Origin of the sequence: Bacillus sp. bc15, from assembly GCF_900142585.1 — a bacterium.
In the GTDB taxonomy this organism is placed as follows: Bacteria; Bacillota; Bacilli; order Bacillales; family Bacillaceae_G; genus Bacillus_A; species Bacillus_A cereus.
In genome coordinates, this window is sequence record NZ_FRBJ01000004.1 from 57,672 (window position 1) to 168,945 (window position 111,274).

Sequence of the window (111,274 nt, forward strand, 5' to 3'; positions counted from 1 at the left end):
CCTTGAGTTAGCAGACGGCACATTCGAAGTTATTTCAACTGCTGGTGACAACCGTCTTGGTGGCGATGACTTTGACCAAGTTATCATCGATCACTTAGTAGCTGAGTTCAAAAAAGAAAATAACATTGATTTAAGCCAAGATAAAATGGCGCTTCAACGCTTGAAAGATGCAGCTGAAAAAGCGAAAAAAGATCTTTCTGGTGTAACACAAACTCAAATTTCATTACCATTCATTAGTGCTGGAGCTGCTGGTCCATTACACTTAGAATTAACGTTAACAAGAGCGAAATTCGAAGAGCTTTCAGCAGGTCTTGTTGAAAGAACATTAGAGCCAACTCGTCGTGCATTAAAAGACGCTGGTTTTGCTCCAAGCGAATTAGATAAAGTTATTCTTGTTGGTGGATCTACTCGTATCCCAGCTGTACAAGAAGCTATTAAACGTGAAACTGGTAAAGAGCCATATAAAGGTGTAAACCCTGATGAAGTTGTAGCATTAGGTGCTGCAGTTCAAGGTGGCGTACTTACTGGTGATGTAGAAGGCGTTCTATTATTAGACGTAACTCCACTTTCTTTAGGTATTGAAACTATGGGTGGCGTGTTCACGAAATTAATCGAGCGTAACACTACAATTCCAACAAGTAAGTCACAAGTATTCTCGACAGCTGCTGATAATCAACCAGCAGTAGACATTCACGTATTACAAGGTGAGCGTCCAATGTCAGCTGACAACAAAACGTTAGGTCGTTTCCAATTAACTGACCTTCCACCAGCACCACGTGGTATTCCACAAATCGAAGTAACATTCGATATTGATGCGAACGGTATCGTTAACGTACGTGCGAAAGACTTAGGAACAAGCAAAGAGCAAGCTATTACAATCCAATCTTCTTCAGGTCTTTCTGATGAAGAAGTAGAACGTATGGTACAAGAAGCGGAAGCAAATGCTGACGCTGACCAAAAACGTAAGGAAGAAGTTGAACTTCGTAACGAAGCTGACCAACTTGTATTCCAAACAGACAAAGTTGTAAAAGATTTAGAAGGTAAAGTAGATGCAGCTGAAGTTGCAAAAGCAACAGAAGCGAAAGAAGCATTACAAGCTGCAATTGAGAAAAACGAGCTTGAAGAAATTCGTGCGAAAAAAGATGCTTTACAAGAAATCGTACAACAATTAACTGTTAAATTATACGAGCAAGCTCAAGCAGCTGCTGGCCAAGCAGAAGGTGCGCAAGGTGCACAAGACGCTGGCACGAAGAAAGACAATGTAGTTGACGCTGAGTTTGAAGAAGTAAAAGAAGACAAGTAATTCAACTGTAAACATAATAAGTAAGATGACAAAAAGTCAAAGTCAAGCGTGCCTTGACTTTGGCTTTTTTCACGAATGAGAAGCGATGTGTGAGGATCTTAAGTTTTTCGCTTTGCATACTGTAAGTGAGGAAACTTTGTTGCAAAGCACTTTCTTTCGGTGTTAAAATTACGTTTATGTGAAAGATTCGGGGGTTGTAAATTTATGAGTAAACGAGACTATTATGAGGTCCTTGGACTTAGCAAGGGCGCTTCAACAGATGAAATAAAAAAAGCGTATCGTCGTTTGGCTAAAAAATACCATCCAGACGTAAGCAAAGAAGAAAATGCAATTGAAAAGTTTAAAGAAGTACAAGAAGCATACGAAGTGTTAAGTGATGATCAAAAGCGTGCGCAGTACGATCAATTTGGTCATGCTGGTGCAAATCAAGGATTCGGTGGATTTGGCGGCGGAGGAGACTTCGGCGGTGGCTTCGGTTTTGAAGATATATTTAGTTCTTTCTTTGGCGGCGGCGGCGGCAGACGTCGTGATCCAAATGCTCCGCGCCAAGGTGCTGACTTACAATATCAAGTCACTTTAGATTTTGAAGAAGCTATTTTTGGTAAGGAATTAAATGTGGAAATTCCAGTAGAAGATCCATGTGATACTTGTAAAGGTAGTGGAGCAAAACCAGGAACTTCAAAAGAAACATGTAAACATTGTTCAGGCTCTGGTCAAGTGAGTGTAGAACAAAACACACCGTTTGGTCGTATCGTAAACCGTCAAGCTTGTGGTCATTGTTCAGGAACTGGACAAATTATTAAAGAAAAATGTACGACATGTCACGGTTCAGGTAAAGTTCGTAAGCGTAAAAAAATCAATGTTAAAATTCCAGCGGGTATCGATAATGGTCAACAAATTCGTGTGTCTGGAAAAGGTGAAGCCGGCGTAAATGGCGGACCAGCAGGAGACTTATATGTTGTCGTTCATGTAAGAAATCATGAATTCTTCGAGCGTGAAGGAGATCACATTATTTGCGAAATGCCATTAACATTTGCGCAAATGGCGCTTGGTGATGAAGTGGAAGTTCCTACTGTTCATGGTAAAGTGAAGCTGAAAATTCCAGCAGGAACACAAACTGGAACAGAATTCCGCTTAAAAGGAAAAGGTGCTCCGAACGTACGTGGATACGGCCAAGGAGATCAATATGTAGTCGTTCGTGTTGTTGTACCGACGAAATTGACTTCACAGCAAAAAGATTTATTACGTGAATTTGCAGGACAAGAAGAGCAGGATGATAGTTTATTCGGAAAGCTTAAACGTGCTTTCAAAGGGGAATAATGGAAATAAAAAATGGAGTTGGTAAATTGTGAAATGGTCAGAAATTAGTATTCATACAACAGAAGAAGCAGTAGAAGCTGTCTCTCATATTTTACATGAAGCTGGTGCTAGCGGAGTTGCGATTGAGGATCCAGCGGAGTTAACGAAAGAGCGCGAGCAACAATATGGTGAAATTTATGCATTGAATCCAGATGAATATCCCGCGGAAGGTGTATTAATAAAAGCATATTTCCCGCAAACGGATTCTTTACATGAAACGATTGCAGGTGTAAAATCATCTATTGATGTGCTTCCATCTTACGACATTGAAATTGGTACTGGAAATATTACCGTTAACGAAGTCAATGAAGAAGATTGGGCTACTGCTTGGAAAAAATATTACCATCCAGTACAAATTTCTGATACATTCACAATCGTACCGACGTGGGAAGAATATACACCATCTTCTCCTGATGAAAAAATCATTGAATTAGACCCAGGTATGGCGTTTGGTACAGGAACTCATCCAACAACAACGATGTGTATTCGTGCTTTAGAAAAAACAGTACAGCCAGGTGACACTATCATTGATGTAGGAACAGGTTCTGGTGTGCTTAGTATTGCAGCGGCAAAATTAGGTGCGTCTTCTGTTCAAGCATATGATTTAGATCCGGTTGCAGTTGAAAGTGCAGAAATGAATGTGCGTTTAAATAAAACAGATGATATCGTGTCTGTTGGGCAAAATAGTCTTTTAGAAGGTATTGAAGGTCCTGTTGATTTAATCGTAGCTAACTTATTAGCAGAAATTATTCTTTTATTCCCTGAAGATGCAGCGAGAGTTGTGAAGTCAGGTGGATTATTTATTACATCGGGCATTATTGCTGCGAAGGAAAAAGTAATTTCTGAGGCGTTAGAACAAGCTGGATTTACAATTGAAGAAGTGTTACGAATGGAAGATTGGGTAGCAATTATTGCACGAAATGCGTAATATAGATTTTAGTCTATAATGAAAAGGGGAGTCTCTCACTATAAGGTGAGGGACTTGCCGTTTGTTATATGAAAAATGATAATGTTTCGTTCTTTTCGTAAGTGTTGACTTACGAAAGGAACGAAACTCTACTAAGGTGATTATATGCAACGTTATTTTGTAGAAGAAAAACATGTAAGTGAAGCAAAAATTCGCATTGTAGGTGATGATGTACATCACATTGCGAGAGTAATGCGTATGACAGCTGGCGATCAAATTTATTGCTGTGTAAACGGAAAAACAGCAGTATGTTCAATTGATGAAATTACCAGTGAATTTATTAATACGGCTATTGTAGAATGGGTAGAGGCGTCAAGTGAACTTCCTGTTTTCGTGACGATTGCAAGTGGACTGCCAAAAGGAGACAAGCTAGAGTTGATTTTTCAAAAAGGAACTGAGCTTGGGGCAGCTGCATTCTTACCATTTCAAGCATCTCGCTCTATCGTAAAATGGGATGCGAAAAAAGCTGATAAAAAAGTTGAGCGTTTAAGAAAAATTGTGAAAGAAGCTGCGGAACAATCACATAGAAGTGAAATTCCGGAAGTACATGCTCCGGCATCATTTAAGCAACTGCTTACAATGAGTGGTGAGTATGATGTTTGTCTTGTTGCTTACGAAGAGGAAGCGAAACAAGGCGAGAAATCTAATTTTGCGAAAGCTTTAACGACAATGAAACCAGGTCAAAAGCTATTGATTGTATTTGGCCCAGAAGGCGGTTTAGCTGAGGAAGAGATTACAGCGCTTCGTGAACATAAATTTGTACCATGTAGTTTAGGACCAAGAATTTTAAGAACAGAAACGGCGCCGTTATACGCGTTAAGTGCTGCTTCGTATCATTTTGAATTGATGGGGTGATGATCAATGTCAACTGTTGCGTTCCATACGTTAGGTTGTAAAGTAAACCACTATGAAACAGAAGCCATTTGGCAATTGTTTAAACAAGGTGGTTATGAAAGAACAGAATATGAAAAGAAAGCTGATGTATATGTTATTAACACATGTACAGTAACGAATACTGGGGACAAAAAAAGCCGTCAAGTAATCAGACGTGCTGTGCGTCAAAATCCAGATGCAGTTATTTGCGTAACGGGATGTTATGCACAAACATCTCCAGCTGAAATTATGGCGATTCCAGGTGTAGATATTGTAGTTGGTACACAGGATCGTGAAAAGATGTTAGGTTACATCGAAGAATTCCGTAAAGAGCGTCAACCAATTAATGCTGTCCGCAATATTATGAAAACACGTGTGTACGAAGAACTTGATGTACCTTATTTCACGGATCGTACACGTGCGTCTTTAAAAATACAAGAGGGTTGCAATAACTTCTGTACATTCTGTATCATTCCTTGGGCGCGTGGTTTAATGCGTTCTCGTGATGGAAAAGAGGTTATTAAACAAGCACAACAATTAGTGGATGCAGGCTATAAAGAAATCGTATTAACGGGTATTCATACAGGTGGATACGGCGAAGATATAAAAGATTATAACTTAGCTGGATTACTTCGTGATATGGAAGCGGAAGTAGGCGGATTAAAACGTCTTCGTATTTCTTCTATTGAAGCGAGTCAAATTTCAGATGAAGTAATTGAAGTGTTAGATAAATCTGAAGTAGTTGTACGTCACTTGCATATTCCGTTGCAATCTGGTTCTAATACTGTATTAAAACGTATGCGTCGTAAATATACGATGGAATTCTTCCAAGAGCGTTTAGATCGTTTGAAAGAAGCGTTACCAGGCCTTGCGATTACATCTGACGTAATCGTTGGTTTCCCAGGTGAAACAGAAGAAGAATTCATGGAAACATACAATTTCATTAAAGAGAACCGCTTCTCTGAGTTACACGTGTTCCCTTATTCAAAACGTACAGGAACACCTGCAGCACGCATGGAAGATCAAGTTCCTGAAGATGTGAAGAACGATCGTGTTCATCGTTTAATTGAGCTATCTAATCAATTAGCGAAAGAATATGCATCAGCGTTTGAAGGTGAAGTGCTTGAAATCATTCCAGAGGAGCAATTTAAAGACGGCGACCGTGAAGGGTTATATGTAGGGTATACAGATAACTACTTGAAAATTGTATTTGAAGGATCAGAAGAATTAATTGGTAAGCTAGTGAAAGTGAAAATTACGAAAGCTGGCTATCCATATAACGAAGCGCAATTTGTTCGTGTTCTTGAAGATGATGTGAAAAAAGAATCAGCAAGCGCATAAAAAAGAGCGTGCAACCGGAAACGGTTTGCATGCTTTCTTTATTTGAAGCGGTTAAGTACTAGAAGGTGGGGAGGCGTTTCGTGCATCCCTGTATGAAAAAAGTTGAAATGATAAAAATATAGTTATCTTCATGAAAGAAGGATACTAGCTATTTGTATAACTTTTGAAAAGGAAATGCTTCTATTCTTCTTTTATTCTGCCAAATAGTTGACCTGAAGTGATAAAATGTATTATAATCGTAAAAGACATGCTGAAGAAGTGTTTCTTTTTGCATGCTGAAGTTAGTATGTAAGTGTGATGTTTCGGAGGGAGGGAAAGAGAATGTCAAAAACAGTCGTTCGTAAAAACGAGTCTTTGGAGGATGCACTTCGCCGTTTTAAAAGATCGGTTTCTAAAACTGGTACACTTGCTGAAGCAAGAAAGCGCGAGTTTTATGAAAAACCAAGTGTAAAACGTAAGAAGAAATCTGAAGCGGCAAGAAAGCGTAAATTCTAAGAGAGGGTGTAAGTTATGAGTCTTCTCGGTCGTTTAAACGATGATATGAAACAAGCGATGAAGAATAAACAAAAAGAAAAATTAACCGTTATTCGTATGGTTAAGGCTGCTTTACAAAATGAAGGTATTAAACTGCAACATACTCTTACTGAAGAAGAGGAAATAACAGTTTTAGCTCGTGAAGTAAAACAGTATAAGGACTCCCTCCTTGAATTTAAAAAAGCTGGTCGTGAAGACCTTGTTAATAAACTGCAAAGTGAAATTCAGATTTTAAGCGCATATTTGCCAGAGCAATTAACTGAAGAAGAACTAGTTGATGTAATCAAGCAAGTTATTTCTGAAGTTGGTGCGACTTCTAAAGCAGATATGGGTAAGGTGATGACTGCTGTTATGCCGAAAGTAAAAGGTAAAACAGACGGATCACTTGTGAATAAGCTGGTTATCCAGCTATTAGCATAAAAAAACGTCTCATTTCGTATGAGACGTTTTTTTATTGTTCTTATTAAGGAAAAACGCTATATTGCTTAAAAAGCGTTTCTGTAAGTGATAGAAACGTCTCTGGTATGTAAAAAAAGTAACGGCCTTAGTTATGATTAATCCCACCATAAAAAAAGCTTTTTCGTTTTCTTAATTTCTTCGACTAACTCCTCAATGCTTTCTGTTCCTTGTTCCACTATATCTGGACAAAATTCATACATTTCTTGCGCGAAAGATTGCATTTCTTCGTCTGTAGGTAACGCGCTAAAAATGGCATCAACCCAGTCATGATCTGCACCGATTATGATAAAAGGATAGCGATCATTCCATTTTCTTAGTTTAAAAATAACATCTATATTGCTAACTTCGTAATTAACGCCATTTGTTTGTTGGATTGTATGGATATCAAATTGGTCATTTCCTTGTGTAATTGCAATTCTACACTCACTCTTACTTCCTTGACTAAAACTTCTTTCGCAAATAAAAGCTAAGTATCCAAGTTTCTGAACCTCAGATTGAAGTTTTATAACTTGCTGTTCAGCAGAATCCTCAAAGGTAACGAAAGAGACTCCGGCTATTTTAGATTTTGACTCAGTTGCATAAAAGGGCTGGATGCTGCTGTTAGTAACTTGTTTTATAACATTCAAAATTTCTTGACTAAATCCAATTTCCTTTCGTATTTCCTCGCTTATTAATTCATTTTTTTGTTTTTTAATGAATCCTAATATTTTTTGAAATTCATATAACAACCACCTATAAAATATTCTTACTTACACCGCAAAATTCAGAGTGGAGCAATTTCCTTTTTCGGATTTTATCTCATTTGTCTAATGAATGACAACTACTTATTCTATGGTCAGTATGTCACGTCCAGAACGAATTGTAACAGGTTTTTTCAAGTTTCCAACTTCTTGCTAGGCTCAATTTCTTAATTTAACTTGTACTGATATCCCCTGAGGGCGCATATTCTTGTATTAATACTTCTATTATTATGGGTAACATTCTCTGATCCATCATTGTCCTGATAAATATGATTTCATATAGCGACTGTTTTAATTAACATGAGATGAACTCTTACAGAATATAGTTATGTTAGTGAAGTCGTTATAACACGATAGGCACTTGTGAAGAAATACATATATATGGGATGAGGAGGGGGTCTTTCGAGATGAAGAAATTAGAACAAATGAAAAATTGGTTAACAAAACAAGTAGACCTACCAGTGGATGTATTAATGGATCTGCCTCGGATTACTCTTGTTGGGCAAATACATATTTATATAGAAAATCATCGGGGGCTATTAGTGTTTTCAGATAAAGAAGTGCGATTGCTTTTAAAACATGGTCAATTACTAATTAAAGGACAATCCTTTGTTATTAAAACGATTCTTCCAGAAGAGCTTTTGCTCGAAGGGATAATTGAGCAAGTAACATTTTTAGAAAATGAAAAAAAAGGTGATTGAAGTGAAACTTCCATTTGTGAAGTTTTTCTTCTTTATCCTGTAAAAGTTTCGTTGATAGAGACCGATTACAGTTTTAATTTGTTTCATTTTAGTACGAGCTATTTTAATGCTTCAAATAAAAAGTAGTATATCTACTTTTAGAAAGGCAGTGAAGGTGGTAAATGAAAAATAAATGGTTTATAAAGTGGCTTGGATATGTAAAAGTGCGGATTGAAGGTAGAGGAGCGGAACGGTTTGTTAATGAATGTGTACGGAGGAATTTGTTAGTTTGGGATGTTAAGAAAATAGCTGATGAAACGTTAGTTTTTTGCATGTTGTTACGCGATGTGAAAAAAATAAAACCAATTTATAGAAAAAATGAATGTAAATTATATTTTATTGGACGTTATGGTTTTCCTTTTTGGAATAAGCGTTTAATTAAAAATAGTGGATTTTTAATTGGGTTTTTAATTTTCTTTTTTGGCGTGATTGCAATGTCAAATATGGTTTGGAAAATTGAAATTACAGGAGCAAAACCCGAAACAGAATATATATTGATGAAAGAATTGGATAAAATGGGTATTAAAAAAGGGAAACTACAATTTCAAATGCCGAATGTAGAAGATGTACAACGCCATTTGACAGATAATATTAATGCCATTACTTGGGCGGGACTAGAAGTAAGAGGAACGACGTATCATTTTAAAATTGTTGAAAAAAACGAACCAAAAAAAGAAAAGGAACAAAGGCCGCAAAATTTAGTAGCAAAAAAAGAAGCGATTATTACAAAAACGTTTGTAGAAGTTGGAAAGCCGGTTGTACTGAAGAATGATCATGTAGAAAAAGGGCAGATTCTCGTATCGGGAATATATGGTAATGAGGAAAGTCCGACGATTGTTTCAGCGAAAGGTATTGTGTATGGCGAAACGTGGTATACATCTAAGGTAGATGTTCCGCTAAAGACGCAATTCCAAGTGTATACTGGTAATGTATACAATGAACATTTTCTTAAATTCGGGGATACGAAAATAAAAATATGGGGATTTCAGCATGATAAGTATAAACGCTCTCGTACTGAAAGTGTAAAGCATGATGTGAAATTATTTGGTTTTACACTGCCGATTGCATATGAAAAAGATGTTGTGAGAGAAGAGGAAGAAGCGAATCGAGAATATACAGAAAAGCAAGCGCTGAAAGTAGCGAAGGAGATGGCCGAAAAAGAACTAAAGAAAAAATTGGATGAACATGCTATGATTGTAAGTGATAAGATTTTGAGTAAAGAGGTTGAGGCGGATCAACTAAAAGTCACATTGCATTATACTGTGGTTGAAAATATTGCAGAGCCACAACCAATATCCGAATCCGATATTCAAGGAGACTGAGTAATGGCAGAACAATTAGTAGAAATGAACCAACAATTGGAAAATACTAACGAAGCAATCGCTCTTTTTGGAGTCAATGATGCACATTTAAAAGTAATTGAACGAGAACTGAATGTATCGATCGTAACTAGAGGAGAAACTGTTCATGTATCTGGAGCAGTTGAAACGGTGACACTCGTAGAAAAAATCTTACAGCAATTACTTGTTGTAATTCGTAAAAGTATATCAATTTCAGAGAGAGATGTTGCGTATGCAATTCAGCTCGCGCAACAAGGGAAAATTGCTCAATTTGAAGAGTTATATGAAGAAGAAATTTTCAAGACTGCAAAAGGTAAATCCATTCGTGTAAAAACAATGGGGCAAAGAAGATATATTCATGCGATGAAGAAGAATGATATTGTCTTTGGGATAGGGCCTGCAGGAACTGGAAAAACATACTTAGCTGTAGTAATGGCTGTGAGAGCTTTAAAACAAGGATATGTAAAGAAAATTATTTTAACAAGACCTGCTGTAGAAGCTGGAGAAAATTTAGGTTTTTTACCAGGGGATTTGAAAGAGAAGGTAGATCCATACTTACGTCCATTATATGATGCCTTACATGATATTCTTGGACAAGAATATACGCAGCGTATGATGGAGCGGGGAGTAATTGAAATAGCTCCGCTTGCTTATATGAGGGGGCGTACGCTTGATGATTCATTTGTTATTTTAGATGAGGCTCAAAATACAACGGGTGCTCAAATAAAAATGTTTTTAACAAGATTAGGTTTTAGCTCTAAAATGGTTATTACAGGGGACCCTTCACAAGTAGACTTGCCAAAAGGGGTAAAATCAGGGCTATCTATAGCTGCTAATATTTTATCTGGTGTATCAGGTCTGTCATTTATTACATTAGAACAAACGGACGTTGTGAGACATCCATTGGTGCAACGTATTATTGAGGCATATGATAAAATGGAATGATCCTATTTGTCAGGATCATTTCTTTTTGTATGATAAGGTTGGCGAATGTCATATTTTTTACTATCATGAAAGATAAGGAAAATAAACTATAGGTACTGGTGTGTAAAATGTTGCCTCAAAGTATCGTTGGGTAGAAGAAATGAAAGCTATAAATAGTTTCACTTTATTTCTGGAGAGGAGAAGGTATTGAAATCATGTCAAGATCTCAAGAAATTTCTAAGTGGTTTCGTAATTTACAACATTCGAAAAAACTAAGTTGGATTTCTTACGTTGTGTTAGGAGCAGTGCTGTTTTTTGCGCTTATGAATAATGTAAAACCAGAACAATTAGATGTTAATATGTATTCTATTGCGAAAAAGACAATCCATTCTCCTATAAAAATTGAAGATAAAGTTACAACGGATAAAAAGAAAAAAGAAGCCGCTACAAAAGTTGAAGATCAATATACATATAAAAGTGAGTATAAACAAAACAAAGTTGATATTGTGAATGACGTCTTTGCTAAAGTGGATGAAGTGGTGCAAGAGATTAAAGCTGTTGGACCGGATGATCAAAAAAAGATGACTGATGCTGAGAAAGTGGATAAGTTAAAAAAGAAACTACCCGCTGACTTAACGAAAGAATTATCTGATTCAAACTTACTAAATTTGATTAATGCAGATTCGAGCCAATTAGCATTAGCGAAAGATGCTGCGGTCACAGCGATTAATAGTATCATGACTGAGCATATTAAAATGGACGAATTGAAAGATGCGAAAGAACGATATGTAAGTGAGATGAATAGTGTTAATGTTGATAATGGTTTAAAAGAGTCAATTAAGGCGCTAGGAAGATATGCAATTTCAGCGAACTATTTTTATGACCCGATCTTAACGAAAGAGAAGAGAAAAGCAGAGGAAGATTTAGTTCCACCTGTTTATATTCTTCAAGGACAAGTTCTTGTTAGAGAAGGTGAAACGATTTCAAGTGATGTGTATAATCAGTTGAAATTAGTTGGTTTGTTAGAAAAAGGGAACGGCTTTCAACCTTATGTTGGATTAGCGGTACTCATTGGTGTATTACTATACTTTATGCATAAACAATTTGAATTATTTTTAAAGAGAAAAAGAGAAGATAGACCGTATGTTTTAGCGTATATTACAATTTTGTCTATCACAATCGTCTTAATGAAAATCATTAGTTTGTTTCAAAAACTTGAATACGCAGGGATTGCATATGTTGTCCCAGTTGCGATGGGAACAATACTTGTAAAACTAATGATTGGTGATCGATTTGTCTTTTTAACGAGTATGATTTTTTCTGTATGCGGAAGTATTATGTTTAATGAAGGAGTAACGAGTACATTAAATTATAGTGTAGGGATTTACGTATTGTTAAGTTCATTATCGGTTAGTATTTTCTTGCGAGAAAAAAATCGTCGTACAATGATTTTACAAGCTGGTATACTCGTTTCTGTATTAAATGTAGTCGTATTAGCGGCGCTCTTATTATTACGTAATGGGAATTTTTCGCCTCTTGAAATTGGTACGCAATTATTAATGGCTTCACTTTCAGGGATTATATCATCCGTTTTGGCTATGGGGATTTTACCATATTTAGAAAGTGGACTTGGAATCGTATCAAGTATGAAGCTTATGGAACTATCAAGTCCAAATCATCCGCTTTTACGCAGAATTTTGTTAGAAGCGCCAGGGACATATCATCATAGTGTAATGGTAGCGAATCTTTCTGAGGCTGCTTGTGAAGCAGTTGGGGCAAATGGTGTATTAGCGCGTGTAGGGGCATATTATCATGATGTAGGAAAAACAGTACAACCGCAATTCTTTATTGAAAACCAAATGGGAATTAAAAACCCGCATGATAAATTAGATCCTGTAACGAGTAAAGATATTATAATTGCTCACGTAACGGATGGAGTAAGAATGCTCGAAGAATATCATATTCCACAAGAAATTATTGATATCGCTGGGCAACATCACGGTACAACGTTACTGAAATATTTTTATTATAAAGCTATTAAAGAAGATAAAGAAAAATATACAGAAGAGATGTTCCGTTATCCAGGTTCAAAAGCAACTTCGAAAGAATCGGCAATTGTTGGTATTGCTGATAGTGTAGAAGCTGCGGTACGTTCTATGAATCACCCAACGCCAGAACAAATTAATAATTTGGTGCAAAGTATTATTAAAGATCGACTGCAAGACGGTCAATTTAGTGAATGTGATTTGACGTTTAAGGAACTACAAATCGTTGGAAAAACGTTGTGTGAAACGTTAAATGGTATTTTCCATTCGCGTATTACATATCCGGAACCTCCGGAAGAAAAGGAGAAAGAATGAGTTTGTTAATTGATTTTATTGATGAAACAGAAGAAGTAAAAGAAGAGTATATGAGTTTAATTCGTGAAGTGTTAGAAAAAGCAGCTCAAATGGAAAATATCGAGGATGGTGCGGAGGTATCGGTGACATTTGTAGATAATGAGCGCATTAGAGAAATTAATCGTGATTACCGAGATAAAGATCAACCTACAGATGTAATATCCTTTGCCATGGAAGAGATGGGAGAAGGAGAAATGGAGATTGTTGGTGCAGAGATGCCGCGCATGTTAGGGGATCTTATTATCTCTATTCCAAGGGCGAAAGAGCAAGCTGAAGAGTACGGACATTCTTTCGATCGTGAACTTGGATTTTTGGCGTTACATGGCTTTTTACATTTACTTGGTTATGATCACATGACAGAAGAAGATGAAAAAGAAATGTTCGGAAGACAAAAAGAAATTTTAGAAGCTTTTGGATTAGGACGATGAAAAAAGGAAAACTTATAGATAGTTTTGGATATGCTATAGCTGGTATATTCTTTTGTTTTCGTCATGAACGAAATATGAAAATCCATTATTTAGCCGCAGTCATTGTTATATGCTGCGGCTTTTATTTCCATATTACGAAAATAGAGTGGATGATATTACTTATTGTAATAGGGAGTGTAATGAGTTTAGAGATGGTAAATACGGCTGTGGAAAAAACGGTAGATTTAGCGACTGCCGATATTCATCCGTTTGCAAAAATTGCAAAGGATGTTGCGGCAGGAGCGGTTTTATTGTTTGCAATTATAGCTGTTATAATTGGTGCTATTATCTTTTTACCGTATATGGTATAGTTGCATTCCGAAGCTTTTATTAAGCTTTGGAAGTGCTGTAAGGGCCTTTAATGAGAGAGTGTATCTCTTCATAGCTGTGAACAGGAAGGATGCGGGAATATGAATAGTAAACAATTAATTCTAGAAGCAATCGAAGCGCGTAAACAAGCGTACGTACCATATTCTAAATTTCAAGTAGGTGCAGCATTATTAACGCGCGGTGGAAAAGTATATCGTGGATGTAATGTTGAGAATGCATCATATGGCTTATGTAATTGTGCTGAAAGAACAGCTTTATTTAAGGCGGTTTCTGAAGGAGATAAAGAATTTGTAGCCATTGCGGTTGTAGCAGATACAAAGCGCCCAGTACCTCCTTGTGGAGCATGTCGACAAGTTATGGTAGAATTATGTAAACAGGATACGAAAGTATACTTATCAAACTTACATGGTGACGTTCAAGAGACGACAGTCGGAGAATTGTTACCAGGAGCATTTTTAGCGGAGGATTTACATGAATAGAAAAGGTTATAAATCAGGTTTTGTCTCTATTATTGGCAGACCGAATGTTGGAAAATCTACATTTTTAAACCGTATTATCGGCCAGAAAATTGCTATTATGAGTGATAAGCCACAAACGACTCGTAATAAAATTCAAGGTGTATATACAGAAAATGATGCACAAGTTATTTTCATTGATACACCAGGAATACATAAACCTAAACATAAATTAGGCGACTTCATGGTAAAGATGGCGCAAACGACATTAAAAGAAGTTGATATTGTTCTGTTTATGGTTAATGCAGTTGAAGGATTTGGTCGTGGTGAGGAATTCATCATTGAGAAATTAAAAGAAACGAAACAACCAGTATTTTTAGTCATTAATAAAATTGACCAACTTCATCCAGAGCAATTACTAGAGTTAATTGATCAATATCGTAAACTACATGAGTTTGCAGAGATTGTACCAATTTCTGCGTTAGACGGTAATAATGTGGACGCTTTAATTGGAACAATTAAAAAGTATTTACCAGAAGGACCACAATACTATCCAGAGAATCAAGTAACGGATCATCCGGAGAGATTTATTATTGCAGAGCTTATTCGTGAGAAAGTACTACATTTAACACGTGAAGAAGTGCCGCATTCTGTGGCTGTTGTTATCGATGCGATTCAAAAGCGTGAGGGCGGGGCAGTTTATATAAATGCAACGATTGTTGTTGAACGTGCATCACAAAAAGGAATCATCATCGGAAAACAAGGAAAAATGTTAAAAGAAGTTGGTAAGCGAGCTCGTTTTGATATTGAAGCGCTACTTGGTTCTAAAGTATTTTTAGAAGTATGGGTAAAAGTGCAAAAAGATTGGCGTAATAAAATGTCTCAGCTTCGTGACCTAGGTTTCCGCGAGGATGAGTACTAAAATAGAGTAAAGTTGTAATCAGTGGATGGTTGGTTCATCCACTGATTATTGGTTTTTATGAACTTTGATAAATTAGGAAAAATTTTTCTCACATGAAAATGGACAAAATGGGTCAATTTAATAACAACAAAGGAAATTGGTTTATAGGCTACGCTTATTGAGAAAGGTGGATTCTTATGCTAGATTTTACCTGGAAGTTTTTCTCCAAAACAGGAAGCATTGAAACGTACTTGCTTTTGAAAGAAATGGAAAAAGACGTAAACGATGAGATGGATCAACATGAAGAGGAGCTAGCGCATCTAGACTCTCCAATTTCTTGACCCGTTTTGTTCAAACCTTGGATGGTGACGAACATGTTTCAAAAAGTTGAGGGCATCGTTATCCGTACGACAGATTACGGAGAAACGAACAAGATTGTTACAATATTCTCAAGAGAACTTGGTAAGGTAAGTGCAATGGCAAGAGGGGCAAAAAAACCGAAAAGCCGATTAGCATCTGTGTCGCAATTAATGACACATGGCCATTTTCTTATTCAAATGGGATCTGGGCTTGGAACATTGCAACAAGGCGAGATTATTTCAACTATGAAAGAAATTCGCGAGGATATATTTTTAACTGCTTATGCATCATTTATTGTTGAGTTAACTGATAAAGCAACAGAAGATAAAAAACATAATCCGTATTTATTTGAAATGTTATATCAAACGTTGCATTATATGTGTGAGGGTGTTGATCCAGAAGTATTATCATTAATTTATCAAACGAAAATGCTTCCGGTATTAGGGATGCGCCCGTACTTTGATACATGTGCGATTTGTCATCAAGAAACAGACTTTGTCGCCTTCTCCGTAAGGGAAGGCGGTTTTCTGTGCTCACGTCATGCAGAGCAAGACCCATATCGTATACCGGTAGGAGAAGCTGTTCATAAATTATTACGTCTTTTCTTCCATTTCGATTTACATAGGCTCGGAAATGTATCGGTAAAGGATAGCACAAAAAAACAAATGCGTTTAGTATTGAATACATATTATGATGAATATTGCGGAATTTATTTGAAATCAAGACGTTTTTTAGAACAACTTGATAAGTTTCAAATATAATTTTGGGCCGTATACGGTCCTTTTTACATACTTTCTTTTTCGAATAGCATATTTAGTATATAATATTTAAGAGATAGTATAACTTTTTTCGTTGTGCATTAAAGGTGGTGATTATCATAGAGCTGAATAAACGGCAAGAACATATCATTCAGATTGTAAAAGATCACGGTCCTATTACAGGGGAATCAATTGCAGCGCAATTGGGTCTAACACGTGCGACGCTAAGACCAGACTTAGCAATTTTAACGATGGCTGGTTATTTAGAAGCACGTCCACGCGTAGGTTATTTTTATACGGGTAAAACTGGGGGGCAGCTATTATCTGAAGCTGTTAAGAAAATTAAAGTACAAGATTATCAATCTAGACCGGTTGTAATTGATAAAAATGTTTCCGTATACGATGCAATTTGTACGATGTTTTTAGAGGACGTTGGTACATTGTTCGTTGTAGATCAGATGACTCTATTAGTTGGTGTTGTGTCTCGTAAAGATTTATTAAGAGCGAGCTTAGGAAAGCAGGATTTAACCTCTCTTCCGGTTAATATTATCATGACAAGGATGCCAAACATTGCGATGTGTCGTAGAGAGGATTCTTTATATGATATTGCGATGGAATTAATAGAAAGACAGATTGATGCAATGCCAGTTGTAAAAGATACGAAACAAGGTTTAGAAGTGATTGGGCGAATTACAAAAACAAATATTACACGTGCGTTTGTAAATTTAGTAAATAACGAATAAGTGTAATTTGTTTAAAGTGAGGTAATGTAATGGATAATAAAATCGTATATGTCGTATCTGACTCTGTAGGGGAAACGGCTGATTTGGTTGTTCGAGCAGCAATGGGGCAATTCCCGTTTGCTCCTGATATTAGACGTGTACCGTATGTAGAAGATACAGGGACATTAAAAGAAGTAATTTCGATTGCTAAGAGTAATCAAGCACTTATATGTTTTACGTTAGTTAAGCCTGATATGCGCCAGTATTTAGTAACAGAGGCTGCAAAAGAAGGGGTAGAGGCATACGATATTATCGGCCCTCTTATTGATCAAATTGAAGAAATTACGGGGCAAGTGCCGAGATATGAGCCAGGTGTTGTCCGTAGGTTAGATGAAGAATACTTTAAAAAGATTGAAGCGATTGAATTTGCTGTGAAGTATGATGACGGCAGAGATGCACGAGGTATCTTAAAAGCAGATATCGTGTTGATTGGTGTTTCGCGTACATCAAAAACACCACTTTCCCAATATTTAGCTCATAACAAACGCTTGAAAGTTGCGAATGTACCACTCGTGCCAGAAGTTGACCCACCTGAAGAACTATATCAAGTGGCAAAAGAAAAATGTTTCGGTTTGAAAATTACGCCAGATAAGTTAAATCATATTCGAAAAGAACGATTAAAATCACTTGGATTAAGTGATGGAGCAACATATGCAAATATTAATCGTATTCAAGAAGAAATTGATCACTTTGAGGAAGTAATTAGTAAAATAAATTGCCAAGTAATCGATGTATCGAATAAAGCGATTGAAGAAACAGCAAATATTATTGTGAATGCAGTGCAAAACCAAAAAATGTTTTAGCACATTTACCAAAGGTGAATGTGCTTTTTTCGCTCGTGTGAAATATGATACCTATGGATTTTGTAATAGATTGTAGTGTAATGGTTATACTTATACTCCTTTGTCTTTTAGTATATTCAAGGTGTGAGTTTGTCATCCTGAAATGTAAGCTGAAAAAATAAAGGGATATGTAGCGTAGTTGAAGAAAATATATTATAATAAAAAATTGTGATAAAAACCTATATTTTACGTTTAGACTTTAATTTTTCAGAATAAACTAGGGATAGGATTTACGAAAAAGACATGTAATTACGTTAAATCGACAAAATCTATACAAGAAAACGCACATTATGGAAGGATTCACAGAAGGGATGTAGAATACAGAAATATGCAAAACATCAACAACATATTAGTTGGTGTAGATGTATATCCCGTGAAGGCTGAAATTGTGCAAGTTGGAGCGGAATTTCATGTCGGAATTTTGTTTGTCGCATCATATGCTCATCCTTTAAGGAAATAGCAAGGCAATTGGATCATTGTAGATACTGAACAAAATGGAGTTGATTGTTATATGGATCAACATGAAAAAGTTACAGATCTCAAGATCAAACAGTATATGTGGCTTGCTACTCTTCTTGTAAAAAGGTGTATATGTATTGTTTCTAAGAGATACATTTGTAACAGATGAGCAAATGTATACAATTTTATATAGCAAGTATGTATATGCGATTTATGCAGATAAAGGACCTATAGGAAAGGTTCAAAATCGTTTATACAATGTAATCGGCAACACTTTCTAACAAGTTTAGAAAAATATTGTCGAATTATAAAGGAATTTTTTAATTTATATCGAATACAAAATACGACACGGAGATGGAGTTATGGGGAACAGAATTCCCGAAGAAGTTGTTGAACAGATTCGGACATCATCCGATATTGTAGAAGTCATTGGTGAATACGTTCAACTTAGAAAACAGGGGCGTAACTATTTCGGCCTTTGTCCATTTCATGGTGAGAATTCTCCTTCATTCTCTGTTTCATCTGATAAGCAAATTTTTCATTGCTTCGGATGTGGAGAAGGTGGAAATGTATTTTCCTTTCTAATGAAAATGGAAGGACTGGCTTTTACCGAGGCTGTTCAAAAGCTAGGCGAAAGAAATGGAATTGCGGTTGCAGAGTACACATCAGGACAAGGACAACAAGAAGACATATCTGATGACACTGTCATCATGCAACAAGCTCATGAATTATTGAAAAAGTATTATCATCATTTATTAGTAAATACGGAAGAGGGAAATGAAGCACTTTCATATTTATTAAACCGTGGTATTACGAAAGAGATGATTGAGAAGTTTGAAATTGGTTATGCATCACCTGCTTGGGATGCAGCGACGAAAATTTTACAAAAAAGAGGTTTATCGCTGTCTAGTATGGAACAAGCTGGCCTTCTAATAAGAAGTGAGAAGGATGGTAGTCATTACGATCGCTTCCGTGGAAGAGTTATGTTCCCGATCTATACGTTACAAGGTAAGGTGATAGCGTTTAGTGGAAGGGCGTTAGGGGATGACACTCCGAAATATTTAAATAGCCCTGAAACACCGATTTTTCACAAAAGTAAATTGTTGTATAACTTCCACCAAGCAAGACCGTTTATTAGAAAGCGTGGGCAAGTGGTTCTTTTTGAAGGATATGCCGATGTACTAGCTGCGGTAAAAAGTGGTGTGGAAGAAGCTGTTGCGACAATGGGAACAGCTTTAACTGAAGAACAAGCAAAACTTCTGCGACGTAACGTTGAAACTGTTGTTCTTTGCTATGATGGTGATAAAGCAGGGCGAGAAGCGACGATGAAAGCAGGGCAATTATTGCTAAAAGTTGGTTGCCAAGTGAAAGTCACATCCTTGCCAGATAAGCTTGATCCTGATGAATATGTGCAACAATATGGGACTACCGCTTTTGAAAATCTTGTGAAATCAAGTGTGAGTTTTGTTGGTTTTAAAATAAATTATTTGCGTTTAGGGAAAAATTTGCAAGATGAGTCTGGCAAAGAAGAATATGTGAAAAGTGTTTTAAAAGAGTTATCGTTGTTACAAGATGCGATGCAGGCAGAGTCATATTTGAAGTCATTATCGCAAGAATTTTCGTATTCAATGGAAACACTTTTGAATCAATTGCACCAATATCGCAAAGAACAAAAGGTACAGCAAAAACAAATAAAGCAGGTTGCTAAACCGTCTCAAGTCGTTCAAACAAAACCGAAGTTAACAGGTTTTGAAAGAGCGGAAAGAGAAATTATTTACCATATGTTGCAAAGTGCAGAAGTAGCTGTTCGTATGGAATCCCATATAGAAGATTTTCATACAGAAGAACATAAAGGGATTTTATATGAACTATACGCATATTATGAAAAGGGAAATGAACCTTCAGTCGGAACATTTTTAAGTTGGCTCTCTGATGAAAAGTTGAAAAATATTATCACTGATATTTCGACGGATGAATTTATTAATCCAGAATACACAGAAGAAGTGTTGCAAGGCCATTTGGAGACGCTTAGACGGCATCAGGAAAAACTTGAAAAGATGGAGATCATCTTTAAAGTGAAACAAATGGAAAAAACAGATCCTGTAGAGGCTGCTAAATATTATGTAGCATATTTACAAAATCAAAAAGCGAGAAAATAGCTTTTTTGATAAAGTTTTAGTATAATGAATGTTTGTATCTCGCGTAAGGAGGGGAACAGATGGCTGACAAACCAGCTCGTTCTAAACAAATTGAAACTGAAATGACCCTTGAGCAAGTGAAAGAACAACTCACTGAGCTCGGAAAAAAACGTGGCGTTCTTACATATGAAGAGATTGCAGAACGCATGAATGGATTTGAAATTGAATCCGATCAAATGGATGAATACTATGAATATTTAGGTGAACAAGGCATTGACTTAGTTGGTGATAATGACAACGAAGAAGGCCCTAATAATCGCCAAATTACAAAAACAGAAGAAGAGTTTGACCTCAATGATTTAAGTGTACCACCTGGGGTTAAAATCAACGATCCTGTTCGTATGTATTTAAAAGAAATTGGTCGTGTAGACTTACTATCTGCAGAAGAAGAAATTCGACTTGCAACGCGTATTGAAGAAGGCGATGAAGAAGCGAAACGTCGTCTTGCAGAAGCAAACTTACGTCTTGTAGTAAGTATTGCAAAGCGCTACGTAGGCCGTGGTATGCTTTTCTTAGACTTAATTCAAGAAGGTAATATGGGTCTAATTAAAGCTGTTGAAAAGTTCGATTATCGTAAAGGTTTCAAATTTAGTACGTATGCAACTTGGTGGATTCGCCAAGCTATTACACGTGCGATTGCGGACCAAGCGCGAACAATTCGTATTCCAGTTCATATGGTTGAAACGATTAATAAGTTAATTCGTGTACAACGTCAATTATTACAAGATTTAGGTCGCGAACCGTCTCCTGAAGAGATTGGTGAAGAAATGGATCTTGCTCCAGAAAAAGTACGTGAAATCTTAAAAATTGCACAGGAGCCAGTTTCTCTTGAAACACCAATTGGTGAAGAAGATGACTCCCATTTAGGTGACTTTATTGAAGACCAAGAAGCAACATCGCCTGCGGACCATGCAGCCTATGAATTGCTAAAAGAACAATTAGAAGATGTGTTAGATACACTAACAGATCGTGAAGAAAATGTTCTGCGTCTTCGTTTCGGTTTAGATGATGGACGAACTCGTACGCTTGAAGAAGTTGGGAAAGTATTCGGCGTAACGAGAGAGCGTATCCGTCAAATTGAAGCAAAAGCACTTCGCAAATTAAGACATCCAAGTCGTAGTAAGCGTCTTAAGGATTTCTTAGAATAGGTTATTTTTTAAGTTTACTTCACCTTTGTGAAGTAAACTTTTTTATTTTGTTAATTTTTGTTAAAATTTAGCTATCGGCAACGATTACAATTTCTTGTAATTTATTTTACAGAATTGTCTTTTGATTTGCAAATGCTCATTTTTCGATTTTTCGATTAATTTTGTTTATTCTATACAAAAATATATGTAGAAAAGCGAAAAATATGATGAGAAACGTTAATAATTATCGAAATAATAAGCTATATGACAATAAAAAACAATAAACTGAATTTATGGAATATTTTTAACAAGTAGTAGTTTTCTCTTTTCTGATAGAGCGTTTTCAAGTACAATGGAAATGACTGAATCATCTAACTATTTAGGGGTATAGAGGGGGGAGAAGAGATATGAAACGTAATCCGCTGATTCCGTTCGCTCTTATTGCAGCATTGGGTATTATCGTTATGTTTGTATTTTCATTTCAGGGGCTAAATAAATCTAAAGAGTTAGCTGATGCAAAAAATGGCGGGAAGCCAGCACAAACAGCATCAAAACCAGAGGATATTGTGAAGCAAAGCTGTACGAGCTGCCACGGTGATCAGTTACAAGGGGCAGTAGGACCTAACTTACAAAAAATTGGTGGGAAACTTTCAAAGGATGAAATTAAAGAAATTCTTTCGAAAGGAAAGGGCAATATGCCTGCTAATATAGTTCCAGCTGATCAAGCCACTAAAGTAGCTGATTGGTTATCGAAGAAAAAATAAAGTTCCGTATGACAAGTCTTTTGCTTATGCAAAGGGCTTGTTTTTCTATATTTTCTAAAATACGATGAATGATAGAGAAGTGAATTGTTGTTATAGGCTTGCAACAACTACTATAAATTCATTATCATGGAGACAGACTGACAAGAGAAGGAGTAATGGAAATACATGAATGAAGTAAGGCTTTCAAAACGATTAGAAGAAGTTGTGCGTGAAATACCGGTAGGATCTACAGTTGCTGATATTGGATCGGATCATGCGTATTTACCGTGTTATACAATTATAAATAATATTGCTACAAAAGCAGTTGCTGGAGAGGTTGTAGATGGACCGTTTCGCTCTGCACAAGCAACTGTAGCTGAAAGTGGCTTGCAAGATAAAGTAGATGTGCGTAAAGGGAATGGATTAGCTGTTATAGCGCCAGGAGAAGTAGATGTAATTACGGTTGCTGGAATGGGCGGAGCGTTAATTCGTGACATTTTAGAAAGTGGTAAAGAAAAATTAGAAGGTGTAACACGTTTAATTTTACAGCCGAATATTGCAGCACATCATATTCGTGAATGGTTTGTTGAAAATGGTTGGGAGCTTATCCATGAAAAAATCGTAAAAGAAGATGGGAAAATTTATGAGATTTTAGTAGGAGAGCGAGGAAATGTCGAAGCACCTTACTTGGAAAATAAACAAGCGGGATTGTTTATGGGGCCATTTTTAATAAAAGAAAAAAGTGAAGCTTTCGTTGAAAAATGGGAAGGGGAATTGAAAAACTTCCAAAATATTTTAAAACAGTTAGAACGTGCGGCTAATTCTGAAGAAACAAAAGCGAAACGTGCAGAAGTAGAAGCGAAAATGAAAATGATAGGGGAGATTTTATCATGAGTAAAATTCCAAACGGCCATGAAATTATTTCTTTATTTGAAAGTATGTATCCGAAGCATCTGGCGATGGAAGGAGATAAAATTGGTCTGCAGATTGGAGCGCTTAATAAATCTGTACAACACGTATTAATTGCATTAGATGTAACGGAGGAAGTTGTGGAGGAAGCGATTCAATTAGGGGCGAATGTCATTATCGCGCATCATCCTTTAATTTTTAATCCGTTAAAAGCGATTCATACAGATAAAGCGTACGGAAGAATTATTGAAACGTGTATTAAAAATGATATTGCCATTTATGCAGCGCATACAAATGTGGATGTTGCCAAGGGCGGGGTAAATGATTTACTTGCTGAGGCGTTAGGGTTGCAAAATACAGAAGTTTTGGCACCGACATATGCAGAAGAAATGAAAAAAGTTGTTGTGTTTGTGCCAGTAACTCATGCAGAGGAAGTACGAAAAGCATTAGGAGACGCAGGTGCTGGTCATATCGGCAATTATAGCCACTGTACGTTTAGTAGCGAGGGTACAGGTACGTTTGTACCTCAAGAGGGGACAAATCCTTATGTAGGGGAAACTGGACAGTTAGAGCGCGTAGAAGAAGTGCGGATCGAAACGATTATTCCAGTTTCACTACAACGAAAAGTGATTAAAGCAATGGTAACGGCACATCCATATGAAGAAGTAGCGTATGATGTGTATCCACTTGATAACAAAGGCGAAACATTAGGGCTTGGGAAAATAGGATACTTAAAAGAAGAAATGACACTTGGACAGTTTGCAGAACATGTAAAGCAATCATTAGATGTAAAGGGTGCACGAGTTGTTGGGAAATTAGATGATAAAGTGCGCAAAGTAGCTGTACTTGGTGGTGATGGTAACAAATACATCAATCAAGCTAAATTTAAAGGAGCAGATGTATATGTAACAGGTGACATGTATTATCATGTTGCTCATGATGCGATGATGCTCGGTTTAAATATAGTTGACCCAGGACATAACGTTGAAAAAGTAATGAAGCAAGGTGTGCAAAAGCAATTACAAGAAAAAGTGGATGCAAAGAAACTCAATGTACACATTCATGCTTCGCAATTACATACAGATCCATTTACATTTGTATAAGAAAAATAAAAACCGTTGCTCATATAGGCAACGGTTTTTATTATTGTTCTTTTTTCACTTTTACACGAGGTAATATTTTTTGTAACGGTACTTTTCGAACTCTCTCCCATGTAGCGGGATTCATTGGGTCATATTGATCTAAGAAAGCGATAACTTCTTTTGTAATTGGAGTTGGAGTAGAAGCACCTGCTGTAACAGCTACGTTTTCTACACCTTGTAGCCACTCTAATTTAATCTCACTTACGTCTGCAACGCGGTATGCTTTCGTACCAGCAATTTCTTGTGACACTTGTGCTAAACGGTTTGAGTTGTTACTTTTCGGATCACCGACAACAATTGTTAAGTCTGCAACATCAGCTTGTTTAGCGACAGCTTCTTGGCGAACTTGAGTTGCTAAACAAATTTCTTTATGGAATTCTGCTGTTGGGAATTTTTTTTGAATGTCCTCCATTAAATGTTGAACATCCCATTGACTCATCGTTGTTTGATTCGTTACTAAAATTTTATCTGTTGGGATTTCTAACGTTTTTAAATCATCGGCTTTTTCGATAAGGTGAACGATGTCAGGTGCAATACCAACTGCGCCTTCTGGCTCTGGATGATTTTTTTTACCGATATAAATGACATGATACCCTTCCGCTTTCTTAGCTTCGATAAGGTCATGTGTCTTGGTAACATCTGGACAAGTGGCATCAATTGTTGTTAAACCTTTTTCTTTTGCGCGTTGTTTAACTTCTGGAGAAACACCGTGTGCAGTGAAAATAACAGTACCAGAATCAATTTTATCTAAAATTTCTAAGCGACTTGGACCGTCTAATGTGATGATTCCATCTTCTTCAAAAGCGTCTGTAACATGTTTATTGTGAACAATCATACCTAAAATATAAATGGGTCTCGGCAATGATTTATCTAATGCGGCGTTACGTGCAATTACCATTGCATCGACAACACCGTAGCAATAACCACGAGGGGAAATTTTAACAATTTTCATATGAGTAATCCTCTCCTTCTAAACAAGGGATACTTTTGTGCATAGTCTTTTACATTATAAAGGAGGAGTGGATAGAAAACAAAGGATTGTTACACATATAGTTTTGGTTTTGTTGCTGTTTTTTGAACAGGCTCCTCTCGTAATTCTTTTTCTATGACTGGCTCAATCACTATTTTTTTTCTTTTTCTTTTTTTTTGTGGAGGAGGTGGAGTTGCTACCTCAACCTTTTCTGTTATGTCTTCAGCCTGATTTTTAGTTGAATCTTCTTCCGTACTTTTTCCAGAGGTGAGGATTTTAACAATGCTTGGTAGGTTACGCATAATAGGGCCGTACTGTTCGACGACAGGGCTTACAGATTGAACGACTTGGGATACTTTTTCTATATTGTTTATCATATTAGTTGGATTCGAAATTAAATTCACAAAAAAACTGCCGATGCCGCTACTGGATGCTGCTGTAGTTGTTGCACCGCCGCGCGTTTCGTTTGATTCGTACATTTGAGGGGGAATCATTTGCTCTGGATGCTGCTGCATGTATGGTTGATATTGCTGTGAGTACTGCTGTGAGTACTGCTGTGGGTATTGCTGTTGATATTGGGGTTGATATTGTTGCCGATATTGAGGTGGCGGTTGCTGGTGCTGGTGCATCAATGGTGGCGGTCCTTCCATTTGTCGATAAGGCGGAACCATTTGCATGTAAGGTTCGGTTGGATCGTGTTTTTTAAAGAGTTTAGCAAGGAACCCTTTCTTTTTTTGTGCCATCGGTGGTAGTTGTGGAATTGGATATGGTGTATAAGGTTGCTGCCCTTGATTTGGATACATTTGTCTTGTGGGGGATTTTGGAAACATGTGAGAAATCCTCCTTTCTTCAGTTAGGTATATACACATACAATATGCAATAAGGGGGAAGAAGGTTAGTTTTTGAAGGGAAAACCTAAACTAAAGATGGATTTTACTTGTAGATTTCGATATAATGTAGACTTGACTGATTTGTGCGCGCAGTAGAAATTTAGAAAGAAGGTGTAACTTATGACACAACAAACTTTTACACAGTATGATTTTAAACCATTTTTAATAGATGCAGTTCGTGAACTACGCTTTACAGAGCCGACAGGAATTCAGCAGAAAATTTTCCCGGTCGTGAAAAAAGGTGTAAGTGTAATTGGACAATCCCAAACAGGTTCTGGGAAAACACATGCATACTTACTTCCTACATTGAACAGAATTAATGCAAGCCGTGAAGAAGTACAACTTGTTATTACAGCACCTACTCGTGAGTTAGCACAACAAATTTACGAAGAGATTGTGAAATTAACAAAATTCTGTGCGGAAGATCAAATGATTACAGCGCGTTGTTTAATTGGTGGAACTGATAAACAACGTTCAATTGAAAAGTTGAAAAAACAACCTCATATCGTAGTCGGGACACCAGGACGTATTAAAGACTTAGTAGAAGAACAAGCATTATTTGTTCATAAAGCAAATACGATTATTGTCGATGAAGCTGACTTAATGCTTGATATGGGATTCATTCACGATGTAGATAAAATTGCAGCACGCATGCCTAAAAACTTGCAAATGCTAGTTTTCTCTGCAACAATTCCTCAAAAACTAAAACCGTTTCTGAAGAAATATATGGAGAATCCAGAGCATATTCATATCAATCCAAAACAAGTTGCAGCTGGAAACATTGAACACTATTTAGTGCCTTCTAAACATCGTAATAAAATTGATTTAGTGAATAAAATGCTACTTCAATTTAAACCGTATTTAGCAGTTGTTTTCACGAATACGAAAAAAATGGCAGATCAAGTTGCTGATGGATTAATGGAACGCGGCTTAAAAGTTGGACGAATTCACGGGGATTTATCACCACGTGATCGTAAAAAAATGATGAAACAAATTCGTGACCTTGAATTCCAATATATTGTTGCGACTGATTTAGCAGCACGTGGTATTGATATTGAAGGAATTAGCCATGTTATTAACTATGAGCTACCATCAGATTTAGATTTCTTCGTTCACCGCGTTGGAAGAACAGCACGTGCGGGGCATTCTGGTATTGCAGTGACGATTTATGATCCAGCAAACGAAGAAGCATTAGATAGCTTAGAAAAACAACGTCATATCGAGTTTAAACATGTAGATTTACGCGGAGATGAGTGGGCGGATTTAGGTGAGCGTCGTCGTCGTAAGAGCCGTAAAAAACCAAATGACGAACTTGATGTTATGGCAACGAAAGTTATTAAAAAACCGAAAAAAGTAAAACCAAACTATAAACGTAAACTTGCAACAGAACGTGACAAAGTGAAGAGAAAATATAGCAATAAAAAAAGATAAGGGGTTTCCCTTATCTTTTTTTAATCCCGCTAATTTAAATGAAGAGTATAGTCTGTTTAAATACTCATATAAATTTGTGTAGTGCGTCTTTTGTGAACAAACAATTCACTACATATTTCTACAAATTATGCTATCATTATATCTATTGTATATTGAAGAGGTGATTGTATGTTAAAGATTGGATCTCATGTTTCCATGAGTGGTAAGAACATGTTATTAGCAGCAAGTGAAGAGGCTGTTTCATACGGTGCAACAACGTTTATGATTTATACAGGTGCACCGCAAAATACACGAAGAAAACCAATTGAAGAATTGAACATAGAAGCAGGAAGAAAACATATGGAGCTGAATGGTATTGAGGAAATTATCGTCCATGCGCCGTATATTATTAATGTTGGGAATACGACGAAGCCAGAAACATTCCAATTAGGTGTAGACTTCCTTCGTATGGAAATTGAAAGAACATCGGCATTAGGTGTAGCGAAACAAATTGTTCTTCACCCAGGAGCGCACGTTGGGGCTGGAGCAGATGCTGGTATTCAACAAATTATTAAAGGGCTTAATGAAGTACTAACGCCAGAACAGACGGTTAACATTGCGTTAGAGACGATGGCAGGAAAAGGAACAGAATGTGGTCGTAGCTTTGAAGAAATTGCAAAAATCATTGATGGCGTAAAATATAATGAAAAGCTATCTGTATGCTTTGATACGTGTCATACGCACGATGCAGGATATGATATTGTAAATGACTTTGACGGTGTATTAAACGAATTTGATAAGATCGTTGGTATAGATCGTTTACAAGTACTTCATATTAATGATAGTAAAAATGTACGCGGAGCAGGAAAAGACCGTCATGAAAACATCGGATTTGGTCACATTGGGTATAAAGCGTTGCATCACATTGTACATCATCCACAGTTAATGCATGTACCAAAAATTCTTGAAACACCGTATGTAGGGGAAGATAAAAAAGATAAGAAGCCACCATACAAATTGGAAATCGAAATGCTGAAAAACGGTACTTTTGATGAAGGGCTTCTTGAAAAAATTAAAGCGCAATAAGGAGGGGATTTCCCCTCCTTATTTTAGTAATTGCTGAAATAAGGTATTTACTTGTTGGGCAGTGGCAGGGGAAGTTACTTTTGCGATCTGTTTTAAGAGCTCTAGTCGCTCGTTGTTATCGTAAATATTAATATTTTTACCTTTCATAAGTAAAACGATTTGGTCAGCTTGTGCAGTCGTAATAGAAACTTCATATTCTTTGCTATATTTTAATAACTCTTTTGTAGAAATATGATTTAATTTTTTATTAACAATTTGTTTAATGAGGTTCATCTTGTTATCCTCCTTCACGCGTTCTTCTATCGAAATATATGAGCATATAGCTTGTACATATTCGTATAGAGTTTCTTTTTTCATGAGGAAAAGAAGCGTATGTTATAATATAAGGACAAAACTACAGAAAAAGAGTAAAGGGAGGACCTATGGAGCAAAAGCAACATCGAAAAGAAAGTGTTATTCATCTCATTTATCGTTTAGTTATGATTATTTTTGGGGCAGCATGCGCAGCGGTAGCGATTGAACTATTTTTAATGCCAAATAAAATTATTGATGGTGGAATTATTGGTATTTCTCTTATATTAGATTATCTTACTCCTAATATTTGGTGGTTAAGTTTTTCTACTTTAGTCGTTGTTCTCAATATCCCATTTATGTATTCGGGTTATAAGCAAATTGGAAAAACATTTATGTTATCTTCGGCATTTGGTATTGTAGCGTTAGCATTCATTGAGTCAACGTTACATGCGGTGCCACCGTTTACAACAGAGCCTATTTTAGCGACTGTGTTTGGTGGTCTTATTTTAGGTCTTGGTGTAGGACTTGTAATTCGTCATGGTGGATCGTTAGATGGAACTGAAATTATGGGGATTTTATTAACGAAGAAATTACCGTTCTCTGTTGGTGAATTCGTAATGTTTGTGAACTTATTTATTTTTGCATGGGCAGCATTTGTGTTTGGTGTGGAACAAGCGATGTATTCTGTTATGACGTACTATATTGCATTTAAAACGATCGATACAGTAATTCAAGGGCTAGATGAAACGAAAGCAGTTTTAATTGTATCTGATCAATATGAGGAAGTATCAAATGCGATTTTACATCGACTCGGCCGTGGAACTACAAAGCTTGTAGCAAAAGGTGGTTACACAGATAAAGAAAAAGAAGTTATTTATGCAGTTGTAACGCGTCTAGAAGTGACGAAGTTAAAGTCAATTGTGCATGAAATTGATGAAAATGCGTTTGTTACGATTATGAGCACGCAAGAGACAAATGGTGGTAAGTTTAAATCGGCTATTCACTAAACATATATAGGAATATTTTTCGAAAGCAGAGAATTTTTCTCTGCTTTTTGTTATAATAGTAAGGTTTCTTGAAAAAATAGATATATTTTAGGCAGATTGGTTTACAACTATAATAAGCTGTACTATAATTCAAATAGATATAAATCGGAATCATTCTGAATTAAAATAGGTGAGATGCTATGAATAATATATTAGAGATTGAAGGTTTAACATTCCGGTATGAAGATCGGAATGTGTTAGAAAATATTAATTTGCAAGTTCCGAAGGGAGCTTTTTTAGGTTTAGTGGGACCGAATGGTTCAGGTAAATCAACTTTACTTAAGTGTTTATTAGGCGTTTTAAAGCCAAAAGAAGGAAGCATTCGTGTGTTTGGCGTTGATAGTAAGAAGTTTAAGGAATGGAATAAAGTTGGTTATGTATCCCAAAAAGCAAATAGTTTCAATTCTGGTTTTCCAGCAACTGTTTCTGAAGTTGTGTCAATGGGACTTGTTTCGAAAAAAGGGCTTTTTCGCTTTTTCACAAAAGAGGATAAGAAAAAGGTAGAAAAAGCAATTGCTGATGTAGGGATGAGTGAGTTTCAAGGTCGTAATATTGGAGAGCTTTCTGGTGGACAGCAACAGCGTGTATTTATTGCTCGTGCGCTCGTTAGTGATCCTGAATTGCTTATTTTAGACGAGCCTACTGTTGGAATCGATGTAAAAAATGTGGAAAGTTTTTACGAAATATTAGAGGATTTAAACAAAAGGTTGGGAATCACATTAATTCTTGTTACTCATGATATGGGAGCTGTTACCGAAAAAGTAACACATGTTGCATGCCTAAACCAACATCTACATTTCCATGGAAATGTAGAGAAGTTCCGAGAGTTAGAAGATGCAGAAATGTCCATCTTATATGGGCATCATGTTCATCGTTTAGAACACGAACATGAGCATCACGGGAGGATATAATGATACAAGATTTTTTACAATATGACTTTTTACGTAATTCTTTATACGCAGGTATTTTAATTGGACTTGTTGCACCGCTAATAGGTGTGTTTGTTGTTATTCGTCGTTTATCTCTTATTGCGGATGCATTAAGTCATGTGACGTTATCAGGTATTGCAGCAAGTTTATTACTTGAAAAAACCATTTTTACAGGTGGATTTTTAAACCCCTTATATATGGGGATGGTTTTTTCGATTGGTGGAGCGCTATTAATCGAAAAGTTAAGAACTGTATATAAGCACTATCAAGAATTAGCAATTCCGATTATCCTTTCGGCAGGGATGGGAGTTGGAGTTATTTTCATTTCACTTGCAAATGGATTTAACACAGACTTATTTAGTTATTTATTTGGTAGTGTCAGTGCTGTAACAAGTACGGATTTAATTATTATTGGGATTGTAGCAATTGTTGTTGTTGCGACAATTATTTTATTATATAAAGAGCTGTTTCTACTATCATTTGATGAGGAATACGCAGTATCAACTGGTTTAAGAGCGAAATGGATTCACTTTATTTTCATTATATTAGTTGCTCTTGTCATTGCAGTATCAATGCGTGTAGTAGGGGTTCTTCTCGTATCATCATTAATGACGTTACCAGTTGCAGCAAGTATTCGTATTGCTAAAGGATTTAAACAAACAATTTTCTTTTCCATTTTATTTGGTGAAATTGCAGTAATTGGTGGAATGTTTGCTTCGTATCAACTTGATCTAGCACCAGGTGGTACAATTGTTATGATAGCAGTTCTTATTTTAATCGGTGCGATTTTATGGAAGAAGAAAAAAACTGCATAAAGTAGGGATAGGTATGAATCTAACAGAAGCTTTACGCCTAATGAAGGAAAAAGGATACAAACATACTGGAAAAAGAGAAGAGATGCTCAGATTATTTGCAGCACATAATCGTTATTTAACTGCGAAAGACGTTTTAGAGCATATGAAAGACGATTATCCAGGGCTTAGTTTTGATACGATTTATCGTAACTTAACAGTTTTTGCTGAGATTGGTGTTTTAGAACAAACGGAATTAAATGGTGAAAAACATTTTCGTTTCACTTGTTCTATTATGGAACATCATCATCATTTTATTTGTTTGGATTGTGGGGGGACGAAAGAGATTACTTCCTGCCCAATGGATTTTATGAATAAAGATTTTACTGGTTATGAAGTAACGGGTCATAAGTTTGAAATATATGGTCGTTGTCCAAAATGTGCAAAGTAAAAGCTCGTCGGTTATATAACTGACGAGCTTTTTTACGTAGAAAAGAAGGTTGCTCACAAATATTGTGGCAACCTTCTTTTTATTGTTCTTGTGTCTCTTTTTCTTTTTCTTTTTCTCGTTCAGCAGCCATTTCAGCAGCAATTACGTCGATTTCTTTTTTCAGTTCTTCTACCATTGTTTCTTCTGGTACTTTACGAACGACTTGCCCTTTACGGAATAATAATCCCTCTCCACGTGCACCAGCAATACCGATATCAGCTTCACGAGCTTCACCAGGACCATTTACAGCGCAACCAAGTACTGCAACTTTAATTGGTACTTGAAGTGTAGAGATGTATTCTTCCACTTCGTTAGCGATGCTAATTAAATCGATTTCAATACGACCACAAGTTGGACAAGAGATAAGTGTCGCTGCGTTAGAAGCAAGACCGAATGATTTTAATAATTCACGAGCAACTTTTACTTCTTCAACTGGATCAGCACTTAATGAAATACGTAGTGTATTTCCGATGCCTTTACTTAAGATTGCTCCAAGACCAGCGGCACTTTTTACAGTTCCAGCAAACAATGTTCCAGATTCTGTAATACCTAAATGTAATGGGTAATCAAAAGCGCGAGCAGCTTTCTCGTATGCTTCGATTGCTAAGTTAACATCAGAGGCTTTCATAGATACGATAATATCGTGGAAATCTAAGTCCTCTAAAATTTTAATATGATGTAGCGCGCTCTCAACCATACCATCAGCAGTTGGGTATCCGTACTTTTCTAAAATGTGGCGCTCTAATGAACCAGCGTTTACACCAATACGGATTGGAATACCGCGCTCTTTTGCTGCATTTACAACAGCTTCTACTTTATGGCGACGACCAATATTACCTGGATTGATACGTACTTTATCAATGCCACCTTCAATTGCTTTTAAAGCAAGGCGATAATCAAAATGAATATCAGCAACAAGTGGAATGTTGATTTGTTTTTTTATATCAGCAATAGCATTAGCTGCGCGTTCATCTGGAACGGCAACACGGACGACTTGACAGCCAGCTTCTTCTAAACGCTTGATTTCGGCAACTGTTGCTTCAACATCATGTGTTTTTGTTGTTGTCATACTTTGTATAATTAATTCATTATTACCGCCAATTGTTAAATTACCGACTTTAACTGGACGTGTTTTTGTACGATGAGTCATTTCATTCACGAATAGATCGCTCTCCTTATAAAAGAAGTTTCTTATTTAGTCCCTCATATCAATGATAGTATACGTGATATAGGGCTATAGAAACCGAAGTGCTCGGTTTCACTTTTACTATTGTATCAGCGCCTTTATGTAATTGACAAGGATTAAGTGATGGCTTATTGATATAACGGGAATTTATAAGACTTTCCAATTTGTATTTTTGTAGCAGATGTACTTTTGTTTAATTGTTTAAAGTCGTCAATGACTTTTTCTATGGAAGGAATTTTTTTCTTGTTAATTTGTTCTGTAATAGAAAGAACTGTCTCGCCAGTTTTTACTTCAATTGTTTTATAAGATGTATCCGTTTCTTTTTCTGTTTTATTCTCTTTATTTTGTTGGCTGTCTGTGTTTTCTTTTTTAATCGTTTGGGCAGCAGTTGTTTTTTTATATGAACTTAACATCGGTAAAGTACCGATTTTTATATCGTAATAAAATATATAACCGAGAACAAGCACGAATAGGAATATACCTAACCTCTTCATATTCTTCACTCCTTTGCTAGGAATATATGCTTGTCCAAAAAAAAAATGCCTATTTAGGCATTTTTTTATTTTTCTTTCGGTTGGGGTACCTCTTTAATCGTTAAGTATAGAACGATTAAAACAACAGCGATATAAATGAATGTTGCCCCAGGTACGACGATTTTGAATAAATCCATAATCATGAAGAAAATGGTTGGGATTGTGTAGCTGTATGCAGTTAGTGTCCAAACTTGTTTATAGGATAGTTTACGTTGACCGCTCATAGCAGAACCGATGAACGCAAGTAAAGTCACGCCTACAAAAGTGATAAATAATTGGAATAGGTACACTAAGAATCCAATAACAAATAATAAAATTGGATAAATATTATCGAATAAAGAAATAAATTCTTGTAGATCTTTTTTCTCAAGAGATGCACCTAACAAATCGTTATAAGAATACGTTTGTGTTTGACCATTTCCCATAGAGACTACTTTATCTTTTAAAACAAATAAACCTGTTTTATTTTGATATTTTTCTAGGTCTGTTGAATTTGGATCAAATACGAAAAGTGCATTTCCTTCTTCTTTTTCAATAGGCTGATCAATATCGGCTTTTAGTTCGCCATTTTCAATTTTAAAATCAGGTAAATCTTTATCGATGACTTGATTTACCATGCCTACACCATCTTGGATAAAACTACCGTACAAAAAAGTTCTTGGAATAGTAGTAATTAAGCAAAGTAGCATAATATACAAAATGGTTTTACCGATTTTTTGAAAACGGAATAGCGCCATATCTTTAGGCGAGTATATGCTTTTTACGAATTGGGTAAATATGGACATAGATTCACTTCCTTTATGTATGTATAAAATCATTGTAACGTAGGAATCTAGAGAATCTCAAGATATATTATATTTACATATAGTGGAGATAACTAAATTTCTTTTTATTAACTTTCTTCTTTTAAATAAGAAAAATACAATTGACACTTTTCTTTTCTATATGGTAAATTTATCTTACCTTTCTTAAAGGGCATATCCGATAGGAATTCCTTTATTTGATATGTTGTTACATACATAATTGTGGACCCTTAGCTCAGCTGGTTAGAGCAGACGGCTCATAACCGTCCGGTCGTAGGTTCGAGTCCTACAGGGTCCATATCCATTTCGCATGTTTATTATGTTAGCAGGAAGCTTCCTTGTAGAAGGAAGCTTTTTTTACGGAATATATGAGCATTTTAATTGAAAAGAAGTGGGAATTTTGCTACTTTAATGATAGCAAGACAATGTGATTTATTTGTTTGCACCCTATGGCAATTAGGGTAGAATGAAGTTGTATGTCACTTAAGTGGCAATACATAAACTGGGAGGAATATAACAATGGCAAAACACGAATTACCAAATTTACCTTATGCGTATGATGCTTTAGAGCCTCACTTTGACAAAGAAACAATGAACATCCATCATACAAAACATCACAACACGTACATTACAAACTTAAACGCTGCTTTAGAAGGTCATGCAGAATTAGCTGACAAAAGCGTAGAAGAATTAGTTGCAAACTTAAACGAAGTACCAGAAGCAATCCGTACAGCAGTACGTAACAATGGTGGCGGACATGCTAACCATACATTCTTCTGGACAATCCTATCTCCAAACGGCGGAGGACAACCTGTAGGTGAACTTGCAACTGCAATTGAAGCAAAATTCGGTAGCTTCGATGCATTCAAAGAAGAATTCGCAAAAGCTGGCGCAACTCGCTTCGGTTCTGGTTGGGCTTGGTTAGTAGTAAACAATGGTGAGCTAGAAGTAACAAGCACTCCAAACCAAGATTCTCCTTTAACTGAAGGTAAAACGCCAGTTATCGGTTTAGATGTTTGGGAGCATGCTTACTACTTAAACTACCAAAACCGTCGTCCAGACTACATCGGTGCATTCTGGAACGTTGTAGATTGGAACGCTGCTGAAAAACGTTACCAAGAAGCAAAATAATTGTAATAAATATAGAAAAAAGCTAGGGGAGAACCCCTAGCTTTTTTTCTATGCTTTCCTTTTACATAATTGGGCTTGTCTTTGGAAGACTAGAACATGAAGTAAAGGAGAGTTGTGTATGAAGTGGAAACATATAATTGGTGACGTTGAAGTGAATCGGGATTTAGTGTTATTGCTCCTTATAGGAGGTTTATACACGCTCGCAATTTCTTTATCGAATACGTTTGTAAATATTTATTTATGGAAACAAACACAAAATTATGTGAATCTTGGCTTGTATAATTTGGCCAGCGTTATATTACAGCCTCTCACATTTCTTGTAGGGGGAAAATTAGCGAAACGTATCGATCGCTCGATTTTATTACGAATAGGAGTAGGAACGCTCGCAATTTTTTTTATTGTTGTCTTAGTAGCGGGGAAAAGTGCTTCTCAGTATATTTTATTAATGGGGGCTCTTTTAGGAGTAGGATACGGTTTTTACTGGTTGGCTTTTAACTTATTGACATTTGAAATTACAGAACCAGAAACAAGAGATTTCTTTAATGGGTTTCTTGGACTTCTTACATCCTTCTCTGGGATGATCGGACCAATAGCAGCAGGATACACAATTTCACGTATGGAGAAATGGAGTGGTTATACTGTTATATTCTTTCTTTCATTAGTTCTATTTGCAGTTGCTGTCGTCTTAAGCTTCTTTTTATCTAAAAGAGAATGTGAAGGGCGTTATGAAATCGTGCAAGTATTGAAAGAACGACGGATTGATAAAAACTGGGGAAAGATTACACGAGCTCATTTTTTCCAAGGATTGAGAGAAGGAACGTTTATTTTTGTCATTTCAGTATATGTTTATTTAGCAACTAATAGTGAGTTCGCATTAGGGAAATATAGTTTAGTGAACTCTGCTGTATCCTTTGTATGTTATTACTTAGTTGCTCGTATGTTAAAGAAGGAGTGGCGAAAAAAAGCAATTTTACTTGGAGGCATTATTTTATATGCTGTCGTCTTTTTAGTTATTTTCAATGTTACATACACGAAATTACTTATTTATGCGGCATGTATTGCGATTGCATATCCTATTTTACTTGTTCCGTATGGATCAATGACATATGACGTAATTGGTAGAGCGAAAAATGCGAGAGAATGGCGTGTGGAATATGTCGTTGTTCGGGAGCTGTGGTTAAACGCCGGAAGAATCTGTTCCATTTCAAGTTTTTTATGTGCTGTACTATTCTTTCCACCTGAAAAAAGTTTACCTTACTTATTATGTATTTTAGGTGCTGGACATTTTCTTATTTATTTTGCAGTTAAAAATGTCAAATATGATGAGGGAAATGCGAGTAAAACAAGTGTTGTAACGCAAGGAAACGCGCAAAACCAAACTGAACCAGAAGGTTAACTTCTCGTTTGTTTTATGCTAGAATAGAAAAAGATGTAAGACAGCAGTGAGGACACCTGTATGAAGGTGTCCCTTTCACATTACATAGCTGTTGGTAGAGGGGGTTTGTATGAGCAAGAAGCAGAAGCAAAATAAGAAAAAGACCCACGTTCCTTTTCGGTTAAACGTGCTGTTTTTCTGCGTGTTTTTAATGTTCTCCGCGGTTATTGTAAGGCTCGGATATGTACAAATTGTTCGCGGTGAAGAATATAAGAATGAAGTGGAGAAGAAAGAAAACTCAACGATAAGTAATCCTGTACCGCGTGGGAAAATATTTGACCGTTATGGGCGATCTGTAGTAGATAATGCAGCCATTCGTACTATTACATTTACAAAAATGAAAGGATCAACTGCAGAGGATCGCTTAGAAACAGCGAAAAAGCTAGCAGATTTGATTGAAGTACCGACAGATAAATTAACAGATCGCGATAAAAAAGATTATTGGCTTGCTATGCATAAAGAGGAAGCTAAAGAAAAAATTACGAATAAAGATCGTCAAGAGTTTAAAGATAAAAAAATTGATGATAAAGAATTAGACGAGCGTCAGCGCAGTCGTGTAACAGAAGAAGAGATTAATCAATTATCCGCAAAAGATCTAGAAATACTAGCGATTAAGAGTAAGATGGATGGCGGATATGCAATGACACCTCAAGTTCTTAAGAAAAATGCAACAGATGAAGAATATGCGATTATTAGTGAAAATTTAGCGCAATTGCCGGGAGTAGATACAAGTGTTGATTGGGAACGAAAATATGCATATGATGGTGATTTGTTCCGAAGTGTACTTGGTGGTGTAACAACTTCTGACGAAGGTTTACCAAGAGAAAGACTAGATTACTATCTTGTTCGTGATTATAATCGAAATGACCGAGTAGGAAAAAGTTATCTTGAACAACAGTATGAAGATAGTCTGCACGGTACGAAAGCAGAAGTTAGAAATGTTACAGATAAAAACGGTAATATTTTAGAAACGATTAATGTATCAAAAGGACAAAGTGGTAATGACCTGAATTTAACGATTGATATGGAATTACAAAAGCGCGTGGAGGATATTCTTACGAAGAATTTAATGAGATTTAAAGGAAGCGAACCTCTTTTAGATCGCGCATTCGTTGTAATGATGAACCCAAAAAATGGTGAAGTTTTATCTATGGCTGGGAAACAATTAGTTAACGAAGATGGTCAAACGAAAGTAAATGACTTTGCATTAGGTACCATGACAAGTTCTTATCCGATGGGGTCAACTGTAAAAGGTGCAACAGTACTTACTGGATATCAAACTGGTGCGATTCAACCAGGTTCAGTACAATTGGATGAACCAATTAAATTAAAAGGTACACCTACGAAGTCATCTTGGAAAACGATGGGATATATTAATGATCTTACAGCTTTAAAAATGTCTTCTAACGTTTATATGTTTAAAACAGCGATGAATATCGCTGGTGTTCCATATGTGAGAGGTGGTACGTTAGATATACCTCAAAAAGCATTTGATACGATGCGTTATTATTTCGGACAGTTTGGACTTGGTGTAAAAACAGGAATTGATTTACCGAATGAATCTGCTGGTCAGATGGGGAGAGGTAGTCAACCAGGTTTCTTACTAGATTTATCAATTGGACAGTATGATACGTATACACCGCTTCAATTAGCGCAATATATTTCGACGATTGCCAATGGTGGATATCGTATGCAACCACAAGTTGTAAAAGAAATTCGTCAACCGGCAGTGAAACCAGATGAAGTTGGGAAAGTTGTTCAATCTATGGAACCGAAAGTATTAAATCGTGTTGATATGCCAGAATCGCAAATTAAACGTGTTCAAGAAGGATTTAGACAAGTGTATAATGATTCAGGTGGTACAGCTACCAAATACTTTACAGGTGCAAAATATAAAGCGGCAGGGAAGACAGGTACCGCGCAAACTGTGTATGGCGGAGATAAAGAGATTGGTAGAAAGGCAAATGGTGAACGTGTGGAAACATATAACTTAACATTAGTAGGTTATGCGCCACTTGAAGATCCAGAAGTAGCATTCTCTGTTGTTGTTCCATGGGTACATGATGATAAGACTGGTATTAATGGATATATTGGTCGTGAAATTATGGACGCCTACTTTGATTTAAAAAACCAAGAAGTAAATGGTGAAGCTCCAAAAGATGATAAAAACAATAAAAATAAAGATCAAGATGATGAATAAAAAAATTTAAAAAAAGCACACTATCTGAAAAGATAGTGTGCTTTTTTTTATGGTTTATGCATATCGTGTAATAAATGTGGACAAGTATACAATATTGGGAAACACGCGGCCCTATAAATAATACTTGTATATGATGAGATAGGGGATAACTGTTTTATAGGGAAATTATCAGAGAAAATGAATAACTACTACCGATTAAAATTGTATCCCGCTATTAACGGGCAGTAAGACCCCCATCTCAAAATTCAGCGAAAGCAAAGAAGTTAGGTGGGGGTCGGGCTGTCCGTAAAAGCCCGATTGGTGAGGACTGATTAAAGTTTCACTTTATCGTATGTTGATTTTTGTGGAACTTTACAAAACTTTTACAAACAATTAAAACCGAATTAATAGTTTAGCAGTATTCTTATATCTGTAATCCTGTTATTTCCGGTTACTTCTAGGAGGAAGAACACGTGAAATGGATGCGTACACCGATTATAATTTTCGTACTATCGATATGGTTCCTCTGTTTTGAAATGTCTACTGCATTTGCTTTAAATGATATGGGAGAAGTGAGAGTTGATGGATCCTCAACGGTTTTTCCTATTATAGAAGCAGTAGCGGAGGAATATACAAAGGTGCATCCAGACGTGAAAATTTCCATCAGTGTTTCTGGAACTGGGGGAGGATTTAATCGTTTCAGTAAAGGAGAAGTAGATATAAATAATGCTTCGAGAGTAATGAAACAAGTCGAGAAAAATGAGATGAAGAAAAACTCTATTCAGTTCACACCTTTTGAGGTCGCTAACGATGGTCTTACAATTGTTGTGAATCGGCACAATACATGGGTAGACGATATGTCAGTAGACGAGTTACGTTTACTGTGGAGTGAAGATGGAAGAGAGAAGCGATGGTCACAAATTCATTCAACATGGCCACGTGAACAAGTGAAGTTTTATGCACCAGGCGTAGACTCTGGTACTTATGATTATTTTCAAAATGTCATCTTACAAAATCATCGCATTGTAAAAAAAGTCTCTTTGTCTGAAGATGATCAAGTTATTATGCAAGGGGTAATGAATGATAAACATGCCATTGCTTTTGTAGGATATGCTTATTATATGGCTAATCGAGATAAGGTGAAAGCAATAAAAGTGAATGGTGTATTTCCGACGAAAGAGACCATTCAGTCAGGTAAGTATAAGCCGTTATCTAGGCCGCTACTTACTTATGTGAATAATGCATCTATCCGAAATAAAATGAATGTAGCAAACTATGTTGAGTTTATGATTCAGCATGTTGGTAACCTCGCTGAAGAGGTCGGGTATGTAAAATTAAGAAAAGAAAAATACAATGAACAGCTGCGTATGTTAACAGAAATAAAAAGGTAATGTCAGGGTGGAAAGGGGTTTTCATCTTTGGCTCATAATGACAAAAGTCAAATTACATTTTCTGTACAACATTTGATTGAAAGAAATACAAAACAAAGAAAAAAAACGCAGCGAATCAATCGAATAATGCCTTTGTTACTAAAAATAATTGCTAGCGTTTCTATTGTTACGACACTTGGAATTGTTTTTACGCTCTCTAATGAAACAATCATGTTTTTTCAAAAAATATCATTGTACTCCTTTTTGACGGAGAAAGAATGGTTACCGTTTTTTGAAAATCCTAAATTCGGTATATTACCACTTATATGTGGAACGTTCCTTGTAACAGCAATCGCTATGTTTGTAGCAATTCCTATCGGTTTAGCGTGTGCCGTATTTTTAAGCGAATATGCTTCAAATAGTGCACGGAAAATATTAAAGCCGATGTTAGAGCTATTAGCAGGTATCCCGACAATTGTATATGGTTTTTTTGCATTAACAATTGTTACGCCGCTTTTACAAAGGATTATACCAGATTTACAGTTTTTTAATGCGATTAGCCCAGGAATCGTTATCGGATTTATGATGATGCCTACAGTTGCATCTCTATCTGAAGACGCGATGAGAGCTGTGGCGAAAGGGACGAAAGAAGCTTCATTAGCACTCGGAGCGACGCGGTTTGAAATGGTAAAACAAGTGGTGTTTCCGTCCGCTTTTACAGGGATTATGGCAGCAATTATATTAGCGGCTTCGCGTGCAATTGGTGAAACGATGATTGTTGTAATTGCGGCAGGATCCACACCAAATGTATCGCTTGATCCGACACATTCTATTCAAACGTTAACAGCCTATATTGTGCAAGTAAGTTTAGGTGATGCTCCGCATGGAACGATTACGTATTACAGCATGTATGCTGTAGGTGCAACATTATTTTTGTTTACTTTTATTATGAACATCATTTCGCAGTCAATTATGCGCCGTTTTAGGAGGATGACATAATATGCGGATGTTGAATCATAAAAAAATACAAAAAAACATGGCATCACGCTTTTTAAAAGATCGAATTTACAAATTGTTATTTTATATAGCAATTTTATTTTCAATCGTAATTTTGTTTGTGTTACTGTTTCAAATTGTTGAAAAAGGTATAAGCTATCTTTCAATAGATTTCTTTACAAATTTCGCTTCACGTAATCCGAAAGAAGCTGGTATTGCTGCGGCTTTGTCAGGGACAATATTATTTATGAGTATTGTTATACCTGTTTCTTTTATATTTGGAGTTGGAACAGCCCTTTATTTAGAGCAATATGCGAAGGAATCTCTATTTAAAAAAATAGTAGAGATTAATAATCAAACGTTAGCAGGAGTACCATCCGTTGTATTTGGATTGCTTGGTTTAACTATTTTTGTATATGCTCTTCATTTAGGAGAGAGTATAGTTGCAGCAGCACTGACGATGAGTTTACTCGTCTTACCAACAGTTGTTGTGGCGAGTCAAGAAGCAATCCGATCAGTACCAAGTGCATTATTAGAGGGTTCTTACGGATTAGGTGCTACGAAGTGGCAAACGATGTATCAAATTGTATTGCCATATGCTTTCCCGGGGATTATAACGGGCTGTACGTTAGCGATATCAAGAGCAATTGGAGAAGCAGCACCACTATTAGTTATTGGGGCACTTGCGTTTGCAAATTATGTTCCATTTAGTATGTTTGATAGATTTACAGTTTTACCAATTCAAATTTTTAATTGGATGAGTAGGCCACAAGAAGAATTTCAGTATGTAGCAGCAGCTGGGATGATTGTTTTGTTAGGTTTGTTGCTATTTATCAATATATTTGTTTTATGGTTACGAAATCGAAAATAAGTTGGAAGTGGATGAAAGGGGAATTCAAATGGTAGCAACAGTAGTAAATGTACAGGTGAAAAACGAAGAGAAAATCGAGACTGCGCCAAAGAAAGTAGTATTTGATACGAAAAACTTAAATTTATGGTATGGGGAAGACCATGCTTTAAAAGATATTAATTTAAGTATTCATGAGAATGAAGTTACAGCAATTATTGGTCCAAGTGGCTGTGGTAAATCAACGTACTTAAAAACGTTAAATCGCATGGTAGAGTTAGTACCGATCGTTCGAACTACAGGTGTAATTGAATATAGAGAACGCAATATATTTGATAAATCATATCCAGTTGAAGAATTAAGAACGCACGTAGGAATGGTGTTCCAAAAGCCAAATCCATTTCCAAAATCTATTTATGAGAATGTAGCATACGGTCCAAAAATCCATGGTATTCGTGATAAAAAGACATTAGATGAAATTGTTGAGAAAAGTTTACGCGGAGCAGCGATTTGGGATGAGTTAAAAGATCGTTTGCACGATAATGCATACGGTTTATCTGGTGGACAGCAACAGCGTCTATGCATCGCACGTTGCTTAGCTATTGAGCCAGACGTTATTTTAATGGATGAGCCAACATCGGCACTAGATCCAATTTCAACATTAAAAGTAGAAGAATTAATTCAAGAGTTAAAGAAAGACTTTAGTATTGTTATCGTAACGCATAATATGCAACAAGCAGCGCGTATTTCAGACAAAACCGCTTTCTTCTTAAGCGGGGAAGTTGTGGAGTATACAGATACAAACAAATTATTTACGACGCCTTCAGATAAGCGTACAGAAGATTATATTACAGGTCGCTTTGGTTGATATCGTTGCAAAGCTAAGAGAAAATGCCCTCTTAACAGAGGGCATTTCTTATTTTTATCTCACTTTAATAGGGAAGTAATACCTTCTCTTTATCTTAAAGTTTATTACAAGCGTAAGAGGTTATGTAGGAGGTTTATCCCGCTATTTGCGGGCAGTAAGACCCCACCTCAAAATTCAGCAAAAGCAAAGAAGTTAGGTGGGCGGGCGGCCTGTAAAAGCCCGATTGATGAGGGGTGATTAAAGTTTCACTTTGTATATAATGGCACATAATATTGAGGGGGAAGAAAAAATGGTAAGAGAACAGTTTCAAGGTGATTTAAAAGTGTTACAGCAAAAGGTGATTGAGCTTGGCGAATTAGCAAATGCGGCTTTATTGATTGCTATGGAAGGTCTGCATACAAGGGATGTAGAGAAAGCGTTAGAGGTCATTGATGGTGATTACCGTATGGATAATTTAGAAGAGGAAATAAACGATCTTGCGCTTATGCTCATTACGAAGCAGCAACCTGTAGCAAGTGACTTAAGAAGGATCTTTATTTCAATTAAAACAGCGACAGATTTAGAGCGTATTGCAGATCATGCTGTTAATATTGCAAAGGCTACAATTCGTCTTGGGGAAAAAGAAGTGGCTGTTAGTTTGCACAACCTGGATGAAATGTTTGCGGTTGCAAATAAGATGTTGCATTTAGCGTTAGAAGCATATGAACAAGAAAATTTAACTTTCGCGAAACAAATTGCTGAAATGGATGATTCCGTTGATGAAATATATGGAAAAGCAATTCGTGAGTTTATATCTTCAGTTCCGGAACAACCAGAAGCAATTACGCAAATTACACAATTATCATTTGTGGCGAGATATATTGAGCGTGTAGCAGACCATATTACAAATATCGCTGAAAATGTATTTTATTTAGTAAAAGGAAAGCATTATTTATTGAATGAGTAGGAATGAAAGTAGGTGATGAGAAATCACCTGCTTTTTTTAGTCAAAACATGACAAAAAAAGCTCGTTGTTTCCTTTAGTTTATGATGATAAGATGTATCATAATGTAATGGGAAAATTAGTATATATGTTGTTTGTTAATAAGTATTATTTATCAATTAATAGTAAGCGCTTTCTTGTCGTTTTAAACGTACGTTTTTATAGGTGGGAAATTTAATTATAGGGTCTTTTAAATGAGGATTCGTTTAACTTATCAAGTTTATGCTGCTAGTTCATGTGGGATAGAGAATATACATATGGTATATGGAGCTACTGAACATTATATAAGTGGAGGCTGAAGTATATGAAGGGGGTTATTTTAGCTGGAGGAAAAGGAAGACGCCTTAGACCATTAACATGTAATACTCCAAAGCCGATGTTACCATTATTAGAAAAACCAGTTTTAGAATACAATATTGAGTTATTACGCCAGCATGGTATTCGTGAAATTGCAATTACTGTTCAATATATGAGTAAGACGATTAAGCGATATTTTGGTGATGGTAGTAAATGGGGAGTTAACTTGTATTATTTTGAAGACTCTCCTCCGCTTGGTACAGCAGGGAGTATTAAACAAGCAGAACAATTTTTAGATGAAACATTTGTTGTAATAAGCGGGGATGCATTAACTGACTTTCAATTATCAGAAGGAATTAGGTTTCATGAACAAAAGAAAAGAATGGTAACAATGTTTGTGAAAGAAGTAGAAAATCCACTCTCATTTGGATTGGTTGTAATGAATAAAGACCAGGAGGTTACACGATATATAGAAAAGCCGGGCTGGAATGAGGTAGTATCTAATGTTGTGAATACAGGCATATATATTATGGAGCCAGAAATCTTTTCTTACATACCGCCTAGACAATTTTTTGATTTCAGTCATGATGTGTTTCCGTTATTGGCAAACAAAAATGTGTTATTCGCATATTTGTCAGAAGGTTATTGGTTAGATATCGGCACATTTAATCAATATCGACAAGCACAATTTGATTTGTTAACGAAAAAGTTACAAGTACCTATTCCTTATACGGAAGTATTACCGATGGTATGGATGGGAGAAGGGGTGACGATTGGGAAAGGGACAAAAATTCATGGCCCCTCTTTCATTGGAGAAGGAGCAAAGATTGGTACAGGAGCTGTAATTGAGCCATATTCTATTATTGGAAAAAATAGTATCGTTTCAAATTATTCTCATCTTCAAAAAAGTATTGTTTTTGCAAATGCCCATATTGGAAAGTATTGTGAACTATTAGAAACGACAATAGGAGAGCGTACAATAGTTGAAGATGACGTTACACTGTTTCAAAAAAGCATTGTAGCGGATCACTGTCATATCGGGAGAAGTACGATAATTAAGCAAAAAGGAAAACTATGGCCTTATAAGGCGATTGATAGTCATTCGATAGTAGGAGCGGCTGGTATTCAAGAGAGTGAAATGAGTGCAGGGTGGTTACAAAAAAGCCGCATTGTAGGAAGAGGGAATGTTGAAATTACTCCCCAGTTTATAGTGAAGATTGCGATGGCGTATGGCTCTCTTTTTACAAAAGGAGAAAGTATATTAATTGGAAGTCAAGAAAATATAGAAACAACCTCTTATAAAAATTTATTTTTACATGCTATTCATGGTATAGGGATTCATACGATGGAATGCAAAGAAATGAACGAGTCACTTTTTCAATATAGTGTTCATCATTTGCAATGTGCAGGTGGGGTTTTCATTCAAGTGGAGAATGAGAATGAGATTGTTATAAAGTTGTATGGTCAAGCTGGCATGCCGTTAACGTATAAGCAGCAAAAAGAGATAGAACAAGTATATATGTCCGAATTATTTTATTACGTGCATGAGAAAGAGATGGGGCGAAATAAGCTGGTTCATGTTTCTATGAATGAGTATATAGAAGTTATATTGGGGCATATTGATATCGAGAAAATACAGATGCAGAAGTTTCATCTTCTTATTAATAAGAGAAATGATACGTTGCAACATTTACTTATGCTCTTTCTACAAAGACTTGGTTGTACAGTTACATGGATTTATGCAAGCGAACAAAAAGATCATGTGAAAGCTTTGATGAAATCAAGTAAAGCGAATATGGCTCTTATGTTTTCTGAGCAAGGAAATCATTTCGAGTTATACGATAAACATAGTAATATTTACCAGGGTACAGATTTGGAAGAGGTAGCTATTCCAGATTTCTTACTCGAATCTACAGGAAATATTTACCCAATGTCTTTGAAATTAGGAGAATGTTATCTTCTGTTTTATACGCAGGATGAAAGGAAGTCGTTTCAAGTAAGGTGGAAGCGAGATATTTTATATCGAATTGGAAAATTATTTGAGCTAATAGCATTGCAAGGAAAAACGTTTCTCAGCATAGTAGAGCAATCACCTCCGCTCTATTTACTTTATGATGAAGTGGTATGTTCATGGAATGAAAAAGGGAAAATTATGAGGAAATTATTGGATGATATTGAAAGGAAGGGAGAAGGTATATTTGAAGGAGTACAGTTCAAATATACTGAAAAAGAGTGGTCTTATATCGTTTCTGACACAAAACAACCAAAATTTTTAGTGTATTCACATGCTAGAAACCCAGTAATAGCAAGGGAAAACATGAAAAATCTTATAGAAAAAATTAGACAATATCAAAAGGTGTAGAATTTTTATTTTAAAAGTGGTATTATAGTATAGTCTGATTTAAGTTATTAGTACTGGAGGGAAATAAGAATGCGTGTGAATATTACTCTAGCATGTACAGAATGCGGAGATCGTAACTATATCTCAAAGAAAAATAAACGTAACAACGCTGAGCGTATCGAGCTTAAAAAGTATTGCAAGCGTGACAAGAAGTCTACGTTACACCGTGAAACAAAGTAAGCAGTAGGAATATTTTCCTACTGTTTCTTTTTTTATTCGATTCCTATGTTAAAAGTGATACACTATCATCATAGAGTAAAGTGTCACTGTAAGGAGGAGAATGTGTGAAAGAAGAGAAAGTGCGTTTGCGTAAACAAATAATAGAACACATGAATTCTTTATCAGAAGAACAATATACAACTTTATCAGAACAGATTGCATTTTCGTTGTATGCGCAAAAAGAGTGGGTTGAAGCTAAAACAATTGGAATTACTCTCTCAATGGAAAATGAAGTGAATACATATCCTATTATCGAAAAAGCTTGGGAAGAAGGAAAGAAAGTTGTAGTTCCTAAGTGTAATAAAGGAACAAGAACGATGTCCTTCCGGAAAATTAGTGATTTTGATCAATTAGAAACGGTGTATATGAATTTACGTGAACCGATTCCGGGACTTACGGAAGAAGTGAGTGCGGATGACATTGATCTTCAAATTGTGCCAGGCGTAGCTTATACAGAGCGAGGAGAACGGATTGGATACGGCGGGGGCTATTATGATCGTTATCTCGTGCATTATAAAGGGAAAACGCTATCATTAGCATATGATTTTCAAATGGTAAAACACATTCCGGTAGAGCCATTTGATAAAAATATAGAAAAAATTATTACAGAAAAAGGAACAATGCTTATAAATGAGCTTGTATAGACAAATAAAAATTGACGAGACTTTTTCTTCTTGATTATAATAAAATATGTGAACGTTTTCTTATTATAATTTTTATAGTAAGTGAGCATAGAGGGTGATGAAATGGTATCTATTTATGATATTCAGCAATTGCTAAAGAAATTTGGTACGATTATTTATACGGGAGATCGAATTGCAGATTTACAATTAATGCAAGATGAATTGCGTGAATTAAATCAATCACAGCTAATCGATCCACAAGACTATCAAACAGCTTTATTTTTATTGAAGCAAGAAATTCAAAAAGAGCTAAATAAGAATTAGATAAAGGTAGGTAAGCAACATGGAAGAGAAATGGTTAGTTGGTGTTGACCTTGGTGGTACAACGATTAAATTAGCATTTATTAATGTATACGGCGAAATTTTACATAAGTGGGAAATCCCTACAAATACAGGTGAGCAAGGAAAACATATTACACTTGATGTTGCGAAAGCAATTGATAAAAAGCTAGAAGAATTAGGCGAATTGAAGAGCAAGTTAATTGGTATTGGTATGGGAGCTCCTGGCCCTGTACATGTGGCATCTGGAATGATTTATGAAGCGGTTAATTTAGGGTGGAAAAACTATCCGCTAAAAGATTTATTAGAAGTAGAAACAGGATTACCTGTTGTTATTGATAATGATGCAAACTTAGCAGCGCTTGGTGAAATGTGGAAAGGTGCTGGTGAAGGTGCAAAAGATTTAATCTGCATGACACTTGGTACGGGCGTTGGTGGTGGTGTAATCGCCAATGGTGAGATTGTACACGGCGTGAGTGGTGCTGCTGGTGAGATTGGACATATTACAGTAGTTACAGAAAATGCTTTCCCATGTAATTGCGGGAAGTCTGGTTGCTTAGAAACAGTAGCATCTGCGACAGGTATTGTACGTGTTGCTATGCAAAAAATACAAGAGACTAATAAAGAAAGCATGTTGCGTTCTATGTTAGCTGAAGAAGGACGTATTACATCAAAAGATGTCTTTGAAGCACTTGGACAAGGTGATGAATTAGCAGGCGAAGTAGTAGAAAAAGTAGCTTCTTATTTAGGGTTAGCTGTAGCGAACCTATCTAGTACGTTGAACCCAGAGAAAATTGTTATTGGTGGAGGCGTGTCTAAAGCTGGAGATGCGCTATTAGAACCAATTCAACGCTATTTCGAGCAATACGCTTTCTCACGTGCTGTAAAGAGCACGAAGTTAGCTATTGCAACACTTGGTAATGATGCAGGTGTTATCGGAGGAGCTTGGCTTGTAAAAAAGCACAAATACGAAGCGAAGATGATATAAGTTTTGAAATATGAAAAGAGGAAGGGGGAACCCTTCCTCTTTTTGTGTGAAATCTCGATGAAGAATAAAGTGTAAACGAATTAAGCTGCTGGTGGATACCCGTTATAAAGAACAGTCATGATCGTAAACCATCCGAAAACGAGTACAGTTGCAATTGCAAAGCCGCTCGCGAAAAAGTTTTTTTCACGAAGTGTTCTAAGCGTAGCAAATACAGCTAACAGAGTGACAAGTGTAAAAATAATAACAAGGCCCATGCAATATCCTCCTCTGTCTACCCATTTCTTATTATGAGTTTTTGGAATATTTACTCTTTTATATTGTACATGTTTTAAAAATGATTGTCGAGATAGCATCCTTTCTTTTCCTAAGAGAAAGAAATGTTGTATCATTAAAAGTAAGTTTAATAACTGGAGGAGATTTTCATATGAAATGGATACAAATGCCGTTAGGCCCATTACAAACAAATGCTTATATTTTAATGAACGATCAAAAAGAGTGCATTATCTTTGACCCTGGGCACGAAGGTGAAAAGCTCGTTACATATTTACAAGAAGAACAATTAAAACCATTGGCTGTTTTATTAACGCATGCTCACTTTGATCATATCGGTGCTGTTGATGCGGTAAGAGACGCTTTTCATATTCCTGTATACGTACATAAAGAAGAAGCAGATTGGTTAGGAGATGCAACTGTAAACGGCTCTCAAATTTTTATGATGAACCGCAGTATTACAGCAAAACCAGCGGATCATATTATTGATGCAGAAGGTACATTAACAATTGGATCATTTAATTTTGAAATTTTTGAGACGCCAGGACATTCTCCAGGAAGTATTTCTTATTATAGTAAAGAGGCAAATGCTGTATTCTCAGGAGATGTATTGTTCCAAATGAGCATTGGAAGAACAGATTTGCCTGGTGGAAGTTTTGCTGAATTAATTGGAAGTATTGAAGAGAAATTATTTGTATTACCAGATGAGACAGCGGTGTTATGTGGACATGGTCCAGAAACAAGCATTGGTTTTGAAAAAGAAAATAATCCGTTTTTACAATAAGGAGTCATTATGGGAATGGAGCTCATTTTAAGAGAATGGATGGGGAAAGAAAAGGATTATTCAATTTCATATAGTTCGTATATGAACCTTGTATTGTATACAGAAGGTCATGGATATTATATGAAAGAACGTGAAAAGATTGGAAGACAAGGGGATTTTTTTACAAGTAGCAATGTATCCTCTGTTTTTGCAAAAACTTTTGCTAAACTTTTTATTCGTCTTGTTGAAAATGGTGAAGTTGCTTCGAATATTTGTGAGGTTGGTGGGGGAACTGGAAAGTTTGCCTATGATGTTTTACAAGAATGGAAGCAATTATCTCCAAAAACCTTTATTGATTTAAACTATTCAATGATTGAAGTGAGCCCTTTTCATAGGAAATTACAGCAGGAGCAACTTGGCTCATTTTCTAATGTATCGTACTATACCTCCTATAGTGAAATGGGAGATTCTTTCGAGGGAATTCTCTTTTCGAATGAGTTGTTTGATGCATTTCCTGTTGAAATAATTGAGAAAAGAAATGGTATGTTGTATGAAGTACGTATTACATATACAGAGGAAGGAAACCTTTCAGAAGTATGTAGGCCGTTAGATAAAAGAATTGGTCGATATTTATTGAAATATAATATTCATATTGCTGAAGGGCAACGTTTTGAAGTACCAATTGTGATGGAGGAGTATATAAAAGAAATCGCGAAATGGTTTCAAAAAGGTATATGTATTACAGTTGATTACGGATACACAAAAGAAGAATGGATGCATCCAGCACATCGTGAAGGAAGTTTGCGAGGTTATTATCAGCATAAGCTAATACGTAACCCACTAGCGCATCCAGGTGAAATGGATCTTACTACTCATATTCATTGGGACGAGCTAAAGGAGATGTTTAGTATGCAAGGAATGAGTGCAGTATGGCATAAGAAACAATCTGAGTTCTTGTTAGCTGCAGGGATATTAGAACAGCTTACGAGCCATCAAGATATGAATCCTTTTTCTGAAACGCAAAAACAAAATCGAGCAGTTCGTTCTATGATTTTGAATGGAGGAGTAGGGAGTGCGTTTGATGTTGTTATACATACAAAAGATATGCAACATTTACATTTGGAGCGGTATGTAACAATATAAAAAACAAGACACAGTATATACTGTGTCTTGTTTTTTAATACGACTTATGTAGTATTATATATTTCCTCTCATGATATATATTTATATTAAAGATATGAGATAAAAAATATAGAATACGTTCTTTTTCTTCGATTATTAGTCCCTAACCTAATAATACGCGAACGAGTTGAATTATTGTTTCGTTCTCTACTTTGTAATAAATTTCTAATCCTTTTCTTTCACTAGAAACGATTTTAGCGCTTTTTAATTTTGCTAAATGCTGTGAAATTGTAGATTGTGGCATGTTTAAGCCAGTGTACATTGTAGAAACGTTGCTTGGACCGCGCTCAATTAATCCTTTTACGATACATAAACGAACAGGATGAGCCAGCACTTTTAATAATTCTGCATTACTTTCATATAGTTCTAATTCTTTTTGAAAGGTTTCTAACATGTTCTTTTCCACCTCCGTGTGAGCTATTATACCATACTATACATACCAAAAATTTAAAGAAAAGAAAATAGTTGTTGCAGAAAAAAAGTCCTAAAGTAAAGAAATTGTAAGAAAAGAGACCATGATGTAAATAAAATAGGTAAATTAGCACGTTTTTGTAAAATGACATTTTTGGGTGAAAATTTCGATGCGTTTTAAAAATTGAAAGATATAGATATATTTGTAACACAATTTTATCATGATTTTCTTATTCTTTCAAATGAATATACGAAATTTTTAAAATAATATGACAAAGGAATTATAATGATATATATAGAATATAAAACAGGTTAAAAGAAAAGAAGCTGAATGTAATTCGCTTCTTTATGGTGATAATGAAATATTTGATTACGGCTGATAAATCTTAGGATAATCAAGTCATTAGTCATTTATTCTAAAATTCATCTTTTAGCAACGTTAAAAATCTGTGATTCCATATGTTCTCGTAAAAATCAATTGTCTCTTTTGCGGACATAAAAGGATTATTCAACGTAGAGGTTGTTTTCTGTACCATAAAGTTTTCGTATCCCAGTCCGTGGGCAAACTTAATCGTAGCATCCATACAGTACTCTGTTTGGGCACCGCAAAATTCAATGCGATTTACAGATAATTGATCTAAAATTTCTTTTAAGTTTGTTTTATAAAATGAATTTGCATGTGTTTTTCTTACAAAAAAATCTTGTTCTTGAACATCAAGATCGGTATGAATAGCCCAAAGTTCTTTCTCGGGTACTAAATCATCATCACAATGTTGAACAAAAAGGATTGGTTTATTTGATTTTCTGTATGAAGAAATTCTTTTATTTACTTTTGTTAGTAAGTTCTGTAAATCAAATAAATGCTCTCCGCCATAACATACGCCATTTTGTAAATCGATAACGATTAAAATATCTGCACAAGTATCCATTATTTTTACCCCTTTTTATTTCTTAATATATCAATTAATCCCTTATTTAGAAATAGATGATATACTTTTATTTTTTATGGACTATAAGAAAAATTTCAAATGACTATAACTAAATCGCATAAAAAGAAGATATGAAAACCTATTCTCATATCTTCTTTTTTCTCTATGCATTTACAGGTTCTTCTACATAAGAAAGGGCATTTTCAAAATCGGATATTAAATCGTTAACATTTTCAAGACCGACTGATAACCGAAGTAATGAATTAGAGATTCCTCTTTCATCACGAGCTTCTTGCGACAGTGCTGCATGTGACATTTTTGCTGGATAAGAAAGAATTGACTCTACAGCTCCTAAACTAACTGCAAAAACAGGTAATTTTACTTTTGATAAAAATTGGCGGAGTGCATCTTCTGACTGCAAAGTAAATGATAAGACTGCTCCAGCTGATGTTGCTTGAGATTGTTGAATATCAAATCCGAGATGTGTTTGTAATCCCGGATAATAGACATTTTGTACTTTAGCGTGCTCTTGTAAATAATGTGCAATTTTATTGGCATTTTTAGCTGAATGCTCGAGGCGTACGTGCAATGTTTTTAGACCGCGAAGTACGAGAGAACAATCTTGAGGTCCTAAAATAGCGCCGAATGCATTTTGTAAAAATCCAAGCTTTTGAGCGAGTTCTGCATCTTTTACTACTGCTAATCCGGCAGTAACATCACTATGCCCAGCAATAAATTTTGTGGCACTATGAAGAACAACATCAGCTCCAAGTTCAAGTGGTTTTTGGAATAGTGGTGTCAAAAATGTATTATCAACAAAAGTAAGAGCCCCAATAGATTTTGCAAGTTTAGAAACCTCGCGAATATCTGTCACCTTTAAAAGTGGATTAGAAGGTGTTTCTACATAAAAGAGCTTTGTATTTGGTTTAATGCTTTGTTTTATTTCTTCTAAATTGGTCATATCAACAAATGTATGTGAAACACCGTAACGGGAGAGTACCTCAGTTATCACTCGGTAAGTGCCTCCGTATACATCTTCTGAAATGAGTACGTGATCACCTTGTGAAAGAAGGAGGAATGCAGTGGAAATCGCTGCAATGCCTGATGCAAAGGCGAATCCCTTTGTTCCACCTTCTAATAAAGCGATGATATCTTCAAGAGCTTCACGAGTTGGATTTCCTGACCTGCTATAGTCATATTTTCCGAACGTATCTACATCAAACTGGTGAAAAGTTGATGTGTTATAGATAGGAACGTTCACAGCTCCTGTTTGCGAGTCATGTTTATATTGGTTGTGTAGTAAGAGTGTATCTATAGAATAACTCATATTCTTACACCTTCTTTTACAAGTTTAATGGCTTGCTTTAAGTCTTGAATTAAATCGTTACTATTTTCAATGCCAACGGAGAATCGAAGAAGACGATTACATACACCGTTTGCTGTTCTAATTTCTTCAGGAATATCAGCATGTGTTTGCGTTGCTGGATAAGTCATTAAACTTTCTACACCACCAAGACTTTCGGCAAATGTAATTAAGGATAAAGATTGTAAGAATGGATTAATCCAAGCTTCATCTTTAAGGCGAAATGAAATCATGCCGCCTCTTCCAGGATAAAATACATCTGTCACCCCGTCTTCATCATTTAAATATGCAACAACTGCTTTCGCATTTTCTTCATGCTGTCTCATGCGAAGCGCTAACGTTTTCATACCGCGAATTAATAACCATGAGTCAAATGGGCTTAAAACTGCACCTGATGCATTATGATAATGAGCGATTTCTTCACAAAGTTCCTTTCCTTTTGCAATGACAAGTCCGCTTAGTACATCGTTATGTCCCCCTAAATATTTCGTTGCGCTGTGAAGTACAATGTCAGCACCTTCTGTTAATGGTTGCTGTATATAAGGTGTGTAGAATGTGTTGTCTACAATAAGAAGTAGTCCGTGCCTTTTCGCTACAGTTGCGACAGCAGCAATATCAGTAACTTGCATTAATGGATTAGTTGGAGTTTCTATGAAAATAGCCTTCGTTTCAGTTGTGATAGCTTGCTCAATTTGTTTAATAGACTGTGTATTTACGTATCTACATCGAACATTCCACTTTTTTTCATGTTCAGAAAATAATCGATACGTTCCACCGTATAAATCTTCAGATACAATAAGTTCGTCTCCAGAGCGGAATAGAGAAAGGACGAGGAGAACAGCCGCCATCCCTGAACTACAGGCATAACCTTGTTCGCCATATTCTAAGTCTGCGATTGCCTGTTCTAAAAGACCTCGAGTTGGATTGCCAGTTCGTGAATAGTCAAAGCCAGTAGATTTACCAATTCCTTCATGACGATAAGCGGTTGAGAAATAAACTGGTGGATTAACCGTTCCAGTTGTAGTTTCACTGCGATTGCCGATTTGTGCTAGTTTTGTTTCGATTGTTGACATGTGAAAATTCCTCCTTTTTAAATTGAAACATTAAGTGAATATAAAATAAAAAAAGCCTTCTAAGAAGAAGGCTTTCGGTTTGAATAGAGTCTTCTTCTCATCTGTCAAATCTTTCACAATTTGCTGGAATTAGCACCTTATTAACAAAATGTTAATGGTTGCTGAGGCGTCACAGGGCCAGTCCCTCTACCTCTCTAGATAAGAATGTTCGTATGAAATTTTTATTATGTTTTTAACTTTACAACAAAAGATAATTGAATTGCAACTTTATTTTAAATAATTTTTATTTTTCCGCAAGTGTCATTGACTTTTACTTTTGTGCATGCTAAATTTATTTAAAAAATTAACAAACATTGTTAAAAGGGGAACGCATTTCCTTTTAGCTACATAAATAAAATAATAAAGACAACTCTTATTGAGAGCGGTGGAGGGAAAGGCCCTGTGAAACCCGGCAACCTTCAAACGAAATGTTTGAAACGGTGCTAATACCTGCAAAACGAATGTTTTGCATAATAAGAGGAGGAACGATTATGTCCCCCTCTTCAAAGTGAAGAGGGGGTTTTTATATTGATAGAAATGAGGGAGATTCGTGAAATTACTAGATTTATTATCAAAAGGAATTGTAATAGGTGATGGTGCGGTTGGGACGTTATTGCATTCACATGGCTTGCAAAGTAGCTTTGAAGAATTGAATGTATCTGATCCAGACTTAATTATATCGATTCATAAACAATATGTAGCTGCTGGAGCAGATGTAATTCAAACGAATACGTATGGAGCAAATGAGGCGAAATTACGTATGTACGGCTTAGAAAATCAAGTTACAGAAATTAATAGAGCGGCAGTAAAACTGGCGAAAGCATCTGTTACAGATAAAAATGCAATTTTAGGAACAATTGGTGGTATGAAACATATCGGAGCCGTTACAACGACTGATATGGAAAGGGAGTTTATGCTACTTGAACAGGCAGGGGCTTTACTAGAAGAACAGGTTGATGGATTACTATTAGAAACTTTTTACGATGAATTTGAATTACTTCATGCTGTTAAAGTATTGCGTAAGCAAACGAACATTCCAATTGTTGCTCAATTAGCGTTACATGAAGCAGGTACGACTCAAAATGGAAATGATGTTAATGAAATATTAAAGCAACTTATAGATTACGGTGCAAATGTTGTTGGATTAAATTGTCAACTAGGGCCGCTTCATATGACGGAGGCTTTCAAAATGATATCGATTCCGCAAAATGGCTATTTATCAGCATACCCAAATGCAGGTCTCCCGAATTATGTGGAGGGACGTTACGTATATGAGGGAAGCCCAGCTTATTTTGAGGCGATGACGCCGAGATTTATTGAGCAAGGTATTCGGTTATTAGGTGGTTGTTGTGGTACGACTCCAGAACATATTCAAAGTATGAAGCACGCTGTTGCGAATGTTACACCTGTAATAGAAAAAGACACCATTCAAAGGCCGAAAGTTGTTCATACGCATGAGAAACGTTCGAAGGCTCACGTCACTCTAGCAGAGAAAGCGAAAAAACAAACGACAGTTGTAGTGGAATTAGATCCACCGAAAACGTTAGATACACAGCGGTTTTTTGAAGGAGCAAGAGCTTTAAAAAGAGCGGGAGCAGATGCTATTACTCTAGCAGATAATTCATTAGCATCGCCTCGTATTTCTAATATGGCAATGGGTGCGTTATTAACGAAGCATGATATCCCGGTATTGACACATTTAACGTGTAGGGATCATAACGTCATTGGACTACAATCTCATTTGTTAGGTTTATCGGCGTTAGGGATGGAAGAAGTGTTAGCTTTAACTGGTGATCCAGCGCGCGTTGGTGATTTTCCTGGTGCAACTTCTGTATACGATTTGTCCTCTATTGAGCTCATTAAAATGATTAAAGAAATGAACGATGGACGTTCAATTTTAGGGAAATCAATTGGACCGGCGACAAGGTTTTCTGTAGGCGGCGCATTTAATCCTCACGTGAGGCACTTAAAAGCAGCGGTTAAGCGAATGGAACGAAAAATAGATGCTGGAGCGGAATATTTTTTAACTCAGCCAATTTACGATATCGCGTTAATTGAAGAAGTGTATGAAGCGACAAAGCATTTGGAACAACCTATTTTTATTGGAATTATGCCGTTAGTAAGTAAGCGGAATGCAGATTTTCTTCATTTTGAGGTACCGGGTATTACTCTTCCAGAAGAAATAAGAGAGAGAATGGATGGACACGAAACGAAAGAGGCGGCAATTGAGGAAGGGATTCGCATTTCGCAAGAATTGATCGACGCAGCGATGAAATATTTTAATGGTATTTATCTTATTACACCATTTTTAAAATATGAAATTACAGAACATCTTGTTAAATATGTAAGAGAAAAGCAAGAAGTGAAAGAAGGTATTAATTGATGAAGTGTATAGAAGAAAAATTACAAAATAGCATTTTAATATTAGATGGTGCAATGGGAACAATGATTCAGCAAGAGGATTTAACTGCTGAAGATTTCGGAGGAGAAGAGTACGAGGGCTGTAATGAATATTTAGTAGAAACAAGACCAGACGTTATTTTAAAGATTCATAAAGCTTATATTGAAGCTGGAGCGGATATTATTGAAACAAATACATTTGGGGCAACGAATATTGTACTAAGTGATTATGAGCTGTCTCATTTAGATGAAGAACTAAATGAAAAGGCAGCACTTTTGGCGAAGCAAGCTGTTAAAGAAAGCGGTAAGGAAGTATATGTTGCGGGAGCGATGGGGCCAACAACGAAAGCAATTAGTGTTACTGGTGGTGTGACTTTTGAAGAATTGATTGAGGCTTATACAAGGCAGGCACGAGGATTATTAAAAGGAGAAGTTGATGTATTACTCGTTGAGACGAGTCAAGATATGCGTAACGTGAAAGCAGCTTATATTGGAATTCAAGCTGCTTTTGAAGAACTGAAAAAAACGGTTCCTATTATGATTTCAGGAACGATTGAGCCAATGGGAACGACTCTGGCTGGGCAAACAATTGAAGCTTTTTATTTATCAGTAGAACATATGAAACCATTATCTGTTGGGTTAAATTGTGCGACTGGTCCGGAGTTTATGAGGGCCCATATTCGTTCACTATCTGATTTATCGGAGTGTTACATTTCTTGTTATCCAAATGCAGGTCTTCCTGATGAAGATGGACATTACCATGAGTCTCCATCTTCTCTCGCTGAAAAGGTGAAGCGATTTGCTGAAGAAGGATGGGTTAATATTATCGGTGGTTGTTGTGGCACGACACCAGAACATATAAAAGCAATGAAAGAAGCACTAGCATCTCTTAAGCCTCGTGACCATCATGAGAGAGAAGGACATGGAATTAGTGGATTAGAGGCACTGCAATATGATGAGTCTATGAGACCGTTATTTGTAGGTGAAAGAACGAATGTTATTGGATCACGTAAATTTAAACGATTAGTAGCAGAAGGGAAATTTGAAGAGGCTGCTGAAGTGGCAAGAGCGCAAGTGAAGAAAAATGCTCATATTATTGATATTTGTATGGCAGATCCTGATCGTGATGAAATAGAAGATATGGAGAAATTTTTGACAGAAGTTACGAAAGTGTTAAAAGTACCGATTATGATTGATTCAACGGATGAAAATGTTATGGCAAGAGCACTTACTTATATTCAAGGAAAAGCTGTTATCAACTCTATTAATTTAGAAGATGGAGAAGAGCGTTTTGAAAAGGTAACACCGCTTCTTCGTAAGTATGGTGCTGCAATTGTAGTTGGTACAATCGATGAAGATGGTATGGCAGTAAGTGCTGAAAGAAAATTAGAAATTGCAAAAAGAAGTTACGAATTATTAACGACGAAATATGGGATACGCCCGTCAGATATTATTTTTGATGCACTTGTGTTTCCAGTAGGGACAGGTGATGAAGAATATATTGGTTCAGCGGCAGCGACTATAGAGGGCATTCGCCTTATTAAAGAAGCGTTACCAGAGTGTTTAACGATTTTAGGTGTAAGTAACATATCATTTGGTTTACCACCGGCTGGACGTGAAGTATTGAATTCCGTCTTTTTATATCATGCTACGAAGGCTGGATTAGATTACGCGATTGTTAATACGGAAAAATTAGAACGCTATGCGTCGATTCCAGAGGAAGAAAAACACCTTGCAGATGCATTACTGTTTGAAACGACGAAAGAGACGTTAGAAGAATTTACAAACTTTTACCGAGTCGCTAAAAAGAAAGATGTCGTTGTGCAAGAAACGTTAACGCTAGATGAACGACTAGCAAATTATATTGTAGAAGGTACGAAACAAGGATTACACGAGGATTTAAGTCTTGCACTTAAAGAAGGAAGAAAACCTCTTGATATTATTAACGGTCCGCTTATGACAGGGATGGATGAGGTAGGACGACTATTTAATAATAATGAACTTATTGTTGCTGAAGTATTGCAAAGTGCCGAAAGTATGAAAGCTGCTGTAAGTTATTTAGAGCCACATATGGAATCTAGCGATAGTGCAAAAAAAGGGAAAGTATTATTAGCAACTGTAAAAGGTGATGTGCATGATATTGGGAAAAATCTCGTTGAAATTATTTTAGCGAATAACGGATATGAGATTATTAATTTAGGAATTAATGTACGTTCGGATCGAATTGTTCAAGAAGTACAAGAAAAGAAGCCGGACATTATAGGCCTTTCAGGTTTATTAGTAAAATCAGCGCAACAAATGGTAACGACTGCTGAAGATTTAAAAGCAGCAAATATTGATGTGCCCATTGTTGTAGGTGGTGCAGCGTTAACGAGAAAGTTTACAGATAATCGAATTTCACCATCATATAAAGGGCTCGTTTGTTATGCGAGTGATGCGATGACGGGGCTCGATATTATTAATAAGCTTCAAAAAGAAGAAGAGCGTGAGAAGATGAAACAGGATAAAAAAGAACGTCATCTTCATATCGTAAAAAAAGAGGAGAAGAAAGTAGAAATTCCAACAGTAATTGAGCCATTACCGAAGGCTGAGGTTATGGTGCCTGATTCAACAAAACGAATTGTATTACGTGATATTCCGGCTCTTCATCTCGCTCCATTTTTAAATAGACAAATGCTACTTGGGCATCACCTTGGATTAAAAGGAAATGTGAAGAAGCTTTTGAAAGAGGGAGATAAGAGAGCACATGAATTAAATGATTTAATAGATGAATTATTGCAGGAAGGACAATCTTGGTTAAAGCCGAAAGCAGTGTATCAATTTTTCCCAGCGCAAAGCGACGGACAAAACATTGTAATATATGATCCAGAAAATCATACGCGTGTTATAGAGCGTTTCACATTCCCTAGACAAGGAAAGGCTCCCTATCGTACTTTAGGCGATTATTTGCGCCCAATTGGAGATGAGATGGACTATGTTGCTTTCTTATCTGTTACGGTTGGGGAAGGAGTTCGGGACATTGCTGAAGAGTGGAAGGCGAAAGGTGATTACTTACGTAGTCATGCCATTCAATCGTTAGCGCTTGAATTAGCAGAAGGACTTGCTGAAAAAACACATATGCTCATTCGTGACCGCTGGGGCATTCCAGACTCACCTGAACTGACGATGGAAGAACGTTTTCGTACGAAATATAGAGGAATACGCGTGTCATTTGGTTATCCGGCGTGTCCAGAACTTGCAGATCAAGAAAAGCTATTTCGCTTAATTCATCCAGAGGAAATAGGTATTTCATTAACAGAAGGATTCATGATGGAGCCAGAAGCGTCCGTAACGGCTATGGTATTTTCTCACCCTGAGGCAAGATATTTTAGTGTATTATAGTCTAGAAGGGGGAGACGTATGAAGAAAATAGTCTTTACAGGTGGCGGTTCGGCAGGACATGTAACACCTAATTTAGCCATTATCCCATATTTACAAGAAGACAACTGGGATATCTCTTACATTGGTTCTCATCAAGGTATTGAGAAAACGATTATAGAAAAGGAAGGCATTCCCTACTATAGTATTGCGAGTGGAAAGCTACGTCGTTATTTTGATTTGAAAAATATAAAAGATCCTTTTCTTGTAATGAAGGGTGTTATGGATGCGTATGTAAGGATTCGAAAACTAAAACCAGATGTGATTTTTTCAAAAGGCGGTTTCGTATCTGTACCAGTCGTAATTGGAGGATGGCTAAATAGAGTACCAATTTTATTACATGAATCTGATATGACGCCAGGACTAGCAAATAAAATTGCGCTTCGTTTTGCTTCGAAAATATTTGTTACATTTGAAGAAGCAGCGAAACATTTACCGAAAGAAAAAGTAATATATACGGGATCTCCTGTACGTGAAGAAGTGCTGAAGGGAAATCGAGAAACAGGTTTAGCATTTTTAGGTTTTTCACGTAAAAAGCCAGTTATTACGATTATGGGAGGTAGCTTGGGCGCGAAAAAAATTAATGATACTGCTCGAGAAGCATTACCAGAACTTCTTAAAAAGTATCAAATTGTTCACCTTTGCGGAAAAGGTAACCTTGATGAAAGTTTACAAAATAAAGAAGGATATAGACAATTTGAATATGTACATGGAGAACTGCCAGATATATTAGCAGTAACAGATTTTGTTATTTCACGCGCGGGCTCCAACGCAATTTTTGAATTTTTAACATTACAAAAGCCGATGGTTTTAATTCCATTATCGAAATTTGCAAGCCGTGGAGATCAAATATTAAATGCAGAGTCCTTTGAAAGGCAAGGGTATGCCTCCGTATTATATGAAGAAGATGTAACTGTAAAATCTCTTATAAAGTATGTCGAAGAATTGAATCAAAATAATGAGAAGTATAAAACAGCACTAAAAAAATATAATGGAAAAGAAGCAATTAAAACAATCATTCAAAATATTTCAGAGGCATGATGAAACAATCATGCCTCTTTTAGTAGGGTGAAAGATTCCAAGAATTGATATTTTTATGTTACAATAAAGTGAAACTTTAATCAGTTGGGGGCATCCTCCATCTAACTTCTTTGCTTTCACTGGAATTTGAGGAGGGGGTTTTACTGCCCTCAAATAGCGGGATAACAAATGGGTTAATAGGGAAATTCCAATTAATGAAGCGTGAAAATACGAATGGATTAGGAGTGACTGTGTTGGAGCTAAGTCTCTATGAAAATACTGCACTTATTATATGCTTTGTGTTGTACGTTGGTAGTGTTATTGTTTATATTTCAAGGAAATTTTCGCAAGAAAGAGAGCTTGAAAAATCAGAGATAACAGCTGAACTAGAAATGTTAGCTGATGAAAGTTATAAAAAACAAAAAATAAAAGAAGACCATGAAGCATCCCATCATTTAAACGCAAATAAGTTTTAAAGATGGGGATTTTTTTTGAAGTTGTTATTTATTATAGCTATAACAAATAACGCTAAAAAGGAGTTTCCCGATACATAATGAAGGATTGTATATAAATGAATTTTTATATCGCCTCAGGTTTCCAAAATAAACATCTTGTATGTTCCGTAGCAAATGAACTGAAACATGCAGGATGGCACCATACATATGATTGGACCAAAAACGAAAGAGCAGTGAATCAAGAACAATTAAGAGAAATTGGTCAGGCAGAAAAAAATGCTGTAAAAGAAGCGGATGTGTTTTTACTTATATTAGATGGCGGAAACGGGAGCCATACAGAGTTTGGAATGGCGATTGCACTAGAGAAAACGATATATGTATATCATGCAGGAAACCCGCTCCAAACAACGTTCTATCACTTGCCAGAAATAAATATTTTTGAAGGAGATGTAGCTGAGTTTGCATCTTATGTTATGAATCATGTGAAATAATAGTAACTACCTAAAAGGTTATAAAAGTGATCTTTTGGGTACAGTGATGATAAGAAACGTATATAAAGGAGTACATAATATGAAATTAGAAAATGGATGGGAAACGAGTTTTTTAGAAGTCGTACAAAATAGTGAATTTAAGAAAGAGGCACTTCTTAGTCAATTGCTTTGTCAGGATAGTGAAGAAGTAGAAGAGCTTGTGGATGATTACGGCTACGAAGAACTTGTTGAACGTGAACATGATGATGAGTTAGCTGAAATCTTAGGAGAAGAACTTTTTAGTGAGATGGAACGCCAAGTATTCTTATCTTCAAACCCAGAAGAAAAACTTATTGCATTCGTCAATGGATTAGGTTTTCATGTGTTAGATTGGATCGTTCTTCTTGAAACAGAATTTGGCATTGATAGTGCAAACTTTACATCAGATGCTGTAAAGGTGTTAGAAAAGCGTTTCAGACAGTTTCCGTACATAGAGGACAATACAATTTTTGATATGACATTTGGAGAATCGATGGATGTATTAGAATCTGTTACAGGATTACAACTAAAGGAAAAGATGAACATATAATGAAAAAAGAACGTGATTCAATCACGTTCTTTTTTTACATAATAATAATTTTATCATCTAGTTTTGTCTGCCCGGTAAGAAGTGCGTTTAAATATTCCACTTTTCTTATACAAGCTTGTATATGTCTTTCAACCTCTTGTAACTCTGCTTGGTGATGTGTTTCAATTGGATGAATTTGTACGTTGAATTTTTCAAATTGACTACTATATGTTATTTCTGCATAGCCGCTCATAATATCGGTTTCGTTATGAAATAAAAATTGCCTCGTTTTGTCACAGAATGATACATCCTGAAAGCCATATACTTTTAATGCTTCAATTACTTTTTTAATCATTTTTGTATTCATTTTTTTAACCCTCTTTACGAAGTTCTACTTTTATATTATAACATAAAAAATTACATAGAAAGCGCTTCCAAGTGTATTTTATTATAAACTTTACGTTTCGATCACAAAAATGAAACAAAGAAAAAATAATTGTAAAGAAGGAAGGACTCTTTTATTGTTTCGTCATATATATAGAGAAATAGTGCAATGAAAGGAAATTTTCCGAGGTGGAGATCGTATTTCCAATTTGAGCGCAGTAAAAGAGGTGAGAATCTTGAACTTTGATATTGTAGGACAAAAAGCATATATAAAAGATGGACCGCATCGGAACCGAATTGGAATTGTAAAGAAAAACGAGACAAAATTAGCATCGCAGTTTGCTATTGTAATTGGAGAACAAATTATTGATGTAGAGCTAAAGGATATCGTGTTAGTTGGAGTAGACGTAGGACAATTTCATAAATGGTGCGAACAAAATGGTTATTTGTGAAAAGGACGGGCTGTGAGATAATGAAATATATTTGAGGAAAGAGAATATATTATTGTATTCTCTTTTTCTATGTTTAAGGAGGCGAAAATGAAATATAAAGAACAGGAGTTTACGTTGGAGTTAAAAGAGAACATTCAATGTATGGAGAAGGAAATAGAGCGAATGTCACTTAAATTGTATAAAGAGTATTCGCATTTATACATAGAAAAAAACATGGAATTAGATATGGGATTTGCAAGAGAAAAAGAGAATCCCTTTGAGGTGGGTTATTATTCAACAGCTGCTATAGCTATATTAGATGAAGAAAAAGAGATGATTAAATTTCACAATATTCCAATTTAGGAATGTGAAAGAATCTTTTTAGGAATGCCAATTCAATCAAACATTTTGGGTAGTAAGAAAGTAGGAGAACTCGCTGATGAATCTTGTTATGAGATTGAGGAAGAGTTAAAAGAGCAATTAGAAGAATACTTGGAGTGATAATTCTCAAGATAAGATCTATAAAGAGGGAACGGAATAAAAAAGACGCTAACAATTGTATGTTAGCGTCTTTTTTTCATTATGAAGCAATTTCACCAGTTTTTGTATCATCTTGATTGTACGTATCTTGATCTAATTCACCAAGCCATTTACTTGAAATAAGACCTGCTGTCATAGAACCACTTACGTTAAGAGCTGTACGACCCATATCGATTAATGGCTCAACCGAGATAACTAGAGCAACAATACCGATTGGTAAGTTCATTGTAGATAGTACGATTAAAGCTGCGAATGTTGCACCGCCACCAACTCCGGCAACACCGAATGAGCTAATAGCAACAACAGCGATTAAAGTTAAAATAAATTGTGGTTGTAATGGATCAATTCCTACAGTTGGAGCGACCATCATTGCAAGCATTGCTGGATAAATACCTGCGCAACCGTTTTGTCCGATAGATACCCCAAATGAAGCTGCGAAGTTTGCAATTCCTTCGGAGATACCAAGCTTTTCTTTTTGAGCTTCAATATTTAATGGCATCGCACCAGCACTAGAGCGAGATGTGAATGCAAAAGTTAGTACAGGGAACACTTTTTTCAAATATTGAATTGGATTTAAACCAGACAATGCAATTAATAATAAGTGAATGATAAACATTACGATAAGTGCTACATAAGAGGCTAACACGAAGTTACCAAGCTTTAAAATAGCATTTATATCGCTACCAGCAACTGTTTTTGCCATAAGAGCTAATACGCCGTATGGAGTAAGGCGTAAAATTAATGTTACCATACGCATTACGATTGCATATACAGCATCAAGCATTTTCTTAAATAGCTCTGCTTGTTCTGGATATTTTCGTTTTACACCTATAAAGGCAATGCCGATAAAGGCTGCAAATATTACGACAGAGATTGTTGATGTTGGACGAGCGCCTGTTAAATCAAGAAACGGATTTGTAGGCAATAGCTCTAATAATTTATCTGGAATTGTTGTCTTTTCAATAGAAGTAAATCTTTCTTCAACTAGTTTCAGACGAGCAGATTCTGCATCACCTTGTTGCAAGCCTGTTGCAGATACATCAAATCCTGCACTTGCAGCGATACCGACAGCTGCAGCGATTCCTGTAGTAAGAATTAAAATTCCGATAATAAGACCACTAATTTTACCAAGGTTTTTCGTTAACTGTAATTTTGTAAATGCTGAAATAATAGATACTAAAATAAGTGGCATAACGATCATTTGAAGTAATTTCACATAACCGTTACCAATTAAGCCAAACCAAGTATTTGATTCAATAATTACTTTAGAAGTTGGCTCATAAATGAATTGTAATATAAGACCGAATAAAATTCCGACTCCTAAAGCGGTAAATACACGTTTATTAAAAGATACATGCTTACGTTGCATATAATATAATACGCCAACTAAGATGAGCATGACTGCAACGTTAATTCCGACAAGCAGTGTATTCATGTTGATTCCCCCTAATTCCAATCTGTTATATAGAATATAAGGTAATAAAACCTATAAGTCAACTAGGAAATTCCGGGATTAAAAAAAAGATGGCAAAATGCCATCTTTTAATGTCCAGCCCCAGGGACAAGTAAAAATGTCGTGTAGTATGTAAATCCTATGAAGAAAACAGTTAAATATGCCCCGAATACGTATATATACATACGCTCTGTTAATTTTAAATAGCTTAAAAGTACGAAGAAACCTGTTTGTCCTAAAAATAGTAGTGCAGCCTGTTGCATATCTCCTACGTAAAACATAACCGAGAAAATTCCAGTCCAAAAGCCGAGAACGCGAAACATGCGATCCATGCTATTTCCCTCCTTTTCTAGAAAAAGTAAAACCTCTTTTCATTATAGTTTATTTTTCTTACTATTGTAAATATTCGTTCATATAAAAAGAAGCCAATTATTATTGGCTTCTTTTTATATGATAAATTAAATTGTTAGTTTATAATTACAAGATTTACATCCATCTAATAGACTATCATGTCGAGTTAATTCCATGTTAGGGAATAGGATTTCAAAAATGCCTTTCATCATATCTCCGTGCATGTTACAAATTTCAGTTGGATGATGAACAGCAACTTCTTTAAATGGACAATTGTGTACATCATAGAAAATTTTTGTTCCATCTGCACTTAATTCAAATGCAGGTGATAAGCCGGCTGTTGAGAAAGCTTCTTTTGCAATTTGAACTTTTTGCTCTACTGTTAAAGCATCTTCACTCACATTTAAACGTTGCATATGTTGTTGCATTAATTCGGCCCCGAATTGTTTTCCTGTTTCGTATAGCGCTTTTTCACCAGCAGCGCCAAGGCTAAGTAAAGAATTAAATGCTATTCTTGCTAACAATTGATAATCACGGAATGGAAATTGCAATTGAATAACATCTTCAGATAAGACATATAATCTGCTTGGTCTTCCGCCTTTTCCAGTTTTCTTCGTTTCCGATTTAAGCATATGAACATCTTCTAATTTAGATAAATGTAAACGCGCTACGTTTGGATGAATATCGAATTCATCTGCAATTTCTTGTACAGTTACGTAACTATGTTTTTGCGAAATATATTTATAAATGTAATAACGAGTTGGGTCAGCTAAAACACCTGTAATTTTTAAAGCTTGTTCCATGAGGATCTCCACCTTTATCACTTTATCCAAGATAATAACATTATAATACAGATAAACATGAGTATAGGTAATTTCAGACAATAATTCAGAAATTGTTCATAATTTCACAAACATATTTTTCCTTTTTGTTCTAGTGAAAATACAAAATTCCAAATTTTTATTGTGCATGTTTTCATGCTATATACATAGTGAGGAGGGAAAAGTGATGAATGGGATTGAAATTTTTGCGAATACAATTTTAAAAGAAGCGTGTAGGGTACAAGCGTCAGATTTACATATTGTGCCCCGGCAGAAGGATGTAGCGGTGCAACTACGTGTAGGAAAAGATTTAATGACGAGACATTGTATTGAAAAGGAGTTTGGAGAAAAACTTGTCTCACATTTTAAATTTTTAGCATCTATGGACATAGGAGAGAAACGGAAGCCACAGAATGGTTCGTTGTATTTGCAAATTGATGGACAAGAAGTGTATTTACGCCTTTCAACACTTCCAACAGTATATCAAGAAAGTCTCGTTATTCGCCTTCATTTACAAGCATCTGTGCAGCCCTTATCACATCTTTCGTTATTTCCAAGTACGGCAGCAAAACTACTCTCGTTTTTACGCTATTCACAGGGGCTACTCGTGTTTACTGGACCGACTGGTTCTGGGAAGACAACGACAATGTATGCATTATTAGAGGTAATTAGAAAAAAGAAAACACGTCGCATCATTACACTTGAAGATCCGGTTGAAAAAAGAAGTGACGATGTATTACAAATTCAAATAAATGAAAAAGCGGGTCTCACATATGAAACAGGATTAAAGGCTATTTTACGTCATGATCCAGATATTATTTTAGTCGGTGAAATCCGTGATGAAGAAACAGCAAAAATAGCTATAAGAGCAAGTTTGACAGGACATTTAGTCATGACAACGCTGCATACGAATGATGCGAAAGGAGCAATCATTCGTTTCATGGATTATGGTATAACGAGGCAAGAGATTGAACAGTCTTTATTGGCTGTGGCTGCACAGCGACTTGTCGAATTGAAGTGTCCGTTTTGCAGAGGAAAGTGCTCAACTTTATGTAAATCAATGAGGCAAGTAAGGCAAGCAAGCATTTATGAGCTGCTATATGGATATGAGTTAAAACAAGCGCTTAAAGAAGCAGAGGGAGAATGTGTTACTTACAAACATGAGACTTTAGAATCGTCAATAAGAAAAGGATATGCTTTAGGTTTTTTAGAAGATGATGTTTATGTTTAAGAAAACTTGGAGTTTAAGTGATCAAGTAGTATTGTTGAAACGTTTAGGAGAATTATTAGAAAAAGGCTACTCTCTTTTACAAGCATTAGAATTTTTACAGTTTCAATTACCTGTAGAAAAGAAAGTACAATTGCAGCACATGATTGAGGGGTTAAAAGATGGGAAAAGTCTACACGATTCTTTTCATCAGTTAAAGTTTCATCAGGACATGTTAAGTTATTTATTTTATGCCGAGCAACATGGTGATATTTCTTTTGCTTTGCAACAAGGAAGTGCACTTCTTTATAAGAAAGATAAGTATAGGAGAGACATGATGAAAATCATGCAGTATCCTATGTTTTTAATGTTTTTTCTACTAATCATGCTTTTTATTTTCAACCTCATTTTATTACCTCAGGTTGAAATGGTTTATAGTTCGTTCGGTTCTAATACACCACTACTTACAGAACAAATTTTAAGTGCAATAAAACTGCTACCTTACATTATTTTAACCGCTATTTTAACTGTTATTATTGGATGTAGTTTGTATATGTTGTATTTTAGGAAACTTCCACATATTAGCCAGGTAAAAATCATGCTTCGTATGCCCCTCATCAAAACATTTCTTATTTTAAAGCATTCACATTATTTTGCTACTCAGTTGAGTGGTTTATTAAATGGTGGACTATCAGTATGCGAAGCTTTAACAATAATGATGGAGCAAAGATATCATCCGTTCTTTCAATATGAAGCGAGCCGGATTGAAAGACAATTAATTGGAGGAGAACAGTTACAATCTATCATTGCTAAAAGTGGGTATTACGAGAAAGAACTTTCTTATGTTATTACGCATGGACAAGCAAACGGCAATTTAGCGATTGAATTAGGTGACTATAGCGATCTTATTATGGAAAAGATGGAACGGAAAATTAAACATATGTTAGTTATCATTCAGCCTATTTTATTTACATGTATTGGAGGAATCGTTGTCCTTATGTATTTAGCGATGATTATGCCAATGTTTCAAATGATGAATTCTATTTAGGGGGCATTTGTATGCAGAATGAGGAAGGATTTACTCTGTTAGAGATGCTATTAGTAATGGTTGTCATAACGATATTATTACTATTAATTATTCCGAATGTAGTTACACAGCGTTCATCGGTCCAAGGAAAAGGGTGTGCAGCTTACGTGAAATCTATAGAAGCACAAATACAAGTATATCAATTACAACATAATAAAATTCCATCGTTAAAAGAACTGACAGATGAAAAGTATATTACAACTGATAAGTGCCCGAATGGCGAATCTATTCATATTTCAGATGATGGCGCAGTATCAATTAGGGCATTGTGAAACAACAGGGGTTTACTTTTTTAGAAATGTTACTCGTTTTATTTGCTATTTCTGTATTAAGTATAGTTACGTATTTTAGTGTTCATTCCTTATACGAGCGACAAAAAGTTGAACAATTTTTGAGACAGTTTTCAAATGATATTTTGTATATGCAGCAATTAGCGATAAATCGTCAAAAGCACTATACATTACGTTGGCATAAAGATAGAAATATGTATGCTATAAAAGAGTCAGGTACAAAGTATTATATCGTCAAGCGAGAGTATGAAGAAGATATACAAATTGATTTGCATACGTTTCCAAATCCGATGACATATAATCCAAGTGGAAATATTAATAGAGGTGGTACGATTATAATTTCATATCGAAATTATAAATATGAAATTGTATTTCAGCTTGGAAGGGGGAGATTTACGTATCGTGAAATGTCAAAAAGGATCCATAATGGCTGAAATGATTGTATCGTTAAGTGTTTTAATGATGGCTGTATCGTTACTACTACCGCAAACAGTATTAGTTATGCAAGAAAGAAAAAATATACAAATTCGTTATAAGGCATCTGGATTATTAAAAAAGGAAGCAATTATATATATGTATGGAAATGAAGAAAAGCGAATAATAGAAAAGAATATAAATGGAATTGTGTATTACACATATTGGGGAGGCAATGAAGTTTGTACCATGTGGAGAGATGTGAAAGACAGAGTGATGGAACAATGCTTTTATGTAGGAGAAAAAATAAATTAGAATTTGGTTTTTCATTAATAGAAATGATTGTATGTCTGTTTCTATTATCAATATTTTTTTTGCTCTTTCCCCGCCTACATTTCATTGAAATGGAAAATAAACAGTCAAAAGGATTAAATGATTGGGAGTGGGATGTGTATTTAGGGCAAATGCAATTGGAGTTTCGTGAAGTATCATCTGGAGAACAGCTAGCATTTGAAAATGGAGAAAGTATTTTACGATTTCGATCGCGTAATGGGAGTGAAGTATCGTATGAAAAAGAGAATAGTCGTCTTATAAGAAAGGTAAATAGGCGCGGGAGGGAAGTTGTTTTACAAAATATTGGAACGGTTTCTTACAAACTAACACCTCATGTACTCATTATAAATGTGAAAGATACTAGCGGAAAAATATATGAAGGTGTAGTTATGCGATATAGTGAAATGGAAATGAATGTATGAGAGGGCAAAATGGGTTTACAATGCCTGGAACACTCATCTTTCTTATTTTATTAACTTCTTTTTTTATATACGAAACAAATATGTTGTTTACAGATAAAAATTTTTATATAGAAATAGAACAAAAGTTTTTACTGGATGAACTACTTAACCGATCTATTATAGATATAAAAAAAGACTTACAGCAAAAAGAAAAAGAAGGTGCATTTTTCTTTCAGTATGAAAAGGGAGAAGTGAGTGGAAATTATATCTTTGAAAATGATTTAATTCTCGTTGCGTTGCAGTGTACACTCAAACAGGAAGCTTTCTATACGGTGAGCTTTCGGTATAGAAAAAAGGATGGAAAAATAGTCGATTGGATAGAAGGATAATATGTAAAAAATACGAAGAAAAACCAGGGATTTCTATTGTAAATTGAATTGATTTTTTAGAAGAAATGGATAAATATAATGATTAAAAGTTTAAATTTTCTCAAAAAAGAGAAAGGTAAAAAGAATGTGATATATTCATGCTATCCAATCATTATTTTTAGGGAGAATAGGGAAATGACAAACAACAATCAAATAGGTGAAAATAAGGAACAAACTATTTTTGATCATAAAGGAAATACGATTATGACAGAAGATAGAGAAATACACATTATTTCAAAATTCGAAGAACCTCTTATTGTCGTATTAGCAAATGTACTAAGTGATGAAGAGTGTGATAAATTGATTGAAATGTCTAAAAATAAAATGAAGCGTTCTAAAGTTGGTTCATCACGTGATGTAAATGATATTCGAACAAGTAGCGGTGCATTTTTGGAAGACAATGAACTTACTTCAAAGATTGAAAAACGAATTTCATCTATCATGAATGTTCCTGCGTCGCATGGTGAAGGATTGCACATTTTAAATTATGAAGTGGATCAACAATATAAAGCACACTATGATTATTTTGCGGAACATAGTAGATCAGCTGCTAACAATCGTATTAGTACGCTTGTAATGTACTTAAATGATGTAGAAGAAGGCGGAGAAACGTACTTCCCGAAATTAAATCTTTCTGTACATCCTAGAAAGGGAATGGCAGTATACTTTGAGTATTTTTATCAAGATCAATCACTAAATGAGCTTACGTTACATGGAGGGGCACCTGTAACGAAAGGCGAGAAATGGATTGCAACGCAGTGGGTGAGAAGAGGTACTTATAAGTAAAAGCGAGTGTTACGTTTTGTTCTTCATAGTATAAGAACAAAACGTTTTTTTATTAAACAAAGTAGCATCTTTCGTTATAATAACAATTAATAAATGACGATTGAGAGGACAGAAAATGAAATCTATATACATAACCGGCTATATGGGAGCAGGGAAAACAACAATTGGAAAAGCATTAAGTCAAGAACTTCAAATGGATGTTGTAGATACTGATCAAAAAATCGAAGAGAAGCAAAAGAAGGCAATTCGTGATATTTTTGCCGAAGAAGGCGAAATGACTTTTCGGGAATATGAAAGCGAAATGTTACGTTCGCTACCAGTCCATAATGTCATTATTACAACTGGTGGGGGAATTATTGAACGAGCGGAAAATCGCAAGTGGATGAAAGAGAACGGAACTGTCGTGTATTTATATTGTGATCCAAATGTAATTGCAGAAAGGCTTCGTGAAGATACGACACGTCCACTATTTCAAAAGAAAGATATAGATGCATTTGTAACGAAATTTGAATTACGCCGAGCTTATTATGAAGAGGCTCATATTCATATCGATACGACAAATAAGTCTGTAAAGCAAATTATGAATGAATTAAAGAAAAAGATTAATGTATAAAAAAGTGGACATACTAATCAAGTAGAGGTGATGATAATATGTCTACTAATGATTATGTTCGCTTTGTGACGCAGCAGTTTGTGTCGTATATGGATGCTCCAAAAGAAGATCGAAAACAAAAGAAAGAACAACGCCGTGCTGAAAAAGAGCCATTTATGAATAAGTGGTTTGGTGTTATGCCGCTGAGTGCTGCTTTGTTTTATCGAAATGTAAAAAGTAAAAGAAAAAAATCAAGTTAAATTTTAGTCATATGTCTAGCAAAATAAAGATGCCCTAGTGTCGTAATACACTAGGGCATCTTTGTTTACTGCACGGATTCTTGTTCTTCCGTAACGGCATGTATTTTATTGTTCACCCATACGAACCCTATTCCGATACAAATAGAAATGCCCCAGCCGACAGCGGTCATAATCGCTCTCATTTCACCGTAGCCATCTACACCAAAAACAGAGATGAAATAAATTTTTAAAAAGCTTTTTAATATAAATTGTAGCCCGAAAAATAACGTTAAATATTGCAGTGCTGGATATATACGACTATCACGATAAAGCTCACGACTTTTATCACGGTCATGACCTTGAAGTGCGGCAATATCTGCTGCGAAATATAACATAAGTGGTTTTTTTATAAAAATTGTACATATGACGATAATACCGAGTACGATGTGATAGTACGCATCGTTCCATAACATTCGTTCAGCTGACCCAGATAATAGATCTACCGTTGTATTAGAAATGAGTGTAATTAAAATAAAGAACCCTGTCACGTTAAACTGTTTTTCTTTTTTAAAGGTATACAGTGTATAAATAATCCCCGGAACAGAGGAAAGTAACATCGCGTAATAAGGATCGATATAAGGTTTTGCAAATTTCCAAATGAGGAATGGGATTACGAGATAAAAGACAAGATCTAATATAGCTTTTTTATTTTGATTCATACAAAGCCTCCTTAAGTCATACATATATTTTATAATATAATTTCTGAAAATTGTATAAGGTTTAATGGGAAAAGAAAAAATATATCAATTTTTGAGGGATTAGTAGATTGAAAAAAATTGCCCCTAGCGTAGTAAGTTTTTTTAGTATATAATAAAGGAAACGCTTTCATTTTTAGTTTGTTCACAAAATGGACGGAAAATCACATATTTACTATCGATATGTTGCTTTATAATGAAACTAATTAAATATACATGCATACAATATTGTGAAATAAATAACATAAATAATCTATATAAATGTAAACGTTATCAAAAGAGAGAGGTGGAGACAATGAGTAAATTTTTCTTCAATCATAATCCAGCAACAGTAGAGGATGGAAGGCTTGTTAAATATGCTGAAATTATTTATGGAGAAGGTGGCCGTTCTGTATTAGAAAATTTAATGGTGAAGGCATCTATCAGATTGCGTGATCGTTATCCGAATAAATCTGACGAGCAGATCTCGAACCTAGTAAATAAAGGCATCCATGATATGTTTCAAAAATATGTGAGCGAGTAAGAGTAGCCAATGGCTGCTCTTATTTTTTGTATAAGGATTGTAACTCTAGCTGAAAATAAACATGTATTTTGAAAAACGCAAGAAGGAGTGGGAAAGATGAGCAATGGAATTGAACGTTCGAAAGAAAATCTTCCAACTGATGCAAATCATGTGAGCGCAAAGGATCGTGCACAGCAGAAACGTATGGCACAGAAAAAACAGCAAGAGCGTAGTGGCGATAGCGAGTAGGGTAGAAAATAGCTCAAAAGAGGCTCCTTCTAAAGCAGAAGGAGCTTCTTCAAGATAGAAAATGATTCGCGGTAACATAAAAAAGGCCACCGTTAATAATTTGCACGGTAATACGTGGTTCATACTGTTCTTGCAGAGCTTGTTTTTCAATTTCATAGCTCTCAGGAAGTTCGTCACTTTCTTCATAAAAACGGTTTAAAAGGTCTAGATCATGATTCCAACGCACTCTTGCTTCTTTTGCCCACGTATGGTCATCTTCTGCAATTATATTTTTTAAAGCGTCTTCTATGCGTTGTAAACCACTTTGAGGTTTAATGATGGGCGAGAGCGTAAAACAAAAATCAGGTATTTTTGGTGTAAGTTTAATGTTTGTTAATGTTTCATGAAAGTTTGCCATCATTGTTCCAGAAATGAGATGAATGCCAATCGAGTGAAGGATGTCTTTTTTTCGATCACATTGATAGGAAACTTTTATATTAATACCGAGCCAAGGGTGGAGCGGTGTATGTGTTGCCCCATTATGTCTTACATCCTCATATAAACGTATGTAAGAGCCTAATTCTTTTGTCGTTTGGAAAATTTGATGTAGACGTGGTGAACCGTAGTGAATAAGCTCACCATCATTTTCTTCATTTTCTGGATTTGTAATAAGAGTAAGGCGCATCGGATTCGGTACGCCTCCTGTTTTCTCAAGATAGTGCCAATAAAAAGGGCGATTCATTAATAATTTATCCATCTCAATTGTTAACTGTACATCTAATAAATGAGGAGAACGTTCTAAAATTTCACAGTTATTCGCCTCAAAGAAATTGTATAAGTAATTATGAATTTCATGTTGCTGCATAGCCTTGCACCTCAGCTTCATTTCGTTTCGCAAAGTCGATAATAGATGTTAAGTTTTCCATCTTAATTCTAATTTCACCTTCGCTTTTTGATTGCGCGAAAATTTCTTGAATGTGCGCGTCGATGTTTTTCATATTAATTCTCGTTAAAATTTCATCGAGTTCACCGATAACACGCTCGAATAAGTTGATTTTTTCATATAACAGTTTCAGAATATGTTCTTCAACAGTATGCTTTGTAGCTAAGTTATAAATATGAACATCATTCTTTTGACCGAGACGGTGAATACGTCCGATTCTTTGCTCAAGACGCATTGGATTCCATGGCAAATCATAATTGATCATATGGCTACAAAACTGTAAGTTAATGCCTTCTCCGCCAGCTTCCGTTGCAATTAACACTTGGGCACGATTTTGGAAAAGTTCCTTCATCCAATCTTTCTTCCCGCGTTTAAATCCGCCGCGGAATGGGACAGAAGAAATACCGTGTTGTTGTAAAAACCATTGTAAGTACATCTGTGATGCTCGGTATTCCGTGAAAATGACGACTTTATCGTCAATTTCTTTTATAAGCTCTAGAGCTTTAGTTGCTTTCGAGTTGAAAGGAATATGATTAATTTTGTCCATTAGCACATCGATATGTGGATCTTTTATATAATGTTCATTTTCTTTCTGTCTTTTTTCTACATGCTTTTTCAATGAATAGTAAACAGCCTCACGACTACTACACGCTTCCCGTTTTAAAGTTAACGATGAGAAAGCAGATGTGAAGGCGTCTTGTCCTCGCCAATTTTCGATATCATTATATAGAGCTTGTTCTTGTTCATTAAACTCAACAAAAATTGTACGTACATGTCTCTTCGGCCAATCGATACCGGTATTATGTCGTCTATTTCGCACCATTACTTTGTTAATGAGAGCTTTTAAGTCTTCATCTGATTCGGCTGAACGATTTTTGGAAGCGTAATATTCTTCAAAGTTGGATTGATTGCCTAGATGTCCTGGCTTTAATAAAGAAACAAGGTTAAAAATTTCATCAATCTTATTTTGAACAGGAGTAGCGGTTAGTAATAAACAAAACTTCTTTTTTAATCGTTGTGCAAATTCATAGTTTTTTGTTTTATTATTTTTCAGTTTATGTGCTTCATCGATAATAATAAGGTCATATTCTAAGTTCAACACGATATCGCGATGTGGTGAACGTTTCGCAGTATCAATTGATGATACGATTACGTCAGCTTGTTCCCACGAGTAGCTTTTCTTTTGTGCTACAGCGGGAATGAAAAACTTTGTATTCAGCTCGTATGCCCATTGTGATACGAGAGAAGCTGGGACAAGTATAAGTACCTTTTTCACAAGCCCGCGGACCATGTATTCTTTCAAAATAAGTCCAGCTTCGATTGTTTTTCCAAGACCTACTTCATCTGCTAGAATCGCTTTACCATTCATTTGTTCAATTACATTTTGAGCGACTTCTAATTGATGCGGAAGCGGTGTGAAATGGGATAAATGTTTCGGTGCTTGTAGTCCATCAAAAGTAGGAACAAGTAACGATTTTTCTGTTTCATAAGCTAAGTGATATAAATCCCAGTTTGTCCAAGGACCATCTTCATCAATTCTATTTAAAAAATTGTTTTGCCACGTCCGATCTACGGAAATATCGACATTCATTACGACTCTCCCACCTTTTATAAACTAAAGTAATTATTTTTTAATGTATGATGATTTGCCTTAAAAGAAGGCATAATTATCGTTATTAAAGGCTATATGATAGACAATAATAAAGTATTAAATCTCAAAAGCTGTATTTATTGTGTTTTAACATAAAAAATTCTAAATTATTTTTTATGCTAGAATATTGATGAAATATAGCGAATGATGTTAGGATAATGGTGTGAAATGTGTGGAATCTTTCGTATTTTATCCAAGAAAGTGATTTTTTATTTACGCTTTCATAAAAAAATATAATGAGATTCCGTATATCCTATCTTTTCAGAATGAAAATGTTTAGAAAAGGGAAGCAACTTTTATTGATTTGTCAAAGCATAAGGGGGAGAGAGCATGATTACATTACAACGTACACCGTTATTTGATGTATACGCGAAGTATGGTGGGAAAACAATCGACTTCGGTGGTTGGGAATTACCAGTTCAATTTTCAAGCATTAAAGAAGAACACGAAGCTGTACGTACAGCTGCAGGTTTGTTCGATGTGTCTCATATGGGAGAAGTTGAAGTAAAAGGTGTAGATAGTTTAGCATTTTTACAACGTGTTGTTACAAATGACGTATCTACCTTAAAGGTAGGGGGCGCACAATATACAGCTATGTGCTACGAAAATGGTGGTACAGTAGATGATTTATTAATCTACAAACGTGGTGAAGAAGACTATTTATTAGTAATCAATGCATCAAATATCGAGAAAGATTACGAATGGTTAGCAAGTCATGTAATTGGCGATGCGACAGTAGTCAATGTTTCTAGTGAAGTTGCACAGCTTGCAATTCAAGGACCAAAAGCAGAAGGCATTTTACAAAAAGTTGTGTCAGAAGATTTGAAAGAAATTAAGTTCTTTAAATTTAAAAACGATATTCTTGTAGATGAAATTCCAGCACTTGTATCTCGTACAGGTTATACAGGTGAAGATGGATTCGAAATTTACTGTAAGAGTGAAGATGCTGCAAAACTTTGGGAGAAACTTCTTGAAGTTGGAGCAGAAGAGGGCTTAAAAGCATGTGGTTTAGGTGCTCGTGATACACTTCGATTCGAAGCAACATTACCACTTTATGGACAAGAATTATCAAAAGATATTACACCGATTGAGGCTGGAATTGGCTTTGCGGTAAAAACAAATAAAGAAGCAGACTTCTTTGGGAAAGCAACGTTAAAAGAGCAAAAAGAAAACGGTGCGCCTCGTAAATTAGTCGGCATCGAAGTAATCGAACGTGGAATTCCTCGTACGCATTACCCTGTATTTATTGGTGAAGAAAAAATTGGGGAAGTAACGAGTGGTACACAATCTCCAACGTTAAAGAAAAGCATTGGTTTAGCACTAATTGATGTAAAATACGCAGCAGTTGATACAGAAGTAGAAATTGAAATTCGTAATAAACGCGTCAAAGCAGTAGTTGTTCCAACACCATTTTACAAACGTTCAAAGTAACGGGGAGAGGGGTAGATTTCATGTTGCATCGTTATCTTCCAATGACAGAAGAAGACAAAAAAGAAATGTTACAAACGATCGGCGTTCAAACGATCGATGAATTATTTTCTGATATTCCAGAGAGTGTTCGTTTTAAAGGGGATTTAAAAATTAAAGAAGCAAAATCAGAGCCAGAGCTTTTAAAAGAGCTATCTCAAATGGCTAGTAAAAATGCTAACTTAAAAGAATACGCTTCTTTCTTAGGAGCAGGCGTATACGATCATTATGCTCCAGTAATTGTAGATCATGTTATTTCTCGCTCAGAATTTTATACAGCTTACACACCATACCAACCGGAAATTTCACAAGGGGAATTACAAGCAATCTTTGAATTCCAAACAATGATTTGTGAATTAACAGGAATGGATGTAGCAAACTCTTCTATGTATGACGGGGGTACAGCTTTAGCTGAAGCGGCAATGTTAGCAGCTGGCCATACTCGCAAAAAGAAAATTCTTGTATCTAGCGCGGTTCATCCAGAATCAAGAGCAGTACTTGAAACGTATGCAAAAGGTCAAAATCTTGAAGTTGTTGAAATTAATCATAAAGATGGTGTAACAGATTTAGACGTATTACAAAGTGAAGTAGATGATACAGTTGCTTGTGTAATCGTTCAATATCCAAACTTCTTCGGACAAGTTGAAAAATTAGCTGATATTGAAAAAATCGTTCATCAACAAAAATCATTATTTATCGTTTCTTCAAATCCATTATCATTAGGCGCATTAACACCACCAGGGAAATTTGGTGCTGATATTGTAATCGGTGATGCACAACCATTCGGTATTCCAACGCAGTTTGGTGGACCGCACTGTGGTTACTTTGCAACAACGAAAGCATTTATGCGTAAAATTCCAGGACGTCTTGTTGGACAAACTGTAGATTCAGATGGTAAACGTGGATTTGTATTAACGTTACAAGCACGTGAACAGCATATTCGCCGTGATAAAGCGACGTCTAATATTTGTTCAAACCAAGCGTTAAATGCATTAGCAGCTTCTGTTGCAATGACGGCACTTGGCAAACAAGGTGTGAAAGAAATGGCACGTCAAAACATTTCTAAAGCACAGTATGCAAAACGTCAATTTGAGGCGAAAGGCTTCATAGTAACATTTGCTGGACCATTCTTCAATGAGTTTGTTGTAGATTGCAAACGTCCAGTGAAAGAAGTAAACGATGCATTATTACAAAAGAATATTATCGGTGGTTACGATCTAGGCCGTGATTATAAAGAGCATGAAAACCATATGCTTGTAGCAGTAACTGAGCTTCGTACAAAAGAGGAAATTGACACACTTGTAAACGAAATGGGGGCTATCCAATGAAGAACCAAGACCAAGCACTTATCTTTGAAGTGAGTAAAGAAGGACGCATAGGATATAGCTTACCCAAATTAGATGTAGAAGAAGTGAAACTAGAAGATGTGTTTGAGAGCGATTATATTCGAGTAGAAGATGCAGAGCTACCAGAAGTATCTGAACTTGATATTATGCGCCACTATACAGCACTTTCAAACCGTAACCACGGTGTTGATTCTGGATTCTATCCACTTGGATCTTGTACGATGAAATATAATCCGAAAATTAATGAGAGTGTAGCTCGTTTCGCAGGATTTGCAAATATTCATCCACTGCAAGATGAAAAGACAGTACAAGGTGCAATGGAATTAATGTATGACTTACAAGAGCATTTAATTGAAATTACAGGTATGGATACTGTTACTTTACAACCAGCAGCTGGTGCACACGGAGAATGGACAGGTTTAATGTTAATTCGTGCATACCATGAAGCGAATGGTGACTTTAACCGTACGAAAGTAATTGTACCTGACTCTGCTCACGGAACGAACCCGGCATCTGCAACTGTAGCTGGTTTTGAAACAATTACAGTAAAATCAAATGAAAATGGCCTTGTTGACTTAGAAGACTTAAAACGTGTTGTAAACGAAGAAACAGCAGCACTTATGTTAACAAATCCTAATACATTAGGTCTATTCGAAGAAAATATTTTAGAAATGGCAGAAATCGTCCATAATGCAGGCGGTAAGTTATACTATGATGGTGCAAACTTAAATGCGGTATTAAGCCAAGCACGCCCAGGAGATATGGGATTTGACGTTGTGCATTTAAACCTTCATAAAACATTTACAGGTCCTCACGGCGGTGGTGGCCCAGGTTCTGGTCCAGTAGGTGTGAAAGCTGATTTAATTCCGTACTTACCAAAACCGATTTTAGAAAAAACGGAAAATGGTTATCACTTCAATTACGACCGTCCAGAAGCAATTGGTCGTGTGAAGCCATTCTATGGTAACTTCGGAATTAACGTTCGTGCATACACGTATATTCGCTCTATGGGTTCAGATGGCTTGCGTGCAGTAACTGAGTATGCTGTATTAAATGCGAACTATATGATGAGAAGATTAGCGCCATTCTACGATCTTCCATTCGATAGACATTGTAAGCATGAATTTGTATTATCAGGTCGTCGTCAAAAGAAACTTGGCGTACGTACATTAGATATTGCAAAACGGCTGCTTGATTTCGGTTACCATCCACCAACAATTTACTTCCCATTAAATGTGGAAGAATGTATTATGATTGAGCCGACAGAAACAGAATCAAAAGAAACATTAGATGGTTTCATTGATAAGATGATTCAAATCGCTAAAGAAGTAGAAGAAAATCCAGAAGTTGTACAAGAAGCACCGCATACGACAGTCATTAAGCGTTTAGACGAAACGATGGCTGCACGTAAACCAGTTTTACGTTATGCAAAGCCAGCTCCTGTACAAGTTTGATTAGAATAACAAAAGGAGAACTCGCTGCGGCGGGTTCTTTTTTTGTATGGAGAATTTGTGCAGAAATAGTGAAGAAAATGTTAAAAAATTATATTTTTTGTTTCCTAATGGTGTAAAGGTGTAGTTTTATAGGTAGTTTTGTTGAAAAAGTCGGTTTGATAAAAGTATTTATTTTTGTTAGAATTTTATTGAAATTAAGAAGATGTGATGAGGCAAAAATTACTCATTTTTATGTATATGTGAAAAAACGAGCAAGACGGGGGTGAAAGTGTGGGATATCGATGTTATAGAATGGTATACCATTTAGAAAATGGAGAAACAATTAAAGATGTAAAAGAATTTTGCTATCGAGACCAAGGAAAAGTGTTAGAAAGAGTAGCAAATCGTGTAATGGATAATAGAGAAGTGACGGCGATTGATAAACAAGGAACAATCATTTCAATAGCATGTGAGGACATTGTAAAGGTGGAACTTGATTACATAACAGAAAGTTAACCTTGAGTCATATCGAATTATTCGATAAAATAAACTGTTGAATGGTGAAGTGAGAAGAGAGGAGTTTATCATGGGTAGTACAAGACACTTTTATATGTTTATCTTAGCGTTTGTTCTTGTTGTGGCATTAACGATTTACTTAATCGTTGACAGCAGCTGGTACAACACGGTTCATCCGGCATTCCTTCTGTTTATGTATATAGGAATTGCAGTAGTAAGTTTCGGAATGAGAGATGAGATGTTAGATCGCTTTGAAAAGTGATACATATACGAAAGACCAACAGGAAAATGTTGGTCTTTTTTTCTTGCCAAAAATAGGATGCTGTGTATATACTGTATATATAAGATATATACAGTATATACACACACTGGAGGAAAACATGAATATTATTATTTCGAATTCTTCCCAAGACCCTATTTATGTGCAAATAAGAAAACAATTAAGCCAGCTTATTTTAAATGGTGGTTTAAAGGGTGGAGACCAATTACCGTCTATTCGTAGCTTAGCGAAGGAATTGCAAATTAGTGTAATTACAACGAAGCGTGCGTACGAGGAGCTTGAAAAAGAAGGATATATAGAAACTGTTGCTGGGAAGGGGACTTATGTTTCACGTAAAAATAATGAACTATTAAAAGAACAGCGGCTACGTCTATTGGAAAGTAAGGCTGAAGAAATCGTAAAAGAAAGTAAAGTGTTGCAGCTTTCACTTGAAGAATTGCAGCAGATGATTGCGTGTTTATATAAGGGGGAATAAGAGATGTTAGAGCTAAAAAATGTTTGTAAAAGTTATGAAGATTTTGCAGTGAACAATATAAGTTTTGCATTACCACGAGGATATATTATGGGGTTTGTCGGACCAAATGGTGCTGGGAAAAGTACAACGATCAAAATGATTATGAATTTAATTAGAAAAGATAGCGGCGATATAAAAATTTTTGGTAAAGACAATAAGAAAGCCGAAAAGGACATAAAACAAAATATTGGTTTTGTATATGATGAAAATCATTATTACGAAGATTTAACGTGTGAACAAATGAAACGTATTATTGCACCGTTATATAAAAAGTGGGACGAAAATCAATACCAATCGTATATGCAAAGATTGCAAGTTCCAAAGTATAAAAAAATTAAAGAGCTATCTAAAGGGATGAAAATGAAGTTTGCGATTGCCATCGCACTTTCACATCATGCAGAGTTTATCATTATGGATGAGCCGACAGCAGGATTAGATCCAGTTGTCCGAAGTGAATTACTTGATATGTTGCAAGAAATTGTAATGGAAGATGAAGTATCTGTATTATTCTCAACCCACATTACAACGGATTTAGAACGTATTGCAGATTATATTACGTTTATCAACGATGGAGAAATTATATTTACTGGTGAAAAAGATGAATTAATGGAGAACTACGTAATCGTAAAGGGAAGCAATGATTTATTAGATCGAGAAGGAAAAGAACTATTTGTTGGATTACGAAAAAATAAATTTGGTTTTGAAGGTTTAGCGAAGGATAAACAAGCAATTATCGATTGGTTTGGAAATGAGGTTGTAATAGAAAAGCCTACATTAGACGATATCATCGTTTACACTGCGAAAGGGAGAGGTGCTTATGCGTCAGCTAATCTATAAAGATTTGTTCTTTTTTCGGGTTATGTGGTTAGTGTATTTTATTATGCCCCTTGTTTTCTTTGGATTAGATCCAGATGGTGAATTGTTATTTCCGATGAGTTGCTTACTCATAACGATATCATCTTCTATGATACTAATAGCGATGGATGAAAAAAATAAAAGTGATGTTATTATAAATAGTTTACCTGTTGGACGAAAGGATATCATTATTGCTAAATATATTTCGGGTGTAATATTCATTGTAGGTGGCATGATTTCTACTATGCTAGTTGTTTTTCTTATAAGAGGTATCGCCGTCATTGGTGATATTGGAGTGTATCATCCAAATTTGTATATTGAAATTCCTTGGTATGTAGTAGTCAGAGGTGCTGTGTATTCTTTAGTTTATATTACAGCATTATTCCCGAGTTATTATGGGACAAAATCAAAAGTAGTACGTGGAATATTTACAGGTGGGGCCGCTGGGATAGGTGTTATTATTGGAATGTTTATTGGTGACGGAGAAAGCGCTACGACATCATTCATTGATTGGATTGTGAATCCATTACATCTTGGTGTATTTATAGTTGGATTCATTACATTAGTTAGTATTTATATCGCTTCTATGTTTCTTACAATTAAAATTTACGGAGCACGTGATTTATAGAGAGGAGAATTTATATGCAGCAATTGATTTTGAAGGAGTTTTTCTTGCAGAAGAAGATGTTTCTTTTATATTTTTTAATACCTATTTTCTCTGTTTTTAGGAATCCAGTCCAACCCATGGGGATTGCAATAGGATTATTTATAACATGCAGTACGATCATATATATTTCTTTTTATTATGAAGAGAAAAGTAAAACAGAAAAAATATTAGTGAGTTTGCCTATAACGAGAACAGAGATAGTTATAGCTAAATATATTGCAAGTTCATTATTTATTATGGCTGGTTTGAGTACAACTTTTATAGTCATAATATTAGGAAATATTCTATTGAACAGAGATATAGTTATGCCTGGATATGCAGTATTTTCAGCAATAGTAGCAACTTTGATTTATTGTGCAGTAACGATACCGACTAATTACATTGGGGGATATAAAGTTATTACTGTCTTGAATTTGATTATGCTTTTTCCTTTAATGGGTATGATTGGCCTTATGTGCAATATTTTTGGTGATAAAACAATTATGTTAAAAGTACTTCACTCTCAAGAGGCTACACAAGCAATGGGTGTTCTTGGTATCGGAGTATTAGTGAGTATATTCGTATCAATGTTCCTCTCAATGAAAATGTTTCAGGAGGCAGAGTTATAGAAGGGACATTTTCATATTAGGGGGTGTAATACATGATCAAGCAACTAATTTTAAAAGATTTCATCATTCAATGGAAATTTTCAATTTGGTACATACTGTATCCTGTTTTCTTTTATATGGCCTTAACAGATACGGAAAATTTATTCATCATTATGTCAGTAATTATTACAATTGGGGCAACAGTAAAAACATTTGAAGCAGATAGTAAAAATGAGAGTGAAGTTATAGTAAATAGTTTACCAATATTGAGAAAACAAATTGTGTATGCGAAATATATAGTAGCAATTATTATTCTTTCTATAAGTGTAACGGTCGGTTGTTTCACGATGGGAATGAAGAGCGAGGTTAACTTATTTGAATTTATTGAAACGACAATAGTTGCTAGTATTAGCTTTATTTTAGTGTATTTAAGCTTTGTATTACCAATATCCTTTTGGCTAGGGTATAAGAAAACTATTTTTATTACGATAGTAATATTCATGGCACCGATAGTTGTTTTAGAAGTTTTGTTTCAAATCAACTTGGAACAAATTCAATTATATAATACCTTGTTATTCATTGGTTCAATATGCATGTTCATAGCATCTATCTTCGTTTCAGTAAAAATATATGAAAAAAGAGAATTTTAAAAGGTGCCTTAAAAAAGGCACCTTCTTCAATAACGACAATACGAGAGCAGTAGTTTATAAAAAGAAACGCTATTTGGTACATCTTTCGGAGTATGTAATATAAAGCTGAAAACGATGATGAGAATAAGAAATAGGAAAAATAAAAATAGGATTTGCTTATGTATAGAATTTTGCATATTATTCACTCCTTTTTTAGGTAGTATGTCCAAAAGAAAGGAGTGTATGAAAAATTTTAGGAGGGGAGAATGATGAACAAAAGAAAATGGTTATATAGAATAGGGGTACTTTTCGTTTCAATCGGTCTCATATTAGCAAATTTTTATTCAGACATACCATCACCGTTTCCTAATTTGCATAAAGGAATTGGTATAAGTATTGTCATAGTTGGTCTTCTTTGTCTTATTGCATCTAACTTTTATAGAAAATCTGAATGAATGAAAAAAAGGACAGTTACTCTTTTTCAGAAGTACTGTCCTTTTTAAATAACTTATTCCATAGCTTGGCGATACTCCATATAATGACGATTGCAATGGAGGTAATGATGGACCAAACGATTGATATCATTTCAAGTGTCATGTTAGGAAGGAATGTGAGAATGGATAATACTTTATGAAACAATGATTCTATTATATGAAAACTGATTTGTAATAGAATGACAATCCCGAGTGTAATCCATGCTAACAGTTGCTTCCCTTTTTCTTTCCACATGACATTCACCTCACGTTAGCTTAATAGTTTTAAGCCAACAGCGCCGCATAAAATGCAGCTTAAGAAAGCAAGACGACGCCAATCCGCTGATTCTCGGAAAATGAGAATGCCTAGAAGTGCACTTCCAGCAGTTCCGATTCCAGTCCAAATCGCGTAAGCAGTTCCCATCGGTAATGTGTTCATCGCAAGAGATAAGAAGAAGAAGCTTACGCCGAAGTTAGCGATTAAAATAACTTTTGGTGCCCAGCCTTTCTTTTCAGTGGCTACTTTCATAAAGAGTACACCAATAATTTCACAAATACCAGCTAGAATTAAAAATAACCAAGCCATTTTATGCGGCCTCCTTCGCGTCTTTTTCTTCTGTTACTCGTTTTAAACCAATTACTCCGAAGAAGATTAAACCGATTAATAAAACTTTTACGATAGAGAAAGGTTCTCCGAAGATGAAAATCTCTGTAAGAACGATTCCACCAGCTCCAATTCCTGTGAAGACTGCGTATACAGTGCCGACAGGTAAATCTTTATAAGCTCTAAATAATAAGACGAAACTAATTGTAATTAATAGAGCGACACCAGCCCATTCAAGTGGTGCCTCTGCTTTTTTTAGTCCAATCACCCAAAAGATTTCAATAATACCAGCGATGATTACATAAATCCATGCCATATGTCATTTCTCCTTCCTACCAGTCGTTAGGTAAAGGGCTTAAAAACGACGCATTGCAAAGGAGCAATCCGTCAGTTTGAAAGTCCGCGCCAAAATACTTTCCAAGAAGCGTCTAAACGTGTCTCAAAACGATTTAAACCTGCGTATAGTAGTTCAACCATAAGACCGTCGAGTAAGCATAGAAAAGCCTCTAAGGCGTCTTTTACTTCAATGTTATGCAGCTCATCTTGTTCGCTTGCTCTTTTAAATACAGGGAATAAAAGTTTTCCGACGTTTTCAATGTGTACATTTGCTTTATTAATAATTTGTTCGCGAAATGCATCAGGCGGAAAATAAGAAGTTCGTAACCAAAACATTGATTCTTCACTTTCACCAAAGCGTTTTGCATAGCCTTTTAATAATTTTAAAAGCAATTCTTCAGTAGACGAATTGGAAAAGCTTTCAATATCGCCTGTGAAGCTCTGCAAATCTTTTTGGAGAGCAGATTCTAAGCATATGAAATATAGCTCTTCTTTTCCTTTAAAGTGTGCGTAAATCGATGGTTTTTTAATCCCAACTTCTTGAGCAATATTTGCCAATGAAGTTCCTTCATAGCCGTAGCGTGCGAAATGAGAAAGTGCTACAGCTTTAATGCGGTTTGCTGTCATTTTCATCCCCTACCTACCGTTCGTTAGGTTCATTATATGAGATAAAAAATATAATGTCAATAGGTGAAGAGCTGAAAAAGAGCGTTATAGGTAACGCTCTTTTTAGACAGTCTCTCGCTCAATTAAATGGAATGAAAGTTCTTTTGCACTGCCGACAATTTGCTCGCTTTGGATCTGCTTATGGAATAAAGAAAAAGCATGTGAGCCCATTGCGAGACCGGGATGTTCAATTGTGGAAATTTCTAATGCCTTTGAAATTTCATGATTATCAAATCCAAGGATAGCAAGGTCTTCAGGTACTCGAATACCATGTTTTCGAGCCTCTGTTAATAAACCAGCTGCAACTTGATCGTTCGCTGTAAAAATAGCAGTTGGACGATTTTTCATATTTAAAATACGATGGAGTATTTGTGCTCCGTCCTGCATTGTATAGCATTGGTGGAAAATCCATTCAGGATGCAACGTTTTCCCTTCGTTACGAAGGGTATCGGCGAACGCTTTTTCGCGCTCCATGGAATTTACACTTGTTTTTCTTGCTAAACAAATTCCGATTTTTTCATGGCCTTTACTTAGTAAATAGGCAGTACCGAGACGGAAACCTTCATAATGATCTACGTAGATGGATGAAATGAGGGGGTGCTTCATTTTTTCACATGAAATAATAGGGGCAAATTTTGCGAAAGGTTCGATTTGTTCCCAAGAGCTCGTTCGGGAGCAAATAATCATCCCATCAAATTGTTTCATTTTCATCATTTCAAGAACACGAATTTCTTCAAGGCTATCGTAATTTGTTTGGCATAAATTAATGTGATATCCAGCTAATAATGCTTCGTTACCGATTCCTTCAATAATGGTACTGAAGTAGGGGAGGTTAATGAAAGGAAGCATAACGCCAATTGTATATGTTTTCCCTCTTATTAAATGGACAGCATTTATATTTTTTGCGTAGTTTAATTCTTCAACAGCGTCTAGAACACGCTTACGCTTTTCTTCTTTTACGTAAGGGTGATTATTCAGAACACGAGAAACAGTTGATATCGATACACCAGCAGTTTTAGCAATTTGTTTTATATTGGCCATATGTATCACCTCTTTCCCTTATTATAAAGGGAAAATAATAAGAAAGAAAAAATCTTGACCTGAAAAGCTTTTCACAAACTATGGTATTAATAAGACTTCTTTTTATTCGCGTAACCTTTTCACTTGGGCGTAAGAATGATAGGGGTCTTTTTTGTTTGCAAAAAGTGTTGTCAAAATGTGTGAGAATAACGTGGAAAGTTTTCAAAGGTGGAGTTTGATGACAAAGCGAATATGAAGAGCATATCAACGCTTCGTTCGTTAAGAGAGCGGTATGAAAGGGCGGAAACAAATTGAAAAAAGGAATCATTTGTTTCGTGTTTTCTAGTTTTGTACTTAGTTCGTGTTCGTTTCAGCAAACGATGCAAGAAGAAAAACACTTTGTGGGAACAACAGGAGGAGCTATGGATCGTGTTACGGATCCTATTCCGCTAAAGGAACTTCCAAAATATTTTCCGGTGAAGTTTAAAGTTCCAACGTTTTTACCGTACGACATTACAAGTGATGTGAAGGGTGAAGTAAGAACGCTTGGGAAAAAGAACGCAGTCTTAACGATTAAATATAAACAGAAGGAGCCAGGTAGAAATGAGTATATTGAGTTAAATGTCGCGAACTTTCCTTATAGTTTTCCGGATCTTATGGAAGAGAAGCGATTTCAAGAACAAATGAAACTGAATAATGGAACGTCTGCTTATTTTAAAAATAAAGATGATTATGAACGTGGTGACGAATTTGCTACGCTTATATGGAAAGAGAAAGGAATTGAATATCAGCTGCTGTATCGGAATGTAGAAGAGAACGATGAAAAGGTAATCAAGCAGAATTTATTATACATTGCGAATAAGATGAAATGAAAAAACTAGCTGATTTATTCAGCTAGTTTTTTGTATGTTATTATTTCTTTTTAATTTTGCCTGTCCAAGATTTAAATCCACCTTGTAATTGGTAGAAATCTTTGTAGCCTTGTTTTTTTAAGTATTGCGCTGCACGACCTGTACGGAATCCGCTTTGGCAATATAAGTAAACAGGTTGATCTTGACGAAGTTCTTTATGGCGAAGGCGAATTTGTGATAACGGAATGTTACGTGCACCTAAAATATGCCCTGCGTTATATTCGTCTGCTTCACGAATATCGATAAGCTGTGCTTTACGGTAGCCAGCGCGAAATTCTTCTTCTGTAAGAGTTTTAATTAATTTTTTCTGATAGAAGTACATCCATACAGTGTAGCCGATAAATGCTACGATTACGGCTAATAAAATAATCCAAGTTGTTGACACGATTCTATCGCTCCCTTTTTTCTTATCCTACTTTCAATATTATAATGCCCATATGTATTTATGCAACAGATTCATTTGCATATAAGAAGAAATTTCGTATTCTTTCACAAATTTTGTCGAATTTGGTAGACTAGAGAATGTGAAAAATAATTGGTTATATGAGGTGCAGGATGGGAAAAGAAAAATGGTGTTATATTAACTCTGGTCAATGTTCACCGGCATTTAATATGGCGTTAGATGAATGTTTGTTAAATTGGCAAAGTGAAAAGAAAATGCCACCAACAATTCGTTTTTATGAATGGGAAGTACCAACATTAACAGTTGGATATTTTCAACGTGTTGAGAAAGATATTAATATGGATGTAGTTAACGAAAAAAAATATGGATTCGTTCGTCGTCAAACAGGCGGCAGGGGTGTACTACATGACAAAGAGTTAACGTATAGTGTTATTGTGTCTGAAGATCATCCGAATATGCCGAAAACAGTTACAGAAGCATATCGTGTTATTTCGCAAGGCTTATTAGATGGTTTTAAGGCATTAGGGTTAGAAGCATATTATGCAGTTCCAAAAACAGAAGCAGATCGTGAAAATTTGAAAAATCCACGTTCAGGTGTATGTTTTGATGCACCATCTTGGTATGAAATTGTAGTGGAAGGAAGAAAAATTGCTGGTAGTGCTCAAACACGTCAAAAAGGTGTTATTTTACAGCATGGATCGATTCCATTAGAAATTGATTTAGATGAACTATATGATCTATTTTTATTCCCAAATGAACGTGTGAAGGAACGTATGAAGAGTATGTTCTCTTCTAAAGCAGTAGCAATTAATGAATTAACAGACCGTACATTTACGATAGAACAGTTAATTAAAGCGTTTGAAGTTGGCTTTGAAAAAGGATTGGATGTAGAACTTGTTCCATATGAATTAACAGAACAACAGTTACATGAAGTTCAAACGTTAGCGAAAGAAAAGTATGAAAGTAATGAGTGGAATTATAAAAAATAAGAGATGGCAATTGCCACCTCTTATTTTTTTATAGTAAATTAAGTACTTTTTCTACTTTGATTCCTTTATCTTGTAAAGAACGAAGGCGACTTACAACGTCCATAATTTCTTTGTCAAATGTAACGCTAATACCTTGGCTTTGTAGTTCTTCTTTTAAGCTTTCAATAGAATCATCTATGTCGATGCCAAGCTCGTAATCTTGACAAACTTCAATTGTCTTTTTCACGAGTTTAACATAATTTTCTTGTAGTTTTGAATTTGTTTCAGTCAAAGCAGGCTGCTTCGGTTTTGCAGGAGCAACCGGTGCTGTCTCTTGCTTTGTAACTGGAGTAGGGACTGCTTTTTTCACAGGCGCTGGAGTAGCTAGTTCTACAGCTGCTTCTACGCTTACTGGCTTAGGTGTCGGTACCGGAGTAGGCTTAGGTGCCATAGCAGGTGTTTCCGCACGCGTAACAGGCTTAGGAGCAGGTGTAATTGCTTTTGGAGCTTCTACAACTACTTCTTTTTTCGGTGCTGCTTCTACCTGTGTTTCTTCTTGCTCGGCAGCTTCTTTATTTTCTTTACTCCACATAACGCGTTCAATTTCTAGAGAAACATTGTTTTTGTTCATCGCTGTTAATGTAACTTTACCAACTTCAGCGTTTCCAGTGAAATCAACAATTTTATAAATAACACTCTTGTTCCAATCCACGTTTCCGCTCAAAAATAATTCTTCGTTACATTTCGGCGTTAAGCCCTCGATTTTAATTTCTGCGTTTACACCGTTTTCACTATATACCATAATTAGCGAAGCATTTACATCTTCGTCTGCTAACATTAGTTCACGTACCATTTTGCCGGTGCGTACTTGCGTTTTCTTCTTAACTGACATCTAATTTCTCCTCTCAAAAATTCAGTAATAATAAAAAAATCGTATAACGAAAAATAATTGCTCACGAAGATTTATGATACCGATAATAAAAGCATCACGTCAACAATTAACTTTAATTATTTTGCATTTTTCTTATTTTCTTTATGAAATTTTTCAATTTGTAAAATTAGACAGAAGAAAAAACAGCCTTTTGAAGGGCTGTTAAAAATTTGATTTTTTATATAAAAATTTGTACAAAATATAAAAAGAAAGTGTAATAAGAGAACCTTGCAAAATAGACAAATTATAAAATAAGTATGATTGTGTTTTGAAAAATACGTTTGCAAAAACTGATAAGACAAAAGGTATAAATACTGATAATAAGAGGAGTGCTTTTTGTTTCCAGGAAACTAATATCGTAAAAGAGAAACGTCTAAATAAAGAAAAAGTTATAAAAGCACCAATTGTTAAAACGATAGCAGATAATATTGTTCCAGGAATACTAAATGGAATTCCTGAAGTGTTTGTACTTGAAAATAGTTTTTGCATAAGAGTAGTGAATGTATCGTATCCAATTTGAACAGCTAATAATAAACTAACCGCAAACCCAATAACGGCAGCTTGTTGGAAAGAATTTTGATGTTCCGAAGAGTTAATTAATTCATCGCAGTAAGCTTTTAAATCCTCTCCGAAAATGTCATGTGCAGTTTTACCGTCTTCTTGCGCTTCTAAAAGATGATCCAATATTTCTAAAAGTAATTCTTCCATTTGTTTTTGTGGAACGCTAGTAAGGCGTAAATAAATAAGCATATCACCATAAGCAGCTTCGTTTTCAGCTGTTAATAACTCCCTCTTTTCATTGTTTAATTTAACCATTTCTTTTTCAGTCATCATATCGTTACTCCTTTTTAAAGTCTAAATATTCTTTTTTGTAGAAGAGTTTATATAGTGCATAGCAAGAGATGGCTAGTAAAGCGCCAATCCAAGGTGAGATTTGTAATGTAGTATAGGGCTGTTTCATAAAGAAAAAGGAAATACCGATTAATAGTATCCATAGGCTATGGCGTATGAAAAATTCTCCAAGTTGCCTCCAAATAGTTGTTTTATTTTTAAATAAATCAGTGTTAATAAAATCGAAAACAAAACGTATCATAAGATGTACGGACAAGATAAATGCAATCAGATAAATGAAATCAATGTGTACAAATTTAAAACGTGCTTCATTTGAAAATAAGGGAAATATCAATGCAATTACGGAAGAAACAGCAAAATATATTGCTAACAGGTAACTAGTTATAAATAAAGGAATCGATAATTGTTCCCATAAACTTTGTGTCGGTAGGGCAGCAATTAGTTCGTCACAGTATGCCTGTAAGTCGTCGCCAAAAATATCATAAGCACTTTTTTCTTCTTGCTGGGCTTCGATAAGGTGATCGAGAATTTCGATTAGCAGTTCTTCCGTGTGGTATTCTGGTACTTTAGCTAAGCGAATGTATATTAACATGTCACTATAGGCGGTTTCATTTTCTGTAGTTAATAATTTACGCTTTTCGTTATTTAGTTCGATTAAATCTTTCGCCTTCATCCCTATCACTCCCCCTGTAATAAGTTATTTACCGTAGTAGAAACCATTCCCCAGCTTTTTTTAAATTCTTCAAGTTGTTCTACCCCTTTATCGGTTACGTGATAATATTTTCGCTTCGGACCGAGTGAGGAAGCTTTTAATGTTCCTTCAATCAATTTTTCTTTTTGCATACGTAATAATAACGGATATATGCTTCCTTCGCTTACGAATGTAAAGCCGTGTTTATTTAATTTTGTGCTCAGTTCATATCCGTAAACTTCTTCTTGTGAAATGATGTATAGGATGCAACCTTCTAGTACACCTTTTAACATTTGACTGTGCATGATTTCACCACCTTTCATCTAGGTAACTTGCGGTGCAAGGTAGTTGTTATCCAAATTATAACATTCAGTAACTTGCAACGCAAGTTACTGAAGTGGAAAACTTTAATGAGTGTTAATTTTTCAATGTTTCCCATACTAACGAGAGGAGGGAAGCGTATGAAACCATTTATGCCAAAACTCGTTTACTTTGAACCAAAGGCACTTGAATATCCACTTGGAAAAGAGCTTTATGAGAAGTTTACGAAGATGGGATTAGAAATTCATGAAACAACATCACATAATCAAATTAGAAATTTGCCAGGAGAAAATGATTTGCAAAAGTATCGTAATGCAAAGGCTACACTTGTCGTTGGGGTGAGGAAAACGCTAAAGTTTGATACGTCAAAACCGTCAGCTGAATATGCAATTCCGCTCGCAACAGGGTGTATGGGACATTGTCATTATTGCTATTTGCAAACGACACTTGGGAGTAAGCCTTACGTTCGTGTGTATGTCAATCTTGATGAAATATTTGAGAAGGCAAAGCAATATATGGATGAAAGGGCACCTGAAATAACAAGATTTGAAGCAGCGTGTACATCAGATATCGTTGGGATTGATCATTTAACACATGCATTAAAGCGAGCGATTGAATTCATTGGAGAAAGTGAATATGGGCGCTTACGTTTCGTCACGAAATATTCGCACGTTGATCATTTATTAGATGCAAAGCATAATGGGAAAACTCGTTTCAGGTTTAGTATAAATTCACGATATGTAATTAAAAATTTTGAACCAGGGACATCGCCATTTGAGGAGCGAATTGAGGCGGCACGTAAAGTAGCAGGTGCAGGTTATCCACTTGGTTTTATAGTCGCGCCACTTTATATGCATGAAGGATGGGAAGAAGGATATCGTGAACTATTTGAGCGACTGTACAATGCGCTGAAAGATATGACGATACCAAATTTAACGTTTGAATTAATTCAGCATCGTTTTACGAAACCAGCGAAAAAGGTTATTCAAGAGCGTTATCCAAATACGAAGCTTGAAATGGATGAAGAGAAGCGAAAGTATAAATGGGGACGATATGGAATTGGGAAATATGTATATAAAAAAGATGATGCAGAAGTATTGGAGGAAACGATTCGAGGATATATTCATCACTTTTTTCCTGACGCAGAAATTCAATATTTTACATGAAAGGAACTTGTATTTGAATACAGGTTCTTTTCACTTTTGCAGATTTAGGCTCGTTTCCACCTTGTCACGTTATTCTTTCTGGTGTATCATTTTATTGATTGCTTCGTACGGAATAAGCAAAATGAAATTGGATGGAGGAAACCGATGCCTACCCCTAGTATGGAAGATTATATTGAACAAATTTATTTGTTGATTGATGAAAAGGGTTATGCCCGTGTATCTGATATTGCTGAAGCGCTTAGTGTACATCCATCCTCTGTAACAAAAATGGTACAAAAATTAGACAAAGACGAATATCTAATTTATGAAAAATATAGAGGGCTTGTATTAACATCAAAAGGTAAAAAAATCGGGGAACGTCTCGTATATCGACATGAATTGTTAGAACAGTTTATGCGCATTATCGGTGTGGATGAAAGCAAAATTTATAATGATGTAGAAGGAATTGAACATCATTTAAGTTGGGAATCAATTGACCGTATCGGTGATTTAGTACAATACTTTGAACAAGATGAGGTTCGAGTGGAAACACTTCGTGGTGTTCAAAAAGCAAATGAAGAGAAAAGTAATTAAGGGGAACGGATGGCGTTTCCTTTTTTATTTCAATTCGAAAAGGATGGGAGAATTATGAAAGCAATTATTTTTGATTTTGATGGATTAATTGTGGACACAGAAACGATATGGTTTCACTCTTTCAGAGATGTTGTTCGTGAATACGGCGGGGAACTACCTTTAGAGGAATTTGCGAAATGCATTGGAACAACAGATGAGGTACTTTATGCATATTTAAATGATCAATTAAAAGAGAAGTTTAACAAAAGTGTATTAAAAGAAAAAGTGGCAACTTTACATAAAGAGAAAATGAAAATACCAGAAGCTCGTGACGGGGTAAAAGAATATTTAGAAGAAGCGAAAGAAATGGGATTAAAAATCGCACTAGCTTCTAGTTCGTCTAGAGAATGGGTTATTCATTTTTTAGAAGAGCTACAGATTCGAGAATATTTTGAAGTAATTAAAACGAGAGAAGATGTTGAGAAGGTAAAACCAGATCCAGCTCTTTATCGAGTTGCAATAGAAGAATTAGGAATTAAGCCATCTGAAGCTGTTGTATTTGAAGATTCATTAAATGGATTGAGAGCAGCAGTTGCAGCGGGATTAACATGCGTTGTTGTACCTAATGATGTGACACGGAATTTATTATTTGAAAATCATCATCTTCGAATTGAAAGTATGAGAGAGAAAAGTTTAAAAGAAGTGCTTCAAAGTATAAAAAAAGACCGTATTTCCTAAAAGGAAGCACGGTCTTTCTTTTTGCTTTTTTTGCCTTCAATGACAGTTAAATGAGACTGTTTTCTTTTTCGTTTCAAAGTGGAAGAATTCCCTTTTTTACTTTTGTCATTAGAAGTATTTGACTTAAGGAAAGAATTGCCTAGGGGTGCTACATTTTGTTTCCCATGTTTGCGGTTCGATTGTTTTGCCGCACGCTTATATGAGCTTTGCGAATTTGCAGAACCACTGGAATTTGTAAACATCTTGTATAGCAAGTAAAAGATACCGACAACAAGTAACATGTACCCGATATTTCTTAATACACCCATGGGATTTGTAATAACAGATGAAACAAGGCCGAATATTGCCAATCCAATAATAAGCACAAATATAGCGAAAGTAAACGAACGACCGTTCATAAGGGACACCTCCTAAAAACGTATATTAAAATTAGTATATTAACGATGAGGAAAGGAGTTGAACACCATTTTTAAATAATTATTGTTTGTTCTCTAAACGTAATAATTCTTCAAACGATGCAATTGCTACTTCCACTTGGTCATCTGTTGGTTCTTTCGTTGTTAATAGTTGTAGCCATAACCCAGGATATCCAAGTACGCGTAATACGGGAATATCTCTTAATCGATTTGTAAATTGCAATACTTCAAAAGAAATACCAAGTACAACTGGAATTAATAAAATTCGGTTTATAACTCGTGCCCAAAGAGGATCTGTAGGGACTAGGAAATAAACGAACATTCCAATAATGACTGTAAATATAATAAAGCTACTGCCGCATCTATAATGGAGGCGAGTTTGCTTTTGAACGTTTTCTACAGTCAGAGGAAGGTTATTCTCATAAGCATTGATTACCTTATGCTCTGCACCGTGATACTGAAATACCCGCTTAATAAGTGGGGTTAAAGAAATAAAGTATATATAGCTCAATAATAGCATGAGCTTAATGACACTTTCGACAATGATTTGCCCAGTATGAGATGGGAAAATCGGTCTCGTTAATTCAGCTAATAGTGCAGGAACTGCTGTGAAGATGACTTTACCGAATATGAAAGATAAAACGCCAACAGCTGCAACTCCTAATACCATCGTTAATTTTGATTGTTCTTCTTTTTTATTTGCAATTTGTTCATCATCTTCTGGGTGGACGTCAAATCGTTCTGAAGCGAAGTTTAAATGCTTTGCTCCATTCGCACTTGCATCCACAATAGCGGCAATACCTCGTAAAAATGGAATTTTTTTTAGGATAGATAATATTTTATTACGAACGCGTGGTAATCGATAAAATTCAATCGATTTATCTTTACGACGAACCGCTGTAACAGTATATTCTCTACCGCCAAACATAACTCCTTCAATGACCGCTTGCCCGCCATATATTTGTTTTGACTCTTCTGCCATGTTAACACCAACCTGTATTTGTTTCTCTCTTATGTAGAAAAAGAGGCAATTGTCATACTGGGTTCTGTCGTTTTGAAATAAGACAATCACCGAGTTTCCTTTATTTTATCGGCAAATACAAGTAGATGACAAGGGAAAATGTTATGAGAGTCGGACATTTCTTATTCTTTTTATAGACAAATTTCGCAGGATTTAAACATGCTTCAAAATAGTTTCGGGCATACTATTGAGCGGAGGTGTCGATGTGAGTCAAGAACAATTAGGAACAAGGAATTTTGTACAAATCGGTTTGTTTGGTGGAATCTTTTGGGGCGGGATATGGTATTTCCTTCATATATTTTCATTCACGGAGGCGGGACCGAATTATTTCCTTTTACCATTTGCGTTTGGAAGTTGGAAAGAAGGTGTATGGGGGAATGTGTCAGGAATAGTTTGTATGGGACTTCTTTCAATTTTGATTGCCTTTTTGTATAAAGCATTTTTTGCGAAGTTTGAGGGGATTATTGCGGGAATTATTTATGGATTATTTTGGTGGGCATTACTGTTTTTGGGGATGGGTTTAATGGCTCCTGTTATTAAAAGTGCGCTCCATTTACCAAAAGAGACAATTGTAACGACAATATGTATTTTTATATTGTATGGTGTGTTTATAGCATATTCTGTTTCTTACGCAGTAAATAGCAATAAAGTAGAACAAGAAGGGCGAGAGAAGACGAACTATTCAAATAAGTAACTCCTATGTTAAAATATTGTATAGATATTTAATATTAAGGAGTTTTAAGAATATGAAAAAGTTACTCCTCGTAAACGGGCCTAACCTAAATCGCCTCGGTGTTCGTGAGGTAAATGTATATGGAAAGGGCACGCTAGCGACACTTGAAGCAGATATGAAGCAAGAAGCGGAAACAATGGGAGTGGAGTTAGAATGTTTCCAATCGAATCATGAAGGTGCCATTATCGACATTATTCATGAAGCGGAAGATATATATGAAGGGATCATTTTAAATCCGGGAGCATTTACGCATTATAGCTATGCGATTCGTGATGCCATTGCGAGCATTTCGATTCCTGTTATTGAAGTACATATTTCTAACATTCATCAGCGTGAATCGTTTCGTCACGAATCTGTGACGGCAGCTGTTTGTGCAGGACAAATTGTTGGATTTGGTTTTTATGGCTATAAGTTAGCGTTATTTGCATTAATGGAGAAATTGAGGGAGGCATAAAGTAATGGAGAAAATTGAAAGATTACGAAGTGCATTTGGTGAGGCTGGCATTGACGGTATTTTGTTAACAAATGAACATAGTCGTAGATATATGGCTAACTTCACAGGAACAGCAGGTGTAGTTCTTATTTCAAAAGATCGTGCTCAATTTATTACAGATTTCCGTTACGTCGAGCAGGCAAGTAAACAAGCGGTTGGATATGAGATTGTACAGCACGCAGGATTAATCATTGATGAAGTGGCAAAGCAAGTGAAAGAGCTTGGAATTCAAAAGCTTGGTTTTGAGCAAGATACTCTTACATATAGTTCTTATTCAGCGCATAAGGAAGCGATTGATGCTGAATTTATCCCAACTTCTGGACTTGTAGAAAAGTTACGCTTGATAAAGACTGATTCAGAGATTAAGATATTAAAGGAAGCTGCACAGATTGCAGATGCTGCCTTTGAGCATATTCTATCATTCATTCGCCCGGGAGTATCTGAAATTGAAGTGTCAAATGAACTTGAATTTTTCATGAGAAAACAAGGAGCAACATCTTCTTCGTTTGATATTATCGTTGCTTCAGGTCTTCGTTCGGCATTACCGCACGGCGTGGCATCTGAAAAAGTGATAGAAACAGGAGATTTCGTTACATTAGACTTCGGCGCTTATTACAAAGGGTATTGCTCTGATATTACTCGTACGATTGCAGTCGGTGAACCATCTGATAAATTAAAAGAAATTTATAATATCGTTTTAGAAGCACAACTACGTGGTGTGAACGGTATTAAAGCTGGTTTAACAGGTCGCGAGGCTGATGCGCTAACGCGTGATTACATAACGGAAAAAGGATATGGTGAATACTTTGGACACTCTACTGGTCATGGAATAGGTCTTGAAATCCATGAAGCGCCAGGTTTAGCGTTCCGTTCTGATACAGTACTTGAACCCGGTATGGCTGTAACAGTAGAACCAGGTATTTATATTCCAGGTATTGGCGGCGTACGTATTGAAGATGATATCATTGTGACAAGTGAAGGTAATGAAGTAATTACGAAATCACCAAAAGAACTTATTATTTTGTAATACACAGGAGGATTTTTTTACATGATTTCAGTAAACGATTTTCGTACAGGTTTAACAATTTCAGTGGACAATGCCCTTTGGCAAGTACTTGATTTCCAACACGTAAAGCCAGGTAAAGGTGCTGCATTCGTTCGTTCTAAACTACGTAACATTCGCACAGGATCTGTTCAGGAGAAAACATTCCGTGCAGGTGAGAAAGTAGAAAAAGCACACATCGAAAACCGTCGTATGCAATACTTATACGCAAGTGGTGAGGCTCACGTATTTATGGATAACGGAACTTATGAGCAAATCGAGCTTGGTGAAAAACAAATCGAGCGCGAGCTTAAATTCCTAAAAGAAAACATGGAAGTAGCAATCATGACTTACCAAGGTGAAGTACTTGGTGTTGAACTTCCAAACACAGTTGAATTACAAGTTACAGAAACAGAGCCTGGTATTAAAGGTGATACTGCTTCTAACGTAACAAAACCAGCTACATTAGAAACTGGTCTTGTTGTACAGGTACCAATCTTCATTAACGAAGGCGAAATGCTTATCATCAACACTGGTGAAGGTAAATACGTTTCTCGTGCATAGTAGAAAAGCACTCGTGATAATTCACGAGTGCTTTTTTTATAGGAAATAGGGTAGATAGTAAATAGCTGTTACAATAAAACTGAAAGCTGTAAGACTAGCAGCACCTACTGTGTAAGGGCTCCATGTCATACGAAAAGGTTTTACTTCACCTGTTTTATATATAGTGTGATCAATGTTGGCATTTTGGTTTATATTTAAAGCAATGAGCCAAATTGTACCAAATATCCCTAAACTACCAAGGAAAAAGGTCTCTATAAATGACCAACCGACCAATAAGGAAAAAAGATAAATAAGAGCTAATTCTACTACAACGGTTAAACTAATTTTCAATGTCTTCATATTTTTCCCCCTCACTCTGTAATTTCAACCAGTTTAAAAAATTTTCACGTGACACGACATGCAAAGAGCAAGTTGACTTTACTTCTTTCTCTAGTGCAGCGTGTTCGTCTGGAAACTTGTTTTCCACATGCAATGAAATATAAGGTAGTTTTTCTTGTGCTTTTAACGAGCGGGTATTATTCGTTTTAGCACCAGCAAATACGTAGGAAAGTTGTAAGTCTAAAAAGGCGATTTTAAAGATTTCTTTTTTAGCAGCCTCGTTATAGCCTTTTCCCCAGTACGGATAGCCGAGCCAACTACCAATGTGAGATTGCTTCTTCTCATCATTAATATGTTTAAGTGTGGTGAGGCCAATTATTTCATTCTCGATAAGGATTTCTTTTGATGTTCTTCTTCTATTGCGAAAAGAAGAAATGCTTTTGTGTCTTCGATGTTTTCTACCGTTATCCCTAATGCATTTTTTATATGTGGATCACTTGATAGCTCGAAAATCACATTTGTATAGCGTAAATCGAGTGGTAATAAAGTAACGTGCTACATGGTTTATACACCTTTTAAACTAAATGTACCATAATATACCGTAAAATAATATGAATATTCAGATTCTAATTCGGGCTTTAGAGAAAAATTATGTTTTTACTTCTGAAATAGACAACCTCTGCATATGGTTGTACAAATATATTCTTTTTAAGAATACGAAGTTAGTAACTGTTACGGGAGAAGGTGGAAGAATGAAACAGTGGCTAGCGGCAATGGAAACATCCGTGCTTGTTATGGGAGCACTTCGATTATTTTCAGGTAGTGCGGAGATATTTGCTGCTTTGCTTATGCTTTATGTGAATGATGCGAAGAAAGCGTTGTTTATAAATGGTATGTTAGCGTTTGTTGGACCTACCGTATTAATTTTAACAATGACAATTGGGATAGCGAGTGTAGCAAGTGAAATTTCTTTCTTGAAGCTCTTTTTTCTAGCGCTTGGAATTTGCTGTATTTTTATCGCATTACTGAAATAGTAAGTCGAGTATAGTGGGGAGAAGCCGATGAAAGAGGTATTAGAAGTTTTACCAAAAACGATGAAGTACTTAATTGAAGAATGTAAGCAATACGATGCTTTAGAGGAAATTCGTGTTCGAATTGGAAGACCGCTAGAGTGTATTGCACACGGAAAGGTGTTTTTTTATGACTATATCACTACTGCAGAGGATGCTATTTACTTATTGAATAAGTTAAGTCAATTCTCAATTTATACGATGGAAGAGGAATTAAAACGTGGGTATGTGACACTTCGCGGGGGGCATAGAATCGGATTAGCGGGAAAAGTCATTACAGAAAAAAGCGCAGTGAAAATGATTCGTGATGTCTCTTCCTTTAATATTCGTATTGCTCGTCAAAAAATAGGGATTGCTGAACCGCTTTTGCCATATTTGTATGAAAAAAGATGGTTAAACACGATGGTAATTGGCCCTCCGCAAACGGGAAAAACGACACTTTTAAGAGATGTAGCTCGTTGCATGAGTCAAGGAGTAAGTGCTTCGGAAATTCCTTCTTGTAAAGTGGGGATCGTTGATGAACGGTCAGAAATTGCTGGCTGTGTGAAAGGGATCCCGCAATATGATTTTGGTACCCGAGTCGATGTGTTAGACGCGTGTCCAAAGGCAGAAGGAATGATGATGATGATTCGTTCTATGAGTCCTGATATTTTGATCGTAGATGAAATTGGCCGTAAAGAAGATAGTGAAGCAATTATGGAGGCAGTGCATGCAGGTGTTCAGCTTTTTATAAGTGCACACGGATTTTCCTATGAGGATGTTGTGAGACGTCCATCGCTAAAGGCAGTGCTAGAGCTTGGTATATTTGATAGGTTTGTGGAGTTGTCAAAAGCGAGGGGTCCAGGAACGGTTATGCAGGTGAAAGATAAATATGGAAAACCAGTGTTATCAAGTAGAAAGGCTGAGGGCGTATGGTGAAAATATTCGGTGCAGTGTTAATCGTTGCGGTCAGCACCTTTTTCGGGTTTTCATACGCTAAAAGATATAGTGAGAGGCCGAGACAACTTAGATTATTAAAATCAGCACTTCAATCATTAGAAGCAGAAATTATGTATGGACACACACCTTTATCTGAGGCTGCCGAGCGATTAGTTAAACAAATGCCAAAGCCATTAAATTGGATATTTCAAAGTTTCGCCAGAAGACTACAAAGCGGGGAACAAACAGTAAGAGAAGCGTGGATAGATAGTTTGAAAGAGAACTGGAAGTTAACCGCATTTCAACAAACTGAGTATGAAATACTGCAGCAATTTGGTGAAACGCTCGGGCAACATGATCGTGAATCACAACAAAAACATATTCGCTTATGTATTACACATTTGGAGAGAGAAGAAGGAGAAGCGAAAGCATTACAACTGCAATATGAAAAAATGATTAAGAGCTTAGGGGTACTAGCAGGGCTACTTATTGTAATTTTACTGCTATAGGGGGGAGAAAGGCGATGTCCATTGATGTTGGATTAATATTTCAAATCGCCGGAATCGGCATTGTTTTAGCTTTCATTCATACTGTACTAAAAGAATTAAAGCGGGAGGATATTGCAAATTGGGTTATCCTTGTCGGTTTTGTCGTCATTTTATTTCATGTTGCATTTTTAATTAACACGCTATTTGACAAGATTAAAAGTGTCTTTCTCTTCCAGTAAAGGAGGCGGTTCGAATCGAAATTATACAAATTGTCGGATTAGGCCTCGTTGCTACGTTTTTAGCTGCTGTTTTGAATCAGCATAAATCTAGTATTACATCTTTATTTATTGTGTTCGTAGGTAGCGTGATGTTTCTTATTTTAATCGATCAAATTCATTCTATTTTACAAATGATTGAGAGAGTAGCAAGTGAAGCGAAAGTTAGTAACGTCTACGTGGAAACGTTACTAAAGATTATTGGAATTGCTTATATTGCTGAGTTTGGAGCCCAAATTACAAAAGATGCTGGTCAAGGTGCCATCGCTTCGAAGATTGAACTTGCTGGGAAAATCTTAATTCTCGTTATGGCGATTCCTATTTTGACGGTTGTAATTGAAACTATTCTCGGATTTTTACCGACGGGATAAGGGGGAGTGAATGTTGAGGAGGTTTGGAGCTAAGCTGCTATTTGCTTGCTTCCTTTTCTTTTCTTTACCGGTTGTTGTACAAGCTTCTCCTGTAGAAACAAACGTCGTTGATCAACAATTGGATAAGCTCGGAATTGAAGATGTGAAGCAATTTTGGGACGGGCTTGTTACAAAATATGGAGGCTATTTGCCAGAGAGTCAAAAAGGGAGCTTTATGGAGTTTGTAAAGGGAGAAAAAGAATTCTCTCTAAAAGAGTGGATGATAGGGTTATTAAAATATTTATTTCATGAGCTTGCTGCTAATGGAAAACTGCTTGGCACACTTATTATGCTCACAATCTTTAGTGCATTGTTGCAATCACTGCAATCCGCTTTTTCAAAAAGTAGCGTAAGTAAAATTGCTGATGCTGTTGTGTATATGGTACTTATTATTTTTGCTTTAAATAGTTTTTATGTCGTTATGACATATGCAAGAGAAACGATACAAACAATGGTAGATTTCATATTAGCGTTATTGCCAATTTTGCTGGCGCTTATAGCAACTGGGGGCGGGGTTGTATCTGTATCATTTTTTCATCCGGTTATCATTTTCTTAATGAATACGAGTGGGCTTCTTATGAATTATATCGTTCTACCACTTTTATTACTGGCAACGATATTAAGTATTGTAAGTACAATGAGTGATCAATATAAAGTGACGAAATTATCCAAGCTTCTGCAAAACGTTAGCGTAGGGATTATCGGTGTCTTTTTAACAATTTTTTTAGGAGTATTATCTGTACAAGGAACAGCAACAGCTGTTGCTGATGGAATAGCTGTGAAAACTGCTAAATTTGTAACAGGAAACTTCATTCCAGTAGTTGGAAGGATGTTTACAGAAGCGGCAGATACTGTTATTAGCGCATCAGGATTATTGAAAAACACAGTCGGAATTATTGGGCTCGTCATTTTATGCTTAATTGTTGCTTTTCCAGCGATTCAAATTTTCTGTATTGCATTTATTTATAAATTCGCAGCAGCAGTATTGCAACCGGTTGGCGGCGGAGCAATTATTCAATGTTTAGACATTATTGGACGAAGCATCATTTACGTATTTGCTTGCTTAGCTGTCGTATCATTTATGTTCTTTTTAAGTATTACAATTATTATTGCTGCGGGGAATATTACACTTATGATGCGGTAGGAGGTGAAGAGTATGCAATTTGTTACAGAGTGGATCAGAAATATTATCGTTTTTTTGCTCTTAGCAACAATGCTTCATCTTATTCTTCCAAATTCGAATTTGCAAAAATACGTTAAATTCGTTGTAAGTCTTTTGTTAGTCGTATTAATTTTAACGCCCCTTTTTAAACTATTGCAGACAGATGTAAATGAAGTAATTGCAAATTTTAATGAAGAAAAGTACGTAGCAGAAGGATCTGTAAAAAATTCAATAGATTCGAAGAAAAAAGAAATACAAGCTCTAACACGTGCATATAGTTTAGAAGAGATGGCTACCAAAATGAAAAAAGAAGTAGGAAAAGAGTTTGAGAAAAAGTATGGTATGACTGTCTCTGAAATACAAATAGTCGCAGCAGAAAATACAGAAGAAGTAAAGTCAGCGAAAGATATTCAATCTGTTGTTGTGACGTTGAAAGAAAAAGAACGTAGTAAAAATGATGCAATCGAAACAGTAAAGCCAATTGAAATTAACACGAAAGAGCCTCCAAAAAAAGTGGAAGAAACGAATGTAGAAATGAAAGATTTCTTTTCAAGCAGGTGGCAACTAGAGGGTAAACAAATCCAAGTTCAAATGGAAGGGAGGACAGGTAGAGTAAATGGACAATAAAGATAAAAATTCGAAGTTCTCATTTTTTCGAAACTTATTGAATGGGGATCAAAAAGAAAGCAACGAGAAGGGTAAAAAGGTAACACCTAAGTTTTTACTTGTCCTACTCATACTTGGAATTTTGCTTATGTTTTCTAGTAGTCTCTTTTCAAGTAAAAAAGAAGAAGTACCTGTATTTAAAGAACAAAAAACTCAAAATCAAGAAAAAGACGTACCAACTTTCGGACAAAAAAGTAATGATAGTATGTCAAATGTAGAAAAATATGAAAAAGCGTATGAACAAGAATTAAAAACTGCTTTAGAAGAAATAGCAGGAGTAAAAGACGTAACGATTAAAGTGAATTTAGATTCATCTGAAGAAAAAATTTTAGAAAAAAATACAGTGAAACGCTCACAAACAACAGGTGAAACAGATAAAACAGGCGGTAAGAGAGAAGTAGAGGACGAGTCTCTTGATGAAAAGACTGTCATTATACGTGAAGGGGATAAGGAAACTCCTGTTGTTTTACGAACAGAGAAGCCGAAAGTACGTGGTGTTCTTGTCGTAGCAAAGGGAGTGGATAATATACAAGTTAAAGCAATGGTAAAAGAAGCTGTGATAAGGCTGCTAGATGTACCGGCCCATCGCGTTTCAGTTTCACCGAAAAATTGATAGGGAGGAAATAAAGTGTTAAAAAAACAAACAGTTTGGTTATTAACGATGTTAAGTTTAGTTGTTGTACTATCTGTGTATTACGTGACAACTCCTGACAAAATGAATACAGCATCGCCGGCAACAGGTGAAAAGATTGGACAAGAAAAACAAGGTACTGATAAAGCAGTAACAAACGAAGCGCCTAAAGAAACTCCGAAAAAAGAAAATACAAGCAAGGAAACAACAAATAAAGAAACAGACAAAAAAGAAAATGCAAAAAAAGAGACAAGTAAAAAAGAGGGCAATGTATCAGTTCAATCAAGTGATGAGAATTTCACAGCTTTACGTATGCAAATGGAAGATCAGCGTAGTGAACAAAAAGCAAAATTACAAGAAGTGATGAGTTCAACAAAAGCTTCAGCAACAGAAAAGAATAAAGCAAAAGAAAATTTTGATGCCATTACGACAATGGAAACGAAGCAAGAATTACTTGAGACAGTAATTAAATCTCAAGGAGGATATCCAGATGCTCTTGTAAGAGCTGATGGTACTGACATTAGAGTAACGGTTAAAGCGGCAAAACATTCACAGAAAGAAGCAAATAAAATTATTCAACTTGTAAGAAGTGAAGGCGGATCAAAAGATGTAGGTGTGAAATTTGATCCACCAGCGAAATAGGTGAAACTTTAATCCGCAGGGATTTCCCTGCGGATTATTATCTTTTACTAAGCAAAGGGTATGCAAATAGTAAAATAGAGTATGTAAGTAAATGTGTGAATAGAAAAAAGCTATCATTTTCGATAGCTTTTTTCTATTTCGTCTTTGTAGTTATTTTTACTATGTTCAACTCGGAATGGAGAAACACGTTGCGAGTAAAAGATTAATGGTTCATGGTACTGATGATTACTTTTTCCGGATTTGACGTGGATGCAAAGAACACATGCCCAAACGATTACAGCAGGTAAAAAGAGAATGAGCCATATCATATTTCCACACCTCGACACAATATATTTTCTACACTTTGAACATACTATTCTTATATGAAGGAATGATGAACGGCGTGTAAACAAAAAAATAATATTTGGTAAAAATATGTTATTGACTATAGGTGTAGTGAAGAGTGGAGAGGGAATGGCATGTTTGCTGTGTAACGTTTTGCTAAAGTAGTGAATGTTTTTTAAGAAGTGGTCTTGCCAATTTCATGTGAAACTTGGTATTATTACTAGGTATTAAATTTTTATTGGAATAATATTTTTACAGGAGTTTCGATTTATTATAAAGAAATATAAATTGGAATGTTTAAAAAATTTATCGTAAGATGGAAATAGTAAATATTTCTATTAGTTAATGAAATATATTTTCTAATAGAATACATCGTATTTTTACAGTCAATCTAGTTTTCGTGACGAGAATCTGTAAAAACGGGACAAACAAGAGTATGGGAGTGGATTTTACATGTTTAAAATTCAAGAAGTTCGTGAATTAATTAAATTAATTGATAGCTCTAATATTGATGAATTTGAATACAAAAAAGACGGTACAACAATCAAAATGAAAAAGCGTGGTAATGAAGTTGTTGCTGTGCAAGCACCTGCAGCAAAACAAGCTATGCAACCAGTAGCGCCTGTTGAAGTTGAAACGACAGTAGCAGCAGCGCAAGCAGAAGCGCCAAAACAAGAAGAAAATAAAACTGTTCAAGATGAAAACCTACATAAAATCACATCACCGATGGTAGGTACATTCTATTCTTCTTCTTCACCTGATACACCTCCATATGTAAGTGTTGGGGATAGAGTATCGAAAGATTCTATCGTATGTATTGTCGAGGCTATGAAGTTATTTAACGAAATTGATGCTGATGTAGAGGGCGAAATTGTTGAAATTCTTGTTAATAACGGACAGCTTGTTGAGTATGGACAACCGCTATTTCTTGTAAAAGCGTAATAAGGGAGTCTTTGTGATGATAAAAAAAGTATTAATAGCCAATCGTGGGGAAATTGCTGTACGAATTATTCGTGCTTGTAAAGAAATGGATATTGAAACAGTTGCAATTTATTCAGAAGCAGATAAAGAGTCACTTCACGTACAGATTGCAGACGAGGCGTATTGTGTAGGACCAACGATTTCGAAAGAAAGCTATTTAAATTTGACGAACATTATTAGCGTTGCGAAGTTAACAGGCTGCGATGCTATTCATCCGGGATACGGATTTTTAGCAGAGAATGCAGATTTCGCAGAGTTATGCCGTGAATGTAATTTGATTTTTATTGGTCCAAGTCCAGAAGCTATTTCAAAGATGGGCACAAAAGACGTTGCTCGTGATACAATGAAAGAAGCAGGGGTTCCGATTGTACCAGGTTCACAAGGAATTATTAAAAATACCGAAGAAGCGATCGAGCTTGCTAATCAAATTGGATATCCAGTTATTATTAAAGCGACTGCAGGTGGCGGCGGAAAAGGTATTCGTGTTGCACGTCATGAAGAAGAGCTTATAAAAGGAATTCAAATTACACAGCAAGAAGCTAGTACCGCTTTTGGGAACCCTGGTGTATACTTAGAAAAGTACGTTGAAGATTTCCGCCATGTTGAGATTCAAATAATGGCAGATACACACGGAAATGCCATTCATTTAGGAGAGCGTGATTGTACAATTCAGCGCCGTTTGCAAAAACTATTAGAAGAAAGTCCATCACCTGCACTTGATGAAGATATTCGCAAGCAGATGGGTGAAGCGGCAGTTAAAGCGGCGGTAGCGGTTGATTATACAGGTGCTGGTACGGTTGAGTTTATTTATGAATATAAAACGAAAACCTTTTATTTCATGGAGATGAATACGAGAATTCAGGTTGAGCATCCGGTTACTGAAATGGTAACGGGAATGGACTTAATTAAAGAACAAATTCTTGTTGCTTCAGGAGAAAAGTTATCGTTACAGCAAGAAGAAGTACAATTTAATGGTTGGGCAATTGAATGTCGAATTAATGCGGAAAACCCTGCCAAAAAATTTATGCCATCTCCAGGTAAAGTAGAAATGTACTTACCACCAGGAGGATTTGGTATTCGCGTCGATTCAGCTGTATATCCGGGATATTCAATCCCACCTTTCTATGATTCGATGGTTGCTAAATTAATTGTTCACGGAAAAACACGTGAAGAGGCAATTGCAAAAATGAAGCGCGCACTTAGTGAATTTGTCATTGAAGGCGTACATACAACAATCCCGTTCCATTTGCAATTGCTAGATCATCCTGATTTTGTAAAAGGTGAGTTTAATACGAAATTTTTGGAAGAGCATGAACTTGTGACGCAGTGATACATTAAAGGAGGTTTTTTTCATGGCTGAACATATGTTAGATATGGGTCAAGATACAACTCTTGGTAAAGTAGAAATTGCACCAGAAGTAATTGAAGTAATTGCAGGTATTGCAGCTGCTGAAGTAGAAGGTGTAGCGGCAATGCGCGGTAATTTTGCTACAGATGTTGTTGAGAAGTTAGGTAAGAAAAATCATGGTAAAGGTGTAAAGGTTGAATTAGCAAACGAAGATATTATCGTTGACCTTTATGTTGTAATGTATTTTGGTGTAGCAATTCCAGTTGTTGCACAAAAGATTCAAGACAATATTCGCCAAGCACTCTTTACGATGACAGGACTTGAGCCAAAAGAAGTGAATGTTCACATCGTTGGCGTAACATTCGAAACACAAAAAACAGAAATCGAACCAGTGTAAGAATGAAAAGGTGCCTAGTAACATAGGCATCTTTTTTATCGTTTCATTTCTTCACAAATTACAACCCTCTAATTATTATACTATTTCAAAAAATAAGAAATAAACAAGAAAATGTGTCGTTTTTCCAAAAAACGTACATTGTGATAAGATATGGAACTTGAAGTTAATCTTTTTATTATTTTTCAGCCTTGTAACCCGTGTGTGAAACGATAAATTGTGTTATTATCATTGTATTATAAGGTTGGAAAATCAATGAAAACTGTAAGAGTAAGTGAATTGACGGCTTATAAATTATAATAATATAACAAAGTATAAGGAAAGACTTGAAGCATAAAGGAGAGTTACAATGAAACGTAGGACGGCTAGAGAAAGAGCAATGCAAGCATTATACCAAATGGATATTACAGGTGAATTAGAACCGAAAGTAGCAGTGGAAAACACGCTAGATGAAGGCGAAGAAACAAATGAGTTTCTAGAGTCACTTGTAGTAGGTTTTGTAGAAAATAAAGAAGCAATCGATGAAGCGATTCGTCAAAACTTAAAAAAGTGGAAGCTTGAGCGTATTAGCATTGTTGATCGCAGTATTTTACGTGTAGCTGTGTATGAAATGAAATACATGGAAGAAATTCCACACAACGTAACAATTAACGAAGCAATTGAAATTGCTAAAACATTTGGGGATGAGGAATCTCGTCGTT

At 35.8% G+C, this 111,274-nt stretch carries 133 protein-coding genes, 1 tRNA gene, 2 pseudogenes and 2 riboswitches (2 of these 138 only partly in view); of the genes and pseudogenes, 101 read left to right on the forward strand and 35 right to left on the reverse strand.

The genetic code is table 11. The features are described 5' to 3' along the window. From dnaK to BUA87_RS15900, 7 genes are all read left to right on the forward strand, one after another. Window positions 1-1,303, forward strand: the 3' portion of a protein-coding gene (dnaK, locus tag BUA87_RS15865; protein WP_000034701.1) for a chaperone protein DnaK. 533 nt of this gene lie to the left of the window's left edge; 1,303 of the gene's 1,836 nt are visible here — the last part of the coding sequence; its start codon lies beyond the left edge, outside the window; its stop codon occupies window positions 1,301-1,303. Between the two features lie 204 nt (window positions 1,304-1,507). Continuing rightward, window positions 1,508-2,623: a chaperone protein DnaJ gene (dnaJ, locus tag BUA87_RS15870; RefSeq protein ID WP_000043947.1), complete on the forward strand. Its 1,116-nt coding sequence runs from the start codon at window positions 1,508-1,510 to the stop codon at window positions 2,621-2,623. 28 nt (window positions 2,624-2,651) lie between these two features. Then, entirely contained in the window at window positions 2,652-3,590 is a 939-nt protein-coding gene (prmA, locus tag BUA87_RS15875; RefSeq protein ID WP_000872103.1) for a 50S ribosomal protein L11 methyltransferase, read from the forward strand. 144 nt (window positions 3,591-3,734) lie between these two features. Further along, complete coding sequence (locus tag BUA87_RS15880; protein ID WP_001190142.1) at window positions 3,735-4,484, forward strand: 16S rRNA (uracil(1498)-N(3))-methyltransferase; 750 nt, start codon at window positions 3,735-3,737, stop codon at window positions 4,482-4,484. A 6-nt stretch (window positions 4,485-4,490) separates the two neighbouring features. Next, window positions 4,491-5,843 carry a tRNA (N(6)-L-threonylcarbamoyladenosine(37)-C(2))-methylthiotransferase MtaB gene (gene mtaB, locus BUA87_RS15885; RefSeq protein ID WP_000108679.1) on the forward strand — a complete coding sequence of 451 codons (1,353 nt, stop codon included), beginning with the start codon at window positions 4,491-4,493 and terminating at the stop codon, window positions 5,841-5,843. A gap of 321 nt (window positions 5,844-6,164) precedes the next feature. Then, on the forward strand, window positions 6,165-6,338 hold the full coding sequence (gene rpsU / locus BUA87_RS15895) for a 30S ribosomal protein S21 (protein WP_000048061.1): 174 nt from the start codon (window positions 6,165-6,167) through the stop codon (window positions 6,336-6,338). A gap of 15 nt (window positions 6,339-6,353) precedes the next feature. Then, window positions 6,354-6,797 (forward strand): GatB/YqeY domain-containing protein, encoded by a 444-nt coding sequence (locus tag BUA87_RS15900; protein ID WP_000054562.1) that lies wholly within the window; start codon window positions 6,354-6,356, stop codon window positions 6,795-6,797. A gap of 134 nt (window positions 6,798-6,931) precedes the next feature. Here the strand turns inward: BUA87_RS15900 and BUA87_RS15905 are convergent, their stop codons facing one another. After that, window positions 6,932-7,564 (reverse strand): DUF4253 domain-containing protein, encoded by a 633-nt coding sequence (locus BUA87_RS15905; protein WP_016098973.1) that lies wholly within the window; start codon window positions 7,562-7,564, stop codon window positions 6,932-6,934. 419 nt (window positions 7,565-7,983) lie between these two features. Between BUA87_RS15905 and yqfC the strand changes: the two genes are divergently transcribed. From yqfC to BUA87_RS15990, 19 genes are all read left to right on the forward strand, one after another. Continuing rightward, window positions 7,984-8,277 (forward strand): sporulation protein YqfC, encoded by a 294-nt coding sequence (gene yqfC / locus BUA87_RS15910; RefSeq protein WP_000732269.1) that lies wholly within the window; start codon window positions 7,984-7,986, stop codon window positions 8,275-8,277. A gap of 161 nt (window positions 8,278-8,438) precedes the next feature. Beyond that, on the forward strand, window positions 8,439-9,638 hold the full coding sequence (yqfD, locus tag BUA87_RS15915) for a sporulation protein YqfD (protein WP_000792498.1): 1,200 nt from the start codon (window positions 8,439-8,441) through the stop codon (window positions 9,636-9,638). Window positions 9,639-9,641: 3 nt separating this feature from the next. Continuing rightward, window positions 9,642-10,601 (forward strand): PhoH family protein, encoded by a 960-nt coding sequence (locus tag BUA87_RS15920; protein ID WP_000840520.1) that lies wholly within the window; start codon window positions 9,642-9,644, stop codon window positions 10,599-10,601. A 194-nt stretch (window positions 10,602-10,795) separates the two neighbouring features. Then, window positions 10,796-12,940 carry an HD family phosphohydrolase gene (locus BUA87_RS15925; RefSeq protein WP_071713616.1) on the forward strand — a complete coding sequence of 715 codons (2,145 nt, stop codon included), beginning with the start codon at window positions 10,796-10,798 and terminating at the stop codon, window positions 12,938-12,940. Continuing rightward, entirely contained in the window at window positions 12,937-13,407 is a 471-nt protein-coding gene (ybeY, locus tag BUA87_RS15930) for an rRNA maturation RNase YbeY (protein WP_000054684.1), read from the forward strand. The genes BUA87_RS15925 and ybeY overlap by 4 nt, the downstream gene beginning before the upstream one ends. After that, window positions 13,404-13,757 carry a diacylglycerol kinase family protein gene (locus BUA87_RS15935; RefSeq protein ID WP_000715464.1) on the forward strand — a complete coding sequence of 118 codons (354 nt, stop codon included), beginning with the start codon at window positions 13,404-13,406 and terminating at the stop codon, window positions 13,755-13,757. Before ybeY ends, BUA87_RS15935 begins: the two co-directional genes overlap by 4 nt. A gap of 99 nt (window positions 13,758-13,856) precedes the next feature. Next, complete coding sequence (locus BUA87_RS15940; protein ID WP_001086285.1) at window positions 13,857-14,255, forward strand: cytidine deaminase; 399 nt, start codon at window positions 13,857-13,859, stop codon at window positions 14,253-14,255. Next, window positions 14,248-15,153 carry a GTPase Era gene (gene era / locus BUA87_RS15945; RefSeq protein ID WP_001080230.1) on the forward strand — a complete coding sequence of 302 codons (906 nt, stop codon included), beginning with the start codon at window positions 14,248-14,250 and terminating at the stop codon, window positions 15,151-15,153. Before BUA87_RS15940 ends, era begins: the two co-directional genes overlap by 8 nt. A 176-nt stretch (window positions 15,154-15,329) precedes the next feature. Further along, window positions 15,330-15,473, forward strand: a complete 144-nt coding sequence (locus BUA87_RS15950; protein WP_000883924.1) for a YqzL family protein — start codon at window positions 15,330-15,332, stop codon at window positions 15,471-15,473. A gap of 33 nt (window positions 15,474-15,506) precedes the next feature. Beyond that, complete coding sequence (gene recO / locus BUA87_RS15955) at window positions 15,507-16,253, forward strand: DNA repair protein RecO (RefSeq protein WP_000487009.1); 747 nt, start codon at window positions 15,507-15,509, stop codon at window positions 16,251-16,253. Window positions 16,254-16,360: 107 nt separating this feature from the next. Next, window positions 16,361-16,993 (forward strand): transcriptional regulator CcpN, encoded by a 633-nt coding sequence (locus BUA87_RS15960; protein WP_000583756.1) that lies wholly within the window; start codon window positions 16,361-16,363, stop codon window positions 16,991-16,993. A 29-nt stretch (window positions 16,994-17,022) separates the two neighbouring features. Next, on the forward strand, window positions 17,023-17,835 hold the full coding sequence (locus tag BUA87_RS15965) for a pyruvate, water dikinase regulatory protein (protein WP_000368944.1): 813 nt from the start codon (window positions 17,023-17,025) through the stop codon (window positions 17,833-17,835). Between the two features lie 367 nt (window positions 17,836-18,202). Next, window positions 18,203-18,334, forward strand: coding sequence for a hypothetical protein (locus BUA87_RS31850; RefSeq protein ID WP_002024806.1), 132 nt, complete (start codon window positions 18,203-18,205; stop codon window positions 18,332-18,334). Between the two features lie 136 nt (window positions 18,335-18,470). Next, complete coding sequence (locus tag BUA87_RS31370; RefSeq protein WP_000479733.1) at window positions 18,471-18,614, forward strand: hypothetical protein; 144 nt, start codon at window positions 18,471-18,473, stop codon at window positions 18,612-18,614. 81 nt (window positions 18,615-18,695) lie between these two features. Beyond that, window positions 18,696-20,492, forward strand: coding sequence for a DNA primase (gene dnaG / locus BUA87_RS15970; RefSeq protein WP_000528221.1), 1,797 nt, complete (start codon window positions 18,696-18,698; stop codon window positions 20,490-20,492). 59 nt (window positions 20,493-20,551) lie between these two features. Then, window positions 20,552-21,679 (forward strand): RNA polymerase sigma factor RpoD, encoded by a 1,128-nt coding sequence (gene rpoD, locus BUA87_RS15975; protein ID WP_000764066.1) that lies wholly within the window; start codon window positions 20,552-20,554, stop codon window positions 21,677-21,679. A gap of 386 nt (window positions 21,680-22,065) precedes the next feature. Next, window positions 22,066-22,422 carry a cytochrome c550 gene (gene cccA, locus BUA87_RS15980; protein WP_000828142.1) on the forward strand — a complete coding sequence of 119 codons (357 nt, stop codon included), beginning with the start codon at window positions 22,066-22,068 and terminating at the stop codon, window positions 22,420-22,422. Window positions 22,423-22,587: 165 nt separating this feature from the next. Next, a complete protein-coding gene (locus tag BUA87_RS15985; protein WP_065229367.1) occupies window positions 22,588-23,295 on the forward strand; it encodes a tRNA (adenine(22)-N(1))-methyltransferase in 708 nt (235 codons plus the stop codon). Further along, the gene (locus BUA87_RS15990; protein WP_000036248.1) at window positions 23,292-24,413 is read left to right on the forward strand and encodes a Nif3-like dinuclear metal center hexameric protein; all 1,122 of its coding nucleotides are present in this window, start codon (window positions 23,292-23,294) and stop codon (window positions 24,411-24,413) included. The genes BUA87_RS15985 and BUA87_RS15990 overlap by 4 nt, the downstream gene beginning before the upstream one ends. A 40-nt stretch (window positions 24,414-24,453) precedes the next feature. Here the strand turns inward: BUA87_RS15990 and BUA87_RS15995 are convergent, their stop codons facing one another. Together BUA87_RS15995 and vrrA are read right to left on the reverse strand one after the other, a co-directional pair. Further along, on the reverse strand, window positions 24,454-25,404 hold the full coding sequence (locus BUA87_RS15995) for a 4-hydroxy-3-methylbut-2-enyl diphosphate reductase (protein ID WP_000706657.1): 951 nt from the start codon (window positions 25,402-25,404) through the stop codon (window positions 24,454-24,456). An 89-nt stretch (window positions 25,405-25,493) separates the two neighbouring features. Beyond that, window positions 25,494-26,252: a VrrA/YqfQ family protein gene (vrrA, locus tag BUA87_RS16000; RefSeq protein ID WP_071713598.1), complete on the reverse strand. Its 759-nt coding sequence runs from the start codon at window positions 26,250-26,252 to the stop codon at window positions 25,494-25,496. 180 nt (window positions 26,253-26,432) lie between these two features. Between vrrA and BUA87_RS16005 the strand changes: the two genes are divergently transcribed. Further along, on the forward strand, window positions 26,433-27,743 hold the full coding sequence (locus BUA87_RS16005) for a DEAD/DEAH box helicase (RefSeq protein WP_000194023.1): 1,311 nt from the start codon (window positions 26,433-26,435) through the stop codon (window positions 27,741-27,743). Window positions 27,744-27,911: 168 nt separating this feature from the next. Continuing rightward, complete coding sequence (locus BUA87_RS16010) at window positions 27,912-28,808, forward strand: deoxyribonuclease IV (RefSeq protein ID WP_000912471.1); 897 nt, start codon at window positions 27,912-27,914, stop codon at window positions 28,806-28,808. An 18-nt stretch (window positions 28,809-28,826) separates the two neighbouring features. On the opposite strand, the gene BUA87_RS16015 is transcribed toward BUA87_RS16010, so the two are convergent. Beyond that, window positions 28,827-29,081, reverse strand: a complete 255-nt coding sequence (locus BUA87_RS16015) for a DUF2624 domain-containing protein (protein WP_001048958.1) — start codon at window positions 29,079-29,081, stop codon at window positions 28,827-28,829. A gap of 149 nt (window positions 29,082-29,230) precedes the next feature. Here BUA87_RS16015 and BUA87_RS16020 point away from each other — a divergent pair, with 149 nt between their 5' ends. The 4 genes from BUA87_RS16020 (at window position 29,231) to BUA87_RS16035 (ending at window position 32,319) form a co-directional block, all read left to right on the forward strand. Further along, the gene (locus BUA87_RS16020; protein WP_000435960.1) at window positions 29,231-30,109 is read left to right on the forward strand and encodes a YitT family protein; all 879 of its coding nucleotides are present in this window, start codon (window positions 29,231-29,233) and stop codon (window positions 30,107-30,109) included. A 179-nt stretch (window positions 30,110-30,288) separates the two neighbouring features. Continuing rightward, window positions 30,289-31,059: a metal ABC transporter ATP-binding protein gene (locus BUA87_RS16025; protein WP_072940225.1), complete on the forward strand. Its 771-nt coding sequence runs from the start codon at window positions 30,289-30,291 to the stop codon at window positions 31,057-31,059. Next, entirely contained in the window at window positions 31,059-31,892 is an 834-nt protein-coding gene (locus tag BUA87_RS16030; RefSeq protein WP_000613817.1) for a metal ABC transporter permease, read from the forward strand. The genes BUA87_RS16025 and BUA87_RS16030 overlap by 1 nt, the downstream gene beginning before the upstream one ends. Before the next feature lie 13 nt (window positions 31,893-31,905). Beyond that, entirely contained in the window at window positions 31,906-32,319 is a 414-nt protein-coding gene (locus BUA87_RS16035) for a Fur family transcriptional regulator (protein WP_001054516.1), read from the forward strand. A 79-nt stretch (window positions 32,320-32,398) separates the two neighbouring features. On the opposite strand, the gene ispG is transcribed toward BUA87_RS16035, so the two are convergent. The 3 genes from ispG to yqgB form a co-directional block, all read right to left on the reverse strand. Further along, window positions 32,399-33,508, reverse strand: coding sequence for a flavodoxin-dependent (E)-4-hydroxy-3-methylbut-2-enyl-diphosphate synthase (gene ispG, locus BUA87_RS16040; protein ID WP_170956784.1), 1,110 nt, complete (start codon window positions 33,506-33,508; stop codon window positions 32,399-32,401). 164 nt (window positions 33,509-33,672) lie between these two features. Next, a complete protein-coding gene (gene yqfZ / locus BUA87_RS16045) occupies window positions 33,673-34,038 on the reverse strand; it encodes a protein YqfZ (protein WP_000825415.1) in 366 nt (121 codons plus the stop codon). A 65-nt stretch (window positions 34,039-34,103) separates the two neighbouring features. Further along, on the reverse strand, window positions 34,104-34,862 hold the full coding sequence (gene yqgB / locus BUA87_RS16050) for a protein YqgB (RefSeq protein WP_000021895.1): 759 nt from the start codon (window positions 34,860-34,862) through the stop codon (window positions 34,104-34,106). Window positions 34,863-35,104: 242 nt separating this feature from the next. Here yqgB and BUA87_RS16055 point away from each other — a divergent pair. The 14 genes from BUA87_RS16055 (at window position 35,105) to glcK (ending at window position 49,555) form a co-directional block, all read left to right on the forward strand. Then, window positions 35,105-35,178: transfer RNA gene (locus tag BUA87_RS16055), tRNA-Ile, on the forward strand. A gap of 221 nt (window positions 35,179-35,399) precedes the next feature. After that, entirely contained in the window at window positions 35,400-36,011 is a 612-nt protein-coding gene (gene sodA / locus BUA87_RS16060) for a superoxide dismutase [Mn] (RefSeq protein ID WP_001052031.1), read from the forward strand. Between the two features lie 118 nt (window positions 36,012-36,129). After that, a complete protein-coding gene (locus BUA87_RS16065) occupies window positions 36,130-37,407 on the forward strand; it encodes an MFS transporter (protein WP_072940228.1) in 1,278 nt (425 codons plus the stop codon). A gap of 109 nt (window positions 37,408-37,516) precedes the next feature. Then, window positions 37,517-39,646 carry a peptidoglycan D,D-transpeptidase FtsI family protein gene (locus tag BUA87_RS16070; RefSeq protein ID WP_071713588.1) on the forward strand — a complete coding sequence of 710 codons (2,130 nt, stop codon included), beginning with the start codon at window positions 37,517-37,519 and terminating at the stop codon, window positions 39,644-39,646. A 452-nt stretch (window positions 39,647-40,098) separates the two neighbouring features. Continuing rightward, window positions 40,099-41,016, forward strand: coding sequence for a PstS family phosphate ABC transporter substrate-binding protein (locus BUA87_RS16075; RefSeq protein ID WP_000871815.1), 918 nt, complete (start codon window positions 40,099-40,101; stop codon window positions 41,014-41,016). Between the two features lie 27 nt (window positions 41,017-41,043). Beyond that, complete coding sequence (gene pstC / locus BUA87_RS16080) at window positions 41,044-41,994, forward strand: phosphate ABC transporter permease subunit PstC (RefSeq protein WP_000940904.1); 951 nt, start codon at window positions 41,044-41,046, stop codon at window positions 41,992-41,994. A 1-nt stretch (window position 41,995) separates the two neighbouring features. Further along, window positions 41,996-42,862 carry a phosphate ABC transporter permease PstA gene (gene pstA, locus BUA87_RS16085; RefSeq protein WP_029443309.1) on the forward strand — a complete coding sequence of 289 codons (867 nt, stop codon included), beginning with the start codon at window positions 41,996-41,998 and terminating at the stop codon, window positions 42,860-42,862. Window positions 42,863-42,890: 28 nt separating this feature from the next. After that, window positions 42,891-43,706 carry a phosphate ABC transporter ATP-binding protein gene (pstB, locus tag BUA87_RS16090; RefSeq protein WP_000226681.1) on the forward strand — a complete coding sequence of 272 codons (816 nt, stop codon included), beginning with the start codon at window positions 42,891-42,893 and terminating at the stop codon, window positions 43,704-43,706. Between the two features lie 289 nt (window positions 43,707-43,995). Then, window positions 43,996-44,652 (forward strand): phosphate signaling complex protein PhoU, encoded by a 657-nt coding sequence (phoU, locus tag BUA87_RS16095; RefSeq protein ID WP_000251246.1) that lies wholly within the window; start codon window positions 43,996-43,998, stop codon window positions 44,650-44,652. A gap of 340 nt (window positions 44,653-44,992) precedes the next feature. Continuing rightward, window positions 44,993-47,347 carry a sugar phosphate nucleotidyltransferase gene (locus BUA87_RS16100; RefSeq protein ID WP_000679290.1) on the forward strand — a complete coding sequence of 785 codons (2,355 nt, stop codon included), beginning with the start codon at window positions 44,993-44,995 and terminating at the stop codon, window positions 47,345-47,347. A gap of 69 nt (window positions 47,348-47,416) precedes the next feature. Continuing rightward, window positions 47,417-47,566 (forward strand): 50S ribosomal protein L33, encoded by a 150-nt coding sequence (rpmG, locus tag BUA87_RS16105; RefSeq protein WP_001265616.1) that lies wholly within the window; start codon window positions 47,417-47,419, stop codon window positions 47,564-47,566. A gap of 104 nt (window positions 47,567-47,670) precedes the next feature. Continuing rightward, entirely contained in the window at window positions 47,671-48,249 is a 579-nt protein-coding gene (locus BUA87_RS16110; RefSeq protein WP_000656861.1) for a 5-formyltetrahydrofolate cyclo-ligase, read from the forward strand. Between the two features lie 102 nt (window positions 48,250-48,351). Next, the gene (locus BUA87_RS16115; RefSeq protein WP_000253699.1) at window positions 48,352-48,552 is read left to right on the forward strand and encodes a YqgQ family protein; all 201 of its coding nucleotides are present in this window, start codon (window positions 48,352-48,354) and stop codon (window positions 48,550-48,552) included. 19 nt (window positions 48,553-48,571) lie between these two features. Then, entirely contained in the window at window positions 48,572-49,555 is a 984-nt protein-coding gene (glcK, locus tag BUA87_RS16120; protein WP_000391701.1) for a glucokinase, read from the forward strand. Between the two features lie 80 nt (window positions 49,556-49,635). Here glcK and BUA87_RS16125 read toward each other — a convergent pair whose 3' ends face one another. Further along, on the reverse strand, window positions 49,636-49,809 hold the full coding sequence (locus tag BUA87_RS16125; RefSeq protein WP_000524852.1) for a DUF2759 domain-containing protein: 174 nt from the start codon (window positions 49,807-49,809) through the stop codon (window positions 49,636-49,638). Window positions 49,810-49,979: 170 nt separating this feature from the next. On the opposite strand from BUA87_RS16125, the gene BUA87_RS16130 reads away from it, so the two are divergent. After that, complete coding sequence (locus BUA87_RS16130) at window positions 49,980-50,609, forward strand: MBL fold metallo-hydrolase (protein WP_000871225.1); 630 nt, start codon at window positions 49,980-49,982, stop codon at window positions 50,607-50,609. Between the two features lie 9 nt (window positions 50,610-50,618). Then, complete coding sequence (locus BUA87_RS16135) at window positions 50,619-51,731, forward strand: class I SAM-dependent methyltransferase (RefSeq protein WP_072940231.1); 1,113 nt, start codon at window positions 50,619-50,621, stop codon at window positions 51,729-51,731. A 142-nt stretch (window positions 51,732-51,873) separates the two neighbouring features. Here the strand turns inward: BUA87_RS16135 and BUA87_RS16140 are convergent, their stop codons facing one another. The 4 genes from BUA87_RS16140 to metI form a co-directional block, all read right to left on the reverse strand. Beyond that, window positions 51,874-52,164, reverse strand: coding sequence for an ArsR/SmtB family transcription factor (locus BUA87_RS16140; protein ID WP_000894377.1), 291 nt, complete (start codon window positions 52,162-52,164; stop codon window positions 51,874-51,876). Between the two features lie 433 nt (window positions 52,165-52,597). After that, window positions 52,598-53,110, reverse strand: coding sequence for a cysteine hydrolase family protein (locus BUA87_RS16145; protein ID WP_071713580.1), 513 nt, complete (start codon window positions 53,108-53,110; stop codon window positions 52,598-52,600). Between the two features lie 163 nt (window positions 53,111-53,273). After that, entirely contained in the window at window positions 53,274-54,437 is a 1,164-nt protein-coding gene (metC, locus tag BUA87_RS16150) for a cystathionine beta-lyase (protein ID WP_023523020.1), read from the reverse strand. Further along, entirely contained in the window at window positions 54,434-55,546 is a 1,113-nt protein-coding gene (gene metI, locus BUA87_RS16155; RefSeq protein ID WP_000103887.1) for a cystathionine gamma-synthase/O-acetylhomoserine thiolyase, read from the reverse strand. The genes metC and metI overlap by 4 nt, the downstream gene beginning before the upstream one ends. Window positions 55,547-55,640: 94 nt before the next feature. Then, a riboswitch (SAM riboswitch) is annotated at window positions 55,641-55,751 on the reverse strand. 204 nt (window positions 55,752-55,955) lie between these two features. Next, window positions 55,956-56,065, forward strand: a riboswitch (SAM riboswitch). A gap of 70 nt (window positions 56,066-56,135) precedes the next feature. Here metI and BUA87_RS16160 point away from each other — a divergent pair. From BUA87_RS16160 to BUA87_RS16185, 6 genes are all read left to right on the forward strand, one after another. Further along, on the forward strand, window positions 56,136-57,968 hold the full coding sequence (locus BUA87_RS16160; protein ID WP_000770353.1) for a bifunctional homocysteine S-methyltransferase/methylenetetrahydrofolate reductase: 1,833 nt from the start codon (window positions 56,136-56,138) through the stop codon (window positions 57,966-57,968). Then, window positions 57,968-61,366 (forward strand): methionine synthase, encoded by a 3,399-nt coding sequence (gene metH / locus BUA87_RS16165; RefSeq protein WP_072940233.1) that lies wholly within the window; start codon window positions 57,968-57,970, stop codon window positions 61,364-61,366. Before BUA87_RS16160 ends, metH begins: the two co-directional genes overlap by 1 nt. Window positions 61,367-61,384: 18 nt before the next feature. Next, window positions 61,385-62,443 carry an undecaprenyldiphospho-muramoylpentapeptide beta-N-acetylglucosaminyltransferase gene (gene murG, locus BUA87_RS16170; protein WP_072940237.1) on the forward strand — a complete coding sequence of 353 codons (1,059 nt, stop codon included), beginning with the start codon at window positions 61,385-61,387 and terminating at the stop codon, window positions 62,441-62,443. A gap of 194 nt (window positions 62,444-62,637) precedes the next feature. Then, complete coding sequence (locus tag BUA87_RS16175) at window positions 62,638-62,898, forward strand: DUF3966 domain-containing protein (RefSeq protein WP_000817964.1); 261 nt, start codon at window positions 62,638-62,640, stop codon at window positions 62,896-62,898. A gap of 95 nt (window positions 62,899-62,993) precedes the next feature. Further along, window positions 62,994-63,368, forward strand: coding sequence for a nucleoside 2-deoxyribosyltransferase (locus BUA87_RS16180; protein ID WP_001012331.1), 375 nt, complete (start codon window positions 62,994-62,996; stop codon window positions 63,366-63,368). Window positions 63,369-63,447: 79 nt separating this feature from the next. Next, window positions 63,448-63,936: a hypothetical protein gene (locus tag BUA87_RS16185; protein WP_000764263.1), complete on the forward strand. Its 489-nt coding sequence runs from the start codon at window positions 63,448-63,450 to the stop codon at window positions 63,934-63,936. 34 nt (window positions 63,937-63,970) lie between these two features. Here the strand turns inward: BUA87_RS16185 and BUA87_RS16190 are convergent, their stop codons facing one another. Next, entirely contained in the window at window positions 63,971-64,282 is a 312-nt protein-coding gene (locus BUA87_RS16190; protein ID WP_001093240.1) for a hypothetical protein, read from the reverse strand. A 253-nt stretch (window positions 64,283-64,535) separates the two neighbouring features. Between BUA87_RS16190 and BUA87_RS16195 the strand changes: the two genes are divergently transcribed. Both BUA87_RS16195 and BUA87_RS31855 read left to right on the forward strand, forming a co-directional pair. Next, the gene (locus tag BUA87_RS16195) at window positions 64,536-64,751 is read left to right on the forward strand and encodes a DUF3912 family protein (RefSeq protein ID WP_001008326.1); all 216 of its coding nucleotides are present in this window, start codon (window positions 64,536-64,538) and stop codon (window positions 64,749-64,751) included. An 87-nt stretch (window positions 64,752-64,838) separates the two neighbouring features. Beyond that, a pseudogene (locus BUA87_RS31855) lies at window positions 64,839-65,231 on the forward strand (hypothetical protein). A 79-nt stretch (window positions 65,232-65,310) separates the two neighbouring features. Here BUA87_RS31855 and BUA87_RS16205 read toward each other — a convergent pair. The 3 genes from BUA87_RS16205 to BUA87_RS16215 all read right to left on the reverse strand — a co-directional run bounded on the left by BUA87_RS16205 (window position 65,311) and on the right by BUA87_RS16215 (window position 67,877). Beyond that, the gene (locus BUA87_RS16205) at window positions 65,311-66,705 is read right to left on the reverse strand and encodes an L-cystine transporter (protein WP_001094344.1); all 1,395 of its coding nucleotides are present in this window, start codon (window positions 66,703-66,705) and stop codon (window positions 65,311-65,313) included. A gap of 107 nt (window positions 66,706-66,812) precedes the next feature. Beyond that, entirely contained in the window at window positions 66,813-67,055 is a 243-nt protein-coding gene (locus BUA87_RS16210; RefSeq protein ID WP_000375619.1) for a DUF2626 domain-containing protein, read from the reverse strand. Between the two features lie 126 nt (window positions 67,056-67,181). Then, window positions 67,182-67,877, reverse strand: a complete 696-nt coding sequence (locus tag BUA87_RS16215) for a helix-turn-helix transcriptional regulator (RefSeq protein ID WP_000434107.1) — start codon at window positions 67,875-67,877, stop codon at window positions 67,182-67,184. 205 nt (window positions 67,878-68,082) lie between these two features. On the opposite strand from BUA87_RS16215, the gene comGA reads away from it, so the two are divergent. From comGA to BUA87_RS16265, 10 genes are all read left to right on the forward strand, one after another. Next, on the forward strand, window positions 68,083-69,126 hold the full coding sequence (gene comGA / locus BUA87_RS16220) for a competence type IV pilus ATPase ComGA (protein ID WP_072940243.1): 1,044 nt from the start codon (window positions 68,083-68,085) through the stop codon (window positions 69,124-69,126). After that, complete coding sequence (gene comGB / locus BUA87_RS16225) at window positions 69,119-70,150, forward strand: competence type IV pilus assembly protein ComGB (protein WP_083530659.1); 1,032 nt, start codon at window positions 69,119-69,121, stop codon at window positions 70,148-70,150. The genes comGA and comGB overlap by 8 nt, the downstream gene beginning before the upstream one ends. A gap of 11 nt (window positions 70,151-70,161) precedes the next feature. Next, window positions 70,162-70,461 (forward strand): competence type IV pilus major pilin ComGC, encoded by a 300-nt coding sequence (gene comGC / locus BUA87_RS16230; protein WP_001178687.1) that lies wholly within the window; start codon window positions 70,162-70,164, stop codon window positions 70,459-70,461. Then, entirely contained in the window at window positions 70,458-70,913 is a 456-nt protein-coding gene (comGD, locus tag BUA87_RS16235) for a competence type IV pilus minor pilin ComGD (protein WP_000813141.1), read from the forward strand. Before comGC ends, comGD begins: the two co-directional genes overlap by 4 nt. After that, on the forward strand, window positions 70,906-71,208 hold the full coding sequence (locus tag BUA87_RS16240) for a hypothetical protein (RefSeq protein WP_000829467.1): 303 nt from the start codon (window positions 70,906-70,908) through the stop codon (window positions 71,206-71,208). The genes comGD and BUA87_RS16240 overlap by 8 nt, the downstream gene beginning before the upstream one ends. Continuing rightward, window positions 71,178-71,648, forward strand: a complete 471-nt coding sequence (gene comGF / locus BUA87_RS16245) for a competence type IV pilus minor pilin ComGF (protein WP_000923102.1) — start codon at window positions 71,178-71,180, stop codon at window positions 71,646-71,648. Before BUA87_RS16240 ends, comGF begins: the two co-directional genes overlap by 31 nt. After that, window positions 71,645-72,016: a competence type IV pilus minor pilin ComGG gene (gene comGG, locus BUA87_RS16250; RefSeq protein ID WP_001214888.1), complete on the forward strand. Its 372-nt coding sequence runs from the start codon at window positions 71,645-71,647 to the stop codon at window positions 72,014-72,016. Before comGF ends, comGG begins: the two co-directional genes overlap by 4 nt. 174 nt (window positions 72,017-72,190) lie before the next feature. After that, a complete protein-coding gene (locus BUA87_RS16255) occupies window positions 72,191-72,841 on the forward strand; it encodes a 2OG-Fe(II) oxygenase (RefSeq protein ID WP_000183866.1) in 651 nt (216 codons plus the stop codon). A 115-nt stretch (window positions 72,842-72,956) separates the two neighbouring features. Then, complete coding sequence (locus BUA87_RS16260; protein WP_072940246.1) at window positions 72,957-73,454, forward strand: shikimate kinase; 498 nt, start codon at window positions 72,957-72,959, stop codon at window positions 73,452-73,454. 38 nt (window positions 73,455-73,492) lie between these two features. Further along, the gene (locus BUA87_RS16265) at window positions 73,493-73,693 is read left to right on the forward strand and encodes a YqzE family protein (RefSeq protein WP_000106083.1); all 201 of its coding nucleotides are present in this window, start codon (window positions 73,493-73,495) and stop codon (window positions 73,691-73,693) included. 65 nt (window positions 73,694-73,758) lie between these two features. Here the strand turns inward: BUA87_RS16265 and BUA87_RS16270 are convergent, their stop codons facing one another. Continuing rightward, on the reverse strand, window positions 73,759-74,391 hold the full coding sequence (locus BUA87_RS16270; RefSeq protein ID WP_001073111.1) for a VC0807 family protein: 633 nt from the start codon (window positions 74,389-74,391) through the stop codon (window positions 73,759-73,761). Between the two features lie 141 nt (window positions 74,392-74,532). Then, a complete protein-coding gene (locus tag BUA87_RS16275; RefSeq protein WP_003279814.1) occupies window positions 74,533-74,649 on the reverse strand; it encodes a hypothetical protein in 117 nt (38 codons plus the stop codon). Window positions 74,650-74,722: 73 nt separating this feature from the next. On the opposite strand from BUA87_RS16275, the gene BUA87_RS16280 reads away from it, so the two are divergent. After that, on the forward strand, window positions 74,723-74,950 hold the full coding sequence (locus tag BUA87_RS16280; RefSeq protein WP_000032702.1) for a hypothetical protein: 228 nt from the start codon (window positions 74,723-74,725) through the stop codon (window positions 74,948-74,950). Between the two features lie 96 nt (window positions 74,951-75,046). Then, window positions 75,047-75,178, forward strand: a complete 132-nt coding sequence (locus tag BUA87_RS31860; protein ID WP_083530660.1) for a hypothetical protein — start codon at window positions 75,047-75,049, stop codon at window positions 75,176-75,178. Window positions 75,179-75,227: 49 nt separating this feature from the next. On the opposite strand, the gene BUA87_RS16285 is transcribed toward BUA87_RS31860, so the two are convergent. Then, window positions 75,228-76,022 (reverse strand): YqhG family protein, encoded by a 795-nt coding sequence (locus BUA87_RS16285; RefSeq protein WP_001183963.1) that lies wholly within the window; start codon window positions 76,020-76,022, stop codon window positions 75,228-75,230. Further along, window positions 76,009-77,691, reverse strand: coding sequence for a DEAD/DEAH box helicase (locus BUA87_RS16290; protein ID WP_001100040.1), 1,683 nt, complete (start codon window positions 77,689-77,691; stop codon window positions 76,009-76,011). Before BUA87_RS16290 ends, BUA87_RS16285 begins: the two co-directional genes overlap by 14 nt. A 390-nt stretch (window positions 77,692-78,081) precedes the next feature. On the opposite strand from BUA87_RS16290, the gene gcvT reads away from it, so the two are divergent. From gcvT to BUA87_RS16350, 11 genes are all read left to right on the forward strand, one after another. After that, window positions 78,082-79,182: a glycine cleavage system aminomethyltransferase GcvT gene (gene gcvT, locus BUA87_RS16295; protein WP_071713575.1), complete on the forward strand. Its 1,101-nt coding sequence runs from the start codon at window positions 78,082-78,084 to the stop codon at window positions 79,180-79,182. Window positions 79,183-79,202: 20 nt separating this feature from the next. Then, complete coding sequence (gene gcvPA, locus BUA87_RS16300) at window positions 79,203-80,546, forward strand: aminomethyl-transferring glycine dehydrogenase subunit 1 (RefSeq protein ID WP_000903239.1); 1,344 nt, start codon at window positions 79,203-79,205, stop codon at window positions 80,544-80,546. Further along, window positions 80,543-82,018 carry an aminomethyl-transferring glycine dehydrogenase subunit 2 gene (gene gcvPB, locus BUA87_RS16305; RefSeq protein WP_072940249.1) on the forward strand — a complete coding sequence of 492 codons (1,476 nt, stop codon included), beginning with the start codon at window positions 80,543-80,545 and terminating at the stop codon, window positions 82,016-82,018. The genes gcvPA and gcvPB overlap by 4 nt, the downstream gene beginning before the upstream one ends. Window positions 82,019-82,309: 291 nt before the next feature. Beyond that, complete coding sequence (locus BUA87_RS16315; RefSeq protein ID WP_000262496.1) at window positions 82,310-82,513, forward strand: DUF3929 family protein; 204 nt, start codon at window positions 82,310-82,312, stop codon at window positions 82,511-82,513. A gap of 70 nt (window positions 82,514-82,583) precedes the next feature. After that, a complete protein-coding gene (locus BUA87_RS16320) occupies window positions 82,584-82,775 on the forward strand; it encodes a hypothetical protein (protein ID WP_000535933.1) in 192 nt (63 codons plus the stop codon). A 118-nt stretch (window positions 82,776-82,893) separates the two neighbouring features. After that, window positions 82,894-83,268, forward strand: coding sequence for a GntR family transcriptional regulator (locus tag BUA87_RS16325; RefSeq protein WP_001021349.1), 375 nt, complete (start codon window positions 82,894-82,896; stop codon window positions 83,266-83,268). A 3-nt stretch (window positions 83,269-83,271) separates the two neighbouring features. Beyond that, window positions 83,272-84,144 (forward strand): ABC transporter ATP-binding protein, encoded by an 873-nt coding sequence (locus tag BUA87_RS16330; protein WP_072940256.1) that lies wholly within the window; start codon window positions 83,272-83,274, stop codon window positions 84,142-84,144. Continuing rightward, a complete protein-coding gene (locus BUA87_RS16335) occupies window positions 84,125-84,790 on the forward strand; it encodes an ABC-2 transporter permease (RefSeq protein ID WP_001249424.1) in 666 nt (221 codons plus the stop codon). Before BUA87_RS16330 ends, BUA87_RS16335 begins: the two co-directional genes overlap by 20 nt. Before the next feature lie 14 nt (window positions 84,791-84,804). Beyond that, a complete protein-coding gene (locus BUA87_RS16340) occupies window positions 84,805-85,437 on the forward strand; it encodes an ABC-2 transporter permease (RefSeq protein ID WP_072940259.1) in 633 nt (210 codons plus the stop codon). 32 nt (window positions 85,438-85,469) lie between these two features. Continuing rightward, window positions 85,470-86,066, forward strand: coding sequence for an ABC-2 transporter permease (locus BUA87_RS16345; RefSeq protein WP_072940262.1), 597 nt, complete (start codon window positions 85,470-85,472; stop codon window positions 86,064-86,066). 248 nt (window positions 86,067-86,314) lie between these two features. Continuing rightward, complete coding sequence (locus tag BUA87_RS16350; protein ID WP_042969072.1) at window positions 86,315-86,500, forward strand: hypothetical protein; 186 nt, start codon at window positions 86,315-86,317, stop codon at window positions 86,498-86,500. 16 nt (window positions 86,501-86,516) lie between these two features. Here the strand turns inward: BUA87_RS16350 and BUA87_RS16355 are convergent, their stop codons facing one another. The 5 genes from BUA87_RS16355 to BUA87_RS16375 form a co-directional block, all read right to left on the reverse strand. Further along, window positions 86,517-86,774, reverse strand: a complete 258-nt coding sequence (locus tag BUA87_RS16355; RefSeq protein ID WP_071713566.1) for a DUF3975 family protein — start codon at window positions 86,772-86,774, stop codon at window positions 86,517-86,519. A 15-nt stretch (window positions 86,775-86,789) separates the two neighbouring features. Further along, window positions 86,790-87,104 carry a DMT family transporter gene (locus tag BUA87_RS16360; protein ID WP_046956356.1) on the reverse strand — a complete coding sequence of 105 codons (315 nt, stop codon included), beginning with the start codon at window positions 87,102-87,104 and terminating at the stop codon, window positions 86,790-86,792. Window position 87,105: 1 nt separating this feature from the next. After that, window positions 87,106-87,438, reverse strand: a complete 333-nt coding sequence (locus BUA87_RS16365) for a DMT family transporter (RefSeq protein ID WP_071713565.1) — start codon at window positions 87,436-87,438, stop codon at window positions 87,106-87,108. A 71-nt stretch (window positions 87,439-87,509) separates the two neighbouring features. Next, window positions 87,510-88,091 (reverse strand): TetR/AcrR family transcriptional regulator, encoded by a 582-nt coding sequence (locus tag BUA87_RS16370; protein WP_002005730.1) that lies wholly within the window; start codon window positions 88,089-88,091, stop codon window positions 87,510-87,512. A 96-nt stretch (window positions 88,092-88,187) separates the two neighbouring features. Then, window positions 88,188-89,165, reverse strand: coding sequence for a LacI family DNA-binding transcriptional regulator (locus BUA87_RS16375; RefSeq protein WP_001273986.1), 978 nt, complete (start codon window positions 89,163-89,165; stop codon window positions 88,188-88,190). A 314-nt stretch (window positions 89,166-89,479) separates the two neighbouring features. On the opposite strand from BUA87_RS16375, the gene BUA87_RS16380 reads away from it, so the two are divergent. Beyond that, window positions 89,480-90,016: a hypothetical protein gene (locus tag BUA87_RS16380; RefSeq protein ID WP_033695179.1), complete on the forward strand. Its 537-nt coding sequence runs from the start codon at window positions 89,480-89,482 to the stop codon at window positions 90,014-90,016. Window positions 90,017-90,056: 40 nt separating this feature from the next. Here the strand turns inward: BUA87_RS16380 and BUA87_RS16385 are convergent, their stop codons facing one another. Further along, the gene (locus BUA87_RS16385) at window positions 90,057-90,440 is read right to left on the reverse strand and encodes a rhodanese-like domain-containing protein (RefSeq protein ID WP_000108653.1); all 384 of its coding nucleotides are present in this window, start codon (window positions 90,438-90,440) and stop codon (window positions 90,057-90,059) included. A gap of 170 nt (window positions 90,441-90,610) precedes the next feature. On the opposite strand from BUA87_RS16385, the gene BUA87_RS16390 reads away from it, so the two are divergent. Continuing rightward, window positions 90,611-91,447 (forward strand): lipoate--protein ligase family protein, encoded by an 837-nt coding sequence (locus BUA87_RS16390; RefSeq protein ID WP_071713563.1) that lies wholly within the window; start codon window positions 90,611-90,613, stop codon window positions 91,445-91,447. A gap of 28 nt (window positions 91,448-91,475) precedes the next feature. Here the strand turns inward: BUA87_RS16390 and BUA87_RS16395 are convergent, their stop codons facing one another. The 4 genes from BUA87_RS16395 to BUA87_RS16410 all read right to left on the reverse strand — a co-directional run bounded on the left by BUA87_RS16395 (window position 91,476) and on the right by BUA87_RS16410 (window position 94,205). Then, window positions 91,476-92,318, reverse strand: coding sequence for a hypothetical protein (locus BUA87_RS16395; protein ID WP_071713562.1), 843 nt, complete (start codon window positions 92,316-92,318; stop codon window positions 91,476-91,478). Window positions 92,319-92,519: 201 nt separating this feature from the next. Next, the gene (locus tag BUA87_RS16400) at window positions 92,520-93,188 is read right to left on the reverse strand and encodes a DUF1048 domain-containing protein (protein WP_071713561.1); all 669 of its coding nucleotides are present in this window, start codon (window positions 93,186-93,188) and stop codon (window positions 92,520-92,522) included. Window positions 93,189-93,195: 7 nt separating this feature from the next. Next, complete coding sequence (locus BUA87_RS16405) at window positions 93,196-93,882, reverse strand: DUF1129 domain-containing protein (RefSeq protein WP_072940265.1); 687 nt, start codon at window positions 93,880-93,882, stop codon at window positions 93,196-93,198. Window positions 93,883-93,887: 5 nt separating this feature from the next. Beyond that, window positions 93,888-94,205, reverse strand: a complete 318-nt coding sequence (locus BUA87_RS16410; RefSeq protein WP_071713559.1) for a PadR family transcriptional regulator — start codon at window positions 94,203-94,205, stop codon at window positions 93,888-93,890. Window positions 94,206-94,361: 156 nt separating this feature from the next. Between BUA87_RS16410 and splB the strand changes: the two genes are divergently transcribed. The 3 genes from splB to BUA87_RS16425 all read left to right on the forward strand — a co-directional run bounded on the left by splB (window position 94,362) and on the right by BUA87_RS16425 (window position 96,677). Continuing rightward, entirely contained in the window at window positions 94,362-95,387 is a 1,026-nt protein-coding gene (splB, locus tag BUA87_RS16415; protein WP_053563666.1) for a spore photoproduct lyase, read from the forward strand. A 144-nt stretch (window positions 95,388-95,531) separates the two neighbouring features. Further along, a complete protein-coding gene (gene mntR, locus BUA87_RS16420; RefSeq protein ID WP_001143080.1) occupies window positions 95,532-95,960 on the forward strand; it encodes a transcriptional regulator MntR in 429 nt (142 codons plus the stop codon). A 54-nt stretch (window positions 95,961-96,014) separates the two neighbouring features. After that, the gene (locus BUA87_RS16425; protein WP_071713606.1) at window positions 96,015-96,677 is read left to right on the forward strand and encodes an HAD family hydrolase; all 663 of its coding nucleotides are present in this window, start codon (window positions 96,015-96,017) and stop codon (window positions 96,675-96,677) included. Here BUA87_RS16425 and BUA87_RS16430 read toward each other — a convergent pair. Both BUA87_RS16430 and BUA87_RS16435 read right to left on the reverse strand, forming a co-directional pair. Then, the gene (locus BUA87_RS16430) at window positions 96,674-97,075 is read right to left on the reverse strand and encodes an SA1362 family protein (RefSeq protein ID WP_001014464.1); all 402 of its coding nucleotides are present in this window, start codon (window positions 97,073-97,075) and stop codon (window positions 96,674-96,676) included. The genes BUA87_RS16425 and BUA87_RS16430 overlap by 4 nt on opposite strands. Before the next feature lie 79 nt (window positions 97,076-97,154). After that, the gene (locus BUA87_RS16435) at window positions 97,155-98,075 is read right to left on the reverse strand and encodes a DUF1385 domain-containing protein (protein ID WP_071713558.1); all 921 of its coding nucleotides are present in this window, start codon (window positions 98,073-98,075) and stop codon (window positions 97,155-97,157) included. Between the two features lie 244 nt (window positions 98,076-98,319). Here BUA87_RS16435 and BUA87_RS16440 point away from each other — a divergent pair, with 244 nt between their 5' ends. Genes BUA87_RS16440 through efp form a run of 4 tightly spaced genes read left to right on the forward strand, consistent with a single transcriptional unit; the run spans window position 98,320 to window position 100,946 of the window. Continuing rightward, on the forward strand, window positions 98,320-98,808 hold the full coding sequence (locus BUA87_RS16440) for a YqhR family membrane protein (protein WP_000076886.1): 489 nt from the start codon (window positions 98,320-98,322) through the stop codon (window positions 98,806-98,808). A 52-nt stretch (window positions 98,809-98,860) separates the two neighbouring features. Then, window positions 98,861-99,301, forward strand: coding sequence for a type II 3-dehydroquinate dehydratase (gene aroQ / locus BUA87_RS16445; RefSeq protein WP_000735140.1), 441 nt, complete (start codon window positions 98,861-98,863; stop codon window positions 99,299-99,301). 4 nt (window positions 99,302-99,305) lie between these two features. Beyond that, entirely contained in the window at window positions 99,306-100,367 is a 1,062-nt protein-coding gene (pepQ, locus tag BUA87_RS16450; RefSeq protein ID WP_000411057.1) for a Xaa-Pro dipeptidase, read from the forward strand. Window positions 100,368-100,388: 21 nt separating this feature from the next. After that, on the forward strand, window positions 100,389-100,946 hold the full coding sequence (efp, locus tag BUA87_RS16455; RefSeq protein WP_000626513.1) for an elongation factor P: 558 nt from the start codon (window positions 100,389-100,391) through the stop codon (window positions 100,944-100,946). 36 nt (window positions 100,947-100,982) lie between these two features. Here the strand turns inward: efp and BUA87_RS16460 are convergent, their stop codons facing one another. Together BUA87_RS16460 and BUA87_RS16465 are read right to left on the reverse strand one after the other, a co-directional pair. Then, the gene (locus BUA87_RS16460; RefSeq protein WP_000854112.1) at window positions 100,983-101,285 is read right to left on the reverse strand and encodes a hypothetical protein; all 303 of its coding nucleotides are present in this window, start codon (window positions 101,283-101,285) and stop codon (window positions 100,983-100,985) included. Continuing rightward, a pseudogene (locus tag BUA87_RS16465) lies at window positions 101,266-101,780 on the reverse strand (GNAT family N-acetyltransferase). The gene BUA87_RS16460 and the pseudogene BUA87_RS16465 overlap by 20 nt, the downstream one beginning before the upstream one ends. Window positions 101,781-102,016: 236 nt before the next feature. On the opposite strand from BUA87_RS16465, the gene BUA87_RS16470 reads away from it, so the two are divergent. Genes BUA87_RS16470 through BUA87_RS16510 form a run of 9 tightly spaced genes read left to right on the forward strand, consistent with a single transcriptional unit; the run spans window position 102,017 to window position 107,526 of the window. Next, window positions 102,017-102,298, forward strand: coding sequence for a YqhV family protein (locus BUA87_RS16470; RefSeq protein WP_000816050.1), 282 nt, complete (start codon window positions 102,017-102,019; stop codon window positions 102,296-102,298). 27 nt (window positions 102,299-102,325) lie between these two features. Then, window positions 102,326-103,252: a stage III sporulation protein AA gene (gene spoIIIAA / locus BUA87_RS16475; protein ID WP_000665907.1), complete on the forward strand. Its 927-nt coding sequence runs from the start codon at window positions 102,326-102,328 to the stop codon at window positions 103,250-103,252. Then, a complete protein-coding gene (gene spoIIIAB / locus BUA87_RS16480; RefSeq protein ID WP_000238703.1) occupies window positions 103,246-103,761 on the forward strand; it encodes a stage III sporulation protein SpoIIIAB in 516 nt (171 codons plus the stop codon). The genes spoIIIAA and spoIIIAB overlap by 7 nt, the downstream gene beginning before the upstream one ends. A gap of 14 nt (window positions 103,762-103,775) precedes the next feature. After that, the gene (gene spoIIIAC, locus BUA87_RS16485) at window positions 103,776-103,979 is read left to right on the forward strand and encodes a stage III sporulation protein AC (protein ID WP_000020914.1); all 204 of its coding nucleotides are present in this window, start codon (window positions 103,776-103,778) and stop codon (window positions 103,977-103,979) included. A 23-nt stretch (window positions 103,980-104,002) separates the two neighbouring features. After that, complete coding sequence (gene spoIIIAD, locus BUA87_RS16490) at window positions 104,003-104,386, forward strand: stage III sporulation protein AD (protein WP_077393170.1); 384 nt, start codon at window positions 104,003-104,005, stop codon at window positions 104,384-104,386. A 10-nt stretch (window positions 104,387-104,396) separates the two neighbouring features. Beyond that, window positions 104,397-105,569, forward strand: coding sequence for a stage III sporulation protein AE (spoIIIAE, locus tag BUA87_RS16495; RefSeq protein WP_072940268.1), 1,173 nt, complete (start codon window positions 104,397-104,399; stop codon window positions 105,567-105,569). A 12-nt stretch (window positions 105,570-105,581) separates the two neighbouring features. Then, window positions 105,582-106,214, forward strand: coding sequence for a stage III sporulation protein AF (spoIIIAF, locus tag BUA87_RS16500; RefSeq protein WP_001161037.1), 633 nt, complete (start codon window positions 105,582-105,584; stop codon window positions 106,212-106,214). Next, on the forward strand, window positions 106,204-106,866 hold the full coding sequence (gene spoIIIAG, locus BUA87_RS16505) for a stage III sporulation protein AG (RefSeq protein ID WP_000368890.1): 663 nt from the start codon (window positions 106,204-106,206) through the stop codon (window positions 106,864-106,866). Before spoIIIAF ends, spoIIIAG begins: the two co-directional genes overlap by 11 nt. Window positions 106,867-106,881: 15 nt before the next feature. Continuing rightward, a complete protein-coding gene (locus tag BUA87_RS16510) occupies window positions 106,882-107,526 on the forward strand; it encodes a SpoIIIAH-like family protein (RefSeq protein WP_000914710.1) in 645 nt (214 codons plus the stop codon). 113 nt (window positions 107,527-107,639) lie between these two features. Here BUA87_RS16510 and BUA87_RS16515 read toward each other — a convergent pair whose 3' ends face one another. Beyond that, window positions 107,640-107,834 carry a hypothetical protein gene (locus BUA87_RS16515; RefSeq protein WP_002000935.1) on the reverse strand — a complete coding sequence of 65 codons (195 nt, stop codon included), beginning with the start codon at window positions 107,832-107,834 and terminating at the stop codon, window positions 107,640-107,642. A 469-nt stretch (window positions 107,835-108,303) separates the two neighbouring features. On the opposite strand from BUA87_RS16515, the gene accB reads away from it, so the two are divergent. From accB to nusB, 4 genes are all read left to right on the forward strand, one after another. After that, complete coding sequence (gene accB / locus BUA87_RS16520) at window positions 108,304-108,792, forward strand: acetyl-CoA carboxylase biotin carboxyl carrier protein (protein WP_000472864.1); 489 nt, start codon at window positions 108,304-108,306, stop codon at window positions 108,790-108,792. Window positions 108,793-108,808: 16 nt separating this feature from the next. Further along, a complete protein-coding gene (gene accC, locus BUA87_RS16525; protein ID WP_000592870.1) occupies window positions 108,809-110,161 on the forward strand; it encodes an acetyl-CoA carboxylase biotin carboxylase subunit in 1,353 nt (450 codons plus the stop codon). Between the two features lie 22 nt (window positions 110,162-110,183). Next, a complete protein-coding gene (locus tag BUA87_RS16530) occupies window positions 110,184-110,576 on the forward strand; it encodes an Asp23/Gls24 family envelope stress response protein (RefSeq protein WP_000807630.1) in 393 nt (130 codons plus the stop codon). Window positions 110,577-110,922: 346 nt separating this feature from the next. Beyond that, window positions 110,923-111,274: the 5' portion of a N utilization substance protein NusB gene (nusB, locus tag BUA87_RS16535; protein ID WP_000830247.1), read on the forward strand. It continues 41 nt past the right edge of the window; only the first 352 of its 393 coding nucleotides appear in the window; it begins with the start codon at window positions 110,923-110,925; its stop codon lies off the right edge, out of view.

Excerpts from the sequence above, each read along its gene's own strand:
- dnaJ (WP_000043947.1), top strand. The coding sequence starts at position 1,508 with ATGAGTAAACGAGACTATTATGAGGTCCTTGGACTTAGCAAGGGCGCT.
- BUA87_RS15880 (WP_001190142.1), top strand. The coding sequence starts at position 3,735 with ATGCAACGTTATTTTGTAGAAGAAAAACATGTAAGTGAAGCAAAAATT.
- mtaB (WP_000108679.1), top strand. The coding sequence starts at position 4,491 with ATGTCAACTGTTGCGTTCCATACGTTAGGTTGTAAAGTAAACCACTAT.
- rpsU (WP_000048061.1), top strand. The coding sequence starts at position 6,165 with ATGTCAAAAACAGTCGTTCGTAAAAACGAGTCTTTGGAGGATGCACTT.
- BUA87_RS15900 (WP_000054562.1), top strand. The coding sequence starts at position 6,354 with ATGAGTCTTCTCGGTCGTTTAAACGATGATATGAAACAAGCGATGAAG.
- yqfC (WP_000732269.1), top strand. The coding sequence starts at position 7,984 with ATGAAGAAATTAGAACAAATGAAAAATTGGTTAACAAAACAAGTAGAC.
- yqfD (WP_000792498.1), top strand. The coding sequence starts at position 8,439 with ATGAAAAATAAATGGTTTATAAAGTGGCTTGGATATGTAAAAGTGCGG.
- BUA87_RS15920 (WP_000840520.1), top strand. The coding sequence starts at position 9,642 with ATGGCAGAACAATTAGTAGAAATGAACCAACAATTGGAAAATACTAAC.
- BUA87_RS15925 (WP_071713616.1), top strand. The coding sequence starts at position 10,796 with ATGTCAAGATCTCAAGAAATTTCTAAGTGGTTTCGTAATTTACAACAT.
- ybeY (WP_000054684.1), top strand. The coding sequence starts at position 12,937 with ATGAGTTTGTTAATTGATTTTATTGATGAAACAGAAGAAGTAAAAGAA.
- BUA87_RS15935 (WP_000715464.1), top strand. The coding sequence starts at position 13,404 with ATGAAAAAAGGAAAACTTATAGATAGTTTTGGATATGCTATAGCTGGT.
- BUA87_RS15940 (WP_001086285.1), top strand. The coding sequence starts at position 13,857 with ATGAATAGTAAACAATTAATTCTAGAAGCAATCGAAGCGCGTAAACAA.
- era (WP_001080230.1), top strand. The coding sequence starts at position 14,248 with ATGAATAGAAAAGGTTATAAATCAGGTTTTGTCTCTATTATTGGCAGA.
- BUA87_RS15950 (WP_000883924.1), top strand. The coding sequence starts at position 15,330 with ATGCTAGATTTTACCTGGAAGTTTTTCTCCAAAACAGGAAGCATTGAA.
- recO (WP_000487009.1), top strand. The coding sequence starts at position 15,507 with ATGTTTCAAAAAGTTGAGGGCATCGTTATCCGTACGACAGATTACGGA.
- BUA87_RS15965 (WP_000368944.1), top strand. The coding sequence starts at position 17,023 with ATGGATAATAAAATCGTATATGTCGTATCTGACTCTGTAGGGGAAACG.
- BUA87_RS31850 (WP_002024806.1), top strand. The coding sequence starts at position 18,203 with ATGCAAAACATCAACAACATATTAGTTGGTGTAGATGTATATCCCGTG.
- dnaG (WP_000528221.1), top strand. The coding sequence starts at position 18,696 with ATGGGGAACAGAATTCCCGAAGAAGTTGTTGAACAGATTCGGACATCA.
- rpoD (WP_000764066.1), top strand. The coding sequence starts at position 20,552 with ATGGCTGACAAACCAGCTCGTTCTAAACAAATTGAAACTGAAATGACC.
- cccA (WP_000828142.1), top strand. The coding sequence starts at position 22,066 with ATGAAACGTAATCCGCTGATTCCGTTCGCTCTTATTGCAGCATTGGGT.
- BUA87_RS15985 (WP_065229367.1), top strand. The coding sequence starts at position 22,588 with ATGAATGAAGTAAGGCTTTCAAAACGATTAGAAGAAGTTGTGCGTGAA.
- BUA87_RS15990 (WP_000036248.1), top strand. The coding sequence starts at position 23,292 with ATGAGTAAAATTCCAAACGGCCATGAAATTATTTCTTTATTTGAAAGT.
- BUA87_RS15995 (WP_000706657.1), bottom strand. The coding sequence starts at position 25,404 with ATGAAAATTGTTAAAATTTCCCCTCGTGGTTATTGCTACGGTGTTGTC.
- vrrA (WP_071713598.1), bottom strand. The coding sequence starts at position 26,252 with ATGTTTCCAAAATCCCCCACAAGACAAATGTATCCAAATCAAGGGCAG.
- BUA87_RS16005 (WP_000194023.1), top strand. The coding sequence starts at position 26,433 with ATGACACAACAAACTTTTACACAGTATGATTTTAAACCATTTTTAATA.
- BUA87_RS16010 (WP_000912471.1), top strand. The coding sequence starts at position 27,912 with ATGTTAAAGATTGGATCTCATGTTTCCATGAGTGGTAAGAACATGTTA.
- BUA87_RS16015 (WP_001048958.1), bottom strand. The coding sequence starts at position 29,081 with ATGAACCTCATTAAACAAATTGTTAATAAAAAATTAAATCATATTTCT.
- BUA87_RS16020 (WP_000435960.1), top strand. The coding sequence starts at position 29,231 with ATGGAGCAAAAGCAACATCGAAAAGAAAGTGTTATTCATCTCATTTAT.
- BUA87_RS16025 (WP_072940225.1), top strand. The coding sequence starts at position 30,289 with ATGAATAATATATTAGAGATTGAAGGTTTAACATTCCGGTATGAAGAT.
- BUA87_RS16030 (WP_000613817.1), top strand. The coding sequence starts at position 31,059 with ATGATACAAGATTTTTTACAATATGACTTTTTACGTAATTCTTTATAC.
- BUA87_RS16035 (WP_001054516.1), top strand. The coding sequence starts at position 31,906 with ATGAATCTAACAGAAGCTTTACGCCTAATGAAGGAAAAAGGATACAAA.
- ispG (WP_170956784.1), bottom strand. The coding sequence starts at position 33,508 with ATGACTCATCGTACAAAAACACGTCCAGTTAAAGTCGGTAATTTAACA.
- yqfZ (WP_000825415.1), bottom strand. The coding sequence starts at position 34,038 with ATGAAGAGGTTAGGTATATTCCTATTCGTGCTTGTTCTCGGTTATATA.
- yqgB (WP_000021895.1), bottom strand. The coding sequence starts at position 34,862 with ATGTCCATATTTACCCAATTCGTAAAAAGCATATACTCGCCTAAAGAT.
- sodA (WP_001052031.1), top strand. The coding sequence starts at position 35,400 with ATGGCAAAACACGAATTACCAAATTTACCTTATGCGTATGATGCTTTA.
- BUA87_RS16065 (WP_072940228.1), top strand. The coding sequence starts at position 36,130 with ATGAAGTGGAAACATATAATTGGTGACGTTGAAGTGAATCGGGATTTA.
- BUA87_RS16070 (WP_071713588.1), top strand. The coding sequence starts at position 37,517 with ATGAGCAAGAAGCAGAAGCAAAATAAGAAAAAGACCCACGTTCCTTTT.
- pstA (WP_029443309.1), top strand. The coding sequence starts at position 41,996 with ATGCGGATGTTGAATCATAAAAAAATACAAAAAAACATGGCATCACGC.
- pstB (WP_000226681.1), top strand. The coding sequence starts at position 42,891 with ATGGTAGCAACAGTAGTAAATGTACAGGTGAAAAACGAAGAGAAAATC.
- phoU (WP_000251246.1), top strand. The coding sequence starts at position 43,996 with ATGGTAAGAGAACAGTTTCAAGGTGATTTAAAAGTGTTACAGCAAAAG.
- BUA87_RS16100 (WP_000679290.1), top strand. The coding sequence starts at position 44,993 with ATGAAGGGGGTTATTTTAGCTGGAGGAAAAGGAAGACGCCTTAGACCA.
- rpmG (WP_001265616.1), top strand. The coding sequence starts at position 47,417 with ATGCGTGTGAATATTACTCTAGCATGTACAGAATGCGGAGATCGTAAC.
- BUA87_RS16115 (WP_000253699.1), top strand. The coding sequence starts at position 48,352 with ATGGTATCTATTTATGATATTCAGCAATTGCTAAAGAAATTTGGTACG.
- glcK (WP_000391701.1), top strand. The coding sequence starts at position 48,572 with ATGGAAGAGAAATGGTTAGTTGGTGTTGACCTTGGTGGTACAACGATT.
- BUA87_RS16125 (WP_000524852.1), bottom strand. The coding sequence starts at position 49,809 with ATGGGCCTTGTTATTATTTTTACACTTGTCACTCTGTTAGCTGTATTT.
- BUA87_RS16130 (WP_000871225.1), top strand. The coding sequence starts at position 49,980 with ATGAAATGGATACAAATGCCGTTAGGCCCATTACAAACAAATGCTTAT.
- BUA87_RS16135 (WP_072940231.1), top strand. The coding sequence starts at position 50,619 with ATGGGAATGGAGCTCATTTTAAGAGAATGGATGGGGAAAGAAAAGGAT.
- BUA87_RS16140 (WP_000894377.1), bottom strand. The coding sequence starts at position 52,164 with ATGTTAGAAACCTTTCAAAAAGAATTAGAACTATATGAAAGTAATGCA.
- BUA87_RS16145 (WP_071713580.1), bottom strand. The coding sequence starts at position 53,110 with ATGGATACTTGTGCAGATATTTTAATCGTTATCGATTTACAAAATGGC.
- metC (WP_023523020.1), bottom strand. The coding sequence starts at position 54,437 with ATGAGTTATTCTATAGATACACTCTTACTACACAACCAATATAAACAT.
- metI (WP_000103887.1), bottom strand. The coding sequence starts at position 55,546 with ATGTCAACAATCGAAACAAAACTAGCACAAATCGGCAATCGCAGTGAA.
- metH (WP_072940233.1), top strand. The coding sequence starts at position 57,968 with ATGAAGTGTATAGAAGAAAAATTACAAAATAGCATTTTAATATTAGAT.
- murG (WP_072940237.1), top strand. The coding sequence starts at position 61,385 with ATGAAGAAAATAGTCTTTACAGGTGGCGGTTCGGCAGGACATGTAACA.
- BUA87_RS16175 (WP_000817964.1), top strand. The coding sequence starts at position 62,638 with ATGAAGCGTGAAAATACGAATGGATTAGGAGTGACTGTGTTGGAGCTA.
- BUA87_RS16180 (WP_001012331.1), top strand. The coding sequence starts at position 62,994 with ATGAATTTTTATATCGCCTCAGGTTTCCAAAATAAACATCTTGTATGT.
- BUA87_RS16185 (WP_000764263.1), top strand. The coding sequence starts at position 63,448 with ATGAAATTAGAAAATGGATGGGAAACGAGTTTTTTAGAAGTCGTACAA.
- BUA87_RS16190 (WP_001093240.1), bottom strand. The coding sequence starts at position 64,282 with ATGAATACAAAAATGATTAAAAAAGTAATTGAAGCATTAAAAGTATAT.
- BUA87_RS16205 (WP_001094344.1), bottom strand. The coding sequence starts at position 66,705 with ATGAATACACTGCTTGTCGGAATTAACGTTGCAGTCATGCTCATCTTA.
- BUA87_RS16210 (WP_000375619.1), bottom strand. The coding sequence starts at position 67,055 with ATGGATCGCATGTTTCGCGTTCTCGGCTTTTGGACTGGAATTTTCTCG.
- BUA87_RS16215 (WP_000434107.1), bottom strand. The coding sequence starts at position 67,877 with ATGGAACAAGCTTTAAAAATTACAGGTGTTTTAGCTGACCCAACTCGT.
- comGA (WP_072940243.1), top strand. The coding sequence starts at position 68,083 with ATGAATGGGATTGAAATTTTTGCGAATACAATTTTAAAAGAAGCGTGT.
- comGB (WP_083530659.1), top strand. The coding sequence starts at position 69,119 with ATGTTTAAGAAAACTTGGAGTTTAAGTGATCAAGTAGTATTGTTGAAA.
- comGC (WP_001178687.1), top strand. The coding sequence starts at position 70,162 with ATGCAGAATGAGGAAGGATTTACTCTGTTAGAGATGCTATTAGTAATG.
- BUA87_RS16240 (WP_000829467.1), top strand. The coding sequence starts at position 70,906 with ATGGCTGAAATGATTGTATCGTTAAGTGTTTTAATGATGGCTGTATCG.
- comGF (WP_000923102.1), top strand. The coding sequence starts at position 71,178 with ATGCTTTTATGTAGGAGAAAAAATAAATTAGAATTTGGTTTTTCATTA.
- comGG (WP_001214888.1), top strand. The coding sequence starts at position 71,645 with ATGAGAGGGCAAAATGGGTTTACAATGCCTGGAACACTCATCTTTCTT.
- BUA87_RS16255 (WP_000183866.1), top strand. The coding sequence starts at position 72,191 with ATGACAAACAACAATCAAATAGGTGAAAATAAGGAACAAACTATTTTT.
- BUA87_RS16260 (WP_072940246.1), top strand. The coding sequence starts at position 72,957 with ATGAAATCTATATACATAACCGGCTATATGGGAGCAGGGAAAACAACA.
- BUA87_RS16265 (WP_000106083.1), top strand. The coding sequence starts at position 73,493 with ATGTCTACTAATGATTATGTTCGCTTTGTGACGCAGCAGTTTGTGTCG.
- BUA87_RS16270 (WP_001073111.1), bottom strand. The coding sequence starts at position 74,391 with ATGAATCAAAATAAAAAAGCTATATTAGATCTTGTCTTTTATCTCGTA.
- BUA87_RS16275 (WP_003279814.1), bottom strand. The coding sequence starts at position 74,649 with ATGCATGTATATTTAATTAGTTTCATTATAAAGCAACATATCGATAGT.
- BUA87_RS16280 (WP_000032702.1), top strand. The coding sequence starts at position 74,723 with ATGAGTAAATTTTTCTTCAATCATAATCCAGCAACAGTAGAGGATGGA.
- BUA87_RS31860 (WP_083530660.1), top strand. The coding sequence starts at position 75,047 with ATGAGCAATGGAATTGAACGTTCGAAAGAAAATCTTCCAACTGATGCA.
- BUA87_RS16285 (WP_001183963.1), bottom strand. The coding sequence starts at position 76,022 with ATGCAGCAACATGAAATTCATAATTACTTATACAATTTCTTTGAGGCG.
- BUA87_RS16290 (WP_001100040.1), bottom strand. The coding sequence starts at position 77,691 with ATGAATGTCGATATTTCCGTAGATCGGACGTGGCAAAACAATTTTTTA.
- gcvT (WP_071713575.1), top strand. The coding sequence starts at position 78,082 with ATGATTACATTACAACGTACACCGTTATTTGATGTATACGCGAAGTAT.
- gcvPA (WP_000903239.1), top strand. The coding sequence starts at position 79,203 with ATGTTGCATCGTTATCTTCCAATGACAGAAGAAGACAAAAAAGAAATG.
- gcvPB (WP_072940249.1), top strand. The coding sequence starts at position 80,543 with ATGAAGAACCAAGACCAAGCACTTATCTTTGAAGTGAGTAAAGAAGGA.
- BUA87_RS16315 (WP_000262496.1), top strand. The coding sequence starts at position 82,310 with ATGGTATACCATTTAGAAAATGGAGAAACAATTAAAGATGTAAAAGAA.
- BUA87_RS16320 (WP_000535933.1), top strand. The coding sequence starts at position 82,584 with ATGGGTAGTACAAGACACTTTTATATGTTTATCTTAGCGTTTGTTCTT.
- BUA87_RS16325 (WP_001021349.1), top strand. The coding sequence starts at position 82,894 with ATGAATATTATTATTTCGAATTCTTCCCAAGACCCTATTTATGTGCAA.
- BUA87_RS16330 (WP_072940256.1), top strand. The coding sequence starts at position 83,272 with ATGTTAGAGCTAAAAAATGTTTGTAAAAGTTATGAAGATTTTGCAGTG.
- BUA87_RS16335 (WP_001249424.1), top strand. The coding sequence starts at position 84,125 with ATGCGTCAGCTAATCTATAAAGATTTGTTCTTTTTTCGGGTTATGTGG.
- BUA87_RS16340 (WP_072940259.1), top strand. The coding sequence starts at position 84,805 with ATGCAGCAATTGATTTTGAAGGAGTTTTTCTTGCAGAAGAAGATGTTT.
- BUA87_RS16345 (WP_072940262.1), top strand. The coding sequence starts at position 85,470 with ATGATCAAGCAACTAATTTTAAAAGATTTCATCATTCAATGGAAATTT.
- BUA87_RS16350 (WP_042969072.1), top strand. The coding sequence starts at position 86,315 with ATGAACAAAAGAAAATGGTTATATAGAATAGGGGTACTTTTCGTTTCA.
- BUA87_RS16355 (WP_071713566.1), bottom strand. The coding sequence starts at position 86,774 with ATGTGGAAAGAAAAAGGGAAGCAACTGTTAGCATGGATTACACTCGGG.
- BUA87_RS16360 (WP_046956356.1), bottom strand. The coding sequence starts at position 87,104 with ATGGCTTGGTTATTTTTAATTCTAGCTGGTATTTGTGAAATTATTGGT.
- BUA87_RS16365 (WP_071713565.1), bottom strand. The coding sequence starts at position 87,438 with ATGGCATGGATTTATGTAATCATCGCTGGTATTATTGAAATCTTTTGG.
- BUA87_RS16370 (WP_002005730.1), bottom strand. The coding sequence starts at position 88,091 with ATGAAAATGACAGCAAACCGCATTAAAGCTGTAGCACTTTCTCATTTC.
- BUA87_RS16375 (WP_001273986.1), bottom strand. The coding sequence starts at position 89,165 with ATGGCCAATATAAAACAAATTGCTAAAACTGCTGGTGTATCGATATCA.
- BUA87_RS16390 (WP_071713563.1), top strand. The coding sequence starts at position 90,611 with ATGGGAAAAGAAAAATGGTGTTATATTAACTCTGGTCAATGTTCACCG.
- BUA87_RS16395 (WP_071713562.1), bottom strand. The coding sequence starts at position 92,318 with ATGTCAGTTAAGAAGAAAACGCAAGTACGCACCGGCAAAATGGTACGT.
- BUA87_RS16400 (WP_071713561.1), bottom strand. The coding sequence starts at position 93,188 with ATGACTGAAAAAGAAATGGTTAAATTAAACAATGAAAAGAGGGAGTTA.
- BUA87_RS16405 (WP_072940265.1), bottom strand. The coding sequence starts at position 93,882 with ATGAAGGCGAAAGATTTAATCGAACTAAATAACGAAAAGCGTAAATTA.
- BUA87_RS16410 (WP_071713559.1), bottom strand. The coding sequence starts at position 94,205 with ATGCACAGTCAAATGTTAAAAGGTGTACTAGAAGGTTGCATCCTATAC.
- splB (WP_053563666.1), top strand. The coding sequence starts at position 94,362 with ATGAAACCATTTATGCCAAAACTCGTTTACTTTGAACCAAAGGCACTT.
- mntR (WP_001143080.1), top strand. The coding sequence starts at position 95,532 with ATGCCTACCCCTAGTATGGAAGATTATATTGAACAAATTTATTTGTTG.
- BUA87_RS16425 (WP_071713606.1), top strand. The coding sequence starts at position 96,015 with ATGAAAGCAATTATTTTTGATTTTGATGGATTAATTGTGGACACAGAA.
- BUA87_RS16430 (WP_001014464.1), bottom strand. The coding sequence starts at position 97,075 with ATGAACGGTCGTTCGTTTACTTTCGCTATATTTGTGCTTATTATTGGA.
- BUA87_RS16435 (WP_071713558.1), bottom strand. The coding sequence starts at position 98,075 with ATGGCAGAAGAGTCAAAACAAATATATGGCGGGCAAGCGGTCATTGAA.
- aroQ (WP_000735140.1), top strand. The coding sequence starts at position 98,861 with ATGAAAAAGTTACTCCTCGTAAACGGGCCTAACCTAAATCGCCTCGGT.
- pepQ (WP_000411057.1), top strand. The coding sequence starts at position 99,306 with ATGGAGAAAATTGAAAGATTACGAAGTGCATTTGGTGAGGCTGGCATT.
- efp (WP_000626513.1), top strand. The coding sequence starts at position 100,389 with ATGATTTCAGTAAACGATTTTCGTACAGGTTTAACAATTTCAGTGGAC.
- BUA87_RS16460 (WP_000854112.1), bottom strand. The coding sequence starts at position 101,285 with ATGAAGACATTGAAAATTAGTTTAACCGTTGTAGTAGAATTAGCTCTT.
- BUA87_RS16470 (WP_000816050.1), top strand. The coding sequence starts at position 102,017 with ATGAAACAGTGGCTAGCGGCAATGGAAACATCCGTGCTTGTTATGGGA.
- spoIIIAA (WP_000665907.1), top strand. The coding sequence starts at position 102,326 with ATGAAAGAGGTATTAGAAGTTTTACCAAAAACGATGAAGTACTTAATT.
- spoIIIAB (WP_000238703.1), top strand. The coding sequence starts at position 103,246 with ATGGTGAAAATATTCGGTGCAGTGTTAATCGTTGCGGTCAGCACCTTT.
- spoIIIAC (WP_000020914.1), top strand. The coding sequence starts at position 103,776 with ATGTCCATTGATGTTGGATTAATATTTCAAATCGCCGGAATCGGCATT.
- spoIIIAE (WP_072940268.1), top strand. The coding sequence starts at position 104,397 with ATGTTGAGGAGGTTTGGAGCTAAGCTGCTATTTGCTTGCTTCCTTTTC.
- spoIIIAF (WP_001161037.1), top strand. The coding sequence starts at position 105,582 with ATGCAATTTGTTACAGAGTGGATCAGAAATATTATCGTTTTTTTGCTC.
- spoIIIAG (WP_000368890.1), top strand. The coding sequence starts at position 106,204 with ATGGACAATAAAGATAAAAATTCGAAGTTCTCATTTTTTCGAAACTTA.
- BUA87_RS16515 (WP_002000935.1), bottom strand. The coding sequence starts at position 107,834 with ATGATATGGCTCATTCTCTTTTTACCTGCTGTAATCGTTTGGGCATGT.
- accB (WP_000472864.1), top strand. The coding sequence starts at position 108,304 with ATGTTTAAAATTCAAGAAGTTCGTGAATTAATTAAATTAATTGATAGC.
- accC (WP_000592870.1), top strand. The coding sequence starts at position 108,809 with ATGATAAAAAAAGTATTAATAGCCAATCGTGGGGAAATTGCTGTACGA.
- BUA87_RS16530 (WP_000807630.1), top strand. The coding sequence starts at position 110,184 with ATGGCTGAACATATGTTAGATATGGGTCAAGATACAACTCTTGGTAAA.